Genomic DNA, 93,573 nt, shown 5'->3' on the forward strand with positions numbered 1-93,573 from the left:
GGACGAACCTCTGGTATGTCAGTTGTACCGCCAGGTGCATGGCTGATTGGCTACGTTCGGGAGGGATAACCGCTGAAAGCATCTAAGCGGGAAGCTTGTTTCGTGATGAGTTCTCCTGGCACCCTTTGGGTGTGTGAGGTTCCCTGTAGATGACGGGGTTGATAGGCCGGGTATGGAAGCGCTGTAAGGTGTGGAGTTGACTGGTACTAATAGACCGAAGGCTTACATTATAGTCATATTTGTTTTGTGTGTTTGTGTTCACTGTACAGTTTTGAGGCAACAAGCCATTCTTTACGGGAGTGAACCCCGTGAAGAGGGTAGGTTGCAACAGGTAAAAGACCCTTCGGGGTCTTTTTCTGTTTAATAGGGTATTGGTATTGCCGCGAGAGATCCTATGGTTTATCTATACTCGGAAGAGATGCGCCTCATACCCGTCATATTTCTGCTCACCCGAATATCTTCCTCGATGCACTATTCTGCTGTGGGGTCTGCTGGTACGTTGAGAGTATGACTACTCCTCAAACAGCCCCATCCATGAATGACTTAACGCTTTTAGAAGAAGACCGGAAAGAACTCATTGGCTGGGCCGCACGCTGCGTCCGTCGGCTCCTTCCTATCTTTGAGAAGCATCACCCTTTAGACCGTCGACTTCATGATGCACTCGAAGCGGTTGAGTATTTTCAGCGAGGAACACTATCTGTTGGTGCTATGCGTCAGCAGGCTTTCCTCTGCCACGCTGCGGCTCGTGAGTGCACAGATCGCTCCGCTCAGGCTGTAGCCCGCGCCTGTGGGCAAGCGGTGGCAACGGCCCATATGGGTGCCCATGCACGCAATATTGGGCGCTACACGCGCAAAGCGCTTTCGGGGAAACTCTTGACCGAAGAACTCGAATGGCAGAAACAGCACGCCCCTAACCGGTTATATGACTATATCTTCAACCACTAGAGACCGGTGACATGCCCCGAGTGCCGTACGGAGGTGCTAACCCTCGCCCGCTGAGGCGCCAGTGGAGGTAACACCATCCGATTCCGTATCTTCTTGCAGCGTGGATAATGTATTATCGCTGTCTGCGGCGCTTTCAGTGGTATCAGTATTGTCGGTGGCTTCTGCGCTATTATTTTCGCCGTACTCCGGTAGCTGGCGGGCGTCCAGCGACAACAGCGCCAAATACATATCACGCACCACCAGAATATGCCGCAGACGCAAAATCATAGGCTTCACAAAATCTCGGGCGTACCGTTCATCGCCACTGGTGGTTGCCACAAAGCTCAAACCCGAGAACACCGACACAATGAGAGTTACCTTCAGCACCACAGCATGAATAGTGAACTCAACCCCTGCTAGGCGCAATCGTTGCGGGGTGGTACCCAACCATGCCTCAATCGCCTGGTCAGTGATAGCAATAGATGAGAACCACATGAAAAACCCAAACACCAGCGTCATAAAAAACACTGTCTGAATTATCTGCCCCAGGACTGGGATCGCCAGCATATTAATCCATTCGCCGACCGAGAGAGGACGCCGCACCGTCTCCTCCCGACCCGCAGTATGCGTGTGAATACGCGGCCACATCCCGCCAGCTTTATGCGCTGCACGGTCATATTCATCCGCTGTAAACTCCTGGACATGATCGCCTTGGCGAGCCCCCAGCAGGCGGCGTGTGCGCTCATACGAGGTTGTGAGCATCACGAACAGCGCCAGCAGAGACATCGCCCCACACGCCTCAAAAGCGCGGACGAAACTCATATTATTCGCCAACTTCCACACGTCCGCATTCACAAAAATAAACAGTACCGAAACCATCAGCACCGGAAGTACCTTCGCAATCATCGGCGGCAGGAACGTCAGCTGATGCAAAACATGCTTTAAAGACCAGCCCACAACGGTGTCCCCGCCGATGAACATAATGCCCACCACCAGCAGCACCATCAGTGGGAAACGCCACCAGAAGCCCGGCATAGGGGTGGGGTGCCCCAAGACATCGTTAAACCCCAGCGAAAAAATAAAACCTGACGTAATGACCGTCAGTACCCCCGCAATATATTGCACCCACACCGGAGTTCGGGTCATCAGCAGATGGGACACCCATATCAGCAGCAGCGACACCACTGGGATGACTAGGGCGAATAAAATAACTGCCGCCGTGCCGATGAACGCATCCTCTTCCGGGATGGCAGCGAATGCACCCTGCTGAATACTGGCCACTGTCAGATCAGAGCCGTCGCCCATAACCACCAGAGTATACTCAAGGGAGCCCAGCGCCGTGTACACAATGCTGACCCATAACACCCACGGGATGCACCGCACAAGAGCATCACCAGCGCGTCTACGGGCCGGAATAATCATTGGGGTGCCCTGTCGTCGGAGCCAATCATCAGCCTCAGCAAGGTACAGCTTTTTAGTATGTGCGGGGGTACTCATGGAATAACTCTACCTTCTAACCGCCCTATAGTTTGCGTACCGTGCACTGTAGATAGGGTGGTTCCCTCACAGGTGTGCATCCGCTCAAAGCCCTTATATACGATGAGGCTGAACCCGTTCAGTGATGGCCTAGTGCAGCTTGTTGTGCACACCGAGCGCAAAACCGGCATACAGGTGAGGTTCCCGCCAGGAATTTGTGAAGGTACCCGGGCGGGGAAAACGTGAAGCTGGGGAGTAAAACACGCCACTGACGTAAGGCTATCTAAGTTATGTGGGTTTACGTAAGATATGCTTATGAAACGTTTTACGACCGACCACCTCACAACCTTCGCAGCAGTCATTGAGTACGGTACCTTCGATGCGGCAGCTGAAGCCTTGAGAGTAAGCCCCTCCGCAATATCACAGCGCGTCAAAGTCATGGAGCAGCTCGCGGGTAAGGTTCTGCTGCGGCGCACCAACCCGGTAACCCCAACCCAGGCCGGGCAGAGCGTACTACGCATTGCCCGGCAGAGCGAGTTTCTGCAGCTGGAACTAGAACGGGAACTGGTGGGTGAGGGCGGATTCCAGACAGTCTCTATAGCCCTGAACGCCGATTCTCTCGCAACATGGTTCCTGGAGGCGGTACGTATGCTCGCCCACGAAGACGAAATCTTCTGCGACTTACGCCGTGAAGGTGAATTCCACTCATCGGCCTTGCTTCGGTCCGGGGAGGTTATGGCTGCTATTACCTCACGGCCCGGGAAAATCCCCGGATGTTCAGTCGACTACCTGGGTGTGGCACGCTATTGGTGCGTCGCAGCACCGGAATATATGAGCCGTTACCTGCCGGGGTTTCCCTCCGCTACCACTCGTGAAGAACTCAACCGTGCCCCTGTGGTGGAATACGACCGTAAAGACTTTGTGCAGGAAGCGGCGCGTGTCCTCATAGAGGAAGATATGAAACTGCCGCCAAGCCTCGAACCTGAACAGAGCCCCACCATATATATTCCTTCCTCACCTGATTATGCCCGCGCGGTCTATGAAGGGGTCGCCTGGGGACTGTTACCGCAAGCTCAGTGCAGTGAACATTTTGCCACCAATACGCTGGTGAAGCTTTCCACCAAACCTGTTGAATTCCCCCTGTACTGGCAGCACTGGAACATTAACTCACCCGTATTAGAAACCGTGAGCCGCAGGGTCGCTGAGGCCGCCAAAACAGGACTTTTAAGCTCATAAATGACCGCTGGGTGTCGGGCATCAAAGCGGGCTGTATATGAGCATGTCGTTACTTCGGTGCATGTGCCGCAACACTAAGCGGTGCATCTAGGGTCCCGGTAGGAGCCACGGCAGCTATTGTCCCCGCGTACACTATGTGGTGGTTTTCCCGGTCCGGTGTGCGGAGCAAATGCTGTAGTCTGCTTATCTATACCTCTGTGACTATATAGAGTTCAAATACTCTTAATATTCATATTGACCAGTATTTATGTATATATTGGAATATTAGAAAATAATGGTTTTGGGTGTTGCTGGAAAGGGCTATTGGAAAGCACTATCACCCGAATTGTCTTCACAATCTTCCCCATCATTAATGCGCTTTCAGACACGCTGCGCACCGTCCATACTCCGCACGCCGTACGCCCGCCGCCGAGCTCACCCACACCGTGGCTGAGCTCCTGATGCTCACCATGCTCATGAGTATCTTTCAGCGTGGAACCGTGTGCGGCAACCTCAACCAGCCTGCGGTGTAACGGTGAGAGGCCTCATTGCCCCGCCCTAACGCTGAAGCAGCAAAGTCACCACCCAAAACAAGGCGCCAGCAGCCACAAACCCAATAAGCGCCCACCGCCGCAGCTTTGTCTCAAAAATGGCGGCGCGAATATCCTCACGCCTCTCCCGCGGCTGCTGCGGATCCACCGGCGCCAGGTTCGCGGGGTTCGTCACCTCCGGCTTGGGGGTCTCAGCGGAGTCAGACGGCTGCTCACCCATACCGGTTACCGCCAACGCGTCATCATCAGCATGCTCACCATCAGTGCACCAATCCCGATTGTGATATTCCACATGCCAATGCCTGCGATCGGGTAAAGACCCTCAAAAATGTAGTACACAACAATCCACAGCAGGCCCACCGCCAAAAACGAGAACATAATCACCCGGTACCACAGCGGAGTCTGGTCCCTCAACGGCTGACCCTGCTCCATCTCCTCCGCAACCTTGCGCAGACGTTCCTCATTCAACGCATCCCGGGCGACTACTTTCTTCTGCTCCGCCTTCTGCTTCTTCTTAGCGTCTTTAGCCTTAACACCGCTGCTCTTAGAAGCGCTGCCCTTCTTCTTTTTTGCCTTGGCCGAACCAGACATAATTTCCTCCGCATAACACTCAGTGGGTAGCCTTATTATGTACCTTAGAAACTATCTTTGCAGACTCCCGGGATGATTTCACCTTTCACCCGCGTTGAGCCTAAAGAAACACGGAAGACATAAACCACAAAGGACAGCATGAGTCACACCCCCACCAAGGCGCACGCGCCCGGTAAAACACGCCTACAATGGACCGTGCAAATCCTCGGCGAGCTACTGATCACCGCAGGGTTTATACTGCTGCTCTTCGTGGCCTGGCAGCTCTGGTGGACCAATATCGCCGCCGACCGGTCCCAAGCCCAAGCCGTCGATTCCCTCGTTAAAGAATTCGGTGAATCACGCACCGTTACCGACTGGGACCCCAAAAACCCGCCCGAACCGCTCGCAGAACCCGCGCACGGGCAGGCGTTTGGTGTGGTCTACATCCCCCGCTTCGGGGAAGACTATCAGCGCCCCGCCGCCCAAGGCAGCAGCAACGACGTGATCGACGCCCTCGGGCTGGGCCACTACGAAGGCTCCGCCATGCCCGGAGGCGTCGGCAACTTCTCACTCGCCGGGCACCGCCAAACCCGCGGTAAAGTGCTCAACGATATTGACCTGCTCCAAAACGGTGACCACATTTATGTGCGCACCAAAGACGGCTACTACACGTACACCGTGTACGAACAGAAAATCGTGCAGCCCCACGAGGTGGACGTCATTGAACCCGTGCCCGGGCATCCCGGGCAAAGCCCCACCGAACGGATTATGACACTCACCACCTGCCACCCGCGCTACGGCGACACCGAACGGTACATTGTGCACGCCAAATTTGAGTCCTGGCAGCCCGCATCCGCCGGGGCACCCGCCGAAATCGCCAAAGTAGCCAACAACAACCCTGCTTAAGAGAGGAAAACACACAATGTACGGATGGATCTTCCGCCACCTGCCCGGACCTCTCTGGGTTCGTATTATTACCGCCATTCTGCTGATCCTGCTGGTCGTCTATGTGCTCATGGAATTCATCTTCCCCAATTTCGCGCAGTACGGCCCGTTCAACCTCGACGTCACCATTAACCATTAGCAGCCCCACCCGAAAGAAAACCATGACACGCATCCTCGTTATCGACAACTACGATAGTTTCGTCTTCACCCTTGTGGGATACCTGCAGCAGCTCGGTGCCGAAACCACCGTAATCCGCAACGATGAACACGACCTCGACACCGTGCTCGCACTCGCAGCAGAGCATGACGGGGTGCTCATCTCACCCGGCCCCGGTGCCCCCGCAGACGCCGGAGTCATTATCGACACCATCAAGTGGGCCGCTAACACCCACAAACCCCTGCTGGGTGTGTGCCTGGGACACCAAGCAATCGCTGAAGCCTTCGGCGGCACCGTTACCCACGCCCCCGAGCTTATGCACGGTAAAACCTCCACCCTGGTGCACGAAAACGACTCGGTGTTCAAAGACGTCCCAAGCCCCTTCACGGCGACCCGCTACCACTCGCTTGCCGTCGTCCCCGACACCATGCCCGAGGTGCTGCAGGTTACCTCCACCACCGAAAACGGCATCATTATGGGGCTGCGCCACCGCGAAGCACCCATGCACGGTGTGCAGTTCCACCCAGAATCGGTGCTCACAGAAGGCGGCTACCTCATGCTCGGCAACTGGCTTGAAGAAATCGGGGTACAAGGCGCCGCGCAGCACGCAAAAACGCTTTCTCCACTCATTAGCTAACCCGGCCAACATACAAACACCACAATGCCCCCAGCAGGCTGCTGGGGGCATTTCGTATGCGTGTATGTGTGGTGCAAAGGAATGGGGTGGGCTTCCCGGATAACCGGAGAACCCACCCCACTAGCCGTTTGGCGTTTACACGCCCGGGCGGCTACCGGCGGTTATTGTTGTTATTTCCGTTATTATTCCCGCCATTATTATTGTTATTCCCGTTGTTATTGTTGTTCCCGTTGTTCCCGGTATCACCGCGGTTACCGTTATTATTCCCGCCATTTGCCGGGTTGCTTGCAGGTGCTGACGGGGCCGCCGGAGCCGCAGATGCTGAGGCGCCACTCGTCGGCGCAGCAGTCGGCTGCTGGTTCTGGTTACCGCCGGTGCCGGTGCCAGCATTCGCGCCGCCGCCAGACGTATTCCCGCCGGTGCCGGTGCCGCTATTGGCACCGCCGCCGGACGTATTGCCGCTACCGGAGGCGCCCGAACGCGCCGACGCCGAGGGAACCGGTGCCGCCGTAGCGGTCTGCGCCGGGGCCTTCGCCACACGGATAGTGATGGTGCTGTTCTGCTCCACCAAAGTGCCCGCCGCAGCGCTCTGAGCAATCACGGTACCCGCCGGGGAAGCACTCGTCTGCACCTCCTCAACATTCGTGCTCAGGTGCGTACTCGGGTCAGTCAAAGCAGCCACCGCCTGATCCTTCGTCAGACCCACCAGCGACGGAACCTTCACCTTACCGGAAGAAAGCACCAAATCGACGGTCTGGCCCGCCTCAACAGCCGCGCCCGGCTCAAGGACCTCACCGGACTGATTCGTCAGCGACACCACCATACCCGCAGGGACAGTCGGGCTCTCAACGGTCGTCACACGCCCGTCCACAACGCCCATCTCCTTTAAGGCGTTACGCACATACGCCTCGCTCTGACCCTGCAGATTATCCGGAATTACCAGTTTCTTCGGGCCGTTGGAAACCGTCAGAGTCACCTTCGCACCCTTATCAATCATGGTGCCCACAGTCGGGTCGACACTAATCACGTCGCCTTTCTTCACGGTATCCGAGAAGGCGTTCTTATACTCCAGCGTGAACCCCAGGTTACGCAGCTGGGTATCCGCCTCATCCTTCGACACGTTAACCACCGACGGCACCGCAACCTGCGGCACCTCATTCAGCTTATTCTGGTAGTACAGCACCGAGCCCACACTAAAGGCCAGCAAGGCCACAATCAGCGAACCGATCAGCACCTGCAGCCAGACACGCTTGCGGGGAGTCTCCGGCTCAACCTCCTCACAGGCATCATAATAATCCTGCTCAAAGAAATCATTCAGCCCCGCCTCCTCATCAGGCGGCGGCTCCATCGTCCCAGTATTCTCACCCTGGTAAGGTGCAAAAGCTGCCGCACCTAAGGCGGGCTGGGCGACCGTAGCATCATCATCAGCAGAACCGAACGCCGCACGCAGCGCCTGGGCAAATTCATCCGCCGACTGGTACCGCTCATTCGGGTTCTTCGCCAGCCCACGCATAATCGCAGCATCCAGCTGCTGCGGAACCGGCAGCGGAGAAAAAGCGCTCGGCGGCTGAGGAGCCTCCGACAGGTGCTTAGCCGCCAAATCCACATTCGACTCGGCATCAAAAGGGGTGCGTCCGGACACCATCTCATAGATCACGCACGCAGCGGAGTAAATATCGCTGCGGGTATCCACCTCGTGGCCGCTCACCTGCTCCGGCGACATATACCGGGCACTACCAAGCACCACATTCGCCTTCGTCAGGGCCTCGCCCGCCTCCTCAAGGGCGCGCGAAATCCCGAAATCCATCACCTTAATCTTCCCCGACTGACCCAAGGAAATATCCTCATCAGTCAGCGGCAGAACCATAATGTTCGCGGGCTTAATATCGCGGTGAATAATGCCCATATCGTGGCTGTACTGCAGTGCACCCAGCAGCTGATCGGCGTACGCCATAGCCTCACGCACCGGAAGATGCGCCCCCGACGACAGCACCTCACGCAAGGTACGGCCGTTCACCAGCTCCATCACAATATATGGGATGCTCCCATCCTCAGCGCCGGGCTGGGCCCCCTCAAAACCATACTCTTGGGGTGTGGTCGGGGTGGGTGAGTAGGCACCGGTATCATACACCGCCACAATAGCGGGGTAGTTCAGTGACGCGACAGCCTCGGCCTCGCGCTTAAAACGTATACGGAACGTCTGATCTTGGGCCTGCTCCGGTCGAAGAATTTTCATCGCGACCTTACGGCCCAAACGGGTGTCCTCCGCCGAGTAGACAGTAGCCATCGCCCCGGTGCCAATAACATCAAGCACCTTATAGCGATCATCTACCATATCGGGAACCAACAGGTCCATACAATCTCCTGGTCTAGGGTCAGAAGTTAAACTCTTAGCTCATACATGCGCGACACGACATACTGGGCACCATCCACTACTCTGACGGCGTGGCAGCAGCCGCGCTGGCGGAGGAGGTAGCGCTTGTGCTCGCGGGAGCGGAAGTAGGCTGCCTCGGTGGTGTACTTGCACTCGCGCTCGTAGAGGTATTTGCCGATGGGGCTGCTCCTCCGGACCCCTGACCGGAAGAGGCATCAGCGATGTACACATCTACACTACTATGAAGGGGAACCTGAGTGCCAGGCAGCGGGGTAATGCGCAGCACCGTACCCGGGGCCGCCGTATCAGAATGCTCCGATATCTGATTCACATTAATGCCCAATTTCACGATCGCCGCAGAGGCGGTGTCCTTATCCTGGCCAATCAGCCCGGTGGGGATAGTCGCCGTCTTCGGGCCATTCGAGTACTTCACAATAATGCTTGTACCCTTCTCCACCGAACCTGACGGGGAAACCGACAGCACCGTGTCCTTCGCCTCGTTCGAGTCAACACCCTCAGGTTTCACCTGCAGACCCATCTGGGACAGCTCGTTCGTCACCTCCAGCAGGCTACGGCCCACGAACTCGGCAGGGTTCACCGTCACATTATTCTGCTTCTGCGTATCCGGGGTATTCGTAGCCGGGCTGCTCGAAGGCTCCTGCTCCGAGGGGGACGCCGAGGCGCTCACCGACGGGCTGCCGCTTGGGTCGTTCTTAGGGGAACCCTGCAGCGCAGTGGCAGCCCACAGGGCCAGTGCAACCACCAGCAGAATTACCACACCGATAACAACCCACTTAACGATGCCTGAACGCTTCTGCTCCGGCTCGTCCTCATCATCAACATGCTGCACCGGCTGCGCACCGGTGCCAGCGACCGGCGGGATGGGCGCGGTCGTCGGATTCGGCGAGAACCGCCCGCCCGAACCGAACCGGGGTGCAGCCGCAGCAGTGATAGCCCCCGTAGCACCTGTAGCAGCGCTCTGCTGCACCTGAGTCTGGGTTTGCGTCGCCGTCGCAGCTGTCGCCGACTTCGGCATGAACTGTTTAAGTGCGGGCACGGCCTTCAACGCCGCACGCACATCGTTACGGCGGATAGCGTCAATCGCCGCCGCCAGTGCTGTAGCGCTCGCGGGACGCTCTGAGGGGTCCTTCGCCAGCAGGCACATAATCAGTGCCCGCGCCGTCGGTGAGACGCTGTCAGGAAGCGGCGGCGGGGTATCATTCACCTGCGCCAAAGCGATAGCGATCTGCGACTCGCCCGTGAACGGGCGGTGCCCCGCCAGCGCCTCGTACCCAATAATACCCAGCGAATACATATCGGATGAGGGGGTCGCGGTCTGCCCGGTCGCCTGCTCAGGGGCCAAGTACTGGGCGGTACCCATCACCTGACCCGTGGCTGTGAGCGGAACCTGGTTCGCCAGCCGGGCGATACCGAAGTCGGTCACTTTCACGCGGTCATCCGGGGTGATAATCAGGTTACCCGGCTTCACATCGCGGTGCACCAGGCCCTGCGCGTGCGCGGCCGCCAGCGCGCGCGCCGTCTGCGCAATAATGTTCAGGATACGATCCGCCGGGATAGTGCTATCACGCTCAATAATGTTCGATAGCGGCTCCCCGGGAACCAGCTCCATCACCAGGTACGCCGAGTTATCCTCCTCGCCGTAATCAAATACGTTCGCCACCCCCGGGTGGTTCAGCAGCGCGGTGTGGCGCGCCTCCGCGCGGAACCGCTCCAAGAACCCGGGGTCACCCGTGTACTCCTCTTTCAGGATTTTCACTGCGACGATGCGCCCAAGAACCTTATCGCGCGCCTTCCAGACCTCACCCATACCGCCTACAGCGATACGTTCAGTCAGGGTATAGCGACCGCCCAAGGTGACATCAGCCGAAGGCCTCACTTGTTCAACACCGCCTCAAAGAGTTGTTTACCTGCATTAGTCGAAAGCTTCGCGCCCGTGGACACATCAATATCCTCATAGACGACCGCAATAGCAATCTTGGGATCATCCGCCGGGGCGAAACCGGTAAACCAGGAATTGTTCAGCCCGGTCGTGCCAATCTCGGCGGTGCCGGTCTTACCCGCCACCTTCACGCCCGACACACCCGCACCGGACGCAATACCATTATCGACCGAGTTAACCATCCATTGTTTCACCTGATCGGCGACTTTTTGGGAAGTTGAGGTGCGCAATTTCTCGGGAGAGAACTCAGACAACGTGCTCAGGTTGCTGGTCTTCACCGAACGAACCAGATTAGGTTTCATCTGCACACCACCGTTCGCAATCGCCGCGGAAGTCATCGCCACCTGCAGCGGCGTGGTTTTCACGTCATACTGGCCCACCGACGCCTGAGCCAGCTGGCTCTTCGTCATATCGGAGGGGAAATCCGACTTGGTCACCTTCAACGGGATCGACAAATCCTGGCCGTACCCGAACTTTGAGGCGGTCTGAGAAATCTTCTCCTGCCCCAAATCGAGGGCGATATTCGCAAACGGAGTATTACACGACTGCGCTAACGCCCACTCAATCGTCGCCTGCGTGCGGGTGGCACACTGACCATTCACAAAGTTCGGCAGGGTCACATTGGTGCCCGGCAGCGGAAGCTGCGCCGGGTTATCAATCACGGACTTCTCGTCGTACTTCCCCGACTCCAGTGCGGCCACGGCATCAATAATTTTGAACGTCGAACCCGGCGAGTAGGTGTTACCCGCGATCGCACGGTTAAACAGCGGGGACTGCTGATCCTGGGTCAGCTTCGTGTAGTCGGCGATCACCGACTGCTCACTATGCGCAGCCAACTTATTCGGGTCATACGAGGGCGAGGATGCCATCGCCAGAATTTCCCCTGTTTTCGGGTTCATCGCCACAATAGAACCCTTCCTGCCCTGCAGCAGCTGGTAGGCGAGGGTCTGCAGCTTATCGTCCACAGTCAGCTCAACGCTGGCCCCGCGTGTGGAATTACCCGAGAACAGCTGCGCCACACGATCATAGAACTGGCTATCCGAGGTACCCGAAAGCTCCTTATCCAGAGCTGACTCAATACCCGTCGAACCGTACACCGACGAGAAGTAGCCGGTAATACCAGCATACTTCTCAGGTTCGGAATATACGCGCTGATAGTTGTACTCGTCGTTAGATTTCACTGAGGAAGCAATCTCAGTTCCGTTCACCACGATCGAACCACGCTGCGAACCGTAGTTATCGTACAGGGCACGGGTGTTCCACTTGTGCTCCATGAGCATCTGCGCATCAAAGAACTGAATATAGCTCAGGGTGCCCATTAGCAAGATAAAGACGCACGCGGCAGACATCCACATGCGGCGAATCGCCCTATCCACGTTGGCTCCCTTCTGTCGATGCCGTAGAAATACGCGCCAGAACACTGGTCGCACCTTCAGGTTCATAATCGTTACTGCCGTAGTCAATACCCCGTGGGGCATCAAAATCAACCACGCCGTGCGGGGCGCGTGCCGAATGCGAAATCGCCAGCCACAGCGCCACAATAATCCAGTTCGCCACCAGCGACGAGCCGCCGGCAGACATGAACGGGGTGGTCAAACCAGTCAGCGGGATCAGCCGAGTCACGCCGCCAACCACCACAAACAGCTGAAGCACCATAACGGTAGACAGCCCAGCCGCCAGCAGCTTCCCAAAACCATCGCGGGTGCCCAGCGCGGCACGGTACCCGCGTGAGACCAGCACCAGGTACATCATGAGGATCGCGCCCAAACCCAGCAGGCCCAGCTCCTCACCGAGGGAGGTGATGATCATATCCGAGTTAGCGTACGGCACCAGGTAGGTGCGTCCCTGCCCCCAGCCGCGGCCAAACAGCCCGCCGTAGGAGAGCCCAAAGACACCCTGCAGGATCTGCCGAGAACCACCGTAGGCGCTGTTGTAAATATCGTTGTCGAAGGCGTGCACCCACGCGTAGATACGGTCATGGACGTGCGAAATGGAGTGGTATGCCAAGAACCCACCAGCCACCACACCAATACCACCGGTGACCAGCCACGAGGTTTTACCCGTTGAAAGGTACAGCATCGCCATGAACAGGCCAAAGAACAGGATTGACGACCCAAGGTCATGCTGGAACACCAGCACCCCAATGCTCGCCAGCCACGCCAAAAACACCGGCACCAAATCCCTGAACCGGGGCAGCTGAATAGGCCCGATGCGCCGCCCCGCCACAAGAATCAAATCGCGGTGGGTCGAAAGGTACCCGGCGAAGAAAATCGCCAGGGTAATCTTCGCGACCTCACCCGGCTGGAAGGTGCGGCCCGCAATGGAGATCCAGATGCGCGCACCGTTAATTTCCTGACCAATAATCGGCAGCAGCGGCAGCACCAGCAGAATAAGGGACAATGCCAACGAAATGTAGGTGACCTTACGCAGCACCCGGTGATCCTGCAGGAAGTAGATAACCACGGCGCAAGCCAGCATCGACAGGCCCGTCCAAAACAGCTGCGAGTCACCCACCGGGTACTTCAAATCCGAGTCGATACGGTAAATCATGGCCAAACCGATACCGTTGAGCACAATCACGATCGGTAAGATAAACGGGTCGGCGTACCGTGCCCGAAGCCCCAGCACCACATGCAGAATCAGCGCGCCCACGCCTAACACAACGGTGCCCATGAGCCAGGCGCTCGACGAGCTGCCAAATGCCTCTTCAGGGTTCCGCAGGTACAGCGCACCCGAGCTGATGCCCACCGCTAAAACCAGCAGCACAATCTCAATGAACCGGCGTGACTTCGGGGCGTTCGGGTCGCGTCGGGAGAAGAGAGAACTAGCCATGATGCGCACCCCCTTCACCAGTTACGGTACCCACGTCCCCTTCCGTGGTAGCGGCACCCTCGGTGCCGGGCATTAACGGAACCGTGGCATTACCGGATTCCTCCGCGCTCGGGGTGGGAGTGGGGGTCACCGACGGGTTGTGGCTCTCGGAAGGCTTCGCACTCCCAGACGGGCTGGCTGAAGAAGAAGGTGAAGGCGAAGGACTCGGGTGCGCGTTCAGGTTCGCCTGCGTCTGCAGACGGTTCACCACCACGCGCGCCTCATCAATATTGTCGGCCGAAATCGTGTCTTTCAGCAGCGCACGGTTATGGTCCGAGAGGTCATTAACCGACACGTTACTTTCCTCAACCACATGCGAGAACCGGATAGGCCCAAGGGTCTGCGGAATACCGTTATAGATTGACACCTTGCCGTTGCTGTCGCTCACATAGTAGCGGCCGCTAATCCAGCGCATACCCGTCCACGCGGCAGCCGAGAGCACCCCAACCACCAGCAGCAGTACGAAAATGCGCAGCGGCCAGCGGCGTGGGCGGTGCTTAGCCGCATCCACGGTGAGCATGGCCTCAAGCTCCTCGGGAAGCTGCGCCGTCTCACCCTCAGTAGTCAGCGGCACCCGCTGTGCCAAGGTGGCGCGGTGCTCCAGGGTGCGGTCCACCACGGCCGGGATCATCCCCGTCTCTGTCGCCGAAGCGGCTGAACCCACCAGCTGGTGCGGGCGCTGCCCAAGCTGCCCACGCAGAATCTCAGCGGAGGTATGAATCACCTCAACCGCGCCGCGTTTGTGCAGTTCCTCCTCGTGCAGCAAAGACCCGGTTAAATCGCGTGCACGCCGGAACCGGCGGCGAATATGCGCCGAACCGGGGCTGTCGCCACCTGCAGGGTTCACCTCGGTGGGGTCTTCAGGAGGGATACGCATCGTATCCTCATCCCCAGTGGTATTGGGCACGGCCGGGGCAATAGAAGCCGGCAGGCTGGGCGCATCCGGCACGGCAGACTCGCCCACCGGCTCATCCTCAGGCAGCACGCTGCGGTCAATCACCTGGGCGACCACTACCGTCACGTTATCGGGCGCACCGCGCTCCAGGGTCATCTGGATGAGGACATCGGCAATCTGCTCCAGATCGTCGGTGGAGCGCAAAACCGCCTCAATATCGGAATCGGGAACAACCGAGTCCAGCCCATCAGAAGCCAAAACCCAGCGCTCTCCCGGCACCGCATCAAGGGTCTGCAGCTCAAGCTCAGGTGAGGCGTCCACATCACCAAGCACACGCATAATGACGTTGCGGTGCGGGTGGTGCACAGCCTCCTGCGGGGTGATGCGCCCCTCATTCAGCAGGCGCTGCACAAACGTGTGGTCTGTCGAGATCTGCTCGAACTGCCCGTCCGGGCCCGGCCGCAAACGGTAGGCTCGGGAATCGCCAATATGCGCCAGCTCAATCTTGTCACCGTCAATGAGCAGGGCGGTGCAGGTGGTGCCCATCCCCGCCAGCCGCGAATCCTCATGCGCCAGATCGTTAATGATGCTGTTCGCGCTTTGAATCTCATCCGCCAGGTACACGCCCGCGGTGCCGTCAAAATCGGGGTGATCCAGCGGGGTCAGGTTAAGTACCGCTGTGGCGGACGCGACGTCACCGCCCACGTGCCCGCCCATGCCGTCGGCAACCACGGCAAGATACCGGCCCCCGTAGCCGGAATCATCATTTTTGCTGCGGCGCACACCCACATCGGAGCGTGCCGCGAAACGGAAGGCAATCTTCACCGACTACCCCCTCAACTGCATGGTGGTGCCACCCACCCTAAATTCGGTGCCCGGCTCAATGACGGTGGCACGGCTAAGGCGCTGGCCGTCCACATAGGTGCCGTTCGTTGAGCCAAGGTCTTCAAGGAACCAGCGGGAGCCCTGCGGGAACAGGCGCGCGTGGCGTCCCGAGGCGTAGTCATCCTGAAGCGAAACCTCAATATCGTTTGCGCGTCCAATCGTGATGGGCTCATTCCCCAGCTGCATCATGGCACCAGCCTGCGCGCCCTCAGTGATCACCAACTGGGACGGGCGCGCCGGGGGAGCAGCCACCGGGGCCTGCTCAGCCGCCGGCAGGGCAGGGGAGGCGAACGCATCCACCGAGACTGTGCGGAAATTCTTCCCCAGCCCCAAGTCGCGGCGTGCTGCGGCCAACACCAGAAAAACGAAGAACCACAGCAGCGCCAAAAACGCGAAGCGCAGGATAATGACGGTAAGCTCAGAGGCCACTAGAGAGCACCCCCGGCGGGCATCATACGGAAGAAGATGCTCGTATCGCCTAGTCGCAGGAGAGAACCGTCGTGCAAAGTTGCGGGGGTGCGCAGGGCGGTGCCGTTGAGCATCGTGCCATTAGTGGAGCCCAAATCGGTCACAATGTACGCCCCGCTCTGGTGCGAAATCTGCAGGTGGCGGCGGGAAATACTCTTACCATCCACACGGATATCAGCCACACTGCCGCGCCCAATAACTACCGGGAACGAGGTCAGCTCAATGGGCTGCCCATCAATCTCAAGGTGCGGTACCAGCGGCTGCGGGGCGGGGGCGGGCGGAGCCTGCGGAGGCTGCTGCGCCGGTGCGGCCTGCGGCTTGGTGATGCGCGTCGGCAGCGACCGTGCACGCGGCGGGCGCACCGGGCTGTAGGAGGGCGCCCCGTGCGGGCTTGGTGGGGCGTCATTGACCGGTGTCTGCACCGGCAGGGCACCCTGAGCGGGCGGGGTGGAAAAGTACTCAAACGTGGGCACCACCTGGAAATCACCGGGGTGAACCTCCGGTAAGGAATGGAAGGTGATGCGCACCGCCCCAATGAGCGAGTATCCCTGCGCTCGCGCGTGTGAAATGGCGAGGTCGCAGAGCTCAATAGCAAACGGGTTGCCCCACTCCCGTATCCTGTCAAAATCTGCGGGGGAGAAATTAACCGCATAAATATTGGGGGCCATCAGCATCTCGTTGGGATCGATGTAGGATTCATCGTCCATGACCGTGCGAATACGGTTTGCAATATCTGCTTTTTCGAAGGTGCCGAAGCCTTTGGAGAAGCCAACGGCCTGCCCAATGCCTTGTTCTAGCCGCTCAAGCCTGTCCATAAACTTCATTGCCGCCTCCTCCTAACGATCCGTGCCGATTGTACTGCCGTGAGCCCGCGCGGGCCCGCGAAAGGTACAGTCTAGCGATTTTAACTGTGCATATGCTGTGCGTGCGTTAGATACACACACCCAACGCTATTCTATGCGATAGGCGGTGATTAATGCAGAATCGGGGTTATTTTCGCGGTAAAACCGGGTGCTGAAGAGGCACTACGGTGAATTCTGGCGCACCATGCGTGGATGTTCCATACCGTTACACCCCGATAATAGGGCGTAAAAATCCGTCATGTGATGTGAATAAGGTTACTAAAATTGGATTGGACAGGGGGCCAAGGGGTGCGTATAGTTCTATATGTTGCCTGCAACCACAGGTTGTAAGACACTTGCGCGAGTGGCGGAATAGGCAGACGCGCACGGTTCAGGTCCGTGTGCCCGTGAGGGCGTGGGGGTTCAACTCCCCCCTCGCGCACCAACTAATCCCCGGTTCAGTTGAACCGGGGATTTTTTATACCCGTCTTTCCTGAGTGTCTGCAGCACCCGGCGGGCCAAACATCAGCATAAATATCCAGCAAGACCGAACAGTGGTGTGCGCCCTGCGGCGTTTAGTATCCTATGGGGCGTCATTGCTGGGCGGCTGAGTATTCTGCGTATCGGGTGAGGGCCGCTGCGCAGCCTCCCGCTTCTCGGCGCGTGAACGTAAAATCCAGGCGATAGGGCCAAGAAACGGTAGCGCCAAGGTGAACAGGAGCCACTTGAGCTTCTGCACCTCACTAAAGTACGGGCTGCGGTGAATCGTGAGCAGACAGTACAGCGCCAATGCGATACCCACGAGAAACACCGCGGTCCACAGTACATCAAGCACGCCGCTAGGCATGAGGGGCCCTCCAAGGTTTTCAGTAAAAGCGGAGTTTTCACCAGAGAGTAGCACTTATCCGGTAAAAACTCCGCTTCATAGTGAGGAGACTAAGCTAAATACCCGTCTTTTGTGCCCGCTTAGCGGCAGCATCCGAGTCCCGCTTAGCCCAGAACTCGCGGGTGGTCACCTCATCCGTGCCGTCCCAGGCGGCCAAGTTTTTAATCTCGGGCATATCGGATGCCATGAAAATAGGCTCCAGCCCGGCCTTACGCTGCGTCTCATAGTTCTTCAGCACCGCAACCACCTTCGGCGAAAGCCACAGCACCGCCACCAGGTTCACAATCACCATGCCCGCGTTCAGCATATCCGCCGTCGTCCACAGCAGGCTCAGCGATGCGATCGCGCCAAAGAACACAAACCCCAGCACCACCAGGCGGAACACCGTCAGTGCCCAACGCTTTTCGGTCACAAAGCGGATATTTGACTCGCCGTAATAGTAGTTGCCAATGACCGAGGAGAACGCGAAAAGGAAAATAGCGAAGGTTAAGAAGTGCGTGGCCCAACCACCCAACTGGGCGGCCAACGCATCCTGAGTCAGCCCCGCACCGCGGGTCTTATCGCCATAGACAGGATTCGACAGAAGCACAATAAACGCGGTCACGGAACAGACCAGCATCGTATCGAAATACACACCCAGAGCCTGCACATAGCCCTGCTTGGCGGGGTGCGAGATAGTCGCGGTTGCGCCCGCGTTCGGGGCGGTACCCATACCGGCCTCGTTCGAGAGCAGGCCGCGTTTCATACCCCAAATAACGGCACCCATCGTGCCGCCCACCACAAACTCACGCAGACCAAAAGCGCCCTCGAAAATCATGAGCAGAACGTTCGGAATTTCTCCAATATTCAGGCCCACCACCAGAAGGCCCAGAACCATGTACAGCACCGCCATGAACGGCACCAGAAACTCGGTCACCGAGGAGATCGCACGAATACCACCGAAAATAATGGCCGCCGTCAGGCCCGTAATAATCACGCCTACCAGGATGCGGAACCCCATACCGTCCGTGCCTTCAATGCTGATATTGAACGAGTTCGCGCCCGCCTCAACAATCGCGTTGGTCTGCACCGCGCAGAACACAAAACTATAGGTGAGCACAATAAAGCCCACGAAAATCAGGCCCAGCCAGCGTGCGTTCAGGCCACGCTGCATATAGTAGGCGGGGCCACCAATATAGGAGTCCTTGCCGCGTTCTTTATACAGCTGACCCAGCAGCGACTCAGCGAAAGCGGATGCGCCGCCCACGGCAGCAATGACCCACATCCAGAACACCGCACCGGGGCCGCCCATCGCAATAGCGATCGCCACGCCCGCAATATTGCCGGTACCCACACGGGATGCCGCCGAAACCGTAAACGCACGGAATGAGGAAATGCTCTTACGGCCGTCAGCTTCGTGACCGGACGGGTCGGTGAGCACGCGCAGCATCTCGGGCAGAGAACGCCACTGCACCGCACGGGTGCGGATGGTCAGGAACAAACCAGCGGCAATCAGCGCCACGAAGAGGAAGTTCTCCCATACCCATTGCTGAATAGAGTCAACCACGCTGGTGGCGCCAGAGGTATAGGTGTTGACGTCTTGAATAAAATGTACGAATCCCTCCACGGGCGCTCCCATCGGGTTATTGGACACAGTAATCCCCCGGTACGAGGCGTCACTGCGGGGGAGGGGCGGGGCTTAAGCACCCGCATACGGAAAAAGATATTTTTCCGGAAGTTACAGGTAACTATTGTTGCGGTACAGTACCCGTGTGAGCAAGCTCAATAAGTGGTTTCAGGGAATTTGTAACGAATAATTAACGCACACTGCAGCGTGTGCCACCCCCGCCAAAAGCGCCCTCGGCTTAGCAGTAATTTAGAAGCGGGGGAGAAGACTCACTGGTAGCGCGTATCGTGCTTTAACGGTTTCACGAAGGGGAACGAAAGCACCCCGCGAATCTGGGTCTGCGCCATGAGCATGACCAGCCGGTCAATACCGATCCCCAGCCCGCCGGTAGGCGGCAGCCCCGTCTCCAGGGCGTACAGGAAATCCTCATCCACTTGCATGGCCTCGGGGTCTCCGGCGGCCGCTTTCAGTGACTGCGCTACCAGGCGCTCACGCTGCACCAGCGCATCGGCTAATTCGGAGTAGGCGGTACCCATCTCCATACCGTTAATCACCAAATCCCAGCGCTCCACCAGTCCCAAAACACTGCGGTGCGCACCAGCTAAGGGGGAGGTCTCCACCGGGAAATCCGTGTAAAACGTGGGGAACACGGTTTTTGCTTCCACCAGTTCACCATACAGTTCCTCAATGACCGCCCCTGCACCCATATCGTCCCGTACGTGAATCTCATGTTCACGCGCCAGGGCCAGGAGCGTCTCAAAATCGGTGTCTAAGGTGATGGTGGTGCCCACCGCCGCTGAGAGTGCCTCACACACCGAAACCACCGGCCAGGCACCTGAAACATCATCCAGCGTACGGTCTGTGCTGCCCTTTGCCCCCAACGGCAGCACGCACTGACCGTACACCGCCTGCGCCGTGTTTTTAATGATCCGCTCCGTTAGGTGGCGCATATCGGTGTAGTCGGCGTAGGGTCGGTATGCCTCAAGCACTGTGAACTCGGGGTTGTGCGTGTTATCTGCACCCTCGTTGCGGAAGTCACGGCCCAGCTCATATACGGCACCCATGCCGCCCACCACCAAGCGTTTGAGGTACAGCTCCGGGGCGATACGCAGTGTTAGATCCGCCCCGTAGGCGTTAATGAACGTTTTGAAGGGGCGGGCGCTGGCGCCACCGTGCACCGTGTTCAGGATTGGGGTCTCAACCTCGGTGAAACCTTCCGTATCCAGGGTGCGCCGGATGGACGTAATAATAGCCGAGCGCATCCGCAGGTTTTGTACCTGTTCAGGGTTAACCAGCAGATCGGTGGAGCGGCGGCGCAGGCGTGCCTCCGGGTCGGTGAATGAGTCGAACGGGATGGGATGCAGGCACTTGGAGACCATCCGCCAGTCACTGGCCAGCACCGAGACGGTGCCGTTACGTGAGGTTCCCATGCTGCCGGTGATGAGCAGGATATCTCCGGTATCGACGGTCTGGCTGAGAAGCCGCAGCGCCTGTGCACCCACAGAGGCGCGTTCAATAACCACCTGGAGGGTGCGGCCGTTCTCTATGAGGGTGAGGAAGACGACCCCGCCGTGGTTGCGGATAAACCGCACCCGACCCGACAGAGTAAATTCCTCAACCGAAATATTTCCTGAATGTAATATATTGGTGAGCTCTTCCACCGAATAATCACACCGAACACCCAACGGATACGGCTCCATACCTGCGCTGCGTAATAGCTCAGCGTGCCGGATGCGGTGCCGAGTCTGCTCACTGCGGCGTGTCTGCACCCGCGGGGTGTCTGCCAGAGACCGGCGTTCAATCTCCCGCACCCGCTCACAATCAGCCTCTCCCAATAACAGCACCTGGGATCGCTGCCTCCGCGCCGAAATCGAAATATCCGGCAGGAACCCCTCGGCCACACCCGCCGCAACCACCGTATTAATGAACGCCAGCGTCGGCTCAAACGCCATATACCGTCCCACCCACTCCGGGGCGAACTTCAGGTTAAACCGGTACAGGCGTTCCAGCTGCCAGAACCTGTCCAGGTACCCCAGTGAACGGGAGGCAAGTCTCTCCCACGGGCTGGACCCAAACCGCTCGGCGTTATCGTACACGTGACGGAACATCGCAAAATTCAGGGAGACACGGGTGATGCCGTACTCGCCAGCCCGTTCCATCAGCCCGGCCACCATGAACTCGATAGTCCCGTTGGGGGCCTCAGGGGAGCGGCGCATGACATCCAGGGAAACCCCTGTGCGACCCCACGGTACGAACGAGAGTAAACCCACCATCTGCCCGTCGGCAGCGTGCGCCGACACCAGCAGGCACCGGCCGTCGGCGGGGTCACCCAGGCGGTTTAGAGCCATTGAGAAACCGCGTTCCACCCTGCCGTGCCGCCACTGGTCGGCGTACTGCTGCATCTGCTTCAGTTCTTGGTCACTGAGGTCACGGTGGCGGCGGATGCGCAGGCTGTACCCCGCTTTCCGCACTCGCTGGCAGGCCTGCCGCACCTGCGTCAGCGACGTATTATTCAGACTGAACCTGTCGGTGGTGAGTACCGCTTCGTCGCCCATGCGGGTAATGCTCAGTCCTTCTTTGGCGAAGGCACGCGCACCCGCCTCGCTCACGCTAATAGCGGCCGGAACCCACCCGTAGGTGCGGGCGGCGCGCATCCACGCCTGGATTGCCGCGCCCCAGGAGGCCGGATCCCCCACCGGGTCGCTGGATGCCAGGCACACCGAGCCCACCATGCGGTATGTGATGGCGGCCCGATGATCTGGCGAGAACACGGTCTGCTTATCGCGGCGGGTGGCGAAGTATGAGAGGGAATCGTTTCCTCCGTACTCTTGAAGCAGCTCACGCAGCCGCACCTCGTGTTCAGCTGTCCAGGTGTTTGGCATACGGTACCCGCGCAGGATGAGGTACACAGCGATCGCCGAGAAAATCCCGTAGAACACCGAGGCGATAGTGCCCACGACTGCCGCAGCATGAGGCCCTTTAAGTTCGGGGACGATGTCAATCCCCAGACCGTGCAGTACCAGGTTTTGTGGGGTGACTCCGGGAAGGTGCCGCCCAAAGTACCAGGTGATGAGTGTGGTTGCGGTGAAACCGCCCACGAACACAAGGGCCGCCACGGCCCACGAGATACGCCCAATACGGGCTGGGAACGCTTTACGAATAGACCACAGGAAGGGGATGGCGATTAGCCCAATAACCACCGAAATCGTGTCTACCCACGAGATGAGGTACTGTTTGGGGCCCATGATCGGGTCGGGGAAGAACACCACGAGGGTGCTGTCAATACCCAGCACAATACCCGCTGCCTGAAAGAAAATCGCCAGGTACAGCCCCAGACGTTTGCGGGCAATCAGGCCCCAGGTGATGACGAGCATCGTGACGGCACTGGCCAGTGAGTGGGTGGCGGGGATATTGAGGAGGCTCACCCCCAGCTCCCACCAGCGGAAGCCGCGCCCGCTGCGCAGGGGCGAGATAATCCAGGAGAACACTGTGATGACGGTCAGGAAAGAGTAGACGCCAATGAGCCACCGGGCCGATACCTCGGCGTATCGTGAGGCTGTATCCGCCGCGTTGCGGCTTCGTTTCTGGCCTGTCATGAATCCCCCTTCGGGCTGTACTCCCTACCTATAACTCTATAAATCTTTTGGGCGTGTGCACCTTAAAAGTTATGGGTAATTTGCTTGTGATCGTGCTGAGAAAACGAAAATGACTTATAGATATAATAGAGCCAAATATATATACACAAATACATTGTATACCTTATGTGAATATTTATACTTTATATAAAATTAAGCTTAAATATTAAAAAACGCTCAAACACATTTAAAGCTTTTAGACAGAGAAGTCTTTCTAAGGAAAACACCATGATTATCGTGAAATGGCGAGTAGTGATCCTGCTGCTCGTGCCCACTATCCTGTGCTACGGGTGGATGATATTTATTCTGCCCAGGCTCATGCGCTCCAACGGGGTGCGCAAATACATTCTGCAGGCGGTGAGTCTTACCCTCACCTGCCTGCTGACCCTCACCAGTGTTGCCTCGTACCTGAACCTTCAAAACAAGTGGTACCCCACCCTGGAAAGCATCTTTGCTGACCCCAATGCCCCTATTACAGACAGCCACTACGGCGCGCCCCTGACCCCCGTCTCACAGCAGGTCTCTGAGCACACCCCGGAGCAAGAAAATGCGCGAGGCGCTGATTCCGTGAAGGAGGCACTGGCTCACGCCGAACCGGGCAAACCCCTGGAAATCACGGTACCCGGGTGGGGCGGCACACCGGATATGAAAACTTTCATTTGGCTTCCCGAGGGGTACGCCTCCCACCCGGAACGCACCTACCCAGTTATTCTTGGGCTCTCGGGGTACCCCGGCTGGCCTTTAGGGTTTGAGCAGCTTGCCGCCAAACTTAAACCTGGTGCCTCCCGCCCCATTGGTGATGTCATTCTTGTTGCCCCAGATATTTTCTATAACGGTATCGACACCGAGTGTGTGGACAGCACCAACCCCAAGGGGCCGCAGGTAGAAAGCACCATTGTTGAGTCCCTCATCCCGCTGCTTAAAACCACCCTGAGAGTCAGCACCGAAGCTGACGGGTGGCTCGCCTGGGGGTATAGCTCCGGTGGTTTCTGCGGGCCGATGCTCGCCATTAGGCACCCGGATCTTATTGGTGCTGCCGTCTCATTCGCCGGCTATTTTGCCCCGCAGTATCTTGAGGGTCAGCAGTGGCGCCCCGCAGAAGACACCGAATATGATTTGCTGCGCCTGCTGCGGGAGAAAAAGCCTCCGGTAAAAATCTGGTTTTTTACCGCTGAAGACGACCTGAGTATTCGGGACGAGGTGCCCGCATTCACGCAAGCTGTTCAGGCCCCCACCAGTGTGCAGCTTGCCACCGTCCCGGCGGGTGGGCACAGGTACGATGTGTGGTTCAGCCGTGAACCTGCCGCCCTCCAGTGGGCAGGCACCTACCTGGCGCCGTTTAAACCCTAAATACGCGCTTTCACCTCAACACGCCCACGTGAGTACAACACGTGCCCGCCCCCGCGCAGCTTTGCCTTAATGCCTCAACCGTACGGTGTGTATGGGGCAAAGGTGAAGTGAACGTTAAAAAATCTGCGTATGATTAGGCACAGGAAAGTACGTGCAACGGTACTGACCGCCAGGGTAGTACGCGTAGGGGAGGCAGCCGGTGAATATCTCAAACTGGGGTACGGTGCTTCTGTTTGGCGTGTTCACGGTGTTCTGCTACGGCGTTGTGATTGGGGTGCTGCCGCGCATGCGCGGCCCTGGTGCGCGTAAATACGCGGTGCAGGCTGTGGGGATGTTTTTAGCCGCCCTCTTGACCCTGCTGACGGTGGGCGCTTACCTGAACCTGCAAAACCGCTGGTACCCCACACTTGAGAGTATTTTCGCGGATCCGCACGCCTCTGCCTCAACGAGCACGTACGGGTTTTTCCCTGGTAACCCTTCGAACGCGCCCGGGATCGAGCTCAGCGGTGAACAGAAGGATGCGTACACTAACCCGGCGCTGCGGGCGGCCTTTGAGGAGCGCCGCGCCAGCGGGGGCAACGGTCCGCTGCAGCTGTATATTCCCGATAGTGCCGGGCGGAGTATCCGCACGCTGGTGTGGCTTCCTGCTAGTTATCTGGATTCGCCGGAGCGTGTGTACCCGGTGGTGTTGGCGTTCCCGGGGTACCCGGGCATGCCGGATGTGTACGAGAATTTTGTTCCGGCCCTTGATCGGGCGGTCGCTAATGGCACTGTGGGAGAGACGATCCTCGTTGTCCCAGATGTGTTCTATGCGGGGGTGGACACCGAATGTGTGGATGGGGACCCCAATACCAGCCCCACCCCGCACACGGCGAGTTTTCTGACTGATTCGCTCATCCCGTTTATGAAGAGGAACCTGCGGGTGCCTACTACCGCTGATGGGTGGGCCACCTGGGGGTATAGTGCGGGCGGCTATTGCGCATTAATGCTGCCGGTGCGTCACCCCGATCTGGTGGGGGCGGGAGTCTCGTTCGCCGGGTATTTTAAGCCTCGGTATGAGCCGGGGCAGCAGTGGCGCAGCGAGGACGATAGCGAATACGATCTGGCGCGCATCCTGCGTGAGAAACGGCCTGCCGTGAGGTTGTGGTACTTTACCGCCGCCGACGATACGACGGTTACCGCTGAGCTTGCGGATGCGACGCGCGGTATTAGTCAGCCCAGTATGCTCAGCGTGGTGACCATACCGGCTGGTGGGCACAGGTTTGATGTGTGGCACCCGAATGATTGGCGTGCCCTGGCCTGGTTGGGAAAATATCAGTGGTTTAAACCCGGTGGGATGCGTTAGCGGCTTCAGACCCCGCCGGGTGCCCCTTATGAAACGCTAGGTGCCGCCTACCGTGTGTACGGTAGGCGGCACCTGGTACAGGGGCTGCACTGTGTGGGCGGCTAGTCGCCTTTTCCTTCGAAGACGTCGGGAATACCGTCGTGGTTTTCGTCCAGTTCTTCTTTTTCTGCGACTGCCTTGTAGTGCTTATTGCGGCGTGAGAGGATGATCGCACCCAGGATGGCGGCGGTAATGGAGCCGAAGAGAATAGCGATTTTGGCGTCTTCGGTGTGCGGGGAGCCGTGCGGGAACGACAGCTCAGCCACCAGCAGCGAGACGGTGAAACCGATACCGCCGGTGACCGCCAGACCAATAATGTCGATCCATTTCACGTCCGGGTCGAGGTTGGCGTGTTTGAACCGGGTGACCAGCCAGGTGGTGCCTGTGATACCCAGGGTCTTACCGACCACGAGTGCGAAGATAATGCCGATTGCCACCGGGTCGGAGAGGGCCCGGCCCAGCCCGTCGAAACCGCCCAGGGCTACACCCGCGCTGAAAAAGGCGAAAACGGGCACGCAGATACTGGTGGAAATGGGGCGGAACCGGTGTTCGAAGACCTCCGCGAGGCCGGAGTCAGCACCAGCGGCTTCGGTACGTTTATTGAATTTCACGGGTATGCAGAAGCCCAGCACCACGCCCGAGATGGTCGCGTGAATACCTGATTCGAGGAAGAGCGCCCAGGTGATGAACCCCAGCGGCAGCAGAATAATCCAGGCTGCGGCGGGTTTGAGATGGAACATTTTCTCGCCCTTATAGGCGATGAGCGCGAATAGCCCGATGGGAATAATCGCCGCCAGCAGGTATTCGCCGTGGAAGTTATTGGTGTAGAAGATGGCGATAATGCAGATGGCGATCAGGTCGTCGACCACTGCGAGGGTGAGCAGGAAGATGCGCATCGCCGAGGGCAGGTGGGTGCCCACACCCGCGAGTACGGCCACCGCGAACGCAATGTCGGTGGCGGTGGGGATGGCCCAGCCGTGCACCGCTGTTTCGCTGGCGTGGTTGACAATGAAGTAGAGGATGCCGGGGGTGATGACGCCGCCGCACGCCGCAGCAATGGGGATGATCGCGGTGCCAGGGGATTTGAGGTCGCCAATGACGAATTCTTTTTTGAGCTCAAGCCCGGTGAGGAAGAAGAAGACAACCAGTAACCCGTCGGCCGCCCAGGTGCCAACACTCATGTGAAGGTGGTGGAATCCGGGGATTTCCGGGCCGATTTGTGCATCCCGCACCCCGAAGTATGCGGCTGCTAGGGGGGTGTTGGCAAAAATAATGGCGAGGACGGTCGCTATGAGAAGGATGGAGCCGCCCACCGATTCTGTGCGTAGAATATCGGCAATACGCACCGATTCGCGGTAAGAACCTCGCCCGAAAGCCGTATTGTCGGGTTGTACGTCACTCTTCTGACTCATGTTCTCCTCAGGGGTTTTGTGCGGCGTTCCTTATACCAGTGTAGCGTCTTTCCACAGCAAAAACTTATTTTATTCCAGTATATGAATTTTTATAAATAAATAGACAGCTTTGAATATTTCCCTGTATATGGTGATATAAACCCACAAAAATAAAGCATAAAATGCAGAAACTCACTCTTAAGAAATATTCCCCACCGCCGGTATAAAGGCGATGGGGAATGCGAAAATATGCGCTATATGTTTTTAGGAGCCAGCAACTGCGGGGGCTGAATCGTCCTCACCGTGGTTTTCATCCAGTTCACGGGCAACGTAGTTCTCAATGTCAAACAGGTTGCCGTTTGCGCGCTTAACAATGGTCACCAGGGTCTCCATGGAGGCGACTTCTTCAACCTGCTCCTTCAAGAACCACAGCATGAACTGCTCGCCCAGCGGGTAGGTTTCGGCGCGGGCGGCAGCGAAAATTGCCTCAATCTGGGTGGTGACTTCTTTCTCCTGCGCCAGCGACATATCAACGATTTCCTGAACATCTGCAAAATCGTTCTGTACTGCCGGAATCGCCGGGATCTGAACCTTGTGACCGCGGTCGAGCTGGTACTGAACCATCATCAGGGCGTGGTCGCGTTCCTCCAGCGACTGTCGGTAGAAGTAACGGGCCAGCTGCGGCAGATCCTCGCCATCAAGCCAAATAGCCATTGCAAGGTACTGGTGGGATGCGGCAAACTCATGGCCGACCTGCTCGGTCAGCAGTTCATAGAAAGACTTGGTCATCATACTCTCCTGGGGTGTGGTTTATGGGCCCAAAAAGTGGGCGTAACTCAACCTGACCAGTCCATAATATGCGCCGGTTCGGTGTGTGTATACACAGAACAGGCTAATCTCGACCGAGAATTAGGCCCTCCTGCGGCGTGTACTAACCGAGCACAACCTATGTTGAGGGTGTGCGAGCTGCGGGGGCTGCCAGTACGGCGTAATACGGGCCTACTCTGGGTACGAGCCGCGGCGAAGACCATCGATTGATATAAGCTTCGAAGGAGTGTCTCCCAGTACGCTGGTGCCAATATTGGCGAGGTCGTACACCTGCTGTTCATTGAGATGGTCAAAGATTTGTCGGCGAACTTCAGCCACATGGCCGGGAGCCACCTGCTGAATCCTTTCAAGCCCTGCCGGGAGCAGATGGCAGATGCTTACACGACGGTCTTCGCGGCTAATGGAGCGTTCAACGAGGGAATCTTTCTCAAGGCGCGCCACCACACGAGACAGGCGCGCAGGAAGAGTGTTTGTGGTCAGTGCCAACTCTGTCATGGTTAGGCTGAGCTCGGGTGACTCGGAGAGCATGGCAAGCACCATGTACTCAACATAGCTTAGGTCGGCTTCACGCTGTAATTGATTTTCTAGCCTGCGAGTGAGGTTAAAAATAATAGAGCTTATAAATAGCCACGCCTCCCGTTCTTCGGGAGTAAGCCACCGGGGTTCTTCGGCGTGCGGTGAGTCAGACACAGGATGCTCCTTCCGGGTCTGTCGTCTTAGTGAGCTGTATGTTGTCGTAGTAGTAATCGAGATATAAGGTTATATTAATTCCCCATTGTATATGTATCATTTCTCATATTCCGGTAACGGCACCAGTAAATGCGGCGCATTCACACGTTTTGGTTTACCTAATGTGTGTGTGCGGATATGTAATAGGTTCCAGCTTATAGTAAACGTTTCCTTATTATTCACCGCTGAAAAGTAGGGAGCGAGTATTTTTGGGTGTTTACTTCCCGAATCGATAAAAAATTGGTACTTAAGAAGCCGAGCTGTACTTGAAGGTTTTAGAGTGATGAAGGTCAAAAATACGGATTTTTTGGGGTTTAGGTCACTTAAAGCAACGCTTGAGGGGTGATTTTTTGCCCCTAGTCGAGAGCGTGTTGTCTAGGAGTGCTACCCTCAAGCTGAGGAAGAACCGCGTAATATCAAGGTAAAATGGGGTATAAAAAAATTGGTACGCTTTTTTCAACTCTGCTTCAGGGGAAGATAACAAAACGATTACAAATTTTTCTGAAAAAGTACCATTTTGGGTTTGCAACCGGCCCAAGACCGTGTACACTGGTATACGTAACGGGGTCGAAAGAAGCCCGCGGGGCGAGACCGGAAGCTCAAACCGAATGGGTTCGACTCTCTATTTATCGGTGATTGTCGTCAGTGTGCGGGTAACCCGCATTTCTACTGACGGATGTGCGGTGCGGATGCAGTTCGTGGTTGGGCTGCATTCCGCGCCGTATCTTTTTAACCAGCCCCTTCTGAGGCACTCTCAACCACTCGCTCTGAACAACCTCTAGAGATTTCCTATTGGTACCCCTGCGTGCCCTGTCAGGCGTTATCACTTCTAACCGCGGAGCAAACTTGTGGGTACACCCACTAGGCAATGCAGGAATTACCCTGCCAATCCCTGCAAATACAGGCCATAGAGGCTGTTGGGTGGCCCGAACCAGGCTGCAACATCCATCATTCTATGAACTATCAGTAATACAGCATCTAAATCTCTTCTCCGCTCGGTGCATCCCTGCAAACACGCGGAAAAGTCCCATATTTTCTTGTCGCACCCGGGCAGCGACCACCCGCGTGAGGTACTGAGAGTGATCGGCCGCGTAGCGATGAGATAAAGGTCGCCATATCTAAAAAGTCTTCAACTGTTCAGAAAATGACAAAAGTACATGTGTGTATGGGGTGAATGTGAAGGATTTGGGGATGCTTGGTTTGGGGATGCAAAAATATGTGCACGCGTGGGGCGAATCCAGAAGCAGAAGGTACCAAAAGCAGCGTAGCGGGGGAGAGTCGCCTTCTGGCGCGTGGGGTATACCGGGACATTTGCGGGGGTGCGTGTGTTTAATATTGCCGCCGGAGACGCGCCAACAACATGCGGTTATGTCACTCCGCCACTGGCGTATCCACAGGTGTTATCCACAACGTGGAAAACTTACAGGTGTGTTATTCATAGGATCTTAATAACGTGCGGTGTGATAACGAGATGGCATAAAGATCCTTGAAATACCGGGGGATTTCCATCAGATGGACGCGGCTCATCTCACCATCCAAAATATACAGGCGGGTTCAGGTGGTGCATCTCCTCCACAACACGCCCGTTATACACACCTGTGGAAAAGTCTGTGCACAATATCCACCGTCCACCCTCTGCGCCGTGCATAATATTCACCGCATGTATTACCTCCCACCGTTTGCCCCGCCCTCTGAAGAAAACTCGCAGCAGAAATACGAAACCGGCCAAAGTTCTTCCTGCTGGCCGTAATATACTGCCCGCATATTAAGCGTTGAGATGCTATAAAACGGCCCCTTCACACCCTCCGCAGCGAGTATCCACAGACTTTATCCACAGCGTGGATAACTTACATACCTGTTATTTGCGGGTCTGAACCCCGCAAAAATCCGGCAAATACTCCGAAATCGTGATGAATTTGAAATAAAATCCACGGGTTTATCCACCCCTGTGGAAAACTTTCTCCACCCTATGCACAGCATCCCCGCACAATGCCCAGAATCCACTGAACTCGCAGGCAAACGCTGGTACCCTTGTAACGACGCCATCTTCTGAATGAAAGGGCATACACTATGGCTGAAAAGTACACTCTCCCCGAGCTCCCCTACGACTACGCGGCGCTCGAACCCCACATCTCCGCAAAAATCATGGAGCTGCACCACGATAAGCACCACGCAGCCTATGTTGCAGGCGCAAACGCAGCCCTAGAGCAGCTTGAGGAAGCACGCGCAAACGGCTCCTACGGCAACGTATCCAAGCTGTCCAAGGATCTCGCCTTCAACCTGGGTGGTCACACCAACCACTCCATCTTCTGGAAGAACCTTTCCCCCGAGGGCGGCGACAAGCCCACCGGCGAGCTCGCAGCGGCTATCGACGAGTTCTTCGGTTCCTTCGACAAGTTCCGTGAGCACTTCACCAACGTTGCCCTCACCATTCAGGGCTCCGGCTGGGCAATTCTCGCCTGGGACACCGTGGGCAAGCGCCTCATCATTGAGCAGCTGTACGACCAGCAGGGCAACATCTCGGTGGCACTGATTCCCGTTCTGCAGCTCGATATGTGGGAGCACGCCTTCTACCTGGACTACCAGAACGTGAAGGGCGACTACGTGAAGGCATTCTGGAACATCGTGAACTGGGCAGATGTCGCTGAGCGCTTCGCACGCGCAGTGTCGCAGACCAAGGGTCTGGTGCTTCCCGAGTAGTCCTCAAGGATTAACGTGCGCTCGCACTCAGGGCGTATCGTATACGGGCGGGTGCCCGGTGCCTTCGTTAGAAGAGGCGCCGGGCACCCGCTTTGCGCTATAGAACTCATGGGTTAGTGGCTACACGGTGATGAGATGGTATACAGAACCGCGACGCCCTGAGTGTGCTCGCTGCTCTGCCATACCTCGTTTGACCAATTTGGGCAGTGCATACCGAACCTGCCGCGCGGTTAACTGGGTATCTTCTACGAGATCGGCGACCGTAGCGGGCTTCTGTGCTAAGGCAGAATACACCTGTGATTCTGTGGCGGATAGTTCCTGCGGTACGTCAACATGCTGGGAAGACTGTGCCGCCCGTCGCTCCCGTGTGGACTGTGCATCGTCCGTGGAGCGGTAAATGATAACGCGTACCTGAATACCTTCATCAAGGATGCGAGCCTCGCGCAAACCAGCATTGCGTAAGGCCTGCTGCGCCGCCAAAATACCCCCGCCTTCTCCCTCAATGAGCCGACGACCGTCGCTGAGACGAATATTCTGACAGATAGCGTACAGTGCCTCATTCACAGCCGCAGGGCGGTGCACAAGACCAACCTGACTAGGTAAAATACCCCAAAAACCACCGGGGCTGATGATCTCAACACGGCCACGCTTAATAAAAATCTGCACGAACTTCCCCGAAGCATCCCGCTCATAACTGCGGTGCACAAGGGCATTCGCCACGAATTCGCGCAGAGCCACTAGAGGAATTTCGGGTTCATCCATCAGACCCGCCCCGTCAGGGGTTGTTACGGTGCGGTTTTTGAGATTACGCACAAGCCAGGCAAGCGCATCTTCAAGTATGGCAGGAATAGGGCCTTCGCCCCGAAAACGGTCATCATTACGGGCTGTACCGCTCATAGACACTACGCCGATAATACTTGCCCCAGAATAAAACTGCTGCGGATAATCCCCCAGAGCACATAATCCGGCCAAGGTTAAATCGTTCTGCGCGGCGGCGAGAACATTACGTTTGTGCAGAATTTCCTGATCAGAGTCATGCCGCAAACGTGCTGAGGAGAGGCGAACCTGACGCAGAAAGTCCTCAGTGTACGGCTCATCTAAATCTTTGATGGACGTGCCAGGAATATTTCGTAGGTCATTCTGTGGTTTATGGCGTTGGGCATACATAAGGCTTAGCGCGTAACTATCCATCGGGTAGTCACCGTCTCCGAGGCGTTGATACGCCACGTTACCTTTAAAGCAGGGGCGTTCCTGTACCGGTAACCCTGGAACAGATACGATGAGCACCTGATGATCGCCCAGAACCATATCGGTGGTTTCTACCGCGATTTTGGGTTTGAGATTCTGCGCGGCGTCAATAATTTTCGCTCGTAAATCTTCAAGATCGTAAACGCCCACGGGAGCAAAATCTTGGGATTCGTCCACACCGCATATGATGGTGCCGCCGTCAGGAAGGTTGGCAAAGCTACAGATAGTCTCAGCAATGGACGACGGGTAACCGTTATGCGCCGACTTCACCTCAACGGTCAGGCTATCCCGACCGAGGAGGCGTAGCTCATTCAGAGTTTGTGTTACTTCTTCAGGCGTATACATGTAAATATTGTAACTCTGAGAGTGACAATGTGGACGTCTGACCGAGCTGAAAGTTACAAAGCTGGTGATTTTGGGTGACAAAATGTAACTTTCAGACGGGTTTTTGTCACTATGGCATGAAAAACGCGAGTGAATGTGACAAAAATGTAACTCTCGATGGCAATTGTGTAACTTTCACCGAGGAGTCAAACGGGTTCCCTTTGAACTTTGCGGACTTCCGAAGAGTACACATACTCGTGGGATGCTCTCGAAAGCGTAAAAACGGGAGCGGGTAAAACTGGGGTGGACCGATGTTCGCTAGGCCGCGCCGAGTTCTTGGGCGAGAAGCGCCATTTTGCGGCCGCGACCCCAACGGTAATCCCCGATCACGCCGCTCTCACGAATCACTCGATGGCAGGGAATAATCAGCGCCACCGGATTGTGCCCCACAGCGGTTCCCACGGCACGGGCGGCACGCGGGCGACCAATACTCTCAGCCACAGACCCGTAACTTTGCACGGCACCCTGCGGAATATTCAAAAGCGCACGCCACACCTGCACCTGAAACGGCGTACCCTTCAAATGCAGGGCGATGCGCTCCCCACCTCCACCGAAAATACTCAACGCCTGCCCGTGAAAAGGATGCTCGCCCTCATGCAACTGCGCATTCGGGTATTCGGCGCGCAGGTTCGTAAGAGCCGCATCCGGGTTATCGGCGAAGACCATATGACATATGCCTTTATCCGTTGCGGCGATCAGCACCGTGCCGAAAGGGGACGCGGCGTAACGCCAGACGATGCGCAGGTTCGCCCCGCCGTTCTTGTACTCGCCGGGGGTCATGCCCTCAATGGTGACGAACGCATTGTGCAAGCGCCCCGTGCCGCTGAACCCGCTCGACCAGGCCGCATCGAGCGTGCTCTGCTGCCCAGCGAGCGCCGCCTTTGCCCGCTCAAGGCTGATATGCTGCAGCATTTTCTTGGGGCTCACTCCCGCCCATTGCTGGAACTGCCGCTGCAGGTATTCGGGGCTCACATGAACCGCCTGGGATACCTGCGCGAGCGTGGGCTGATCTGCGGCGTGGTCATACAGGTACTCGATAGCGGCGGCTATGCGCCCGAACTGGACGGTCTGCTCAATCGGGTCTGTGCTCGCTGCGGAACGGTCTGTGATGCTCAAGGATTCTCCTAGTTCAAGGTCTTAACACTAGAGAATACGGATGTTTCGGGCGGAAAACGACCCGATTCTTGACCTTGTGCGCGGGAGGCGTAGAAGCGGAAGTACTCTCATCGCTCCCGAATAAGAAACTGCTCCCGGATTGGTGGGGTTGGCTGAAGCGGCCGAGTAACTACCCCGCCTGCGAGGCGAAAAGCCGGGCGAAATAGGAGTCGCGCGCCATTAGTTCGGTGTAGGTTCCCGATTCGACGATTGCGCCCGCATCCATCACGTAAATACGGTCGGCATGGCGGAGGGTCCATGCGCGGTGCGAGACCAGAATCGTCATGTGTCCCGCCGCAATCTCGCGCAGAGAAGTAAAAATATCTTCCTCCGTTTCGGCATCAATCGCGCTGGTTGGTTCGTCCAGAACCCACAGGTCGGTATTGCGCAAAATTAGGCGAGCCAATGCGAGCCGCTGCCACTGCCCGCCCGATAGACCAACGCCGCCCCACTGCTCGCCCAACCGGGTGTCCAAACCTTCCGGCAGGGCACGCACAAACTCGGCGGCGTGGGCTTTGTTGAGCGCATCCCACAGCTGCTCGTCGGTTGCGGAGCGCCCGGAAATCCCCATGAGAAGGTTCTGCCGAACCGTCAGCTCGTAGCGTCCAAAATCCTGGGTGAGAATAGTTGCCAGCCGGTGCCGTTCGGCGGAATCGAGAACATCCACCGGGGTATTGTCGAAAAGAACACGCCCCTCGTGAACGGCGAGCATGCCCAGAATCCCATGTACTAGCGTGGTCTTGCCCGCACCGTTTGCCCCCACGAACGCAATTGTTTGACCGCGCTCAATCTCGAAGGATACCCCGCGCACTGCGGGTTTTTCAGCGCTGGGGTAGGTGATGGAAAGATTCTCGATGCGCACGCGGCTAAGCGGTGCATCAAGAGTGGCAGCCACCTTGCGGAACGGATGTTCGGAGCCTTCCAGAAACTCTCGATACCGTGTAATTCCGTTAGCCCCGGCGCCGAGCGAGCTCATATCGTGACTCGCTGCAGTCAGCGACATCATGGCGGAAAGCGCGCCCACTATCGCACCAGAGATGATACCCGCGCTCGCCCCGGAGGACACCAGAAAACCTAGCGCACCCACCAGGAATACCGCGCACATTACCCCCGATATTACCTGCAAACGCAGGGCATATGCGGTAAGTTTCACCTCTTCGTCAGCGGCCAGCCCGCGTTGCCGGTTAGCCCGTGCCGCAAAGAACCAGCCTGCTTTCAGGGTCGAAAGTTCTTCGGCGGTATTCGGGTAGGCTATCTGGTTGGTAGCGTACCAGGCTCGGTGGTTATGCGCATAAATGCTGTCCCAGGCCTGCTCGTTGCGCCGCGTGTACAGCCCCGCTACGAACGCCACCGGAATCAGACACAGCAGAAGGCATGCCGCCGCCTCAGGGCTGACGCGAGCTACCATGACGCAGAGCGAACCCACCATAAGAAACGTGAAGAGAAGTACGCCGGTGCTGGTTACTTGGGTGTGCAGGTGACCGTTGGCGACCGCATCCTGGGCGGCACGCGAGCGCTGCGAAAATGAGCCGCGCGAAATCTGCTCGGGGGTAAGGGAAGCGAGCCTGCGGGCGATCGCCCGAATACCTGTTTGCGCCATACCCGCCCGCAGCGACATATCCAGCGAATTAGACACCTGCTGCAGGGCAAGGTTACCCGCCAGCACGCCCCCGGTTACGCCCGCCCACGTGAGTGCAGTGTGCGTATCCCCGGTGCTGAGCGAGTCGGTGATTGCGGCTATGAGGAACATCTGTACGCTGGGCAGAAACGAGAGCACTGTGAGAAGGGTGAACGAGCTGAATACAAGAATAGGATGCGTCCGCAGCGCATACCGCAGAGCCCAGAGAGTTTGTCTAATCATTTTTAACACGATGGTGCCCCTTCTTTCGTGAACCCGGTGTCGTCTGCGGATTCGGCGCCGTCAGCAACCGGCAAGTTCGACGGCGTGTGTTCCGGCGCATCCTCTATCTGTGAGGCGAAAATTTCGGCGAACCGCCCGCCAGCGTCTAATAGTTCGGTGTAGGTTCCCGATTCAATGATGGTTCCGCGATCCACCACATGAATGACATCCGCGTGTTTGAGAGTCCAGGCGCGATGCGAGACCAGAATCGTCATATGATCTGCCGCAACTTTGCGTAGGGTAGCGAAAATCTCCTCTTCGGCGTGGGCATCAATAGCGCTGGTTGGTTCGTCCAGAATCCATAGGGCGGTATTACGCAGGATCAGGCGCGCCAATGCTAAACGCTGCCATTGCCCGCCAGATAGCCCGACTCCGCCCCATTGTTCACCTAGCTGGGTGTCTAAACCGGCGGGCAGGGCGCGCACGAACTCGGCGGCGCGGGCCTTTTCGAGCGCATCCCAGAGACGTTGATCGGTTGGAGGTTCCTGGCCCTGCGTGTGAGTGCCCAACAGCAGGTTTTCTCGCACGGTCAGCTCGTACCGCCCATAGTCCTGGCTGAGCAGGGTGGTGTGCTTAAAAACCTGCTGCACGCTTAGTGAGCCGACCGGAGTATCGTCGAAGAATATGCTGCCCGCAGTGGTGGGAGTCAGCCCAAGGATTCCGCGCACCAGCGTAGTTTTCCCCGCGCCACTGGCACCGACCAACGCCACCATCTGCCCGCGTTGTATATGCAGGTTCACGTGGTGCAGCGTGGGTGCATCCGCCCCGGGATAGGTGACGCTCAGACTGCGTACAGCGAGTTCGCGCGGAGAATCACCGGTTGCGGGCGGATTATGATGCGTTGTCTCTGAAGCAAGCACGTAGCGCGGATTATCCACAAACGTGCGGTACTGAGCAATCGACATCGCCCCGTTTGAGACCTGCCCGAAGGCGTAGCCAACGTCCTGCGTGGCCGCGATACAGGTGAGCGTTCCCACCAGCGCACCGGCAATCTCGCCCGCGCTCGCCCCGGAACCGATCAGGCAGTAGAGTGCACCCATCAGCAACACCGAGCAGATGAGCCCGGCGAACCCCACCACGATGCCGCGCACCGCCTCCAGATTGTATTCCCGCCCGGTGGCACGATTTCGTGCCCGCGCCACACCGTCGGCGAAGAAACCACCGGCCCCTAGGGTCGCGATCTCCCGGGCTGTGCTGGGGTGGGTGAGCGCATCCAGAAAATATGCCTCTTCACGGCGGTCCTCATAAACCTGCCCGTAGATGCGGTAGTCACGTTTCGCCAGCAGAACCATCGCGGCGGACAGCGGAACCATGCATCCCGCCACAAAGAACGCAGCCGGAAGGCTCGTACCTGCAATTGTCGCGCACAGCAGCAGAACCATCGCCACGGCGGCACAGAGAGTCACCACGGAATTTGCCTGCGTGGGAATCTCCTGCTTCGTAAGAGATTCACGGGCTGCACGAAGATGCTTCTGCATCCCGGGTTCACTCATCACCTCGGGATTCACCCGCGCCAGGGTGGTATTGAGTTTCTGATGCGCGGCGGCATTCACGCGCGCCTTCGTCATGGTGAAGAGCGACATGCTTGCCCGCTGCACCAGAAGGTACGCCGCCACGAGGGCACCGATTACTGCGGCCCACGTGAGTGATGCTGCAGTATCGCCGGAGGCCACCGAACCCACCGCAGCATTCACCAGCACCACCTGCGCGCTCGGCATGAACGTGAGAAGCAGGGTCGTACAAACCGCGGCAAGGAATGGAACGGGTGCTGCACGAAGGGCGATGCGGAACGCCCACGGGATGGAACGAAGAATGTTCAGCACGGTGCCTCCCCAAGGGTTTTCACCGAAAGGCTGAGCGTGCGGTCGATGCGGATGCGCTCGCAAAAATCCTCGTCGTGGCTGACGACGATGAGCGCGCCGGTATAAGCATCGAGCGCCTGCACCAGCCAATCCACCGACGAAATATCTAGGTTATTCGTGGGCTCATCCAACAGAAGAAGCTGCGGCACCGGATCGGTGAGCAGAACCGTCGCCAGCGCGGCGCGAAAACGTTCACCTCCAGAAAGGTCCCCAATATGCTGATGCACGCTCTCGCGCCTGAACAGCAGCCGCGCTAGTTGATCGCGAAGATGCTGTTCGCTCGCCTCTGGGTTTGCCCTCTGCACGGTTTCAAGGAGGGTGCGTTCAGGATCAGACGTGATGCGCTGCGGCAGATACGCGGCGTTGCCCAGGCGGTAGAGCACCCGGTAAGCGGGCGGCACGGGGGAGCGGTAGTCGGGGTCATTCGCGTGCGCTATCGCGTTGAGAAGCATGGTCTTGCCGCTGCCGTTTGCTCCCATGATACGCATATGCTCGGGCCCGGTCAGGATAAGAGTCTTGGGAAAGTCTTGGCCGCAGGACGAATAATCAACTTCATAAGATTGTGTTTCACGTGAAACGGTATTTTGGGTGTGTGCATTCTTAAGTTCGGTATCCTGTTGTACAGACGCGCAAGGGTCTTTTCCCACCCGCTGTAATTCCAGTACCTTCCGCCGCGCCGGGAGTGCATCCTGAGCAAGTTCCAGATAGATACGCTCCTGCACGCGCAGGTTCTCTTGGGCTTCTTCATAGATAGACTGTGTCTTTGAAAGGTCTGAGCTACGGGTTCCGCGTAGCTTGTTTGCTGCTTGGCGCGAGGCATCTTTAGCAAGAGCTCGAATCGTATCTGGTTGGTCGTCTTTCCAAACATGGGAGGTATTGCGTGATATAACTTCATGGGCACGAATCCATTCTTTCTTAGCCTTACGCATCTCATTTTTCGCCTCGTTCACGCGGCGATGCGCGGCGCTCTGCTCGGCCTTTCGCGCCGCTCGGTAGGTGTCGTAGTTGCCCTCATATGTGTGCAGATGCGCCCGTCCCTCACGGTCGGCGTGCAGCTCGGCGATTGCTTTCATATGCGCGAGCAGATCGCGATCATGGCTGATGATGAGTGCCGGGCAGGTGAGGGTTTCAAGAGCCGCGAAAAGCCGATTCTTCGCGGCAGAGTCCAGGTTATTTGTGGGTTCATCCAGCAGAATAAACTCGGGGTTCGAGTACAGAAGCGCGGCGAGCGCGGCAGTGACCGTCTGACCGCCTGAAAAGGTGCCGAGGGGGCGCATCAGAAGGTCGCGAATGGCGTGCGGGTCGGCGGCATCCGTGGCGAGCGCAGGACTAAAACCGTACTCGGCAAGGACTGCGAGGGTGCGCTCTTCAATATCCCAGGCGTCGCCAATGGTGTCATAAAGGCTAGGGGAGTAGTCGCCCGATTCCAGGGCATCAAGCGCTCGCAGAATTTTTGTAATTCCAAAAATATCGGCAAGATGCTGATGCTCGCTCAACCCCAAATCTTGCGGCAGATACGCTATGCGTGGTGGGGTGCTGATTGTGCCGTGACTAGGCTTTATCTCGCTAAGAATAAGCCTGAAGAGGGTAGTTTTCCCGGTACCGTTATCGCCAATAAGCCCGGTGAGTGGCGCGGAAAATACGGCGGAGAGGTCGGTGAAAAGCGGGGGTTCACCCGGATGCGCATACGAAATATGGTCGAGTGTAATGTAGCGTGGCATGGGCCGAGTCCCTTCGAGTAGGTGCTCGGGTCCCCGCCAGCGCAGCGCGCGTTAGGTGTGAGGGCATGAAAAAACCCGAGCACGGTGTTTAGATACACGTAAGCCCGGGTAGTGGGGTGGGCGCATAAAAGCGCTCTGACCTGGTATTTTGATCCGGGCTATGCTCGGGAGCTGTTCATGTGCTGGTGCCTCCTCGTGTGCCGATGCGCTTCCGTGCGCCTCGGTGGATATAGACAGGAACAATCCGGAATGTGACCCGGATAACCTCTAGTGTAGGGAGTGGCGATAGCGCCTGTCAATCATGGGGCGCATTAATCTTTTGGCTTGCGCGCCACTATCGCCAGGTGGTCGCGGTGCCTCCCGGTGCTGCGGGTGTGAACTTCTTTCACCGTAAACCCAGCCTTCTCGCACAGTGCGGAAAACTCTGGAACGCTCACATAATAGGCGGTTGTTACGGCGTGTGTGAAGGGCAATCCGTGTTCGCCCAGAAACATCCCCAGAAGAAGGCTTCCTCCCGGAATCAACAGCCGATAGAACTCGGTGAGTGTGCCGGTAAGGTGAGCTGGCGGCGTGTGAATGAGCGAATACCAGGCAAGAATTCCCGCAAAAGACCCGTCAGTATAAGGCGTGTGTGCCATATCCATGACCTCGAAGTTAAGATTTGGGGCGCTAGAGGCGGCGCGGGCATGGGCAATAAATTCGGGAGTTACATCTATGCCTGTGACGAGCCGGTCTGCGGAGGCGAGCAGGCGCGCCCAATGCCCGGGGCCGCATCCGGCATCAAGAATACTGCCTGGCACGGATGCGCACCACGACTTGATTAGGGCAATATCAGTCGGTTCCATCTGATCGAGCGACCCCAGCGCCTCACAATATTCCGCCGCCCGCGCCCCATACCTGCTGCTGACTGTCATTATTTCCTCACGTGGTGTTTATTGTGCAACGCGATAGGTCGTGTTCCGGTTTCCTTGGCCGCCTTCACGCACAACAAGACCAGCATTGAGTAACTTTGTGATTATGTAGCGGATCTGCTGTTTCGAGAGATTGCTATGAAGACCTGCATATATATCTGCGACGTTTACTGCCCCTTCAGCACCGCGGATAAACTCGTAAACCTGCTGATCCGATTCCCGTTTTAAAGCAGCTCTACGACCGTCTGCAGTTCTCACTATATGCCAGATATGAAAGCTTTTCATGTCTGAAAAAGCCGATATACCGCTGAACTTGTCTTGACGCTGTGCTTTAGTAAGAAGCTCACATGAAAATTTTTCATGTCTGGGCCTGTTATTTATGTGTAGACATAAAAATTTAATGTCTGCTGACCGGGACGTAATGACGCGGAGAGTACAAAAAACGGGGGAGTTCTCTTCATGCGATAGCACTCTACTGCACCCACATGAAGAAAACACCCCCGAATTTAGAGTGTCTGATAATCCACCAGTTTTAAACCTGGTACCAGTACCCCACACGATCGAAATAACGACCCCTGAGCGGCAAAGTTGCCGCTTCCGGAGCTTGCCTAAGATTCGTGGCGCTCGCGGTACATGCCCAGCGGGCCCGCATCCGCATAAGCCTGAGCCGTGTTGTAACGGTACAGGCGCGGCGGGCGGTGGCGGGTACCTTCAATGCGCCTACCGGTATCAATAATCGACTTTGAGGCCGCTATCTGACGGCGGAAATTCGCGGGATCCAGCGGGCGGCCGAGAATTGCCTCGTACACCTCACGCAGCTGTGCCAACGTGAACTCATCGCCCAAGAATGAGTGCGCAATACGCGAATATTCGACCTTATTCTGCAGGCGGTACAGGGCGTACTCCACAATCTCGTTGTGGTCGAAAGCCAGCTCGGGAAGCTCATCTACCGGGAACCAGCGAATATTTTCGTGCACGCGAGTCTGCGAAACCTCAGTCGCCGGGATCGAGGCCCAATACACCACCGAAACCACACGCTCATGATCCGCCCCAGGTGCCGGAACCGGCGTGCCGTTAATGCGCGCCGCACGTGCTTCCGGGGCACGCAAAACATCACCGAACGCATACAGCTGCTCAAGGTACCCGGGCTCAAGGCCGGTCGCGCGCTTGAGCGTGTACCCCGCCGCCTGCTCCAGGGACTGCTGGGATTGCAAGGGGCCGCCGGGAAGCGCCCACTGACCCTTATAAGGCTCGCGCAGGCGGCGCACCAGCGGCAGCCAAAGACTTGGGTGCGCACTATTCTTTTTGTGGCGTAATGCAAGAATCACGGTAGAAACCGCTAATGAAACCGAACTGTGGTCGGCCTCGTGTTCCTCGGGGACCTCAGCTGCGTAATGTGGTGATGAGTTCATCCATGACTCCTGTACTTATTTTCGTGTGCACTATAACCATTTTAAGGGTAAAAACGGCGTTACACGACTTACGGCGCGCGCATCCGGCGGATACGCGCGCTGCATGGTTGGACTCTTGAAGTAAAGCGGCTAATTCTCGATGTTCAGCTCGCCCATAGCGCCCCAACTGTCGCCGTCGATCTGGCGGGAGATAATCTTTGGAGTCTCTCGCAGAGCCGGGTGCATATCGGTCATAGCTTGAGCGAAATGTGCGGAGTTCACGTGCGCTGCCGCGCCGTCGTCCTCGAACGCCTCTACCAGCACGAACTCATTCGGATCCTCAACGCTGCGCGACCACTCAAACCACTTGTTGCCGGGTTCGGCGCGGGTTGCCTCGGTGAAGTCGCGGGTTAAATCCAGCCACTTTTCGGCGTATTCGGGCTTGACGGGGAATTTCACAACAATAAAAATCACGGTGGACTCCTTAATAGAATATTCAGGGACACCTCTATTTTTTCACAAGATGCGCCTGCGCGGGCAGCGCCTAAAGCATCACCTTGTACTGAGGATGCGCGAGCAGCGGGTATTTTTCCTGAAAAGCGGAGAAATACCTCTTCTCGGGCGAAACCCCGTTGCTCGCGGTTAACCGTGGGGTGGGTTTGGTGCAGCCTTCTTATTTATGTGTGATTAGAGACTTGGCCCGCCACGGTTTTTCCGCTGATTTTGGGTGTTGTGGTGCCTGTGCTGGTGGGTGTTTTGGTTGTCTTGTTGGGGGCTTTTTTGTTGTTGTGCTCGTTTGTTTTCTTGGTCGATAACGTTTTTAATTTTTTAGTGATGCCTTGGAAAGAGGCGATTGTTCCTTCTGGGATGTTTCCTTCTTTGGCACGTTTGGAGAATTCGTTAATCGAGCCTTTTTGGGTGTTGCTGAGGGTTCCGCGTCCGATGGTCAGGTCGGCTGCGTGGTGTGGATCCATGAGCCGGGAGCGGCCAATCCCCTGGGTTTTTCTGTAGAGCAGATCGTCGCGGGCTTTTTCTGGGCCGAGGAGTCGTTGCCCGGGGCGTAGGTTGTCGCGGAGGTTTTTAAGGGTTTCTTCTCTGGCGGCTATTCCTGTGGTTACGTGTGGTAGGTGTTCGGTGCGTAGTTGTCTGGGGTCGGTGGGGATTCCGAGTTTGGAGGTGAGGTTGTTGGTGGGGGCTTTGAGGTCTATGAGTCCGAGGGTTTGTGTGTCGTATACGCTGAGTTGGATGCCGGATTTTTCTTGTAGGGTGAGGTCGCTGCGCAGAAGGGCTTGGGCCATAGAATAGGCGACGGCGTCTGCGGCCCATAGGTTGCGTTCTGCGGTGGAGGATACTTGGACGTAGTTAATGGGTGGGATAATGTTATTGCGGGTTAAGCGTTGTATGGTTTGTCGGTCTTTCTGATTTTCTTCTGATTGCCGAGTACGTTCAATAACAAAGGCTTTAACCGGATCCTCACGATCCGTTGCGAGTTTTAGGAGTGTGGTGAAGGATTCATTACGAGCATTGCGCATAATGCGCTGGGTTTCTTCTTCGCTGGCACCGTAGGGTATAGAGGTGTGGACAGCAATGATATTGGTATCTGTGTTGGTGTAACGACTGATTGCGCCAAGCATAGATATATTGTGGAAAGTATCTTCTTCGGTGGCGAGGTTATGTACCACCACTGTGCTCTTTCGGGAAGTTGTATCGGTTTTCTGCGTGGTACTGTTGTAGAGCAGATAAAACAATAATGTCCTCTGCGCTCGTGAGCAACTCTGCCTAATAAGTCTTTTTGTTAGGATCTTCATCCTTTGAGGTGAGGGGGTAGCGGAGGTGCGGCTGTGGGGGGTATGCCGGGTTGTCCGGCCAAACCCATGGATCTCGCCCAGAAGGCACCCTGTAAGGGGTGCCTTCTGTCGTAGAGTTTGTGGCTGTTTTATATGAAGTAGTGCATGATATCCTGAGTGAGCGAGATAAAACAATATTGTCCTCTGCGCTCGTGAGCAACTCTGCCTAGTAGCTTTTTGTTGTTAGGATCTTCATCCTTTGAGGTGAGGGGGTAGCGGAGGTGCGGCTGTGGGGGGTATGTCCGGTTTGGCGGGCAGAACCCATGGATCTCGCATCAAGAGGCACCCTGTAAGGGGTGCCTCTTCCTATAAGGAAGTGGTGGACGCAGATATATTTTGTGTATGTGTCACGTGTTATTCTAGGCATGTGAGATAAAACAATATTGTCCTCTGGCCTTCTGTATGAAGCTTCTGGAGGTGCGGCTGTGGGGGGTATGTCCGGTTTGGCGGGCAGAACCCATGGATCTCACATCAAGAGGCATCCTAATATGGGATGTCTCTTGTTGTAGGGGAGTTGTTGGCATGTTTTGTGTGAAGTAGCGCATGATATGCTGGGTGAGCGAGATAAAACAATATTGTCCTCCGCTCCCGTGAGCAACTCTGCCTAACAGTTATTTTTGTTAGGATCTTCATCCTTTGAGGTGAGGGGGTACCGGAGGTGCGGCTGTGGGGGGTATGCCGGGTTGTCCGGCCAAACCCATGGATCTCGCGTTAAGAGGCACTTTTAAGGTGCCTCTTATTTTTATCCGAAAACATATTGGATGCGAAATATGATCTAGAAAGCGTGGGTAGAGGGTATTTTCTCCGTTTTTCGGGCAAAAACCCGCTGCTTGCGGTTAACTGTGGGGTGGGTTCGGCGTAGGGTTAAAGGTATGACTACTGCACAGATAAAGTTCCTTGAGACGGACCCCGCCATGATCTCCGCCGAAACTACTCTGCGGGCGGCAGCGAGCGATGTGTACGCCCTAATTGCCGACCCCGCCCGCCACGCCGAGCTTGACGGAGGCGGATCAGTACGTGGACTGGTAACCGCTGAGACCTCTGAACTGCGTGAGGGCGATACCTTCACCGAAAAGATGTTCCTGGGTTTCCCATACCGCATGTCTCCCACAGTCGTGCGCGCCGAGAAGAACCAGGCTCTCTCCTGGCGTATGCCCGCCGATCACTACTGGACCTGGGAGATCTCAGATAACCACGACGGCACCGTGACCGTGCGTGAAACCTGGGATGCTTCCGAAGCGAAAATTTTTGGGTTCATCCCCGCTGCGCCCGCATTCCGTACATTTGGTGCGTTCGAGCGTAACCGCCGTAATATCGCGCTGTCGCTGGCGAAACTGCATCGCACCTTCGAGGGGTAGAGGCTGTTTCTTCCCCACGAGCAGATAATATTTCGACGAAAAGATAGCAATCCGTTACCTGCTCGTCGAAATACTATCTGCTCGCGGTTGGGCTGATGCCGATGTGAACACTACCGTGCCGCGCGCCTGAGAATGTCGAGCGCATCCAGCAGAATATCCCGATCGGCCTTGATGCGTTTGCGCGCCGCCGGGTTCGCCATGCCTCCCGCAAACGCCGCACTGTAATACATGCCGTCCCCCAGCAGAAGCACGGTGCGCGCCATCTTATCGTCCCCAATCTCCGCGCGAATCAGCTCATACCACTGCCCCTGAATCTCGTCCATGAGTTCACGTGCCGCCGGGTTCTTATCCTGCGCCAACCGCGAGAGGGCAACCAGGCATATATCGAATGGTGTGCCCTGAAAGGTTGAGGTGTTGATGTAATAGGCGCTGGCCCCCTCGGGTGCGGCGCGCATCTTCTCAAGGTCTTCGTCTGCGTAGGTGCGGGTGCGGTCTAAAAGCGCCTCAAAAAGCGCCTTTTTCGAGCCGAAATGATAGAGCAGCCCGCCCTTAGAAACTTTCGCTTGGGCGGCGACCGCATCAAGGGTGGCGGCACGTTCACCGGCCTGTACCAGCAGGTGTTCATAAGCGTCTAGAATCTGCTCGCGCGAGTTGTTGGCGCGGGTTGTGCGGGGTTCGGATGCGCTGGCTGGGGTAGTCATAATCACCATTCTACGGATTAGAAACTTTACCGTCTAGTTGGTATAGTTAGTGTGTCCGTGGTTGCCAGCGCGGCGCATCCTTACTACCCCAAGCAACCTCTCTGCGGGCTATGAGCACTTGCCGCCCGGCGCATCTGCCGCAAGTGCCGAAAACTCCCAGATGCGTGTGAACACAACGATGAACAACTCATACCCCGTCACCGAGGCGCTGCCTATTCACGCGCCCGATCAGAAAATCAAACGGTGGATTGCCCTGACCGTGCTCATGCTGCCGGTGCTGCTTGTCTCGGTCGATAACACCGTGCTCGCATTCGCCGTACCCTCAATCGCGCAGGCGCTCGAACCATCCTCCAGCGAGCAACTCTGGATCGTAGACGCATACTCGCTCGTGCTCGCCGGGCTGCTCGTGCCTATGGGAAGCCTGGGGGACCGCATCGGGCGGCGTAAAATCCTGCTGATCGGCTCCGTCGGGTTTGCAGTTATCTCAGCGCTCGCCGCATTCGCACCCACCGCTCTGCTGCTTGTCATCGCCCGCGCCGTACTCGGGTTCTTCGGCGCTATGCTTATGCCCGCCACGCTCTCACTCATTCGCAACATCTTCCGTGACCCGAAAGAACGCCGCACCGCAATCGCCGTGTGGGCGGCAGGCTTCTCCGCCGGTGCAGCGCTCGGCCCCATCGTGGGCGGACTCCTGCTGAGCCATTTCTGGTGGGGGTCGGTGTTCCTCATGGCGGTACCCGTACTCGTACCGTTCCTTGCCCTCGCACCCATGACCGTGCCCGAATCGAAAGACCCAAACCCCGGCCCGCTCGATATGGTGAGCATCCTGCTCATTATGATCGGCATGATCGGCATAACCTTCGGCCTCACCCATATTTCTGAGGCAGGCGCGGATGCGCTCGCACTCAGCACCGCGTTTATTGGTGCCGTGTTCGGGTTCTTCTTTGTGCGCCGTCAGCTGCGCCGCGGGCGTGCGGGAACCACCCCCATGCTCGATGTTCGCCTCTTCAAAAACACCGTGTTCACCGGGGGGATTCTGGCGAACCTGTTCGCCATGTTCGTAGATGTTGGGTTCCTTTTCTTCGTCTCGCAGCATTTGCAGCTGGTTTCGGGGTACTCTCCCATGCAGGCGGGCCTGTTCCTGATTCCCGGGCTGGCGTGCACCATTATTGCGGGCCTGTACGCCGCTAAGCTCGTTTCGCGGTTCCACCCGGCGGTGATTGTGTCTTCGGGGCTTGCCTTGGGTGCCCTCGGGTACCTGTTCGTGGTGTTCTTCGGTTCGCGCAACGACCTTCTGCTCATGACTTCCTTCATGCTCCTAGGCTTGAGCGTGGGCGCGGCGCAGACCATCTCGAATGACCTGATTCTTTCCAGCGTTCCAGCGAATAAGGCGGGTGCTGCGTCGGCAATTTCTGAGACCGCCTATGAGTTCGGCACCGTGCTGGGTACCGTGGTGATCGGTGGCATGCTGACCGCAATTTACCGTGCACAGGTGATGGTTCCCGCCGGTCTTAGTGTGGATGCGGCCCATGCGGCGGGCGAAACCCTCGGCGGCGCGACCGCAGTTGCCGGGCAGCTTCCCTCGGATCTAAGTGCCGAGCTGCTGCATTCGGCGCATGCCGCGTTCGATTCGGGCGTTCTGGTAACCGCAACCTTTAGCGCCGTGCTTCTGGCGGTGCTGTCGGTCTTCACTTACCGGATGCTCCGCTCGGCACCCGCCGAACTGGAGAAAGCAGAACACTAGACCAAAAATTCTGGTGCTAAAAAGAGCCTTTATGCGAATAAAGCGGTAAAAAATACTCTTTATTCACATAAAGGCTCTTTTTTATCGTGGAGGCAGGTGCCGGAAACACACCGAAGGGGAAACAAAGCACCAGGAAAACACCTTTCGCAGGTTGAGAACCGTCCCGGCCGCTCACACCCGCGGGTGTTACGGTAGAAGCATCAGCTTCAGCAAGCACGCGCCCCACGGGCACCACCGGCACCTGAATGTGCGCCGCTCCTCATACTGGCGAGGGGCGGTTAGGGAGAGCAGGTGGGGCGTGGGGGGACGGGAGGGACACTGTGGACACCAAAGACTGGATTGCGCCTATAGTTACGCTGGCAATTGGTGCCAGCACCATTTTTATCTCCTATAAGAACTACCAGTCGCAAACCCAGGCGAAGCCCTCCGAGCTGGCCCGTCTGGAGTTGTGGAGCAAGCTGCTTTCAGAGTCGGGAATCGATGTTGGTAATCTGCCGCCTGACGATAAAATCACCGCTGAACAGCGCGAGATTCTGGAGAACTACCGGGTGTTCCTCAAACGCGCATCCCTGGAGTCGAAGCTGCGGAAGGTGGGTATCGAGAATAACCGCCTGTTCAACCTTCTGATGAAACGCGCCCATTCTCCCGTAAAACCTACCCCCATCGGGTTTGGCGACTCCATTATTTACTATCGTCTTATTCTGTGGCTTTTTGCATTTATTTGGATTCCCATAGCCACTATTTTCCTGGGTATCCCGGTGCTGTATTCGTTCGGGGCGTATCTGTACCGTATGTTTGTAAAGCGCGGCACCGACAATTATGTGGACTACTCAATGCCTGTTGGGTCGCTTGTCATTATTATTATTGGGCTTCTCGCTATTGGTGGGCTCTGGTATTTGCAGAACAAGATTCGTTCGGCGATTATCGCCAGTAACGTGTACTTCTATTTCTGGGATACGTACGGCGCGCGTAAGGGAAGCCGCGACTCGGCGCAGGCGTACGCTGAGAGGCTGACCGCGAAAACCTACTCCGATCTGCTCTTTATTGGGCAGTACGAGTTCGCCCAGCAGTTCCGTGAGAACATGTACATGGCGGGCATTCAGGAGATTGATGAGTACCCGCGCGTGCTCAGCGATGCGGGCATGATTCCGCGCAACCACCAGGTGGTTGAGACGACCGCCGACTATAACTGGCTGGACCGCATCATTAACTGGGGGCGCGCCAAGATTGGTATGGAGCCAAGGCCAGCGCGCATTATCTACTCCCTGGAACGTAAGCCCCCGAAAGATAAGGGGCAGCCGGGGTTCAACGAAGACCCCCAGCCGCAGGAGCAGCCGGTGAAGAAGAAACGGTTCGGCCGCAAACGGAAGCGGAAGAAAGGCCGGGTGCTCATGCAGGCTGAACCGGCGACGGAGACGATACCCGTACCCGCCGAACAGCCGCATGATGCGGCGGGGCAGGGCTCTGCCGCTGCAGCCGCAGAACCCCAGCCGAAGGCCACCCCACCCACGGACGGTTCGGCGGAACCGCCCGATAAGGCGGTGGACACTGCCGAGGATGCCCCCGCAGGGACGAAGCGCAGCCCCTCAAATCCTCAGTCGAAAAACACGGCGGAGTAAAACCAGCACCCCAAATACTAAAAGTCTCTTCAGGTAGAGCGTGTATGCAGCGCTTTATCTGAAGAGATTTTTGCGTCAGAAATATGCCGCGAAGCGTTAGGGGTGAAGTGGCTAAGGCCTGTTATAGGCTTGTGGGGCAACGGTCTGACCGGTTTGGCTTTGAGAATATTTGTGATGATTTATCCTCAATTTTTTGCCGCTGGTGGGGCCGTTGTCTAGTTGGTGGGTGTTACCCCCCTTATGAATAGGCCTCAATAGTTGCAGTATCTGTAGTCATCTATATACCTAGTCGATAATTTTAGGTCAGAGCCGAAACGAAGCCTTGAGGGGGCTGATAGACGATTCTCCGGGCTAACTGTGGCAGATACGAGCCAGCGCATGCAAAGAGCCACGGACAGAAAGCTCACCAGCGAGCAAGCGGGCTGGTGAGCCAGTGGGGTTTCTACCCGTAGCTCTTTGCATGCGCTGGCTCGCATCCGCCACGGCTACCCCCTCACGGTGAAAGAAACCCTACGCCGCTACATGCCTACCCTGCGCCTTGCGAGCGCCAAACTTCTCACGCAACTTGTAGAACTGTGTGAGCGCCGCAGTCTCATAACCAAAGACAGTCATAACCACCAAGTGCACACGCGCCTGCGTCAAAGTGTAGATAAACCACGGCAGCGCCGGTTCATACTCGTGAATAGTGATAATCACGCGGTTTTCATCCAGGACGCGGCGGAAGACCAAGCGGGCGCGTCCACCCTCTTGCACACGAGCCAGGCGTCCGCCACTAATCATGTAGGTAACGGCGTCCTCACGTGAGCGTTCCGGTGAGTAGTCGAGGGTGAGAATCGGGTCTTTGAGAATCGGCAAGCGAATCTCAGCGTGATTGTCGTTGATGCTAGTGCCCACGAGCTTCAGGCTCGATCGTGAGAGCCACTGCAGGTAGTAGCTCGCGGTGTCCTGCACCGACCAATGCTCGGGAATAGTGATGCGCTGAATCGACTTCACATCGTTCTTGGGGTTCTCAACGTCCTTCTTCAAAGGAATTGAGAAACTGGGCAGGGTATACCCCAGTGAGTTCTGGTTTTCGGTAGCCAGGCGCACGCTTTCCTTGAAAGGCGTAGGCGCATTAGTAATGCCCTCAACGGTATGTTCGGGGGTAATCACCATGTCATGCACCAGGCTGTCGAGCAGCGGGCCAACCATTTCAATGGGCTTTCCACTAATGAGCGCCACCCACGCTTTAGAGAGCCAGACGGGGATAATCGGCAAATCCACCATGGGTAGCTTCTTACCCAGAACTTCTGCGGTTTCTTCAAAAAGCTCGCGGTAGTTCATTTCTCGCGGCCCACCAATATCAATGGACTGCTGGCCAAGGTCTTCGCGCTCAATCACGGCGAGTAGGCCGCCGATGAGATCGCGCAGTGCCACCGGGTGCGTGCGGTTATACACCCAGGACGGCAACAATAGACCGGGCAGGCGTTCCACCAGCGACTGCAGAATCGGGAAGGACGAACCCTTTGGCCCCACAATCAGGCCCGCACGCAAGGTAGTCACAGGAATACCGAACGAGCCAAGAATCTTCTCGCACTCCAGACGGCTGGCGAGGTGACGCGAAAGCTTTTCATCATCGGGAACGATACCGCTCAAGTACACAATGCGCTTGACGCCATTGTTCGCCGCAGCGCGCGCAAAATTGTCAGCGAGAAGCGCGTCCATATCCTCAAACTTCGCCTGCGTCAGCTTTGCCTGCGGTTGCATGGAGTGCACCAGGTAAACAGCGAGGTCCACGCCCTCCATAACGCGTTCGTTATCTTCCGGCGCAAAAAGATCCGCCGCTACCCAGGTAACGTTTTCTTCGTTTTCCTTGTTCTTGGTACTGCGTGAAACCGCGATAACTTCGTGGTTTTTCTTCAGTTCTTTGAGAAGGTTGCCGCCAATGTAACCGGATGCGCCCGTCAAGAGAATTTTCATGTTTACCGCCCTATCGCAGTGTAGGTGCAGAAATCATCAGTAGTCTGCCTAAGGTCAAGAGTAAACTAGCTCAACTACAAAAGCGCAGTTGCGCCGCAGTTTTTGTGGAAAACCGCAGAGCAACTGCGCTCTTACGTACAACCTAGGTCGTATGACCGAGAGCTAGATCTGTTTACTCTTTTTCCACCAGCTTGTTAGCCGCCACCATCGAGCCGAACTTGCGCAGAGTCTCAGGCATATCGTCCTTATCGGTGATGACCTCAATGAAGACCATCTTGTCTTTTTCCTTCTGCGCGGTTGCACACGCATCCAGCAGTTCGTTCACAGTAGAGGCCCGCAGCACCACGGTATTCTCGTCGGTCGCCCCAAAGGCGGCGGGCACTTTCTGCCAGTCCATGGGAGCAATGTCGTTGTAGGCGAGCCTCTTGCCGTGGATGGCGCGCTCAATGGTGTAGCCGTCGTTGTTGATCAAGAAGATGACGGGGTTAAGACCCTGACGCACCACGGTAGCGAGTTCCTGGATGGTCAACTGCGCCGAGCCGTCACCGATAAAGAGCACACCGCGCGAATCGCGATCAGCCACCGCAGCACCCAGAAGAGCAGGCAGAGTGTAGCCGATGGAGCCCCATAGGGGTGCACCGATAAAACGGGCGTCCTTGGGAAAACCGCGCGATGCCATACCGAAGAATGAGGTGCCCATTTCAACGACCACGGTGTTGAGCTCGTCCAGGTTGGAGGCAACGACGTCCCACAACTGGTTCTGCGTCAGAGCATCGTCGGATGCAGCGGGCTGCTCAACGTCGCGAGTAAACGGGGTGAAGTCCATGGGCTGAGCGCCAGCCTCTACCGCTACCTCGGTGAGGGTATCCAGCGCATCACCCAGTGCCAGCGGTGCGAAGGTTTCGCGCCCGATGGTCGCTGACTCAGCGCCCAGGTTGATTGCCTTGTGCATATCAACCTTGTGCGAGAAGCCCACGGTGTTGGTATCGGTGAAGGCAACAGCCGAAAGGATGATTGCCTCGGCGTCCTCAATGACGGTGCGAGTTTCATCGGCGGTCAGCGTGCCCAGGTAGAGACCGGCGAACTGCTTGTTGTTCTCGTCAATGAGAGCCTTCGCGCCCATCAGGGTGCAGTAGGGAAAGTCTGTGGTATCAATCAGTCGCTGCAGGTTATCAGTTGCCTGAAGACGCGCGGTCATATAATCCACGAGCACCGAGGTTTTCTTGCCGCGCAAGAACTCGGTAGCAGCCTTCTTGAAGGCGGTTTTTGCGGCGTCAGTTGAGATCGCGAGCTTCACTTCAAGGGGACCGGTGGGCGGATCAATTTCTGCACTGGCAACGTCGGCAGGCAACATCAGGTAGCCAGGCTTGTTGTGGACGACGGCATCACGTAGCACGCGGTCGATGTCGAATGGCGCGGTGGCAGGCTGCAGAATCGCGGTGGACACGTTAACCTCGTCCGCCATGCGAATGCGCACGCAACTGAGGTTGGCCAGCAGAAATTGGCTGGTCTGACCGCGCCGATTACTACGGGGTGGGATTCTTCGCAGGCGGCTAATCGCGGTGGTTTTGATCAGCGTGACCGTGAGTCAACCATGGGCCACTTGGTGGCTGATATGTACTTGTCAGCGGCTAATTCAACCGGTCGCACTCCTGCGGATATTGGCATTGTGAATCCCGGTGGTTTGCGCGATGAGTTCCCTGGCGGACTGCGCACTTCATTGGATACCGCTGTCAGCGATGTAACCGTGGCTCAGGCGCTGAATGTGACTCCGTTTGCGAATAACCTGTGGACCACCACTTTGACTGGCGCGCAGCTTAAGCAGGTGCTTGAAGAGCAGTGGCAGACCACCGCTGACGGTGCGCAGACCTCACGCGCGTACCTGCAGCTGGGGCTGTCGTCCAACGTCAGCTACACCTTCACCGGTGCGCGCGATTCAAGCGGTCACGCAACGCTGAACAACAACATTGATGAGATTTTCATTGACGGTAAAAAGGTGATCGATGATCAGCAGATTACCGTCGCTATTCCGTCATTCTTGCTCGGCGGTGGCGATAACTTCCGCACGCTGTCACAGGGTATGGACGCGAAAGACACCGCACTCGTTGATTCAGACGCTTTCCAGTCGTACCTGAAGGGCGAGGGCACCATTTCACCACGCTTTAACAAGCAGGCAGTGAAGATCTCTGACGTGGCTGACTCCTACGATGCGAGCGGCAACCTGACCTTCACCGCATCCGAATTGAACGTTGATTCTTTCAAGGCGCCTGCCGTTGAGAAGTTGAGCGTTTCGGTAGACGGCGTTGAGCTGGGTACCGCGTCCGTTGAGGGCGGCACCGCTAAGGTTGATGTGCCGCTGGCGGGCAAGGTTGCAGCCGGTGAGCACGTTGTGATGCTCAAGGACGCGGCAACCGGCACCGAAGCGCACTTGACCGTTACGGTGGGCGGCAAGAAGGCTGTTGCGTTCCCCGATGTTCCGGCAGGTTCACTGTTCTACAACGAAATCACCTGGATGCAGCAAAGCGGCATCACCACCGGCTGGGAGGACGGCACCTTCCGCCCCTACGATTCTGTGAGCCGTGAAGCGATGGCTGCCTTCTTCTACCGTGCAGCGGGCTCACCGCAGTTTGAGGCGCCGGCTGTGTCACCGTTCAAGGACGTTGCTACCACTGATCCTTTCTACAAGGAAATTGTGTGGATGTCATCAGCCAAGCTCTCTACGGGCTGGGCGGATGGCAACTACCGCCCCTACGACGAGGTAAGCCGAGAAGCAACCGCCGCGTTCTTCTACCGCGCAGACCAGAACGGCGTGAAGTTCTAGACGGTTCTCTCATGTAGAAGCCAACGCTAAAGGCTCTGGCACGCACTTCAAGTGCTTGTCAGAGCCTTTTTTATGGGTGAATTACCCCAATTTCAGTCACCCTATTTCCGGGGCATAGACCAAAACAACTAACGTTCAAAGAGCTTTCGGTGCTCATCTGAAACGTCTGCATTTTTGCGTCGCTCTTCGACAATGTCATCTTTGATGAATTGCTTAGTTTCTTCGTATTTGCTTCTAACCTCGGCACGAGATAACCCGCGCTCCCAAGGCTTTGTCAAAAATGCCACTAGGAGGCAGGCGACAAGAAAGAGAGCAAACATCGTTCCACCGATTGCAATACTCTGAAAAGCTAAAAACGCCCCAATACCTGCAACTACAGGAGTAACTATTACCTCATAGGCAGCATACAAAGCACCACCAGGTGAGCCATGACGTGCCTTGATAACTAACGGACGCTGAAGAAGAGTAACGATGAGCTCTGAGCCAATAACCACTAAAACTATGAAAATAACAAAATCTTGAAGATTAACCTTTAGTGCCGAAAAAGGTATTGATAACAGCCAATAGACAATTCCCACAGTCACAGCAACAATTCTGCCGGTCATCACATGCCCAATATAGGCATTAGAGAAAGGAACATATTCTGGATGCGATGTATTAAATTCTGGTTCCTGTGTCATCTGTGATTCCTTGCAGTAGATTACAAAAGGGCAATTTGTGACCTGCACCCTAATTTTAGGGTACGCGATAGAGGAAACTATCTCCTTGCGGTAACAGCGAACGTGATCTTGCAGCCACCCAAACCGTCATATATAGTCAGTAAAACTAACTTTTTGCGGTGTGGTGAACCACGTTTCACGCTAGCCCTGCTAGGTTGAGAGAAACACTGAAACCAGCGCCGCTGTTTTGACAAGGAGCTCCCATGGGCACGTTCTCGCACACCTCCACCTACACGCATCCGGTAGAGACCGTCACCGCCTGGCACATGCGCAAGGGCGCGCTCACCCGCGCCACTCCCCCGTGGTCAGGCTCCGTCGAATCAGACAAAGGCGTTGAAGAAGGCGTACAAGCTAAGCTCAAAATGGCAATACCCGGTTCTAAAGGCCTAGCCAACCGCGCATGGACGGCACTCATCACGGACGTCCACGACTCCGGTTTTTCCGACATCATGCTGGAAGGCCCGCTCAGCACCTGGAAGCACACCCACAAGTTCTTGGGCACCGCCAACCAGACCGTTATTCGCGATGACATTGAATTCACGATTGTAGGCGGCGAAGACCTCAAATCACGCGCCGTCGAAAAGAATTCAGGTGCCCTCGAATTCGCGGGCCACGTGCGCGGTGGCACCGAAATCGTCGCATCCAAGGTGGCAGCACGCCACCTCGAAAAAGTCTTTGCCGACCGCGCACGACGCGTTGAAGCCGACCTCAATTTTCAGGCACGCTACGCGGATGTCGCGCCGCAGACCATCGTCATTGCAGGCGCATCGGGCATGGTGGGCCAGCAAGTTTCTGCTCTGCTCACCACCGGCGGCCACACCGTACGCGCCCTCGTGCGCCGCAACCCCGAGGGCGAGAACGAGTACGCGTGGAACCCTGATAAAGGCGAGATTGATGAAACCGCGCTCATTGGTGCGGACGCGGTCATCCACCTGGGCGGCGCGTCCATCAACACGCGATTCAACGAGAAAAACAAGAAGAAAATTCTCGAATCACGCACTACATCCACCGGGCTTCTGGCTCGCACTATTCAGCGTTTGAAGGGTAGCGGTAAGGGCCCGAAGACTTTTGTGGTTGCATCAGCTATCGGCTACTACGGCGCCGACCGCACCGGCGAAACTCTGCACGAAGACTCAGCTGCGGGTAACGCCTTCCTCGCTGAAGTCTGCCAAAAGTGGGAGGCAGCTGCCGACCCCGCACGCGAGGCGGGCGTTCGCGTCGTACATGTACGCACCGGCATTGTGCTTACCCCGCTGGGCGGTTTCTTAAAACTGCAGATGCCGCTGTTTTTGAGTGGTACCGGCGGAACCATTGGCAAGGGCGACAACATTCAATCGTGGATTTCGCTGGACGACATTGCCGGCATCTACGTGCACGCCGTACTGCGCGATTCTGTGGAGGGCCCGGTCAACGCCGTTGCCTCATCACCGGCGAGCGCACGAAAAGTAGCGCGCCTGATAGGGCAGACGCTCAAGCGTCCGGCGCTGATGCGCGCACCAAGGGTCGCATCCGACGCTCTGCTGGGCAAAGAGGGCACCGACCAGCTGGCACTGGCAGACCAGTTTGTGTCTAACGACAAGCTGCTGAAGAGCGGGTACGTCTTCTTTGACAACCAGCTTAGCAGCGCGCTGAAGCACGCGCTGGGGTAGTTTCTTTTTCCGTTTCTCCGCCGAGATCCTGATTTAAATCAGGATCTCGGCGCGTATGAGGTGGGCGACGCGCGTTGGGCAGGTAGCGCGCGAACGCAGCCCCGTACACTGGTGCGTATGAATCTTTCGCTGGTTTTTCAGGTGCTGTTTACGGTTGTTTTCGTGCTGAGTGTGGTGTTGGCACTGTACTGCGTGTTCACGATTCACAAAAACCCACACGTTAGCCAGACCGAGAAACTCATGTGGCTGCTACTGACGTTGGCGCTACCTATTTTTGGTCCTATTGCGTGGGTTTCTAAGATGCGCATGGAAAAGAAGTACGCGCAGAGGCAGGCTACTCATCGAGGGTACCGCGCTCCTGATACCGCCGCTGATTCGGATTAAAGACGTGAGCACCGCTTTCACCTTTTGCGTGGGTGGTTGTGCTCAGCGGTTATTGACGGAAGCGGGACATACTTTTTCTGCCGATAGCAACAAAATGACCCTCGCAAGAACGTGAGAGTCCTCTTAAACACGATTTACAGAGGGGTATTCATAAGGGGTGCCCCGCCACTAAAAACACTTACTCCAAACTAAGCAGTTACACCCCTACATCCTCAACACACCAGAGCACGCTCTCACCCCAGGGCAATCAGCTAACCCCTGTAACGGGGAACGCAACGGAGTCACCAACACCACCGGCACGCCAGCATCCAACGACGAGGCCGCCCCACCCACGGACGGTTCGGCAGCATCGCCCGATAAGGCGGCAAATACTGCATCAGGGTACTCTAGTGGCTATTCAGCTGATCAGGGTTATTCTGGAGTCGCTCCCGCTTGCACTTTTGGTGGTGGTAATAGTTTCATCATTTTTCAGAACGTACGGTCCTCCTCAGGCAAACATCATCTTACTAATATTTATAATCTTAATCCCTTATGAGGCTCATCTTGCTCTGCAATTTATAGCAGTCCCGCAGCTTATCCGCGGCGTACGGTTATCGTGGGTGCGGAATATTAATATCTGTAGTCTGGTATTAGCGCCTATTATGGCTTTTTATGTATATATGTTTATGGGGTTTACGTTCCTTCTGGGGCAATCTCGGCGATATGGAGAAGAAATCGCAGTACTGCCTGCTGTCGCTGTTTTAGCCGTTGAAGTTGCCCTGTGTGTCATTATGATTGTGGCGGCGCAGAAAACTTTGAATAATCGTACTGTAGCTAAAGCAGCAATTTACTACAGTAATATATAGGAGTTTATGTATAGCGGTTCCAGAAGAATCACCTGGGCAGATATAGAAAATAACTAAATATTATTTATGCCTCTACAAACGGTGAATACGGGTCTCTCGCATGGGGATTTGTGCTTGTTTTTACTATTATTGCATTACCCTATTGCATCTACGTTATCTTGCAGATTATCGCATTGAAGCGGTTTAGGAAATCAGTCATGTTCCGGTGGATACGGGGCGTCAATATTTACAGTCTCATTATTGGCCCTATTGCTGCGGCTTTTTATGTTCCGGCTCTTATAGGGGGTCTTTTCGGGTCATCTGTGATTTACGAAAGTTCATATTATTATATAGGGGCACTTTTTACAGCAGCAAACACTATTATAGCTGCCTATAAGCTCACTATGTGCATTTTGATGATTTTTGTCACTTCAAACAGTATTAAGAAGACCGCCTAGCCTTTAAAACAAGAACAATATGAAACACCTGAAGGAAACTCTCATGAATGATCTTATAGCCTCTTCATAAATGGCCGCACCCGGTGATTCCGTACCTAAAATCCCGTTCCGTACATTCCTCCTCAGGGCACACCTGCTAAGGATCCTTTGGGGGTTCCCTCATGTCGGTTATGCTTTTTGCTGTAGTACTTCCGATAAACCGTGAACCGTCTCCTGTTTTATACGACACATTAATGTCCCTCATATTTTTGGGGGAAATAGTATTCAGCGCGATTATGATTATCGCAGTAAGTAAAGCACTCAAATACCGGTCTTAGCAAAACATATGTGGTTAATCCTCATTGGTCGCACGCGGTGGTGCTACTGTTGGAAGGACGCCGATATGAGTCAGGAGAGACCGCATGCGCACCCTTCACATACAACAGCAGGCTCTTAAAATCACCGACCACTACATTATTTATGATGATTTAGGCCGTGGGGTGTACCAGGTTGATGAAGAGTTCCGGATGATGGGGAAGAAGATCACCGTACTCAACCTAGAAACTGGGGTGAGCTTCATGTTTACCCGCCAGGGAGGTTTTACGAACGAGTTCTATGTGGCTTTCTCCACCGGTGCCCTAGTGAATATTAAAAAATACTTTGCGTTCTTCCAGCTAAAGCTTGATGTGGACTCCAACTGTGCCCCGCCAATGCAGGTGAGGGACAGGTACCTGGGGCGTGAGTTTAATGTACGTACTGAAGAGGCTGTTGTTGCAACCATCAATAAAAAGTACTTCACAATCGGCGACCAGTATGTGGTGATGGTATATGACGATAGGTGTCAGGATATTGTTGTAGCAATTTTCCTGGCAATCGACTATATCTTGGACCGCAGGAAAGGTTCAGGAGAGAGCAGCAGCTCGTCATAACACAGCAAGGCTCCGGGGTATGGGGGTGAGGCCCCGCCAGAAAGGGGTAATTGGCGGCGGAATCTTGATGGAATAGCTGTGTGATAAGAGGGGGCAACGCCCCCTTATTTGCGTGGCTGCACGCCAAGACATTTAGGGTTGGAAGCACGCCGATGGCAGGTTCGGGGACGCACCTAGTTAATATGTAAACCTTTGAGTGAGAAATAGAAAAATCTTTACTAAGGGTTGAAAGTTCTGGGCAGTGTCTCTTAGGGTGGGTGATGGAGGGATTTTGACAGGAAACATTCTGAACTCGCTCAAGAGTGCGGAGGTTTGACTGTTTATTCCTCAGACATGCATCCGCAATCATGTGAAAGGACTAAAGACCATGCCAACCGACAACACTGGTCTTTCCCGCCGTAAGCTGCTGCGCACTACCGCCATTGGTGTACCTGCCGCTGGTCTGCTCGCTTTCGGCTCTACCCTCGTGACCGCAACAAGCGCGAACGCTGTTGAGGTTGACGGCTGGTGGGGCCCTGAAACCTCAGCGGGTATCCAGCGTCTGATGATCGCCATGTTTCCCAAAGAACAAGAGATCTTTCCCATAACTGTTGATGGCATTATCAGCGCGCAACCTTCGGATATGGCACCATACTGCCCAGGTATTGTTGGCGGTTGGGAATGGGTAGATCGTGCTCAGCAGATAGCTCAGGGACTCAGTATGGGATCGCCCACAATCGGGAGGATGCAACATTGGATGGATTCATATTCTAACCAAGAAGATCCCTATATGTGGATTGGTCCCGAGCTTATTGATTCTCTCCATAAACATTATGGTTACACCCACGTCACTCAGGTTTCGGCAAAGAAAGACGGTATTAAACTCGGTACTCTGCCCGGTGGCGGCGGAGTTATTAAAGGGCTGCAAAACGAAATTAACCAGTGGGTCGGTTAACCAACGATTCCCTCTCTACTACATAGCCGGGGCGTATTATCTGTGGCTTAGAGCGCGCTCTGACGTAGTCTTTCCCATTGTTCTGAGCCTGAAAAATACACGAAGGAAGAGTGTCGCTATGGCGAATGAGCATTCTGGTATTTCTCGCCGTAAATTACTGTACACCGCCGCCATTGGTGTGCCCGCTGCGGGCGCGCTGGGTCTAGGGGCGAACTTTGCGGCCGCATCCGTAGCACAGCCAATGCTTGAAGCCGACGGCTGGTGGGGGCAGCAAACCACGGTGCAACTCCAAAAGTTCATCTTTACCCTCTACGCGCAGGAGCTTGGCAAGCCCACCTACGGGTATGAGGAAGGCATCATAAAATTCCAGCCAGCCATACGCAAAAAAGAGAACCCCGGTCTAGGCAGCGGCTGGGATTGGGCAGCTGATGACGGTACGCAGGGTTACGACTTCACCATCTACTACCTGCAACGCTGGCTAGGCGTAGAAACTGACGGGCTCATCGGGCCCAACACCATTAAAGCTCTGCAAACCCACTACGGCATCACCGCAGACGGTCGCCTGGATGGCCCCTCAGACACCATTAAAGCCCTGCAGAACGAGCTTAATCAGCATGTCAGCTAAACGATTAGTGCACTGCAAACCTGGCTTGGGCAGCCCGCTGATGGCGTACTTGACGGGCCCTCACCGACTATTGAGGCCCTGCAAAACTACCTGAACTCTCATGAAGTTAAGGCCTAAAAGGATAAGTTGTTATCGCACAAATAGTGTGACATTTTCTCACCTCGTGTATGTGGTGAGGTGAAGGAGGAATATTATGAATCTCGAAAACACCGGACTTTCCCGCCGTAAGCTGCTGCGCACCGCCGCCATTGGTGTACCCGCCGTAGGTGCGGTTGCGATGGGGGCTACCCTGATCACCGCCCCCGCATCCAATGCGGCTATGATTGCCGCCGATGGTTATTGGGGAACCGAGACCACACGGATGCTTCAAACACTCTTCAAACTTGATGTGGTAGACGGTATCGTCTCAAGTCAGCCCGCATCCCGTGCGAGTGCTAACCCCGGGCTGGCAGGCGGCTGGGACTGGGTTTCTGATGCTTCTGCTAACGGCTCACAAACCATTCGTGCCCTTCAGGGCATGCTCAAAGTGACCCAGGATGGGCTCATTGGGCCGGGCACTATTTCTGCGCTTCAGGCACGCTACAAGCTCACCCAGGATGGGGTGCTGAGCGCTGAGTCTCCCACCATTAAGAGGCTCCAGGCTGAGCTCAACCGAGTCGCTTACGACTAGTTCAGCATCCAAAGCTTCAGAATCCATACCAAGCTCTGGATATACCTTCTCGTAAAGTGAGGATGATAAAAATGACGAACGAACATTCTGGTATTTCTCGCCGTAAGCTGCTGCGTACCGCCGCTATTGGCGTTCCCGCCGTCGGTGCTGCAGCCTTTGGTGCTAGCTTGATGACTGCCCCGGCGGCAACCGCTCTGGCGGAGGACGGGTACTGGGGCTCCGAAACGACGGTTGAGCTGCAGAAGCATCTCAACAGTGTAGCTGCCGCGAATTCCGCTGTTGTGGGTGGTCTTCCCCTTGACGGGCGGATCGATAGCCAGCCTGCCTCCCAGTCCAGTGCGAACCCGGGCTTGACCGGTGGCTGGCAGTGGGTTTCTGATGATGCCGCATCCGGCTCAGACACCATTAAAGACCTGCAGCGGTGGCTGGGTGTGAACGCCGACGGCCTGATCGGCCCCAACACGATCAGCGCCTTGCAGTCTTACCTTGGCCAGACGGCAGACGGGGTTCTTGATGCGCCTTCACCGGCTATTGTTGCGCTGCAGCGTAAGCTCCTTAGCAGCAACTACCCCTAAACTGAGTACTATGTGAACGCGCGGCGCCCCCGGCGGGATACTTGAGGCTATTCGTAGCCCACAGGTTCCCTTCCGGGGGCGTTGAGCATATACTAGGGGCCTCTGCACGTGGGTTAGTGCAGAGACCCCTAGTATTTATGTGGGTTTTACCCGGCTCCCTAGTGCTTAATCGGTTCGCGCGAGATCACAACCTTCACCACGTTATGCTCGGCGGCGTTTGCGAACAGGTCGTATGCTTCCTCGAACTGGTCGAAGGTGAAGTAGTGGGTTGCCATTGCCTTTGCGTTCAGGCGGCCCGAACGCACCATGTTCAGCAGGTTGCCCACGGTGTTGCAGTTCACCAGACCCATGTTGATGTTCACGTTCGAGATCCACATGGTGTTGATCGGCAGCTCTACCGGCTTGCCGTGCACACCCGCGTTCGCAACGTTGCCGTAGGGGCGAACGATCTTGGTGCAGGTCTCGAAGGTCTGCGGCACGCCCACAGCCTCAATCGCCACATCCACGCCCAAACCGTCGGGGGAGAGGGCCTTAATTTTCTCGATAAAGTCCGGATCGGCGGCGTTGACCTTATCGGTTGCGCCCAGTTCCAGAGCCTTGTTCATGCGGTTATCGTCCATATCGACGGTAATCACGCGCCCGGCACCGCACAGGTTTGCCGTCATGATTGCGCCCAGACCCACCGGACCTGCGCCAATAACCGCCACCGTATCGCCCGGTTTGGTGTTGCCGTTAAGAATACCCATCTCGAAACCGGTCGGAAGTGCATCCGTGAGGAAGAGAACGTCCTCGTCCGTGAGCCCCTCGGGAACCATGTGCACCGACGTCTCGGCGTAAGGAATGCGCACATACTCGGCCTGGGTGCCGTCAATCATGTACCCGAAAATCCAGCCGACACCGCCTACGGTCTGGCAGTGTGAGGGCTTATTGTCCTTACAGTATGAGCACTTGCCGCAGTTCGTGACCGCCGGAATAATGATGCGGTCACCAACTTTCAAATCGGTGACCGCAGAACCGACTTCGGTAATCGTGCCGATAGCTTCGTGGCCCAGAATACGTCCTTCTTCAACCTCGGGAACGTCGCCCTTGAGGATGTGCAGGTCGGTGCCGCAGATGGTGGTGGTATCAACGCGAGCAATCACATCAGTGGGTTCAAGGATGGTCGGATCCGGAACTTCCTCCCACGCCCGCTTGCCTGCGCCGTGGTAAACAACTGCCTTCATAATGACTCCTTCGTTGAGTTCTATGGAGGGGGGAGCGGCGGTGATAATGTCATCACCACTCCTATAAACTTATAAATATATGTTTATAAGTTATATGTCTATTAAACACTAAAACACCCCAGCTGCCTAGATGTTACGCAGATTACATTTAAGGTTGTGGTGACTGTAAGAGGCGGTGGCGGTACATTATTAAGCCAGGTTTAAAAGCGAGAAGCGGATTTTTGACCAAGAGGGTGATATTTTCTCACCTTTCCGGCCAAAAACCCGCTTCTCGCGTATACGCACGAGGGGGGAGTGATACCGCACGGGTACCGCCCGCCTCATCGCTTAGATACTTGCGGCGTGCCCCACCTTCACATGACTGTGGCGGTCACGCTCTGCATCGTGATAATCCGACTTGAAGCCCTTAAGCACCACCTCAATATCGTTTTCCTTCGCATAAACATTGGAGAAGTCCTCAATCAGCTCCAGCACATCACTGGCAATATACGAAGAGTTCTCGGCATTAATCGTGACCTTCGAGCCGGGGCGAATATTCTTCAGCGTCTTCTTAATAGCCGCCTTGTTCAGGAACGACACCTCCTCCGCCAAATCCAGCGTGATTTCGTCGGCCTCCGCCAGCTCCTCACGGCTGAGGTAGTAGGCGCGCTTCATATTGCCCTGCAGCACGAAGAAAATACTGATTGCCAGGCCAATGCCCACACCCTCCAGCAGGTCAAATACGACCACGGCGACCAGCGTGGCCGCGAACGGGATGAACTGGTACAGGCCCTTATGCCAGAAGTGGAAGATAGTTTTCGGGCTCGCCAGCTTATACCCCACCACCAGTAGCACGGCGGCGAGGGTCGCCAATGGAATCAGGTTCAGCACGAACGGAATGGCCAGCACGCACACCAGCAGCAGCACACCGTGAATAATGGCGGAGAGCTTATGGGTTGCACCCGCGTTCGCATTCGCGGACGAGCGCACCACCACCGACGTCACCGGCAGCCCGCCAATAGTGGAGCACACCATATTACCCACGCCCTGTGCACGCAGCTCACGGTTGGTGTCGGTGATACGGCGGTGCGCATCCAGGCGGTCGGCTGCCTCAATAGAGAGCAGAGTTTCAATCGAGGCCACAATAGCGATCGTGATACCGGTAATCCACACGTGCGAGTCCAAGAACCCCGAAATATTCGGGAAAGTCGCCAAGCCAACCATATCGCCCCACGACTTCGGCACAGGAAGCTGAACCAGCTGATTATTCGGAATTGCCAGGCCGCTATTGGAGGTCACAAATATCCAGTTCATGAAAATACCCACGGCAACCGCCACCAGTGCGGCGGGCAGAAGCTTAATGTTTTTCAAACCGGGGATTTTATCCCAAGAAATCAGGATGATGAGGGACACAACCGTCACCAGAATCGACCCGAGGTGAAGGTCAGCAAACACGTTCAGGCCGTCTTCCCGCAGCTTCAAATCACTGCCGAACGCCAACGGAAGCTGATTAATGATGATAATAACGCCGATGCCCGCCAGCATACCCTCAATGACGGCAAGCGGAATATATTCGGCGATACTGCCCACGCGCAGGAAGCCCAGGGCAAGCTGTATGGCGCCCGCAATGAGGCCTGCGCAGAGGAACAGCTCGAACGCGCCCAAGCTGGTAATCGACTCAAGAACGATTGCCGCCAGACCCGCCGCAGGGCCGGAAACACTAATGTTCGAGGTGCTCAAGAACCCGATGATGATACCGCCAACAATACCCGAAATAATCCCCGACAGCGGCGGTGCCCCAGATGCCAGGGCAATACCCAAACACAGTGGCAGGGCCACCAAGAAAACCACCAACCCCGAAGCGAAGTTGGCCTTTAATAAGCTGCCCACAGGCAGCTTTTCGACAGGCTGATTAACCATAAACCGATACTCCTCATATGTGTTGTCTGTGTGTTGTGATGCGTGCTGTACACTCCCGCAGTGCACAGCGGAAAATAATCGTGCGCGTTAAAGGTGTTCCGCCCGGCCGCAACAGCGGCCCCATTAGGACTCCTTACGCGCGTTCACCACCCACTCAGAATCGGTCAGGTTATAAATGCTCTGAAGGTCAGCGAAAATACCCTCAAAATCAATGTTCAAATCAATCAGCCGACCGGTGCGCACATCAAACACCCAGCCGTGCACAATCGGGTAACCATCCAGCAGGTAGCGTTCCTGCACGCACGCCATCTTAATCACGTTCAGGCACTGCTCCTGCACATTTAGCTCAACCAGACGGTCATAGCGCTGACGCTCATCAGTGATCGCATCCAGTTCTTCGCGGTGCAGACGGTACACGTCACGGATATTGCGCAGCCACGGGTTCATGGCCCCCAAATCCTCGGCTGTCATCGCCGCCTTAACGCCGCCGCAGTTATAGTGACCGCAGATAATAATGTGCTCAACCTTCAGGTGCGAGACCGCGTACTCAATAGCGGAACCGGCGTTCATGTCCAGCCCGTGCACTAGGTTAGCGACGTTACGGTGCACAAACACCTCACCCGGCTCAAGGCCCATCAGGCCCTCCGCCGACACGCGGCTATCGGAGCACCCAATGTACAGAAAATCGGGGTTCTGCCCGTCGGCTAACTCTTTGAAATAGTCGGGCTGGCGCTGCTTTTTAGCGTCAATCCACTTCTGGTTATTCTCAAAAATAACCTCGTATGACCGGCTCATGTTCTCTTCCTTTCTCATATATTTGCGTTATTTAAGGGTTTTTCGCCTCAGCTACAGCGCGCGGTCAGAAGGAAGGGTTGGAAGGGCCGCACGGACGCGAAAAACAGTCAAGACAACGGAATGCGCACAGTTCACCCCTGAAGAAAAAGGAAATAATTGAGGATCTTCAGGGCAGAAATCTTTAAAGAAATGCTCCTTATAAGATATGTGAGCATATTCCGTTTCAAAATATTGTGTGTGTCTTTATTTTATTACTAAAAATGTTCGGAGAAACCGGACCAGCAGGTACCGTGCAAAACACCGTCCCATGCCGCCGGGAAACAGGTCCGGAAACCCGCCCACCGTGCTTAGTGATGTTATGACAAAAACTAAGCTCAGCCTATCCTAGCAGGTGTTTACGGCGCGATGTCAAGACACTTTGTCACACTGCGAGCGCCTGATCAGGGGTTTGAGTATGTTCTAGCTGGGCGTATGTGGGTTCTTGCTGGTGCCCCGCAGGAGTTGATTGATGCTGAGCAGGGGAGTGTGGCGGGTCGTGTGACTCAGTCTTTGTTTGGCAGGCGTCAATGGTCGGGTGTGGATTCCCCGGTATTGTTTGCTGGTTAGTATGAGGATCAAGAGTCTGGGTGGGTGTATAACCGGTTTAGGTTTTATGATCCTGCCGGTGGCGTGTATGGTGCCCCGGATCCGTTGGGTGTGGGGCCGAATGTGGGGACTGCGCAGGGGTATGTCGCTAATCCTTTGACATGGGTTGATGCGCTAGGATTAAAAGCGCATCCAATCACTGATGTTATCAGAAACTCCACAGACGATTTGTAACAAAAAGTTGTTGGGGTAATGGACAGCGCAGGTGATGGTGCTCGACGTTATGGTGCACTTGCTATGGCTGAAGTCACTGACAGCGCAGGAAACAAAACAATCCTTGCAGTCTCCAATGGTCGTGATGGAGCGATCTTGCGTAATGATATAGGTCGGCATCTGCCAGATGATGTTGTTGCAGTGAGAAGCCAAATAACAGAAGGGGTGGTTGGAAGAAACACTCATGCTGAAGAGCCACTAGTTAATTATTGCAAAGCCAATAATTTGTCGATTAATAAGTTGGCTGCACCACGTGGTGTGTGTAAAGACGTCTGTCAATCATTGGTGGAAAATGTAAATGTTGTTACCCCGCTTGTGGGGGCAATGTAAGGAGAAGAATAAGATGAGTGTATATCGTGATCAGCTGGGCGAACGCTCCAACAATCTCATCAATGAGCTTTTGGCAAAAGGGCTTGGTCTGGCATTTTATAAAGGCAAATGCTTGGAGATCCTTGATGTGACTGGATGGGATGCAAAAGATGTCTATGAGTTTGTCGAACATTTGACTCTGGCTGATGCCGAAACTGCTGATAAATTTCAGGAGAGTGAGCAGTTGATGGCTAAGTATTCTGACCAGCTTGATGAGATGGAGGCAAACCAAGATCCTAATTCAGGTAAGGTATTGGAGGTGCAGACAATTGCCTTGGCAACCTATCTGATGTTAGAAGAGCCAGATAAAGAACAACGTGTACCAGTGGGTCTGGAGGCGCTGATTAATAGTGATTATCCAGAGCCTAAGCTCTGTGACGACATTGAAGCATTTCTTCAAAAACATTAGCATCCGCTAAGGTTGCTGATTATATGTTACAACTTTTGGCTATACTAAGAGGCTTATTCACAGGGCGAGGCAAGCGGTCGTCGTGGCTGCGAATAACCCTCATCGTCTCGCACAGGTCCACAACCTCGCTGCGGGGGATTCTCGTGCTACTATTCATGATGGCGGCTCGTTTTCTGGTTGAATTGGTTTGATCACCAAAGATTCTCTCAGGAACGAGTCTCCACCTTGCTCAGCGACACGCAATTACCGATAAAATACCCTAAACACACGTATGAATAAGTCTCACCCCATGAATAAGCATGACATCATGCCACCGAGGGACGCTGATCCAAACCGGCCGAGCTGGATGCGTCTGTGCGCGTGGAGTGCATTTTTCGCCACCCTGCCGTCAGGCGTCTGGCGTGTGCTCATGATTGTTGGATTCATGCCTGGAACAGCCGATTTCCGGACCTTCCAGCTTGCTGGCGAACCCACACTCGGATACGTCTACGTCTTTGGGTTGAGCATAGCGCAGGTGACGTGCGGCTATCTGGCCGTAGGACTTATACGGCCGTGGGGTGAGCACCTCGGGCAGTGGCGCATACCCGCCAGGCTGCCAGTGTTCCTCGGCGCTGTTGGCTCACTGGCTTTGATTTGGATCTTCAATGTACAGATGGTCGCACAGGTCGCGCTTGGGCACCGACCTGACGCTGGCCTGATCCACAACTGGGCACTGGCTGTCATGCTGTGGTGTTACCTGCCTATTCTACTCTGGGGGCCGCTGACGCTGGCAACGGTATGGGGCTACTGGCGGTGTCGGGCACATGAAAATAGCGAGGCTTATCCACGGGGCGAGACGAGCAGCCCCTGACCTGGGCAAACGTGGCTGATTGACGTGTCTGTGAATAGCCCTCCGTATCTGGCGCTAATAGTGGTTTCAATGATTAAAAAGTAACTGATCAAATCAGGATTAAAGAGATAGAGGGTTATTCAGGGGGTATGCAAGAACAATAATTTCAGTGCCACATTAATAACCTTTATGATTTTTCTTTCGGCACCCTACAATCGGTATGTAGGATACGCTAGGTCTTCATGTTCGCGATGGCTCGTTCCACCACATACCGTATCTGCCAGTCCTCCAACAGTGTCTGTCCAGACTGTTTCCTTCAGCGGGGTGTCGCATCCTGAACCTATGTAGCCTTATCAGCTTCTTAAATGCTCTGGATCTAGTACGTCTAGCACCCCAGACTCGCGGAGTGCTGTCAGATCGTGGGTGCTGCCCACACAGAGGGTGGAGATGAACATGATGTTGCCGCTTTGATCGGTGATGACCTGTAGGTTGTGGCCTGTGGTTTTGTGTTTTTCGTTGTAGAGTTCTGGCCTATCAGCCCAGGAATAACACGGTACAATCGTGCCGTCGATAACCCCGTAGAGTCGGGGGTCAAGATCGTCTGGTTCTGGAGGTGGTGCTAGCGCGTGGTCAAAGGCGTCGAGGATGGTGTTGAACAGGCTCACGGTCGCTACCGCCTTCAGGCGCTTATCGCTCTGCGCGGCGGCAAAAGTGTAGCCGCCTCCGCCGTAAATACCAAGCGCGCCGATACGATCCGTATCTACGCCCGGGTAGCTTTCCAGGAAATCCACCGTGGCGTGCACATCGTTAATACGGTGCGCGGGCTTATCTGTCTGGCACGGCTCACCGGTGCTTGCGCCCTGGTATGCGGCATCGGCAGCAACCGTGATGTAACCACCCTGCTCCGCCAGGCGCTGCGCATACAGGCCCGCGACCTGCTCTTTCACGCCGCCGGTAAAAGCCCTCATAGGCGGCAGAAAAACACGACGATAAACGCATGGCCACACGCCCCGTAAATGGTAGGGTGGTTGCTAAAAATAGGCTGCATATAGGGGATAGCATGGCGGACAACTACACATACCGGGATATTGCCAGCGGTGAAGCATTACGCGAGCACCTGGGCTCACTGGGCTGGTCGAAACCACGCAAAAATCAGCCCGTATTCACCCAAGAATACGGTGAAGACCTCATATTTCGGGCCGCTTTTCTCTACGCAACATTCAACCATACGCCGGGGAACTACAGCGGCATCCCGGCGTTTTATGTGATGTCTAAAAAATGGCGTAAAACCCTGCGAAAAATATCGGCACACCTCGATCAGCCTCTTAAATCTGTGCCCTCCCCGCATGACGGCGATATGTACTTTATAAGCGTTGGCCACCCCCGCTACCACGAATTTGTAGATCACGAAGCGAGAATGACTTACCTGAGGCCCGATGGGACGCTCAATATAGAAGCATTCACTTGTTTCAGCACCGCCGCTCATCGGTTCATGGAAACCTTTGATCTGGCGGACTATGTGGCGCTTACCGGGCAGGAGCTGCAGCAGCAGCGCCTCGATACCGTGCTGCCGGATGTGCTCGGGTATTTATCCGTAAACACAATGAAAGACCTGCGCGATGAACTCTACCGGAACGTGCACGCACATCTTACCGACCGCGACGCCACGCTCTTCGCGGATCAGCACGTGCTGCGACGCCGGTGGGATGTTATCGCAGACTATTTCTCACTGACCTAGTACGACGGTGAGAGCCTTGAGACGGGCGCGGCAAATCCTAAACCGGCAGGGAATGGGCGGTCTCAGGAATGCGCCTGACTCGCTGGCGCATCCAGGTGAACGCCCACACCAGCACGAAAGCGGCGACCATCGTCAGCACAATCGTGCCGCCAGTCGGCAGGTTAAACGCCCACGAGAAGTACAGCCCCGCCGTCGAACACAGCACGCCGAAAACCGGTGAGAACAGCATCATAGTGCCTAAACGGCGGCATGCGAGCCGCGATGCGCTGGCCGGAACCACAATAAGCGCAAGCACCAGCACATTCCCCAGCGTCTGCAAAGAAATCACCACGGAAACCGTCACGAGCACATACAACAGAATATCCAGCAACAGCACCGGCAACCCTAACGCGCGTGCACTTTCACGGTCCAGGCTCACCGTCACCAGCTGCCGATGAAACAGCCACAGAAGCAGCAGAATCCCGGCGGACATAGCCGCCGCCTGGGCAATATCGCCGCGTGAAACCCCCACAATCGAACCGAACAGGAAATCCTGAATCGACCCCGAATACCCCGGTGCCAGCGAAATAATCACAATACCCAACGCGAACGAACCGGCAAAGAAAATACCGATCACCGAATCTTCTCGCAGCTTCTGGTTCTGACTAAAAATAGCCACCAAAACCGCCGTGATAACGCCCGCGATCAAGCCCCCGAACACCAAGTTGCCGCCGATAACGAACGCAACCGCCAAGCCGGGAAACACCGAGTGGGCCACCGCATCGCCAATAAAAACCATGCCGCGCATCATCACATGGCACCCCACCACGCCCGTCACCAAAGAGGCCAGCGTCACTGCGGCCAGGGCGCGCGGCAGAAACGCCAGGGAAGGGTTAAAAAGGTCAAACAGAAAATCAAGGGGAGTAATCATGCCGCTGCCTCCTGCGGGGTTACACGATGACCGGCAGGATGCCCCTGCCGGGTGCTGCCGGTCGAGTCGCCGTCTGCGCTCGGAACGCCAATCTTAGGCGATGGGTTTGTGCCCGCGCTTCCGCCTTTACCTGTGCTTTCTCCCTCGCCCTCAAGTTCGCGCCCGTGCACCCAGGCGTAAAGCTGCTGCGGCGAAAAATCCTCGGCTTTGCCGTCCAAACTCAAGGAACCGCGCACCCCACACAGCCGCGAACAAGACTCCTGCGCCGCCACAATATCGTGGGTAGACATCAGAATCGTCACACCCTCGCCCGCCAGCTGCCGGTACAGTCCGGTGAGCGCGGACTGGGTAGGCGCATCCACCCCCGTGAAGGGCTCGTCAAGAAGCAAAAGCGCCGGTTCAACCGCGAGAGCACGCGCCAGAAGCACCCGCTGCCGCTGCCCGCCGGAAAGCTCGCCGATAGGACGGTTCTTCAGCGGCATTAAATCCGTGCGTTCCAAAGCGTGAAAAACCTTGACCCAATCCGCAGTTTTAGGGCGACGAAACCAGCCGATCTCGCGGGTTCGCCCGGTCATGACCGCATCCTTGACGGTGATCGGGAAATCCCACTGAAACTGGTGCTTCTGCGGCACATAGCCGATGCGCGCCCGCGCGGTGCGTGCAGTACTGCCCAGCACCCGAATACTCCCCGAAGCAGGATGCAGCAGCCCCATAATGGCACGTAACAGCGTGGTTTTTCCGGCACCGTTCGCCCCGAGAAGACCCACAAATTCGCCGGGGTTCAGGGTGAGCGAAAAGTCCCGCAGCACCGCCCGCCGCCCGTACCCCGCATAGAGGTTTTGGATGCTCAGCGTCGGATTTTCACTCCCCGGCGCGGGGTCATTTTTGGAGCCTAGCATGGTGGTACCTTTACTCATCCCGCGCACCCTTTCCGCTCGTCATGATGCGCTCGGCCTGCGCCTGCGCGGCCTTATTGCGGCGCATCATGAAGAGCCCTGCTGCGGCAAGCACCGCCACAGTCCCCGCGCCGAGCGCCACCGGAAGGGCAGGGAACCCGCCGGATGAGGCCCCCGGACTATCGGAAGCCGCCGCAGAGTGCGCGCCCTCCGATTCGCCCGCCGGTGCCTGATCCGTGGCCTGCTGAGCCAGAGCGTACACCTCATCCGCAGTCACCGAATCCCCGATGGCGAACTTCATATAGCGGGTATCGGAAACAACCGAACCATCCGCAAGTTCCGCACGGGCCGTCACCTTCAGCAGATAGGCACCGGGCTTGGTAAACACCCAATTGGCGTGGGTATGCGTGTTCTTCTCAACCCATATATCCTGCGGCTCGTGTTTGGACGAATCCCACAAAACCTGCGGCTTCGAGAAGTTCCCATTCTCCAGGTACAGCGTGAACTGCCCCGGTCCCTGAACCTGCTCTAGGGTGAGGGTGACCCCGCGCGGGGTTTTCTGCACAAGCCCCGGGTCCTGAGTGGTCCAGCCAGGCCAGACGACCCCCTTCGTCTCGGTTTGCGGAATCACATACACCTGTTCGCCGGGCCGTGCACCCACAAACGAATAACGGTCATCATCAGGAACCTGGCGCAGGGCCGCATCGGAGCCGCGGTACAGTACATCGTCCACGCTGCGCCAGATGGGTGTAGCGGCATGATCGTCATGGATCATGAGCTGAAACTTACCGTCGGTAAAACGCGGGCCCATATCAACATGCCCGCTCGAAATTTCAGTGCGTCCCGTGCCCACCGGCTGCTCGGGCGAGAGCGTCTGCTGCAGAGCCTTCTGCTCTTTGCTGAGGTTATCCCCACTCGGTCTTGAAGAGGCGGCCGCCGGTGACGGGTCGGCATGGGCAACACCACCAGCCGAAACCAGCAGGGCAGCACTAAGAGCAGCTGAAATAACCTTCTGACCAGTATTTATGCTAAAAATAGAATTTTTCATGAGTGTTTCCTTCACAGTACTAAAAGTGCATTTTGTGGGCGTCTACAAGCCGCCCATAGCCCGCTGGATAGCCCGGGCATTAGCGCGCATCATATCCGCATAGTGGGGCGCCTCATCATCGAGCGAATCAGAATACAGGGTGCCCACCTGAACCCCGTTTTCATGGGCGACCTCACGCAAAACCGGGCTTCGCGCGCGGGTATTCTTATCAAGAAATATGGCCGGTACACGCAAATCCCTGATAGTGCGCTGCAGTCGCTGCCGCTGCTGGATGCTCGGCTCACTGCCCGCCACCGGCGTCACAAATCCCGCCACCGTCAGCCCATAAGTACTTGCCAGATAGCGGTACCCGTCATGGGTGGTAATCAGGTTTTTCGAGGCCTCGGGCAAAGATGCATAGATGCCGCGAATCTCCCAGTCCAGCTCATCAAGCTCGCGCATAACACGCTCAGTATTCGCCGTGTACAGGCTGGTTCCGGGCGGGTCAGCCTCAGCGAGAGCATCACGCATGACCTGCGCGGCCGCCTTCATATTCGGCACCGAATGCCATATATGCGGGTCTATCTCGCCGTGCACATGCTTGCCGAGCACCGCCTGCGCCAGCAAATACACCTGCCCCCGATGCTCGCGCGAAGACCCCCTCAAGAACCCGTATTGGCCACCCGCAGGAACCTCCTGCAGAGTGCGCGAAGGAACCGCAATGATCGTGCGAGCCAGGTCGTGCTCGGTGACTTTCCCGCCGCTATCGGTGCGAATCACAAGCCGCCCCGTATATGCCTGAACGGCTATATCCGCATGTCCGGAGGCTAAAACGGTTGTATTTGCGCCCAGACGAGAGGCGGCCTCGGCAGGGTCTTCACCCACCACGACATGCAGTGTCCCCTGCGCCTGCCGCACCCCCTCGGGTGCGTTGCGGGGCGTTGCCAGAACATCAAGTTCGTACACACCGGCATCCGCAAAAGCCCACGAAAGATGCGTATGCGCCTGCAGCGGAAGCTCCAGCGACCCCATATCGCCGGTACGCACCCTCACACCATCCTGCGTGGATTCCTGCGTGCCGCGCGCCTGAGAATCGCACATCATCTCGACCGCGCCGAAGGTCTGCGTAATAAACGCCGCAACCTGCCCGGGACCCTTCACACGGGTAACCGAAAACGCGACCGAAGCATCCGAATCTGAGGGCGACTCAGCGGAATGGGTGGCGGATGCGCCCGAAGACTCGGCGCCCTCAACGCGCAGCCCCAACCAGATAGAATCCAGCGAGGCATCCTCCACCACGGGTTCAAGCTTGCCGCCGTACTGCTCAATCCTCTCGGCAACCGCCACCTGCGCCGAACCCTGCGGCAGGTTAGAGCTCACCATCGCCACCATTTTGCGCTGTTCCAGCAGCAGACCGTTGGTGAACGCCAGCCGCGCGTAGGCGACATCGCGCACATCCCGCAGGCTCGGCTCATAGGAATGCGGGTCTGCGCCATTAGGAATGAGGGCGTGTATCCGAGCACGCTCGCCGCCAACAGCACGCGCCACATCCGCCAAAATCGGGGTTGTCGCCACCACCTGAAGACGTCCGTCGGCATCAAAACCCAAGGACGTATTCTGTGCGGTGCAGGCGCTTAACGCCGCGCAGACAGGCAGAAAACCCAGGAAAGCGCGGCGGCTGAGCCCATTACGCGGCATGACGCTTGCGGCGGCGCACGGCGTACACGATCATGCCGCCTAAAGCGACAGCAAGCACGGAGGTGCTGACCATAAACGGGTTAAAACCTGCCCCGGTGCTGGCCAGCTGACCGGCAGCAGCGGCCTGCTGTGCATCCTTAAGTTCCTGGTTAGTGAGGGCGCAGTCCTTACCCGAGGCGGTCTTACCAACGATGCGCACCTTCGTGCCGTCCTGTTTCGTCACAATACCGCTGGCCGCATCCACGGTGCCGCGCCCCGCCTGCTTATCGGGGGTTTTGCTCTCGCCAGCGGGCGTATCATTGTGCGCACCTCCGCGGTGGCCGCCGTTCTCTGCGGGTTTCTGCGCCTCCTGCTGCTTATCGCCGCCGGAGCCGCCGGAGGTGTTTTCCCCGCTGCCGTTACCCACCGTGAAGTTCAGGGTGGAGGTGCTCTCAACGGTCTGCCCGTTCTTCAGGCGCACCTGCCAGCCGATCGTCACCCGGTAGCGGCCCTCCGCAGTAAACACCCAGTTGCTGTGCTGGTGCGTATTCAGCGGAACCTGAAATGAGCCGCCGCGGGAGGTGAACACTTTCTGCCCGGCGGAACCGAAATTACCCGAGAGGAACACCGACATTGAGCCGGGGCCGTCGAACCCCTTCAAGCTCATGGTGACCGGCCCGTCGGCCTGCTTGAGAAGCTCAGGATCCTGGGTACTCCACCCCAGCCACGGTACACCCGCCTGCTGCGTAGCACCAATCATGTGCACGGTACTTCCCGCAGGGGCAATATCTTCCATGCCCGCCGGGAATTTCAGCTTTGCAGCATCACCCAACATGAAATTGAGTGAGCCGGGGGAGACATGCTTGGGCGGGCTGAACCGGTCATCTTTCACGGCAGAGCTCAACGTGGAGCCGTTCAGCACCGGACCCACATCGAAGTGCCCTTCAGTGGCGCGGTCTGACCCGCCGTATTCAGCCACGTTCTGCACCGTTGCCGTGTGCAGCGTGGGCTCAACACTCGGGACGGATGCGGGGCTGCGCAGGGACTGTTTGGCGTCTTTGATCTGAACCTCGGTGGCGTAGCATTTCTCGCTGCCTGACCCCGCCGAATCCGATCCGCCCGAACCAGCCCCACTGGAACCCGCTCCGCCCCCGGCGGAACCCGATCCGGCTGCCGCACCCTGATGAGACGCACCGGGGGCCGCATTGGCGCTATTGGAGCCGCGCACGCTTTTACCGCCGGATGCGCTCGCTGGCGGGGTGATGCTCTGTACAGTACCGTCTGTTCCGGTGCCGCCTGAGTCGGCGGCACTGGCGGCACCATTACCCCCAGAAGGTTCCGCCGCGTTTACCGCCTCCGGGGTGCTGCGATCGGCCGCCCCCGACCCCTGACTGGCACTGTTACCAGCCTGCTGCGCTTGGGGCTCTGGCGCGGGCCCCTGCGCGGCAGGGTGCTCGGCTCGTGGCTGCTGCGGTGCACCGTTCGAGCCCCCGCTGGCGGGGGCACCCGCCTGCCGCACATTATGGGTGTTGGCCCCCGAAATATTGGCCGGGGTTTTCGGCGCGCCTGCACCGGCGGGGGAGGTCCCGCTCGCGGCTGCCGACCGGTCAGTGGCTTCGGGGGCGCCGCCGTGCCGCTCGTCCTCCTGGGTGCGCATCTGCTCAAAAATATTGGCTGGAACATCGCCCACCGCCACCGTGTAGGTCTGCTCGGCGCTGATCGGCGTGCCGTCGGCGCGCTGAGCTGTCGCTCGGAAAGTAAGCCGGTAAACACCCGGTGCGGTAAATGCCCACCCGGGGTGCGCATGCTCACCTGCGGTTATGGTGTGGGCGGGCAGATTCTCGCGTGAACTGAACAGGCGCGTGGGGCCGCTGGGGTCCTCATGGAAAACCTCAACGGAGCCACCATCGGGGGCCTGGGTGCGCACAAGTTCGAGTGATATTTTGTTCTCTTTCAGTGCGTCGCGGGGGATATTATCAGCCCCGAAGCCGGGGTGAAGAATCCCGCCGGTGCCGGTGTGCGGGATATACCAGATAGGGGTGCCTTTGGGGGCAATAAATTCATAGCCTGCAGCCACAGTGCTGCGGGTGGAGTCAGTATTTGGCAGGTGGAAAACAGTTCGTGCGGGATCGTAAATACCTTCACCGTCGTGTGTGCTGGCCTTCGACCCCAGTGTGAGGGCACCGTCGCGCAGGGAGAGATCTACCAGGTTGGCGTGCACCCCGGCAACAGTATTTTCCCCATCAATACGGTGGGTTCTCTGGTTGCTAGTGGTGTCCGATGCGCTCGCGGTGCCGTGTTCTTCGTGCGCGAGGGCTGGTACTGCGGGGGTGAGGACAAGCCCGCAGGTGAGCGATGCGGCACTGAGTAGGGTCAGGGCGGATGTGCTTCGTTGCATGTGTTCCTCCAGGTGCGTGATGCGGTGACTGGGCGCGGTTTGGCGCGGGGGAGTACGTTCGCCCCCGCGCCGTTGGCGTATTCGGGAATCACTATACAGAGCATTTTTGTTAATGACAATTATTCGCAAAAATGCTACGCTATTGCCCGTAAAAATTAGAAAGGAAAGCATGAACACGCACCTCCGAACCCAACGTCGGGCACCCGGAAAACCCCTAGCGCGCCTCTCCGTCGCGGCGCTGATCATCCTCACCGGGTTAGCCCCCAGCATCACAGCCCACGCCGGACCTGACGACGGGCGCATCATCACCACCAAAGGCCACGTGGACGCCCCCAAAGCCTACTGGGAAAACGGCACGTTCGTTCTCAAAAATGAATCCAACCCCTACAAGACCGGCGCAGACCTCTACGACCTCGACAAAACCGTCAACTGGGTCGGTAAAGGCTGGGACGGGCGTAACGGTGCCTCACAATACACCCTCACCCTCCCCAACTCACCCAGCCTAGGTTTTCTGGGTGAGCCCGGGCAGACCCTCTACATGGCGCCCACCCTCACCTGGGGCAACCACGACCCCATCTGGGCGGGTCTGGGCGCATCCGTCAAAATCCCTACCGAACAGTTCCGTGACGGTGTGTTCGCCACCGACATCCTCTCGGTGGACGGCCCCGGGCGCATGGAGCTATTCCGGTACAACCCCGACGACGGCCCCGCTCAGATCAACCGCATTCTCTCAAGTACCAGCACCGGCTGGCACTCCTGGCTGCTGAGCAAAGGCAGCCACACCCACAACACCACCACCTTCACCCGGCCCGGGCGGTACGAAGTCACCTACCGCACTGTGGCCCGCGGTACCGACGGCAGAATCATCCAGTCCGCGCCGCAGAAACTCGTGTGGCAGGTGGGCGGTAATAAGCCTATTCTTGGTGACGGAACCCCCACCGCCGTACCCACAGAAGAGCGCTATAACGCCGCGAATGTGGGGAACCTGGACACCGCCAAATATGTGCTGTCCGTGGCACCGCACACCCCAGACCCGGACCCCGCCAAGAGGAGAGACGCCGACGATAAGCTCAGCGACATCACCTTCACAGCGGGCGATAAAAACCTCAAAGGCAAGCTCACCCTGTACAACAACGGGTACTTTCTGACGGATCTTGATGTCACCAACGGCACCGCCACCTGGAGCGAAATGATGGGCGGCGAATCATCCCACCTGCAGGCGGTGTTCACCCCTGAAGGTGACAGCGGTGCACGCTGGATCTCGCATCAACTCGCGTATGAGCCCGGGCGGGCTGAGAGCGTGTACAGTGACGACGGCAACGGCCAATGGCCCGTAAAAACCCCCGAAGAGCGCAACACTACCCTCAATACCGCCGCCTACACCCCCACCAGCGGCGACTACACGGTGCGTACCGTACCCTCCACGCAGGAAGGATACCGCACGATTGAGGTGACCTTCGCCGACCCGAACTTCCGCGGGTTTATTCGCGGCGGGTTCTACGCCCCCAACGACTACGAATACCCCAAATTCGATATTGAAACCACGGTCGAAAACGGGGTGGCGCGTTTTACCTACCGGGAAGACAGCTACTTTGAGAACAGTGAACTGATCGCCAAAGTACTGCCGCACCCAGATATGAACGCGCGCGCCTCACAAGTGAAACTCACCGGTGACTACCGGCGCGGCGGCGACTATAGCGCATCCGGCACATTCACCGTGGAGGGAACCGCCGGGCAGGCCCCCGCCGACCCCGCACCCAGTGCCCCCGCCGGTGAAACGCCCGCCCCATCGTCCAGCCCGAGCGCCACACCCGCTGCGCCTATTACCCCCGCCCCGTCCCGCACAGAACCAACCAGCCCAGCACCAGCCGCCTCAGGGCCAGCCCAGGGTGAGCCTACCGCATCGGCTGCAGCGCCCCCACCCGCCCCGTCGCACCCCACCTGTGATGCCCGCACCCTTGATGGCCGCCGCAAAATCCACGACGGGCACCTCGACATTCAGGGGCAGCTGCGCGACAAGCAGCTTCACGTGGGCCTGAAAGACGATAGCGGTCTGATCGACCCGGACTCGACCGTGCGCCCCCTTGATTCGGTGGTGCTCACCGTGAGCGATCGGGCACGCCGCACCCGTAATGAGCACATGAGCAGCCCCGCCCTGAACTTCATCGGCCCGGTAGGCACCGCCTTCTACGGGCTGCCCCAGACCCAGATCAAGGGGCTGCCCTGGCCGGGGTACAGCACCGAGAATATTGACTACTCCCAGCTGTCGGGCGGGGTGAAACTGCACGTGGTGCCGCGCACCATGCCGCGCGGCGCCCGGTTTGGGGTGTTCACAGAGTCGCTGACCGGAGCGGATGTGCTTCTTGACTCCACCACCGGCAAAGACACGATTGATATTGCGTACGCCACTCACGCGCACGCGAACTGGGTGTTTACCGAACCCGGCCGGTACGGGTTTGACGTGTACTACACCGCCACCCTCAAGGACGGTACGGAGGTAAAGAGCGAGGTGCAACGCATGCAGGTTGCGGTGGGGGATGAGGCCGCGAACGGCTGCTCAACCGGCGACTCCACCGGATCTGCAGCCCCCGGCGCGTCTGAGGGCGGCACCGCTGCACCCTCCGGTTCTGACCGCACCACCGCCGGTACCGGAACCACCGACGACACCACATCTGCGCCCGCACCCGCTGGCGAACCTGAGGCCACAGCACCCTCGTCCGGGGCAGGTGACTCATCACCCGGTGCCGCGCCTGCACCCGCGAATAATGGCTACGGTGCCGGTGCTCATGGCTATACTGCTGGTGCTGGCACCGGTTCGGATAGCAGCTCATCAGACGGTTACGGTGCCTCAGCTGATGGTGCTGCTGGCGCGGCCGGATCGTACGCCGGTGGCTCTGGGGGATCTGGGGCGGTATCCGGCGGGTCTTCCGGTGCGGGCTCCTCGGCTGGGGCGTTGGCGCACACAGGGTTCGCGGCCGCTGGTGTGGCTGCTGTGGGTGCGGCTGCCTTAGCAGGCGGCATTATTTTAGTTGTCATTCGCCGCCGCAGCAGCTCACGCTGATTCTAGGCAGCAGCATACTCGCCCCACGAGTGAATAGTGTTCCTCTAGGGGTATATGGCGTCCCGGCCTGTAGAACAATACTGACAGGCCGGGACGCCATATTTCTGAGCAATATCTGGCTATTTACGTATGAACCTGAATGTATTAGAGTCCGGTGAACGATAAATGTGGGTTATTGTATGGAACCCTCACGCAGGTGCGTGCTAAAAAATATCCGAAAACACTCTTTAAATTTCACGAAATACATACATAGTGCGGGTGCCTGCCCAATAATTGTTTACAGATTTTCGTTTATAGGGTCACACAATAATAGGTCAGCATAGTGTGGTGAGTCTCCCCATAACTGCAGCCATACTTTCCTGGCATCCTAGGTACACTTAAAGACGGCAGTTACACGGTAATCACAAAAACACCGGCAGTACGGGGTGAGGAGGCACAATGCAGGCAGCGTATCAGGGCGCGCCGCTGGGTTCGTCCTACCGGCTGGTGGAGCCCGTGGGGGAGGGCGCGGTCGGTACCGTGTGGACGGCCACCCGTTCCGATACGTCTGCGTTATTCGCTGCGAAGCTGCTTAAACCTGAGTACGCGAACAGCCCCGAATTCCTGGAGCGTTTTGTCCGGGAACGCACCGTGCTCATGCAGCTTCAGCATTCGAGTATCGTGCCGGTAGTGGACATGATCGTTGAGGGCGGTAACCTGGCGATTATTATGGAGTACCAGCACGGCGGTACTCTGCGCGATATGCTCCGCACCCTGGGCACGATTGCCCCCGGCACGGCCTTGGCAATGATGGAGCGTGTGCTGCTGGCCCTTGAACAGGCGCACCGTAAAAAGGTGCTGCACCTGGACATTAAACCTGATAACGTGCTGCTTTCCGGTAACCCCACCGAGACGTTTCCTGAGCAGGTGCGGGTAGCTGACTTCGGTATCGCCGAGCTCACCGGTGACGGCCCCGCATCCAGTACCACCGGGCGCGGCAGCTACGGCACGCCCATGTACATGTCGCCTGAGCGTAAACACTATGGCACCGCCACAGAATCCGCTGACGTGTACTCGGTGGGGGTGATGCTCCATGAGCTTCTGATTGCCTACCCGCCCACACCGAACAGCGGCAACCCCACCGGTGTGCACGAGAGCATCCCAAACGACCTGCGCACTGCCCTTGAGGCGATGCTCGCCACCTCCCCAGATGCGCGCCCCACCGCCGCACAGGCTGCCGCGTCGCTGCGCGCCCTAGCAGCCCGGTATGCCCCGGCCCCGCCAATGCTGCCAGTGAATCCTCCCAGCAGCCCCCAGCACACCCCGCCGGGCACCGGCCCGGGGGAGCGGATGGCGACGGTTGTGCGTGGGGCTTCAGCTGCCTCCCAAGACACCGTGATGGGCACCCAGATGCCGGTTGAGCCTTTGCCCCACTTGGGGGAGGCATCATCCCAGACGGTGCTGCGTCCGGTGCGTGTGAGCCCCGAACCTGAGCAGCAGGCACAGGAGGAAGAAGAGGAAGAGCCAACGGGCGGCTTTACGCGGCAGCTGCGCCGCCCGATCGTGTGGGGGTCAATCCTGAGCGTGCTGCTGATTGTGGTTGTGATCGGCGTGGTGATTTGGAACCCTGTGGCCCCGAAGAAGACCGAAACCACCCACGAGAAATGGTCTGCGCAGGGCAACGATTCTAAACCGTTGCCCTCGGGGCTGGGCACACAGGTTTCAGCGGAATACGATTCATCCTCGCAGAGTGCTTCTCTTACGTTTAAGTTCTCGTCGCAGAAGTCGGCGCTGAAAGGCGATATTCTGCAGGTTATCCCCGGCACTGCCGAGGGCGGCACCTGCCCCGAGACGACGTGGAGCCCCTCTAAAGGCCAGAAAGCGCAGAAGAACCACGCCACAATCACCGGTATTGATAAGAAATGTTCGTGGTCTTTGCCGGAGGTGGAGATCCCCGCAAACTCGACGGTGTCGATGACTGCCACAGTGAAGGTCTCAATTTCGGATCAGAAGGACTTGCAGAAGTGGGTTTCTGAGATTGAGCGTAAAACCCAGGAGGCCATTACCGACCGCGAGGTGCGGTCCACCTCGTACCCGCTGCAGCGGTTGCAGGCGATTGCGGTGAAGGTGCCGGATAAGGTGGTTAATCAGAGTGCCCTGCCGATTACGGTGGTGCCGGTGTGGCCCAGCGGGCAGGACGATGTGCACCCCATCCTGCGTTCGCCAGCAACGGGGGACCCGTCACAGGTGGTGCAGGCGGTGGCCCCGGATCAGTCGGCGGTGCGTTTCACGGATAGCTGTGCGGGGCATATTTCGGTCTCCGCGGATGGTAAGACTGTAACGACCCTATCGATTGCTCCGCAGTGTACTATCACCGCGACGGTGGGTAATTATACGGATATTCGGAGTAACCAGTTCAGTATCACTGCCCGTTAGCGCCCCGGCCAGGTACGCCCCAAACCCCGAATATGGCGCGTCCCTAAGATCGGGCAGTACCGGCAACCCTCATTATTGGGACATAGGAAACCCCCAGTCGTCGCGGTATGTGTACCGCGACGACTGGGGGGCTGAAGTGATCTTCCCTCTCATCCGCAGGGCTGCGGTATGACAGGGCGGCGACCTCACAGCATATTTTATAACTATGCGTTATTGTGTATGGCTAGCCTGCGAACCAGGTGATAGAAGCATCAGCTGCAGAACCCGCCGTTTGCGGACGCAGCCCCAGTGACTGTTCGGAGGCGTGCAGAAGCGCGGGCTGGGCGGTTACCGCATTGGGCCGCGTAAAGTCTAGCGCCGGACCCGCAAGCCCCTCGCCGGAACGCATCTTCACCGTTGCAAGAGTCTTAAGCACCGACTCGTTATTCATATCAAGGTTCAGCGCTGAGGCGTAGGCAAGGGCCACCACGGCATCATGGGAGCGGGAATCCGCATAAGCAGCCACGGTACTGAATTCCTGGTCGCCGCTGAGGGTCTGCACATTGGAGTCTGCGCTCATAATCCCCACCGCTTTCAAAAAGGCAGACATGCTCCGCCCTTCATCTGTGGACTGCAGCGCCACCGAGTCGGAAGTATCCACTCCGCTAGTGGCCAGCGACGAGGAGATGGCCCCACCCTGTTTCACCAGCTCTGTGCTAAAGACCGGGCTTATCGCCTGGGGCGAGAGCAGTATGGTGGTTTTGACGGCGGCCTCTTGAAGCGCCTTCACAAGGCTAGCCTGCATAGCGGCGGGCGCGGCAACTGTCACCGTCGTCCCGGGGCCAAGCTCCGCAGTTTTTTCTGCTACAGAACGGGCCAGCGCAGCCGGGTCGTCCCCAGGCTTATATGTGAGAGTGTGGGCTGCCAGAATACCGGTGCTGTACCCTTGGGCCTCAACCGCTACAACCTTATTCGGGTCTTCCACCCCAGACTGCAGGGCCACGAGCGACGCCTCAGCGTTGGGTGCAAACGACCACACCCCATCGCCGGTTCCAACGTTGTCGTACACCTCAATCATGGGAATATGGTACTCTTTCGCCGCTGTCACAGCGCCTTGCACGTGGCTTCCGGAAGAGGCCATGACGATGCCCTCAACCCCTTCGGCCTTCATCTGCTCCACGGCTTGCCGGGCGCCCGTCTCAGTGCCCCTATCGTTGAGGGTCACCAGCTCTACAGGCACATTACCCATGTGCAGACGGTACGCGGCCACCGCCGCACCCTGGGCGGGCTGCAGCCATTCCGAGCCTTCAGTCTCCTCACCGTAGGTGACAATCACCCCGAGCTTAATGGACTTACCAAGCGTGGGAAGTTTAATATCTAACGGCACACTGGGAGCGACGGCGGCACCGGGTTTTGGGGACTCGTTTTTAAAGGTCGGCAAGGGGCTGCGGCCCGAGGTGAGCCACATGCTGGTGGCCACAACCAGCGCCAGCACCCCCGCAATAACAGCCCCGACGGTCAACACGATTTTCACGCGTGACCGCCGAGGCGTCTGCTGCCCTTCGGGGTTAGCCATTCTGTGCTTCTCCCACGCGGAAGGTGTACAGTACCCGAACTTCGGCGTTACCAGCATCCGAAAGGTGGAATGGTTTCATCTTCTCCAGGGACTTGAGCGACTCCTTGAACTGCGCCTGACGCAGCTGAATGTTAGCAATATCTTCAGAACGGATACTCGTGTACCCCTGCGCGTTCTGGGAGGCTAACGCCAGCTGATAGTCGGCCGAGCCCGCCTTCGCAGAATTCGATTTGAGCGAGCCAAGCAGGCCAGCCCCTTCAACTTTACTGTCGCCAAGGTCAAGCATGATCTTATTCAAATCGCTGTACAGCAAAGCGGAGGAGCCTTCCAAGTCTCGGGTCGCTGCAGAGGTGCGCTGATCAAGCAGCCCCAGCGACTGCTGGGTGGCCCCGTCGAGGGCGGCCCGCACATTATTGGTACGCTCCGACAGGTCTTTACGCTGGTTCTCAACCGAATTGCCGGCACCCACCACAATATTGTCGGAGGTCTCTACCAGCTGGTTAATGGAGCGTGAGAACGCATCCTCAACAGCACGGTTGCCGCTCTGCCCACGGTCCGAGATCACACGGATCTGCTTGCCAATGAGGTCGTTCACCTGCTGCGCGGTCTTATCAGAGGAGTCTTTGAAGGCTGCCTTCACGGTCTCCGAGATTTTATTGTGCTGCTCCGCCAGATCTTTGAGGTTCTGCCCCAAATCGTCGCTCTTGCGGGTGAGAGCATCCACCTTCTGCTTGAGGGCGCTGATGTTCTTCTCCTGCTCACCGTTACGGTCACGGTTGGTGTCGCCGAGCTTGTTCGCTTCATCCTCTAAGGCTTTAAGCTGCCCGTCAAGATCATTCACCCGAGCGTTAACCCGCTTAGCGTCTGCGGCCAGGCCCTTCTCCGCGTTCGGGTCGGTTTCAGCAGAGACGCTCCTCCATCGGCCCTGCTGCTCAACGATACGCTGATCCATGGGCTTACCGTGGTGCGGCTTCACCTCACTGGCGTTCTCCACTACCGCTGCGGGGGTGGTAGCCTCACCGGATGCCCCCTCCGAGGGGCTCGCGCTGGCACTTGTACTTGCGGATGCTGAAGGCTCAGCACTTGTGCTCGGTGCCGCTGAAGGCTCAGCCGAAGGCTGATCGTTGGGGGTATTAGGTTCGGGCGCAGGTTGCGGCTGCTGCCCACCACCTGCACCGCAGGGGGTAGCCGTGAGGTAGGAACGTAACCGCGCCACCTCATCGGGGCTCAAATGCCCGCCGCGTTCGGTAGAGAGCTCACACAACTGATCTGCGAGCTTCTGATTCTGCTCCTGGGCAGACCCTTCACCGGTGAGCTCTGCCTGAGCCTCCTGAGAAGTCTTATAGATGCGCCCGATACCTTCCTGCAGGCTGTTAGAGGACTCCTTGAGCGAGTTCACGTTGCCACGGATATTCTTAATGGTTTCTTGAACTTTCGCGGTGTCTGCGCTACCTGAATTTTGCGAGTTCAGATAGTCAGAAAGCTGCTGAATAGACGCCTGCAAGTCGCTGTAGTTCTTATTGGCACCCTTAAGATAATCCGGTCGCATATCGTTAAGCAGCGAGTCGCTGGCCACGGTCAGACCAATCAGATTAGCCTGCACAGAGGCTGAGGTGCCGTACAGGGCACAGGTCACCGAATCCCCACCGTGATCACGGCACTGTTCGGGGCCGGGGTCTTTCGGACCGATAATCTGCGAAAGGGTCCCCGACAGTTCCCGCTGGCATCCTGCGTTGGCTTGGGCGTAACTGCCAAGCACATCCGCAAGCTGCACCAGATTGGAATAGACAGAGCTGCCGCCATGGGGGGTGGACCGATCCACCGTGCAGGAGTTGCCGCTGGCATTAACCTTCACGGAAGGGTGCACGGAGGTATCCCCCAGCGCCGAGTCGAGGGAGCCCACGGTGCGCTCCAGCTGGGTTATCAGCTGAGAATTATTGGTCTGAGCAGTTTTGGAAAGATCAGTTTTCAGATCACGGATCTGGCTGCTGAGCTCCTCCATGCGTTTGGTGAGCTTCTCGTTGCTGCCTTTAAGGTTTTCGGCGGTGCCATTACCCAAAGAACCAGCGGTGGAATCCAGGTTTTTGCGCAGCTCATTAATCTGGTCACTAGCCGAGAGCAGGGTGCCGTTCACATCCGAAACAACCTTCATGGTGCGCTGCAGCAACGCCATCTGGTTCTGGTCGTTCTTATTGAACCCGTTAGTGAGCACGTTTTCACTGGACAAAGAGTCAGCAAACCCCGGCTGCACCGCGATATCGAAGTTAGGAACCTTAAAGTCCTTCGCATCCATCTTTAGCACCAGGGACGCGTTCGCCTCAGTGGTGGGCGGAGTGATGATAGTACCCCACTGCACCACCGCCTTGCCGTCCGAGTTGGAACTAATCACACCGTTAGTGGCGTTAGGGTCCTTAGCGTCAAGGCTGCTGCCGGCAACCACCTGATTGGGGGTTGAATTTTCCAGCACCGTGGAAGCGGCAACAGTCAGCGGCACACCCACAAGAGCTTTTTTCTTATGGCTGCTCCCGCCAGCATCATAGGTAATTTCCTGCGGTTTAACACTCAGGTTTTCAACCGAAATTTTAATGGTTAGCGGCCCGGAATACCCCTTAAGCTCATTCAAGTCCGTGCCGTTGCCTTTATTGCTCTGGTACTGCACCGACACACGCACGGGCACATCGTTCACCACATCGCTCACCTTATACTTCACGTCTTTAGTGGAGCTCTGATGGGTGTGCTCATTCACATAAATATTGGTGCTATTGATTGCTTTAACCGACCCGGTGTGGTCAACATTAACGTTCACATTCTGCAGGATATTTGTGGGGTCACTTACCTGCTGTTCGCTTCTGCGGGTCTCTGTGGGGCCATCATCAGCCGAAGGGGAGTCGGAGGAACACCCTGCGAGCAGCAGCATTAACGCTACCCCCGCCGCCAGAGGTGCCTTGAGCAATCTAGATGCGCGGCGTTTCTTGAGCGTATGGCTGACCGGAGCGTAAATAGGCACCTGGTGAGCTTTCATAGTTATACTCCTGGTAAAGGCACACGCTTTGGCGGGCCTTTCGTCTCGGTGATAAGCAAAGTAACTTATCCTATCTTACGACTACTCACAATTGTTTTAAGCCAGTTGAGATGTGATAAACGGAATTAGATGGATAATTGGGTAGTGAGATCAACTACCCCAGCTAGTTAGCGGGCGGTATAAAACACACCGATAAAACTACCGGAGAGGATATCTCAGGGTGAAAATTCTGGTTGACCTGCACGGGTTCACGCGTACCTTTGAGTTGGACTATTGGCAGGATAACACCACACTCAGCGACCTTATTCTTGCCGCCGGTGGGCCTCACATCGCCCCCAATGACCCCCTGTATTTGGATGCCCAGCCCCTACAGGGCGCCTCACAGCTGGGGTCAGTTGCGCTGCTGGAGGGCAGTGTTATTAGCCAACGCCCCATACCCGTGGCCCAACCGGTACGCGGCTGGAACATCACCCTCGCTGGTGGCACCAGAGCAGGGGACGTAGTGCCCCTTCCAAAGGGCAGGCCCCTCATAGTGGGCCGCTCACCGCAGGCAGACATTGTGCTACCCACCGAAAGCGCCTCATGGGAACATTGCCGCATTGAACGCACCGAAGAGGGCATTAAAATCTCCGATGCCGGTTCCACTAACGGAACCTTTGTTAACGGTATAAAAATACCCGAAGAAGGCGTAGAAACCGACGAGCTTACAGTCATCTACACCGGCGGTGCCGTGCTCCTGCTGAGGCCACAATTGGTGGAGCACTCGGCCCCGAAACCCGGAACACTCCCAAACCTTACCCCCGCACGAACCGCCCCGTTTAACCGTCCGCCACGTCCCGGGATGCTTCCCGAGGCGGACCCTATTAAACTCCCCAAACGCAAACAAATCACAAAACCCTCAAAATTTAGTTATGCAACCGCGCTTAGCCCCCTCGTCTTAGCTGTCGCCATGATCGCTGTTATGGGTGATATTAGGTTCGCTTTTTTTGCGCTTCTAAGCCCTATCGCGATTATTGCCATGTGGGCGGAGCAGCGCTGGCGGTATAAACGTGATACCCGCGAAGAGGAAGAACGTTTCGCCAAAGACTTAGAAAAACTGCGGCAAGAACTTAAAAATAGTTATGGGTACGAACGTACTCGTCTGCATGAGCAGGCCCCCGACCCTGCCAGTGTGCTACGTCGTGTGCAGCTACCTAGCACTGAGCTGTGGCAACGCCGTTTCTTGTCCCGTGACTTTTTAAGCTTACATGTTGGATACGGCAACTTTGGCTGGGCCCCAACCCCTGATAATAGTTCGCACCAAGACCGAGAGAAAGAAGTCACCGAGCTTATAGACGCCTCCACCCTTAGTGGTGCACCTGTGATCGCAGACATTTCAAATGCCGGTGTTATTGGTATTGTGGGGGAACGACAGGGCGCGCTGGCACTCGCTCGTAGCCTGCTCATTCAGGCTGTCACCCATTGCGGGCCTGCTGATACTACTGTTGGTGTGTTCTTTGATAAGGGCAAAGAGGACGAATGGGCCTGGACCTCGTGGCTGCCGCACACTCGGCAAAGCGGCTCCGCTGTTGGGGGCCGCTGGATTTCCAATGACCGGGAGCAATCAATGACGATGCTCAGAAGCTTGCGTCAAGGTATTGACGGGTTGCTTTCCCCTGGGCTGCTATTGCTTATTGACTCCGAAGTCCTCACTGAAGGCCGTGACGCTCCTGCACGTGAATTACTCGGATACGGGCGCAATATAAAGAACGGATCCTCGTTTTCTATAGGCAGTAATAACGCAAAGGACAATCATCGTGTCTCGGGTATTGTAATTGCCACCTCAGAAGAGCAGCTGCCTGCTTCCTGCACCGTGGTGATTAACGTAGAGGAGGACGCTGCCGCCGCTTTTACCGAACCCGAGAAACGCCGCACCGTTGAGGATGTCATTATCGGCGGCATTGCCTTAGAAGCCGCGACCACCATTGCACACCAGCTCGCTCAGTTCGATGATCCTGAGCTTGTCATCCCTGGAGCAGGACTGCCCTCGCTGGTGCGCCTGCCTGAACTCACTGGTGTCGGCACCCCCACACCTCAGAAAATTGCTGAAAAATGGCGGAACGCAACCGGGTTCAGTACCGAAATCGGTGTCGGTGACCAAGGCGTGTACACCCTCGACCTCGTCAAAGACGGCCCGCACGGCCTCGTCGGCGGTACCACGGGTTCGGGTAAGAGCGAATTCCTGCGCTCCCTCGTGGCGGGCCTAGCAACCCATAACGACCCCACCCGCCTGAACTTCATCCTCATCGACTTCAAAGGCGGTGCGGCCTTCAAAGCCTGTGAACGGCTGCCGCACACCATCGGCACCATCAGCAACCTTGATGAGCAGCTGGCAAACCGCGCCCTCATCAGCCTCGAAGCCGAAATGGAGAGGCGGCAGCGGCTCTTCGCCGCCGCCGGTGAAGGCGTAGACAACATCACCGAATACCTGGCCACCAACCCGCCAGAACCCATGCCGCGCCTGCTCCTGGTCATCGACGAGTTCGCCATGCTCGCCAAAGACTTCCCCGATGTGCTCAGCTCACTTGTGAGTGTTGGCGCTGTGGGCCGAACCCTTGGCGTGCACATGATCCTGGCAACCCAGCGGCCCGCCGGCGTGGTGAACAACGATATTCTGGCAAACACCAACCTGCGTGTAGCGCTGCGTGTGCAGTCCAAAGAAGACTCCTCCAACGTGATTGAAGTGCCGGACGCCGCATCTATTGAGCGCTCGCAGATGGGCCGCGCCTACATCAAACTGGGGCAAACCGACATCACCCCCATTCAGACTGCGCTGGTAACCGGGTTCAGCGGTGTCGTTGAACGTGCACCTATTGAGCTGCGTTCCACCAATATTTTTGGGGTCCCTGAAGCACCGCGGGCTCTCCCGAAGCCGAAGAAAACCGATGCGAACGATCTTGACAACCTCATTGATGCCATCATCAAGGCTGGTACTGAACAGGGTGTAGGGCAGCCCCGTAAGGTCTGGCCTAATGCTCTGGGGGAGCGCGTGCCCCTTGCGGGGTTCACTAACCCTGATGATGATCCTGGAACAGCTGACACTGATACCCTGGATATTGGCGCTGTTCAGGGCACTACTGTGTTTTTTGCACTTGCTGATATCCCTCATGAGCAGAGGCAGATTCCACAGGGCTGGGATATGGAGCGCAGTAATCTGCTGATGGTGGGTGCCCCCGGTAGCGGCACCAGCACATCTCTCATTTCTTTGGCACTTACTTTGTGTTTGCATTCCCACCCGGATGAGTTTGATATGCTCATCCTTGATATGGGCGCGGGTACTCTAGCGCCATTGCAGAATTTACCCCATGTGAGTTCCTACGTGGGCCCGGGTGAGGGCGCTAAGGAGCGGCAGACGAGGTTCCTAAGGCACCTGATGGTTGAACTTGATCGCCGCCGCTCCAACCCGTTTGGCAATCGCAGGATTGTAGTTCTGGTGGACGGGTTTGGCACGCTTAAGGATGAGTTTTCTGAATACACGGGCACCGATTATTTGAGCGCTTTTTACCGTATTTATTCTGATGGGCCTGCCTTGGGAATGCATATTGCGATGACCAGTAGTCGTATAAAGGGTATACCGTCAGTGGTGGATGATGTGTCATTGCAGCGGTGGTTGTTTCACCTGGCCGATCCGTACGATTATTCGGGGTATAAGATTAGGGGCACAGATATCCCTGCCCCAGTACCGGGTCGGTGTGTAGAGAGCTCCACCATTCGACAAATGCATGTGGCGACCCCCGTTTTGGGTACTGAGTCTGCTGTTAAACAGGTGCAGCAGCGTTGGGGTGAGGCAGATAAGCCGGACGTGATTGGGCAGCTCCCATCGCTGGTGCCGCTTTCGACGTTGGCAGCCCAGCCGGAGATTACTCATGATCGCTGGGTGATTCCTGTGGGTATTGCTGAGCATAATTTGCAGCCGGTTTCGCTGGAACTGTATGAAGGAGAGCACGCCCTGATTGGTGGTTCGCCGCGTTCGGGTAAGAGCTCCCTGCTGCAGGCGATCGGTGATTCAGTGGTACGTTTACGTGAACAGCATCCGCAGGGGGTGAACGGTTTAGGTACTCCGCAGGTGTGGGTAATTTGTGGCAGGCGCTCCCCATTGTTGAACCATCCGTTTGATCGGATTGCCACGAAACCTGAACAGATTGACGTTATGATCTCTGATGCGGGTATGACGACGGCCCCGCTCCTGCTGCTGATTGATGATGCTGAGCGTATTGATGATAGTAAGAATTCTATTAAGAGCTTGGTGGAAGGTGATTACCCCTTGGTTCATGTGGTAGCAGCTGGTAAACCCGACGAGATACGCACCATGTATTCGCACTGGCTGAAGGATGTACGTAAGTCACGTACGGGTGTGCTGCTGCAACCGAACGTTGACTATGATGGAGATATTTTCTCGATAACATTGCCGCGCCGTTCCCCCGTTGCTCTTACGACTGGGCGCGGGTACGTGGTAGTGGGAGGGTCGTCGGTGCTTGCACAAGCGGTTAGCCCGGACGGCACAGAGTAGCCCTAGACTTTCAAAGATGTTAAGGGCTATAGGCAAGCGGTAGAGGGCTAAGAGCTGCTGTTAGCTAACCTATAGCTACCTCTGCCGCTGCTTTACCCGAGATCACTGCCTGATGTTACAGATAAAAGGCTGTTACCGTCGTTGTGTTTTTCGGCGAACCGACCCTTGAAGCTCCCGCGCATACACACCCAACGAACTCACTAACACATCCCCTAACCCAAACCCTAAAACCCCCGGAACAACCACCATACACCCCGGAAACCCCACCACTAACACAACCCCTACCACCACAACCACCACACAACTAACCACCACTATCACACGCGCTTGTATCACCCGCTTCACAAACACCGAAAGAGCAACCGAGGCACCCACCACTGATAGTGAAGGAAGGATCACAGATACCGGATCATAAGATTTTCCTAGGATATAGATCGGAAAAATCCCCGACAACAAAACAGCCACAGCAAGCCCGAGCAGAATTAACAACACCAACGCTAACGCGCCCCCACCCACCGCGTTCTGCTGCTCCCGCTGCCGCTCACTCCGCAGCCAGACAAGATGCCTCGCATACTCAGCATTACTCATCCGGTACACACGCCACGCATGGTAATACCCTAATAACACATTCCCCGAATAATACCCCGCACCGATACTTGTAGCCGCTACCACATACAACCCATGATTCAGACCTGATAAAAACAAGACCAGGTGCGGTACCAGCAAAAACGATGCATAATACAACCAAAACGCCGGAGTTTGCCGTAGTTTTAAAAACAGAAACGCGCACCAGGTAATCCCTGCCGGGGGTAAAAGCACTAAGAGCACATAGAAGACCAGCGGTTGTGGTGGCTGGTTGAGTGTTCCCAGGAAAAGCCATACCACAGGAAACGCGACCAGTGTTTGTCCTGCCGCTACTGTAAGGCAGAGCCGCCATAGAAATTCGCCTATGGTAAAAGGCTCGTACCGTGGCAGCTGCGGGCCGATCGGGACGTTACTGATACTGCTTGGGTTGGTGGGGTATAGGACAAGTTCCGGGACAGGGGCAGAGGCTTCTGCGGAGACAGCACTACTGCTGGTGCGGGCCGGGGTTTTGGGGTGTTCGAGACACTCCGGAGTGAGAGCATGATCTTTTCTACGGCTCACAAGGCACCACTACCTAGGTGAGCGTCGTTGTGTTTTTCGGCGAACCGACCCTTGAAGCTCCCGCGCATACACACCCAACGAACTCACTAACACATCCCCTAACCCAAACCCTAAAACCCCCGGAACAACCACCATACACCCCGGGAACCCCACCACTAACACAACCCCTACCACCACAACCACCACACAACTAACCACCACTATCACACGCGCTTGTATCACCCGCTTCACAAACACCGAAAGAGCAACCGAGGCACCCACCACTGATAGTGAAGGAAGGATCACAGATACCGGATCATAAGATTTTCCTAGGATATAGATCGGAAAAATCCCCGACAACAAAACAGCCACAGCAAGCCCGAGCAGAATTAACAACACCAACGCTAACGCGCCCCCACCCACCGCGTTCTGCTGCTCCCGCTGCCGCTCACTCCGCAGCCAGACAAGATGCCTCGCATACTCAGCATTACTCATCCGGTACACACGCCACGCATGGTAATACCCTAATAACACATTCCCCGAATAATACCCCGCACCGATACTTGTAGCCGCTACCACATACAACCCATGATTCAGACCTGATAAAAACAAGACCAGGTGCGGTACCAGCAAAAACGATGCATAATACAACCAAAACGCCGGAGTTTGCCGTAGTTTTAAAAACAGGAATGCGCACCAGGTGATCCCTGCCGGGGGTAAAAGCACTAAGAGCACGTAGAAGACCAGCGGTTGTGGTGGCTGGTTGAGTGTTCCCAGGAAAAGCCATACCACAGGAAACGCGACGATTCCTTGGGCAAGAATTGCTGAGATGAGTGATGGGGTTAATGCTGGTTCGTACCGTTGTGGCAGCTGCGGGCCGATTGGGACGTTACTGATACTGCTTGGGTTGGTGGGGTATAGGACAAGTTCCGGGACAGGGGCAGAGGCTTCTGCGGAGACAGAACTACTGCTGGTGCGGGCCGGGGTTTTGGGGTGTTCTACATGCTCCAGACTATGAGCATGATCTTTTCTACGGCTCACAAGGCACCACTACCTAGGTGAGCGTCGTTGTGTTTTTCGGCGAACCGACCCTTGAAGCTCCCGCGCATACACACCCAACGAACTCACTAACACATCCCCTAACCCAAACCCTAAAACACCCGAAGGCACTA

General features: G+C 56.8%; 69 protein-coding genes, 1 tRNA gene, 1 rRNA gene and 1 pseudogene. 30 read left to right on the forward strand and 42 right to left on the reverse strand.

Translation table 11 applies throughout. The features are described from left to right. Positions 1–230 (forward strand): 23S ribosomal RNA (locus tag D8M23_RS11235); the annotation flags it as partial. A 277-nt stretch (positions 231–507) separates the two neighbouring features. Then, positions 508–945: a putative immunity protein gene (locus D8M23_RS11240; protein ID WP_126500788.1), complete on the forward strand. Its 438-nt coding sequence runs from the start codon at positions 508–510 to the stop codon at positions 943–945. Positions 946–981: 36 nt separating this feature from the next. On the opposite strand, the gene D8M23_RS11890 is transcribed toward D8M23_RS11240, so the two are convergent. Beyond that, complete coding sequence (locus D8M23_RS11890; protein ID WP_193976826.1) at positions 982–2,421, reverse strand: D-mannonate dehydratase; 1,440 nt, start codon at positions 2,419–2,421, stop codon at positions 982–984. A gap of 294 nt (positions 2,422–2,715) precedes the next feature. Between D8M23_RS11890 and D8M23_RS11250 the strand changes: the two genes are divergently transcribed. Beyond that, complete coding sequence (locus D8M23_RS11250) at positions 2,716–3,636, forward strand: ArgP/LysG family DNA-binding transcriptional regulator (RefSeq protein WP_126854828.1); 921 nt, start codon at positions 2,716–2,718, stop codon at positions 3,634–3,636. A 537-nt stretch (positions 3,637–4,173) separates the two neighbouring features. Here the strand turns inward: D8M23_RS11250 and D8M23_RS11255 are convergent. Both D8M23_RS11255 and D8M23_RS11260 read right to left on the reverse strand, forming a co-directional pair. Next, positions 4,174–4,458: a hypothetical protein gene (locus D8M23_RS11255; protein WP_126854829.1), complete on the reverse strand. Its 285-nt coding sequence runs from the start codon at positions 4,456–4,458 to the stop codon at positions 4,174–4,176. Then, entirely contained in the window at positions 4,392–4,757 is a 366-nt protein-coding gene (locus D8M23_RS11260) for a cell division protein CrgA (RefSeq protein ID WP_037288320.1), read from the reverse strand. The genes D8M23_RS11255 and D8M23_RS11260 overlap by 67 nt, the downstream gene beginning before the upstream one ends. A gap of 138 nt (positions 4,758–4,895) precedes the next feature. Here D8M23_RS11260 and D8M23_RS11265 point away from each other — a divergent pair, with 138 nt between their 5' ends. The 3 genes from D8M23_RS11265 to D8M23_RS11270 are packed head-to-tail and all read left to right on the forward strand — an operon-like array spanning position 4,896 to position 6,475. Next, a complete protein-coding gene (locus D8M23_RS11265) occupies positions 4,896–5,642 on the forward strand; it encodes a class E sortase (protein WP_037233982.1) in 747 nt (248 codons plus the stop codon). Positions 5,643–5,658: 16 nt separating this feature from the next. Beyond that, on the forward strand, positions 5,659–5,820 hold the full coding sequence (locus D8M23_RS11845; RefSeq protein ID WP_037233979.1) for a hypothetical protein: 162 nt from the start codon (positions 5,659–5,661) through the stop codon (positions 5,818–5,820). 22 nt (positions 5,821–5,842) lie between these two features. Then, a complete protein-coding gene (locus D8M23_RS11270; RefSeq protein ID WP_094758717.1) occupies positions 5,843–6,475 on the forward strand; it encodes an aminodeoxychorismate/anthranilate synthase component II in 633 nt (210 codons plus the stop codon). A 151-nt stretch (positions 6,476–6,626) separates the two neighbouring features. Here D8M23_RS11270 and pknB read toward each other — a convergent pair whose 3' ends face one another. The 7 genes from pknB to D8M23_RS11305 all read right to left on the reverse strand — a co-directional run bounded on the left by pknB (position 6,627) and on the right by D8M23_RS11305 (position 16,752). Then, positions 6,627–8,831, reverse strand: a complete 2,205-nt coding sequence (gene pknB, locus D8M23_RS11275) for a Stk1 family PASTA domain-containing Ser/Thr kinase (protein ID WP_126854830.1) — start codon at positions 8,829–8,831, stop codon at positions 6,627–6,629. 76 nt (positions 8,832–8,907) lie between these two features. Then, positions 8,908–10,746 (reverse strand): protein kinase domain-containing protein, encoded by a 1,839-nt coding sequence (locus D8M23_RS11280; protein WP_126854831.1) that lies wholly within the window; start codon positions 10,744–10,746, stop codon positions 8,908–8,910. Continuing rightward, complete coding sequence (locus D8M23_RS11285) at positions 10,743–12,185, reverse strand: peptidoglycan D,D-transpeptidase FtsI family protein (protein WP_037233967.1); 1,443 nt, start codon at positions 12,183–12,185, stop codon at positions 10,743–10,745. The genes D8M23_RS11280 and D8M23_RS11285 overlap by 4 nt, the downstream gene beginning before the upstream one ends. Further along, positions 12,178–13,641 carry an FtsW/RodA/SpoVE family cell cycle protein gene (locus D8M23_RS11290; protein WP_126854832.1) on the reverse strand — a complete coding sequence of 488 codons (1,464 nt, stop codon included), beginning with the start codon at positions 13,639–13,641 and terminating at the stop codon, positions 12,178–12,180. Before D8M23_RS11290 ends, D8M23_RS11285 begins: the two co-directional genes overlap by 8 nt. Continuing rightward, positions 13,634–15,400: a PP2C family protein-serine/threonine phosphatase gene (locus D8M23_RS11295; protein WP_126500784.1), complete on the reverse strand. Its 1,767-nt coding sequence runs from the start codon at positions 15,398–15,400 to the stop codon at positions 13,634–13,636. The genes D8M23_RS11290 and D8M23_RS11295 overlap by 8 nt, the downstream gene beginning before the upstream one ends. Before the next feature lie 3 nt (positions 15,401–15,403). Then, complete coding sequence (locus tag D8M23_RS11300) at positions 15,404–15,889, reverse strand: FHA domain-containing protein FhaB/FipA (protein WP_126854833.1); 486 nt, start codon at positions 15,887–15,889, stop codon at positions 15,404–15,406. Next, the gene (locus tag D8M23_RS11305) at positions 15,889–16,752 is read right to left on the reverse strand and encodes an FhaA domain-containing protein (protein ID WP_006886997.1); all 864 of its coding nucleotides are present in this window, start codon (positions 16,750–16,752) and stop codon (positions 15,889–15,891) included. The genes D8M23_RS11300 and D8M23_RS11305 overlap by 1 nt, the downstream gene beginning before the upstream one ends. 376 nt (positions 16,753–17,128) lie before the next feature. On the opposite strand from D8M23_RS11305, the gene D8M23_RS11310 reads away from it, so the two are divergent. Next, positions 17,129–17,215 (forward strand) — tRNA-Leu (locus D8M23_RS11310). Positions 17,216–17,353: 138 nt separating this feature from the next. Here D8M23_RS11310 and D8M23_RS11315 read toward each other — a convergent pair. The 3 genes from D8M23_RS11315 to lysX all read right to left on the reverse strand — a co-directional run bounded on the left by D8M23_RS11315 (position 17,354) and on the right by lysX (position 22,858). Next, positions 17,354–17,617: a PLD nuclease N-terminal domain-containing protein gene (locus D8M23_RS11315; protein WP_052186560.1), complete on the reverse strand. Its 264-nt coding sequence runs from the start codon at positions 17,615–17,617 to the stop codon at positions 17,354–17,356. A 94-nt stretch (positions 17,618–17,711) separates the two neighbouring features. Continuing rightward, the gene (locus D8M23_RS11320) at positions 17,712–19,274 is read right to left on the reverse strand and encodes an alanine/glycine:cation symporter family protein (RefSeq protein WP_278667837.1); all 1,563 of its coding nucleotides are present in this window, start codon (positions 19,272–19,274) and stop codon (positions 17,712–17,714) included. 257 nt (positions 19,275–19,531) lie between these two features. Next, a complete protein-coding gene (gene lysX, locus D8M23_RS11325) occupies positions 19,532–22,858 on the reverse strand; it encodes a bifunctional lysylphosphatidylglycerol synthetase/lysine--tRNA ligase LysX (protein ID WP_126854835.1) in 3,327 nt (1,108 codons plus the stop codon). A gap of 267 nt (positions 22,859–23,125) precedes the next feature. Between lysX and D8M23_RS11330 the strand changes: the two genes are divergently transcribed. Both D8M23_RS11330 and D8M23_RS11335 read left to right on the forward strand, forming a co-directional pair. After that, positions 23,126–24,247: an alpha/beta hydrolase gene (locus D8M23_RS11330; RefSeq protein WP_126854836.1), complete on the forward strand. Its 1,122-nt coding sequence runs from the start codon at positions 23,126–23,128 to the stop codon at positions 24,245–24,247. Between the two features lie 199 nt (positions 24,248–24,446). Next, complete coding sequence (locus D8M23_RS11335) at positions 24,447–25,592, forward strand: alpha/beta hydrolase (protein ID WP_126854837.1); 1,146 nt, start codon at positions 24,447–24,449, stop codon at positions 25,590–25,592. A 101-nt stretch (positions 25,593–25,693) separates the two neighbouring features. Here the strand turns inward: D8M23_RS11335 and nhaA are convergent, their stop codons facing one another. The 3 genes from nhaA to D8M23_RS11350 form a co-directional block, all read right to left on the reverse strand. After that, complete coding sequence (gene nhaA / locus D8M23_RS11340) at positions 25,694–27,043, reverse strand: Na+/H+ antiporter NhaA (RefSeq protein WP_126854838.1); 1,350 nt, start codon at positions 27,041–27,043, stop codon at positions 25,694–25,696. Positions 27,044–27,286: 243 nt separating this feature from the next. Then, positions 27,287–27,811, reverse strand: a complete 525-nt coding sequence (locus D8M23_RS11345) for a ferritin (protein WP_126854879.1) — start codon at positions 27,809–27,811, stop codon at positions 27,287–27,289. Between the two features lie 210 nt (positions 27,812–28,021). After that, entirely contained in the window at positions 28,022–28,540 is a 519-nt protein-coding gene (locus D8M23_RS11350; RefSeq protein WP_126854839.1) for a MarR family winged helix-turn-helix transcriptional regulator, read from the reverse strand. 2,109 nt (positions 28,541–30,649) lie between these two features. Here D8M23_RS11350 and D8M23_RS11355 point away from each other — a divergent pair. Then, a complete protein-coding gene (locus tag D8M23_RS11355) occupies positions 30,650–31,279 on the forward strand; it encodes a superoxide dismutase (protein ID WP_006886979.1) in 630 nt (209 codons plus the stop codon). A 120-nt stretch (positions 31,280–31,399) separates the two neighbouring features. Here the strand turns inward: D8M23_RS11355 and D8M23_RS11360 are convergent, their stop codons facing one another. The 9 genes from D8M23_RS11360 to D8M23_RS11405 all read right to left on the reverse strand — a co-directional run bounded on the left by D8M23_RS11360 (position 31,400) and on the right by D8M23_RS11405 (position 43,536). After that, on the reverse strand, positions 31,400–32,872 hold the full coding sequence (locus D8M23_RS11360; RefSeq protein WP_126854840.1) for an RNA-binding domain-containing protein: 1,473 nt from the start codon (positions 32,870–32,872) through the stop codon (positions 31,400–31,402). Between the two features lie 297 nt (positions 32,873–33,169). Continuing rightward, a complete protein-coding gene (locus D8M23_RS11365) occupies positions 33,170–34,027 on the reverse strand; it encodes a bifunctional transcriptional activator/DNA repair enzyme AdaA (protein WP_126854841.1) in 858 nt (285 codons plus the stop codon). Between the two features lie 169 nt (positions 34,028–34,196). Further along, complete coding sequence (locus D8M23_RS11370) at positions 34,197–35,927, reverse strand: ABC transporter ATP-binding protein (protein ID WP_238693862.1); 1,731 nt, start codon at positions 35,925–35,927, stop codon at positions 34,197–34,199. A 2-nt stretch (positions 35,928–35,929) separates the two neighbouring features. Then, complete coding sequence (locus tag D8M23_RS11375; protein WP_126854843.1) at positions 35,930–37,789, reverse strand: ABC transporter ATP-binding protein; 1,860 nt, start codon at positions 37,787–37,789, stop codon at positions 35,930–35,932. Next, positions 37,783–39,549, reverse strand: coding sequence for an ABC-F family ATP-binding cassette domain-containing protein (locus D8M23_RS11380; RefSeq protein ID WP_126854844.1), 1,767 nt, complete (start codon positions 39,547–39,549; stop codon positions 37,783–37,785). The genes D8M23_RS11375 and D8M23_RS11380 overlap by 7 nt, the downstream gene beginning before the upstream one ends. Positions 39,550–39,860: 311 nt before the next feature. Continuing rightward, positions 39,861–40,463, reverse strand: coding sequence for a class I SAM-dependent methyltransferase (locus D8M23_RS11385; protein ID WP_126854845.1), 603 nt, complete (start codon positions 40,461–40,463; stop codon positions 39,861–39,863). Between the two features lie 605 nt (positions 40,464–41,068). After that, positions 41,069–41,872 carry an NUDIX hydrolase gene (locus tag D8M23_RS11395; protein WP_006886976.1) on the reverse strand — a complete coding sequence of 268 codons (804 nt, stop codon included), beginning with the start codon at positions 41,870–41,872 and terminating at the stop codon, positions 41,069–41,071. A gap of 129 nt (positions 41,873–42,001) precedes the next feature. Then, on the reverse strand, positions 42,002–42,325 hold the full coding sequence (locus D8M23_RS11400; protein ID WP_126854847.1) for a putative quinol monooxygenase: 324 nt from the start codon (positions 42,323–42,325) through the stop codon (positions 42,002–42,004). A 203-nt stretch (positions 42,326–42,528) separates the two neighbouring features. Then, positions 42,529–43,536, reverse strand: a complete 1,008-nt coding sequence (locus tag D8M23_RS11405; RefSeq protein WP_126854848.1) for a hypothetical protein — start codon at positions 43,534–43,536, stop codon at positions 42,529–42,531. A gap of 1,034 nt (positions 43,537–44,570) precedes the next feature. Here D8M23_RS11405 and D8M23_RS11410 point away from each other — a divergent pair. Beyond that, the gene (locus D8M23_RS11410; protein ID WP_126854849.1) at positions 44,571–45,056 is read left to right on the forward strand and encodes an SRPBCC family protein; all 486 of its coding nucleotides are present in this window, start codon (positions 44,571–44,573) and stop codon (positions 45,054–45,056) included. Between the two features lie 110 nt (positions 45,057–45,166). Here the strand turns inward: D8M23_RS11410 and D8M23_RS11415 are convergent, their stop codons facing one another. Further along, positions 45,167–45,757 (reverse strand): TetR/AcrR family transcriptional regulator, encoded by a 591-nt coding sequence (locus D8M23_RS11415; RefSeq protein ID WP_233129354.1) that lies wholly within the window; start codon positions 45,755–45,757, stop codon positions 45,167–45,169. A gap of 178 nt (positions 45,758–45,935) precedes the next feature. Here D8M23_RS11415 and D8M23_RS11420 point away from each other — a divergent pair, with 178 nt between their 5' ends. Continuing rightward, positions 45,936–47,501, forward strand: a complete 1,566-nt coding sequence (locus D8M23_RS11420) for an MFS transporter (RefSeq protein WP_153274079.1) — start codon at positions 45,936–45,938, stop codon at positions 47,499–47,501. A 320-nt stretch (positions 47,502–47,821) separates the two neighbouring features. Beyond that, positions 47,822–49,120: a CoA-disulfide reductase gene (locus D8M23_RS11425; protein ID WP_126854850.1), complete on the forward strand. Its 1,299-nt coding sequence runs from the start codon at positions 47,822–47,824 to the stop codon at positions 49,118–49,120. 510 nt (positions 49,121–49,630) lie between these two features. On the opposite strand, the gene D8M23_RS11430 is transcribed toward D8M23_RS11425, so the two are convergent. Further along, complete coding sequence (locus D8M23_RS11430; protein ID WP_126854851.1) at positions 49,631–51,079, reverse strand: NAD(P)H-binding protein; 1,449 nt, start codon at positions 51,077–51,079, stop codon at positions 49,631–49,633. Positions 51,080–51,251: 172 nt separating this feature from the next. Beyond that, a complete protein-coding gene (locus tag D8M23_RS11435; protein WP_126854852.1) occupies positions 51,252–52,556 on the reverse strand; it encodes a thiamine pyrophosphate-dependent enzyme in 1,305 nt (434 codons plus the stop codon). 24 nt (positions 52,557–52,580) lie between these two features. Here D8M23_RS11435 and D8M23_RS11440 point away from each other — a divergent pair, with 24 nt between their 5' ends. Further along, entirely contained in the window at positions 52,581–53,900 is a 1,320-nt protein-coding gene (locus D8M23_RS11440) for a 5'-nucleotidase C-terminal domain-containing protein (protein ID WP_126854853.1), read from the forward strand. Between the two features lie 128 nt (positions 53,901–54,028). Here D8M23_RS11440 and D8M23_RS11445 read toward each other — a convergent pair whose 3' ends face one another. Next, positions 54,029–54,580 (reverse strand): hypothetical protein, encoded by a 552-nt coding sequence (locus D8M23_RS11445; RefSeq protein WP_126854854.1) that lies wholly within the window; start codon positions 54,578–54,580, stop codon positions 54,029–54,031. Between the two features lie 242 nt (positions 54,581–54,822). Between D8M23_RS11445 and D8M23_RS11450 the strand changes: the two genes are divergently transcribed. The 8 genes from D8M23_RS11450 to D8M23_RS11490 all read left to right on the forward strand — a co-directional run bounded on the left by D8M23_RS11450 (position 54,823) and on the right by D8M23_RS11490 (position 61,646). Then, a complete protein-coding gene (locus tag D8M23_RS11450; RefSeq protein WP_126854855.1) occupies positions 54,823–56,268 on the forward strand; it encodes a TIGR01777 family oxidoreductase in 1,446 nt (481 codons plus the stop codon). 117 nt (positions 56,269–56,385) lie between these two features. Further along, the gene (locus D8M23_RS11455) at positions 56,386–56,652 is read left to right on the forward strand and encodes a PLDc N-terminal domain-containing protein (RefSeq protein WP_126854856.1); all 267 of its coding nucleotides are present in this window, start codon (positions 56,386–56,388) and stop codon (positions 56,650–56,652) included. 389 nt (positions 56,653–57,041) lie between these two features. Then, positions 57,042–57,497 carry a hypothetical protein gene (locus D8M23_RS11460; protein ID WP_126854857.1) on the forward strand — a complete coding sequence of 152 codons (456 nt, stop codon included), beginning with the start codon at positions 57,042–57,044 and terminating at the stop codon, positions 57,495–57,497. 838 nt (positions 57,498–58,335) lie between these two features. Further along, positions 58,336–58,842 (forward strand): LURP-one-related/scramblase family protein, encoded by a 507-nt coding sequence (locus D8M23_RS11465; RefSeq protein WP_023133914.1) that lies wholly within the window; start codon positions 58,336–58,338, stop codon positions 58,840–58,842. Positions 58,843–59,209: 367 nt separating this feature from the next. Next, positions 59,210–59,776 carry a peptidoglycan-binding protein gene (locus D8M23_RS12230; RefSeq protein ID WP_238693864.1) on the forward strand — a complete coding sequence of 189 codons (567 nt, stop codon included), beginning with the start codon at positions 59,210–59,212 and terminating at the stop codon, positions 59,774–59,776. 118 nt (positions 59,777–59,894) lie between these two features. After that, positions 59,895–60,401: a peptidoglycan-binding protein gene (locus D8M23_RS11475; RefSeq protein ID WP_126854858.1), complete on the forward strand. Its 507-nt coding sequence runs from the start codon at positions 59,895–59,897 to the stop codon at positions 60,399–60,401. A gap of 193 nt (positions 60,402–60,594) precedes the next feature. After that, positions 60,595–61,071 carry a peptidoglycan-binding protein gene (locus tag D8M23_RS11485; protein ID WP_126854859.1) on the forward strand — a complete coding sequence of 159 codons (477 nt, stop codon included), beginning with the start codon at positions 60,595–60,597 and terminating at the stop codon, positions 61,069–61,071. Between the two features lie 71 nt (positions 61,072–61,142). Continuing rightward, positions 61,143–61,646, forward strand: a complete 504-nt coding sequence (locus D8M23_RS11490; RefSeq protein WP_126854860.1) for a putative peptidoglycan-binding domain-containing protein — start codon at positions 61,143–61,145, stop codon at positions 61,644–61,646. Positions 61,647–61,804: 158 nt separating this feature from the next. Here the strand turns inward: D8M23_RS11490 and D8M23_RS11495 are convergent, their stop codons facing one another. The 3 genes from D8M23_RS11495 to D8M23_RS11505 all read right to left on the reverse strand — a co-directional run bounded on the left by D8M23_RS11495 (position 61,805) and on the right by D8M23_RS11505 (position 65,563). Continuing rightward, a complete protein-coding gene (locus D8M23_RS11495; protein ID WP_126854861.1) occupies positions 61,805–62,869 on the reverse strand; it encodes an alcohol dehydrogenase catalytic domain-containing protein in 1,065 nt (354 codons plus the stop codon). Positions 62,870–63,196: 327 nt separating this feature from the next. Continuing rightward, complete coding sequence (locus tag D8M23_RS11500; RefSeq protein WP_126854862.1) at positions 63,197–64,768, reverse strand: SulP family inorganic anion transporter; 1,572 nt, start codon at positions 64,766–64,768, stop codon at positions 63,197–63,199. Positions 64,769–64,891: 123 nt separating this feature from the next. Continuing rightward, the gene (locus D8M23_RS11505) at positions 64,892–65,563 is read right to left on the reverse strand and encodes a carbonic anhydrase (protein WP_126854863.1); all 672 of its coding nucleotides are present in this window, start codon (positions 65,561–65,563) and stop codon (positions 64,892–64,894) included. 405 nt (positions 65,564–65,968) lie between these two features. Between D8M23_RS11505 and D8M23_RS11985 the strand changes: the two genes are divergently transcribed. The 4 genes and pseudogenes from D8M23_RS11985 (at position 65,969) to D8M23_RS11520 (ending at position 67,199) form a co-directional block, all read left to right on the forward strand. After that, entirely contained in the window at positions 65,969–66,169 is a 201-nt protein-coding gene (locus tag D8M23_RS11985) for a hypothetical protein (protein WP_202976144.1), read from the forward strand. 12 nt (positions 66,170–66,181) lie between these two features. Then, positions 66,182–66,382, forward strand: a pseudogene (locus D8M23_RS12400) (RHS repeat-associated core domain-containing protein); the annotation flags it as partial. Positions 66,383–66,445: 63 nt separating this feature from the next. Beyond that, positions 66,446–66,751, forward strand: a complete 306-nt coding sequence (locus D8M23_RS11515; RefSeq protein WP_126854864.1) for a hypothetical protein — start codon at positions 66,446–66,448, stop codon at positions 66,749–66,751. 13 nt (positions 66,752–66,764) lie between these two features. Beyond that, positions 66,765–67,199: a hypothetical protein gene (locus tag D8M23_RS11520; protein ID WP_006889070.1), complete on the forward strand. Its 435-nt coding sequence runs from the start codon at positions 66,765–66,767 to the stop codon at positions 67,197–67,199. A gap of 1,182 nt (positions 67,200–68,381) precedes the next feature. Here D8M23_RS11520 and D8M23_RS11530 read toward each other — a convergent pair. Continuing rightward, entirely contained in the window at positions 68,382–68,996 is a 615-nt protein-coding gene (locus tag D8M23_RS11530; protein ID WP_126854866.1) for a transposase family protein, read from the reverse strand. 92 nt (positions 68,997–69,088) lie between these two features. On the opposite strand from D8M23_RS11530, the gene D8M23_RS11535 reads away from it, so the two are divergent. Further along, the gene (locus tag D8M23_RS11535; RefSeq protein ID WP_238693865.1) at positions 69,089–69,766 is read left to right on the forward strand and encodes a hypothetical protein; all 678 of its coding nucleotides are present in this window, start codon (positions 69,089–69,091) and stop codon (positions 69,764–69,766) included. 37 nt (positions 69,767–69,803) lie between these two features. Here D8M23_RS11535 and D8M23_RS11540 read toward each other — a convergent pair whose 3' ends face one another. From D8M23_RS11540 to D8M23_RS11560, 5 genes are read right to left on the reverse strand one after another with little or no spacing between them, the layout of a single operon-like run. Next, positions 69,804–70,676: an anchored repeat-type ABC transporter permease subunit gene (locus tag D8M23_RS11540; RefSeq protein ID WP_126854868.1), complete on the reverse strand. Its 873-nt coding sequence runs from the start codon at positions 70,674–70,676 to the stop codon at positions 69,804–69,806. After that, the gene (locus D8M23_RS11545; RefSeq protein WP_126854869.1) at positions 70,673–71,593 is read right to left on the reverse strand and encodes an anchored repeat-type ABC transporter ATP-binding subunit; all 921 of its coding nucleotides are present in this window, start codon (positions 71,591–71,593) and stop codon (positions 70,673–70,675) included. Before D8M23_RS11545 ends, D8M23_RS11540 begins: the two co-directional genes overlap by 4 nt. Continuing rightward, a complete protein-coding gene (locus D8M23_RS11550) occupies positions 71,586–72,620 on the reverse strand; it encodes a choice-of-anchor M domain-containing protein (RefSeq protein ID WP_126854870.1) in 1,035 nt (344 codons plus the stop codon). Before D8M23_RS11550 ends, D8M23_RS11545 begins: the two co-directional genes overlap by 8 nt. Before the next feature lie 42 nt (positions 72,621–72,662). After that, positions 72,663–74,297, reverse strand: a complete 1,635-nt coding sequence (locus D8M23_RS11555) for an anchored repeat ABC transporter, substrate-binding protein (RefSeq protein WP_126854871.1) — start codon at positions 74,295–74,297, stop codon at positions 72,663–72,665. Next, a complete protein-coding gene (locus D8M23_RS11560; RefSeq protein ID WP_126854872.1) occupies positions 74,287–76,674 on the reverse strand; it encodes a TIGR03773 family transporter-associated surface protein in 2,388 nt (795 codons plus the stop codon). Before D8M23_RS11560 ends, D8M23_RS11555 begins: the two co-directional genes overlap by 11 nt. A gap of 169 nt (positions 76,675–76,843) precedes the next feature. On the opposite strand from D8M23_RS11560, the gene D8M23_RS11565 reads away from it, so the two are divergent. Both D8M23_RS11565 and D8M23_RS11570 read left to right on the forward strand, forming a co-directional pair. Beyond that, complete coding sequence (locus D8M23_RS11565; RefSeq protein ID WP_126854873.1) at positions 76,844–79,735, forward strand: choice-of-anchor M domain-containing protein; 2,892 nt, start codon at positions 76,844–76,846, stop codon at positions 79,733–79,735. A 438-nt stretch (positions 79,736–80,173) separates the two neighbouring features. Then, on the forward strand, positions 80,174–82,150 hold the full coding sequence (locus D8M23_RS11570) for a serine/threonine-protein kinase (RefSeq protein WP_126854874.1): 1,977 nt from the start codon (positions 80,174–80,176) through the stop codon (positions 82,148–82,150). A gap of 223 nt (positions 82,151–82,373) precedes the next feature. Here the strand turns inward: D8M23_RS11570 and D8M23_RS11575 are convergent, their stop codons facing one another. Both D8M23_RS11575 and D8M23_RS11580 read right to left on the reverse strand, forming a co-directional pair. Then, positions 82,374–83,705, reverse strand: a complete 1,332-nt coding sequence (locus tag D8M23_RS11575) for a hypothetical protein (RefSeq protein ID WP_126854875.1) — start codon at positions 83,703–83,705, stop codon at positions 82,374–82,376. Further along, positions 83,698–86,727, reverse strand: coding sequence for a hypothetical protein (locus D8M23_RS11580; protein WP_238693866.1), 3,030 nt, complete (start codon positions 86,725–86,727; stop codon positions 83,698–83,700). Before D8M23_RS11580 ends, D8M23_RS11575 begins: the two co-directional genes overlap by 8 nt. A gap of 220 nt (positions 86,728–86,947) precedes the next feature. On the opposite strand from D8M23_RS11580, the gene D8M23_RS11585 reads away from it, so the two are divergent. Next, positions 86,948–91,276, forward strand: coding sequence for an FtsK/SpoIIIE domain-containing protein (locus tag D8M23_RS11585; RefSeq protein ID WP_126854876.1), 4,329 nt, complete (start codon positions 86,948–86,950; stop codon positions 91,274–91,276). Between the two features lie 132 nt (positions 91,277–91,408). On the opposite strand, the gene D8M23_RS11590 is transcribed toward D8M23_RS11585, so the two are convergent. Continuing rightward, positions 91,409–92,422: a hypothetical protein gene (locus tag D8M23_RS11590; protein ID WP_126854877.1), complete on the reverse strand. Its 1,014-nt coding sequence runs from the start codon at positions 92,420–92,422 to the stop codon at positions 91,409–91,411. Positions 92,423–92,431: 9 nt separating this feature from the next. Beyond that, a complete protein-coding gene (locus D8M23_RS11595; protein WP_126854878.1) occupies positions 92,432–93,442 on the reverse strand; it encodes a hypothetical protein in 1,011 nt (336 codons plus the stop codon). Between the last annotated feature and the right edge of the window lie 131 nt (positions 93,443–93,573).

This window comes from Rothia sp. HSID18067, assembly GCF_003989445.1.
In the GTDB taxonomy this organism is placed as follows: domain Bacteria; phylum Actinomycetota; class Actinomycetes; order Actinomycetales; family Micrococcaceae; genus Rothia; species Rothia aeria.

Excerpts from the sequence above, each read along its gene's own strand:
- D8M23_RS11240 (WP_126500788.1), top strand. The coding sequence starts at position 508 with ATGACTACTCCTCAAACAGCCCCATCCATGAATGACTTAACGCTTTTA.
- D8M23_RS11890 (WP_193976826.1), bottom strand. The coding sequence starts at position 2,421 with ATGAGTACCCCCGCACATACTAAAAAGCTGTACCTTGCTGAGGCTGAT.
- D8M23_RS11250 (WP_126854828.1), top strand. The coding sequence starts at position 2,716 with ATGAAACGTTTTACGACCGACCACCTCACAACCTTCGCAGCAGTCATT.
- D8M23_RS11260 (WP_037288320.1), bottom strand. The coding sequence starts at position 4,757 with ATGTCTGGTTCGGCCAAGGCAAAAAAGAAGAAGGGCAGCGCTTCTAAG.
- D8M23_RS11265 (WP_037233982.1), top strand. The coding sequence starts at position 4,896 with ATGAGTCACACCCCCACCAAGGCGCACGCGCCCGGTAAAACACGCCTA.
- D8M23_RS11845 (WP_037233979.1), top strand. The coding sequence starts at position 5,659 with ATGTACGGATGGATCTTCCGCCACCTGCCCGGACCTCTCTGGGTTCGT.
- D8M23_RS11270 (WP_094758717.1), top strand. The coding sequence starts at position 5,843 with ATGACACGCATCCTCGTTATCGACAACTACGATAGTTTCGTCTTCACC.
- pknB (WP_126854830.1), bottom strand. The coding sequence starts at position 8,831 with ATGGACCTGTTGGTTCCCGATATGGTAGATGATCGCTATAAGGTGCTT.
- D8M23_RS11290 (WP_126854832.1), bottom strand. The coding sequence starts at position 13,641 with ATGGCTAGTTCTCTCTTCTCCCGACGCGACCCGAACGCCCCGAAGTCA.
- D8M23_RS11305 (WP_006886997.1), bottom strand. The coding sequence starts at position 16,752 with ATGAAGTTTATGGACAGGCTTGAGCGGCTAGAACAAGGCATTGGGCAG.
- D8M23_RS11315 (WP_052186560.1), bottom strand. The coding sequence starts at position 17,617 with ATGCCTAGCGGCGTGCTTGATGTACTGTGGACCGCGGTGTTTCTCGTG.
- D8M23_RS11320 (WP_278667837.1), bottom strand. The coding sequence starts at position 19,274 with ATGGGAGCGCCCGTGGAGGGATTCGTACATTTTATTCAAGACGTCAAC.
- lysX (WP_126854835.1), bottom strand. The coding sequence starts at position 22,858 with ATGACAGGCCAGAAACGAAGCCGCAACGCGGCGGATACAGCCTCACGA.
- D8M23_RS11330 (WP_126854836.1), top strand. The coding sequence starts at position 23,126 with ATGATTATCGTGAAATGGCGAGTAGTGATCCTGCTGCTCGTGCCCACT.
- nhaA (WP_126854838.1), bottom strand. The coding sequence starts at position 27,043 with ATGAGTCAGAAGAGTGACGTACAACCCGACAATACGGCTTTCGGGCGA.
- D8M23_RS11345 (WP_126854879.1), bottom strand. The coding sequence starts at position 27,811 with ATGACCAAGTCTTTCTATGAACTGCTGACCGAGCAGGTCGGCCATGAG.
- D8M23_RS11355 (WP_006886979.1), top strand. The coding sequence starts at position 30,650 with ATGGCTGAAAAGTACACTCTCCCCGAGCTCCCCTACGACTACGCGGCG.
- D8M23_RS11360 (WP_126854840.1), bottom strand. The coding sequence starts at position 32,872 with ATGTATACGCCTGAAGAAGTAACACAAACTCTGAATGAGCTACGCCTC.
- D8M23_RS11370 (WP_238693862.1), bottom strand. The coding sequence starts at position 35,927 with ATGATTAGACAAACTCTCTGGGCTCTGCGGTATGCGCTGCGGACGCAT.
- D8M23_RS11380 (WP_126854844.1), bottom strand. The coding sequence starts at position 39,549 with ATGCCACGCTACATTACACTCGACCATATTTCGTATGCGCATCCGGGT.
- D8M23_RS11385 (WP_126854845.1), bottom strand. The coding sequence starts at position 40,463 with ATGACAGTCAGCAGCAGGTATGGGGCGCGGGCGGCGGAATATTGTGAG.
- D8M23_RS11395 (WP_006886976.1), bottom strand. The coding sequence starts at position 41,872 with ATGAACTCATCACCACATTACGCAGCTGAGGTCCCCGAGGAACACGAG.
- D8M23_RS11410 (WP_126854849.1), top strand. The coding sequence starts at position 44,571 with ATGACTACTGCACAGATAAAGTTCCTTGAGACGGACCCCGCCATGATC.
- D8M23_RS11415 (WP_233129354.1), bottom strand. The coding sequence starts at position 45,757 with ATGACTACCCCAGCCAGCGCATCCGAACCCCGCACAACCCGCGCCAAC.
- D8M23_RS11420 (WP_153274079.1), top strand. The coding sequence starts at position 45,936 with ATGAACAACTCATACCCCGTCACCGAGGCGCTGCCTATTCACGCGCCC.
- D8M23_RS11430 (WP_126854851.1), bottom strand. The coding sequence starts at position 51,079 with ATGAAAATTCTCTTGACGGGCGCATCCGGTTACATTGGCGGCAACCTT.
- D8M23_RS11445 (WP_126854854.1), bottom strand. The coding sequence starts at position 54,580 with ATGACACAGGAACCAGAATTTAATACATCGCATCCAGAATATGTTCCT.
- D8M23_RS11450 (WP_126854855.1), top strand. The coding sequence starts at position 54,823 with ATGGGCACGTTCTCGCACACCTCCACCTACACGCATCCGGTAGAGACC.
- D8M23_RS11455 (WP_126854856.1), top strand. The coding sequence starts at position 56,386 with ATGAATCTTTCGCTGGTTTTTCAGGTGCTGTTTACGGTTGTTTTCGTG.
- D8M23_RS11465 (WP_023133914.1), top strand. The coding sequence starts at position 58,336 with ATGCGCACCCTTCACATACAACAGCAGGCTCTTAAAATCACCGACCAC.
- D8M23_RS12230 (WP_238693864.1), top strand. The coding sequence starts at position 59,210 with ATGCCAACCGACAACACTGGTCTTTCCCGCCGTAAGCTGCTGCGCACT.
- D8M23_RS11475 (WP_126854858.1), top strand. The coding sequence starts at position 59,895 with ATGGCGAATGAGCATTCTGGTATTTCTCGCCGTAAATTACTGTACACC.
- D8M23_RS11485 (WP_126854859.1), top strand. The coding sequence starts at position 60,595 with ATGAATCTCGAAAACACCGGACTTTCCCGCCGTAAGCTGCTGCGCACC.
- D8M23_RS11490 (WP_126854860.1), top strand. The coding sequence starts at position 61,143 with ATGACGAACGAACATTCTGGTATTTCTCGCCGTAAGCTGCTGCGTACC.
- D8M23_RS11495 (WP_126854861.1), bottom strand. The coding sequence starts at position 62,869 with ATGAAGGCAGTTGTTTACCACGGCGCAGGCAAGCGGGCGTGGGAGGAA.
- D8M23_RS11500 (WP_126854862.1), bottom strand. The coding sequence starts at position 64,768 with ATGGTTAATCAGCCTGTCGAAAAGCTGCCTGTGGGCAGCTTATTAAAG.
- D8M23_RS11505 (WP_126854863.1), bottom strand. The coding sequence starts at position 65,563 with ATGAGCCGGTCATACGAGGTTATTTTTGAGAATAACCAGAAGTGGATT.
- D8M23_RS11985 (WP_202976144.1), top strand. The coding sequence starts at position 65,969 with ATGTCAAGACACTTTGTCACACTGCGAGCGCCTGATCAGGGGTTTGAG.
- D8M23_RS11515 (WP_126854864.1), top strand. The coding sequence starts at position 66,446 with ATGGCTGAAGTCACTGACAGCGCAGGAAACAAAACAATCCTTGCAGTC.
- D8M23_RS11520 (WP_006889070.1), top strand. The coding sequence starts at position 66,765 with ATGAGTGTATATCGTGATCAGCTGGGCGAACGCTCCAACAATCTCATC.
- D8M23_RS11530 (WP_126854866.1), bottom strand. The coding sequence starts at position 68,996 with ATGAGGGCTTTTACCGGCGGCGTGAAAGAGCAGGTCGCGGGCCTGTAT.
- D8M23_RS11535 (WP_238693865.1), top strand. The coding sequence starts at position 69,089 with ATGGCGGACAACTACACATACCGGGATATTGCCAGCGGTGAAGCATTA.
- D8M23_RS11540 (WP_126854868.1), bottom strand. The coding sequence starts at position 70,676 with ATGATTACTCCCCTTGATTTTCTGTTTGACCTTTTTAACCCTTCCCTG.
- D8M23_RS11545 (WP_126854869.1), bottom strand. The coding sequence starts at position 71,593 with ATGAGTAAAGGTACCACCATGCTAGGCTCCAAAAATGACCCCGCGCCG.
- D8M23_RS11550 (WP_126854870.1), bottom strand. The coding sequence starts at position 72,620 with ATGAAAAATTCTATTTTTAGCATAAATACTGGTCAGAAGGTTATTTCA.
- D8M23_RS11555 (WP_126854871.1), bottom strand. The coding sequence starts at position 74,297 with ATGCCGCGTAATGGGCTCAGCCGCCGCGCTTTCCTGGGTTTTCTGCCT.
- D8M23_RS11560 (WP_126854872.1), bottom strand. The coding sequence starts at position 76,674 with ATGCAACGAAGCACATCCGCCCTGACCCTACTCAGTGCCGCATCGCTC.
- D8M23_RS11565 (WP_126854873.1), top strand. The coding sequence starts at position 76,844 with ATGAACACGCACCTCCGAACCCAACGTCGGGCACCCGGAAAACCCCTA.
- D8M23_RS11570 (WP_126854874.1), top strand. The coding sequence starts at position 80,174 with ATGCAGGCAGCGTATCAGGGCGCGCCGCTGGGTTCGTCCTACCGGCTG.
- D8M23_RS11575 (WP_126854875.1), bottom strand. The coding sequence starts at position 83,705 with ATGGCTAACCCCGAAGGGCAGCAGACGCCTCGGCGGTCACGCGTGAAA.
- D8M23_RS11580 (WP_238693866.1), bottom strand. The coding sequence starts at position 86,727 with ATGAAAGCTCACCAGGTGCCTATTTACGCTCCGGTCAGCCATACGCTC.